Genomic DNA, 112345 nt, shown 5'->3' on the forward strand with positions numbered 1-112345 from the left:
CGGGTTCATCACGTACTCGCTGGTGCGGGGCGGGGAGACGGCACGGAAGGCCGCGCTGGCGTGCTGTGCGGCCGAGCTGGTGGGTGTGCTGACGGTGGGGACGTGGACGTTGATCGAGCCGTCGGCGTTCCCGGACGCGACCGTCTGGTCGGACTTCGGGATGGGGTATCTCTTCATCCCCGTGCTCCTGCCGCTGACAGCCATCTACTGGCTGCGGACCTCACGAGCGCGTGAAGGGGATGCCGCCTGAGGTGACCAGGCGGCTGCGGGCCGTGCGTGGTTGCTCGCGCCCACGCGGCGGAGCCGCACATGGACGCAGCCCCGCGCCCCTGCAGGGCGTAGCTCAAGCCGTCGCCGCGTAGGTGCTCGCCGGCTTCTCCAGGACGATCATCGGTACGCCGTCCGCGCCCTGGGACGTGCCCACCGTCTCGTAGCCGACCTTGCGGTAGAGGCGGAGGTTGCCCTCGCTGCGGTGGCCCGTGTGCAGGCGGAAGCGGGTCGCGCCGTGCTGGTCGGCCAGGGCGGCCTCGGCCGCGCGCAGCAGGCGGGCGCCGATGCCGTGGCCCTGGAGGCGGGGGTGGACGCAGAGCTTGCCGATCGCGGCGGCGCCGTCCTCGGTGACCGAGCCGCGGACCGAGCCGACGACCTCCTCACCGAGCCGGGCGACGAAGACGCAGTCCCGGGCGACCTCCTCGCGGACCGAGTCGAGGGTTTGGACCAGCGGGTCGATGCGGTAGTTCCCGTACAGCGCGGCCTCCGTCTGGAAGCACAGGTACTGCAGCCTGAAGATCTGCTCCGCGTCCTGCTCGGTCGCCGCAGAGATGATCACGCTCATGCCCATGTGCGCACGCCTCCCGCTCATCTGATCACCGGTGGTCCCCCACTCCTATCCCCGTCCTCAGCGGGCCGCAACCTCCGGTGTGAGCAATCTGCGCAGACATCCCAGACATCTGGAACGTTCCGGACCAAGACTCCCCTGTGAGATACCCAACTCCCCTGCGATTTCCCGGTATGTCAGGTCCTTCGGTGAGAGCAGGGCCTCCATGAGCCGGGGGCAGCGGCCCGGCAGGCGACGTACGGCCGCGCGCAGGGCCCGGCCGCGGGCCGCGGCGAGGGCGAGCTGCTCGGGGTCGCGGTCTGCGTCGTCAACCGGTTCGTGGGCGTACGGCCGTTCGAGGCGGCTCCGGCGGCGGCTGCGGCGCGCCTCGGAGCGGACGGCCCGGCGGAGCCATTCCTCGGGGTCGACCGGCGGGCCGTCGGCGTCGAGGCGCTCCAGTAGGCGGAGCCAGACCGCCTGTTCCAGATCGCCGGGTTCGGTTCCGGCGGCATATGCCTCCGCGGAGGCCTCTGCGGTGAGCAGGGGGCCCAGGGCGGTGACCAGGTCGTGCGTCATATGCGGAGCGACGCGGCCGCCCGGGCGACGGGTTGCCCGGGCGGCCGAACCTCACCCGAACGGTGGGTGCCGGCGTGGGGATTGACGCTCAGCCGTTGCGGAACTCCTCGCGGGCCAGCAGGCCCGTGTCGGGCTGGTCGGTGAAGATGCCGTCGATGCCGGTCGCGAAGTACGTCCGGTACGCGCCGAAGACGTCGCCGTAGCCGTCCGCGTCCGTGCCCTTGCGGAAGCCGGCGGGCAGGAAGGGGTTCTCGTTGCGCAGGGTGTAGGGGTGCAGGATCAGCCCGACCTTGTGGGCGTCCGCGACGAGCGAGGTGGGCCGGGTGAGGTTGCCCTGGGCGTCGCGCGGGATGACCAGGTCCAGAGTCGGTCCGATGCCCTGCGCGTAGGAGGCGATCTCCCTGAGACCGGCCGGCTTGACCAGGTCGGCGACCGTGCGCGGGTCGCCGGTCTCGACGAAGTCCCAGGGGCGGGAGCCGGCCGAGGACAGCAGGACCACCAGCGGGTTGTCGACGAGCTTGTTCAGCCGCTCGACGCTGGTCGGCTCGAACGACTGCAGGATGACCGGGGAGGTGCGGCGGTCCTTGCGGTACTTGCGCAGCAGCTTGGCGACGCGCTCCTCCAGGGGCAGGCCCTGCTTGCGGAAGTAGGTGGGGTGCTTGAGCTCGGGGTAGATCCACACCTGCTTGCCGCGCTTGCGGGTCTGCTCGTCCTGCCAGCGCAGGACCTCCTCGAAGGTGGGGATCTCCCAGCGCCCGTCGTAGAGGGTGTTGTGCGGGCGGTTGGCCGGGATGCGCTCGACCGCGCGCAGCGTCTTCAGCTCGGCGAGGGTGAAGTCCTCGGTGAACCAGCCGGTGGTGGAGACACCGTCGAGCAGCTTGGTCTTCCTGCGGTCGGCGAACTCCGGGTGGGCGGCGACGTCGGTGGTGCCGCCGATCTCCGGCTCGTGACGGCAGACCAGGTGACCGTCCTTCGTGGGGACCAGGTCGCCCGCCTCGACGATGTCGGCGCCCATGTCGAGCGCCAGCTGGTAGGAGCCGAGGGTGTGCTCCGGACGGTAGCCGCTGGCGCCGCGGTGGCCGATGATCGTCGGCGTGGGCAGGCTGCGCACTCCCCCGCCGCCGTGCCGGGCGCCGTCGGCCCGGGCCGTGCCGCTCATGCCGAGGACCGCTCCGCCGGCGCCGAGGACCGCCGCGCCCAGCAGGGCCCGCCGTCCGGCCCCACCCGTAATTTCGTTCGACTCCTGCGTTCCCATGAGTGCCCTTCCTGCCGTCGGCTCGCCAGTGCGGGCCGATCGTAGGGGCGCGTACATGACCGGCGGGAGACCGCGGGCGGAACACGCGGGTGACTGGGGATGTCACTGGAGGCGGGTGGGGCCCGGGACTTGACGGCCCGTCGTGACCTGCTCGATTGACCGCGGCGGTTCGGGGAACGCGTCCGGCAGGCCCGGGGCGATGTGCGTCACACCATGTCGATCGCGTGACGGACCGTCGGCGGCGCGCCACCGCAGGTGAACACGCGTCAACAGTGCGTAAGGCCTCGGTGAAGTCGCCGTGCCCGATGTGCGCGATCCCGGGGCCCACGAGTATCGTCCTCACCTGCACAGACTCATAGAGAATCCCTTGACACCGGAGGGTCCGTTGTCCCGCTTCGCGCTCATCAAGGCAGTGCTCGGCCCGATCATGCGCCTGATGTTCCGCCCACAGGTGGAGGGCGCGGAGCACATTCCCGGCGACGGTCCCGTCATCCTGGCCGGCAATCACCTGACCTTCATCGACTCGATGATCCTGCCGCTGGTCTGCGACCGTCAGGTCTTCTTCATCGGCAAGGACGAGTACGTGACCGGGAAGGGACTCAAGGGCCGGCTGATGGCCTGGTTCTTCACCGGCGTCGGCATGATCCCGGTGGACCGTGACGGGGGCCGGGGCGGGGTCGCCGCGCTGATGACCGGGCGCCGGGTGCTGGAGGAGGGGCGGGTGTTCGGCATCTACCCCGAGGGCACCCGGTCGCCCGACGGCCGGCTGTACCGCGGCCGGACGGGCATCGCCCGCCTGACCCTGATGACGGGGGCGCCCGTGGTGCCGTTCGCGATGATCGGCACGGACAAGCTGCAGCCCGGCGGGGCGGGCCTGCCCCGGCCGGGCAAGGTCACCGTCCGCTTCGGCGAGGCGATGGAGTTCTCCCGCTACGAGGGCATGGACCGGGACCGGTACGTGCTGCGGGCCGTGACCGACTCGGTGATGACCGAGGTCATGCGGCTGTCCGGGCAGGAGTACGTGGACATGTACGCGAGCAAGGCGAAGGAAGCGGCGTAGGTCTTCTGGGGGCGCCTTCGAGTTCGGGTGACCGTGGAACGTCGGCGGCCGCGAGTCGTGGTGGGCTTGTCGCGCAGTTCCCCGCGCCCCTGAGGGTGGTCGCCCTCAGGGGCGTTTCGCCGTCCAGGCGGGTCAGGCGTGGCCCGTGCCGCTCTCCAGCTTCTGGCTCCGCAGCAGGAACCACGCCGCCACGGCCGCCGCCAGCAGCACGGCCGCGCCGACGCCCGCGGCGAGCGCCAGCCCGTCGACGAAGGCCGTCCGGGCGGCGTCCAGCATCATGGCGGCGCTGTGCGCGGGCATCCCGGCGGCCGCCTCGACGGCACCGCCCAGCGACTCGTGGGCGGCGGCCGGTGTGCCGGCGGGGCCGGTGAAGTCGCGGTAGACGCCGGTCACGATGGAGCCGAGCACCGCGATCCCGAGAGCCGCGCCGAGTTCGTACGCCGTCTCGGACACGGCGGACGCGGAGCCCGCCTGTTCCTTGGGCACGCTGGAGAGGATCACGTCGGCGGTCACCGTGAAGGACAGGCCGGCGCCGACACCGACCACCAGCAGCGCGGCCCCGAGCAACGGGTAGCCGGTCGACTGGCCGATCACCGTGAGCACGGCCAGCGCCAGACCGATCGCGGCGAGCCCGCCGGAGACCACGGCACGCACCGAGAAGCGGCGGGCCGCACGCCCCGCCATCAGACCGGCCGCCACCGCGCCGATCGCGGCGGGCAGTTCGGCCAGCCCCGCCTCGAACGGGCGCCTGCCCTGCACGAGTTGCAGGTACTGCGAGAGGAAGAACACCAGACCGGACAGGCCGAGGATGGTCAGCAGGTCGGCGAGGACCGCGCCGCTGAAACCGCGGTGGCGGAACAGCCGCATGTCCAGCAGCGGGGCCGGGAGCCGCAGCTGGCGGCGGACGAACCCGTACAGGGCCGCCGCGCCGAGCAGACCGGCGGCCAGGGCGCTCCAGGCGAAGCCGTGGGTGGCGGCTTCCTTGACCGCGTAGACGACGCCGATCATGCCGACCAGCGACAGCAGGACGCTGGCCAGGTCCCAGGGGCCCGGGTTCGCGGTGCGGGACTCGGGCAGCAGCCGGATGCCGACGAGGACCAGGACGGCCATCACGGGCAGGTTGATCAGGAAGACCGAACCCCACCAGAAGTGCTCCAGCAGGAACCCGCCGACGATCGGCCCGACGGCCGTGCCGGCGGAGGCGGTGGCGCCCCAGATGCCGACGGCGAGACTGCGCTCGCGCGGGTCGTGGAAGAGGTTGCGGATCAGGGCGAGGGTGGCCGGCATCAGGGTGGCGCCGGCGACGCCGAGCAGCGCCCGGGCGGCGATCAGCATCTCGGGCGAGGTGGCGTAGGCGTTGAGGACGGATATCGCGCCGAACGCCGCGGCGCCCACGAGCAGGATCCGCTTGCGGCCGATGCGGTCGCCGAGGCTGCCCATGGAGACGAGCAGGCCGGCGATGACGAACGAGTAGACGTCGCCGATCCACAGCAGTTGCGTGCCGGAAGGCTTGAGGTCCTCGCTGATGTAGGGGGTCGCGAGACCGAGGACGGTCGCGTCGACGGCCACCAGCAGCACGGCGAGCACGAGGACGCCGAGCGCGAGCCAGCGGCCCGGGCGCTTCACCGCCTCGGTCGGGTCCGCCGGCTGCAGGGTGCTGGTCATGGTTCCTCTCTTCTGAGTGCGCCGCCGAGCAACAGCTCGACGATCATGTGCGGGAAGTCCTTGGGGGCGCCCTTTCCGCTCTGCACCATCCAGGCGCCGGAGGCCAGCAGGCCGTACAGCGCCTCGGTGAGCCAGGCGGGCGTGAGGTCGATGCGGAACTCGCCGTCGAGCTGGCCGCGCCGGAACAGGGCGGAGATGCGGTCGTCGATGTGGGCCCAGCCCTCGTTCTGCTCCTCGCCCTCGAACAGCTGGTTCTCGGTGTAGAGGAAGGCGAGCAGCCCGGCGGCCGGCTCGATGGCGCCGACGAGCCGGCGTACGGCCTCGGCGGCCGTGCCCTCGTCCAGCCGGGCCGCCTCCAGCGCGGCCTCGCACTCGGCGATGCCGAGGGATTCCAGCGCGCGGACCAGGGCGTCCCGTCCGGCGAAGTGCCGGTGCAGCGTGGCCCGGCTGATCCCGGCGGCCCTGGCGACCTCGTCCATGGTCGCGGTGGATTTGCGGGTCAGCAGGGCAGCGGCGCTGCGCAGCACGTGGTCGGGATCGACAGCCATGAGACGAACATACCCCATATGAGACAGAGATGTCTCACGCTGGGCATGCGTGACTCACGACCGGCGCGTCAGGTGCGACGGAAGGGGCGGGAGCGGCGGAGCAGCCGGGGAGCGTCTGAGGCCGGGAGCGGGCTGAGCAGCCGGGAAGGAAGAGCCTGGAGGTCAGTGCCAGGGCAGCTGTCCGCGCCGCTGCCAGTAGGTGTGCGGCTCCTCGGCCAGGGCCGTGAGGCGGGACAGCTGGTCGTCGTCGAGGTCGACGACCGCCGCGTGCAGGTTCGAGGCGAGCTGCCGGGTGGTGGCGGCGCCGGAGAGGACGACGCCCGCCCAGGGCTGCCGCAGGGCGACGGCCAGGGCGACGGCGTCGCAGCCCAGGCCGGTCTGCGCGGCGATCTCCCGCAGGACGGCCGGGGCGTGCGGCCCGGCCAGGCGCCCGTTGGCCATGCCCTCCTTGACGATCACCGTGAGGCCGGCGTCGTGCGCCTCGGCGAGGGCGGGGGCCGCGGAGGTCTCCAGCGCGTTGTACGTCGACTGCACGGTACGGAAGAGGGGTTCGCCGTCGACCGTCACGGCGAGGGCCGCGCGGATCGCGTCCGCCTGCGCGGGGCCGCTGGTGGAGAAGCCGACGGTCACGCCCCGGGCGGCGGCGTCGGCGAGCCTGGCGTGCAGCTCCTTGTCGGTGAGGGCCGGGCTGTCCGGGGTCACCGAGTGGATCTGGTAGAGGTCGAGCCGGTCGCCGAGGAGGGCGTCGCTCTCGGCGCGCTGCCGCTCGTAGGTGGCGAGGCCGTGGTCCTTGACCTCGTGCGTCTCGGCGTCGGTGGACCAGTCGGCGGTGTACGTGTAGCCCCACTTGCTGCCGACGACGACGTCGTCCACACCGGGCCTGCTCTTCAGCCAGCCGGCCAGGAACTCCTCCGAGCGGCCGTAGGAGCGGGCCGCGTCGAAGTAGCGGACGCCCTGCGCGTAGGCGGCGTCGAGGAGTTCGTGGGTGCGGGTGCGGAGCGCTTCGACGCTGCGGTCCGCGCCGAGGTCCTCGTCCCGGCCGAGGTTGATGTAGCCGGGGCGGCCGACGGCGGCGAGGCCCAGGCCGATGTGGCAGGTGGGGGTCGTCGCTGTGGCCAGGCGGGCGAAGGGCATCGGGGGCTCCGTTCGATCGGCTGCGGCTTTCGACCAACGTAACCCCCGGGACGACCTTCGCCGCCGAGCCCGGGACCTGCCGTGTTCCCGCGAGCGGGTGCGGGAGGTCACCGGCTCGTCGCACGGTTCTCCCCCGCCCCCTGGGTCGTGTCCGCGGAGTCCCCTCGTATGCCCGGAGGGCGGGCCCTGCGGCGTCCGGTGCGTGCTCTCGGCGTGCCGGACGCGGTCCCTCGTACCGGGCGCACTCGGGACTGTGTCCGGTGCGGCGAGAGTGCGTGCCAGGCGTCGCGGGGCGGGAGGGACCGTGCGGACACGGCCCAGGGTGTCGCCCTCAGCCCTGCTTCTTGGCCAGGGCCCACTCGTGCTGGGCGGCCACATCCTGCTTGACCTCCGCCAGCTGGACCGCGACCGCGCTCGGGGCCGTGCCGCCCCGGCCGTCGCGGGAGGCCAGGGCGCCGGGGACGTTGAGCACCGAGCGGACCTCGGGGGTCAGGTGGGAGGAGATCTTCGCGAACTGCTCGTCCGTCAGCTCGTCCAGCTCCTTGCCCTCGGCCTCGGCGGCCTTCACGCACTCGCCGGCGACCTCGTGGGCCACGCGGAACGGGACGCCCTGCTTGACGAGCCACTCGGCGATGTCCGTGGCCAGGGAGAAGCCGGCCGGGGCCAGTTCCTCCATGCGCTCGCGGTGGACGGTGAGGGTGGCCATCATGCCCGTGAAGGCGGGCAGCAGGACCTCCAGCTGGTCGATGGAGTCGAAGACCGGCTCCTTGTCCTCCTGCAGGTCGCGGTTGTAGGCGAGCGGCAGGGCCTTGAGCGTGGCCAGCAGGCCGGTCAGGTTGCCGATCAGACGGCCCGACTTGCCGCGGGCCAGCTCGGCGATGTCCGGGTTCTTCTTCTGCGGCATGATCGACGAGCCGGTCGAGAACGCGTCGTGCAGGGTGACGAAGGAGAACTCCTTCGTGTTCCAGAGGATAACCTCCTCGGCGATCCGGGAAAGGTTGACCCCGATCATCGCCGTGATGAAGGCGAACTCGGCGACGAAGTCGCGGGAGGCCGTGCCGTCGATGGAGTTGGCCGCCGAGCCGTGCTCGAAGCCGAGGTCCGCCGCCACCGCCTCCGGGTCCAGGCCGAGGGAGGAGCCGGCCAGGGCGCCCGAGCCGTAGGGCGACACGGCCGTGCGGGTGTCCCACTGGCGCAGCCGCTCCGCGTCCCGGGAGAGGGACTGGACGTGGGCGAGGACGTGGTGGGCGAAGAGGACCGGCTGGGCGTGCTGGAGATGCGTGCGGCCGGGCATCGCCACGTCGCGGTGGGCCTCGGCGAGGCCGATCAGCGCGTCCTGGAGCTCGGCGATCAGGCCGCCGATGACCCGGGCGTGGTCCCGCAGGTACATGCGGAAGAGGGTGGCGACCTGGTCGTTGCGGGAGCGGCCCGCGCGCAGCTTGCCGCCGAGGTCGGGGCCGAGGCGCTCCAGCAGGCCCCGCTCCAGGGCGGTGTGCACGTCCTCGTCGGCGATCGTGCCGGTGAAGGAGCCGTCGGCGACGTCCGTCTCCAGCTGGTCCAGCCCGGCGATCATGCGGGTCAGCTCGTCGTCCGTGAGGAGGCCCGCCTTGTGCAGCACGCGCGCGTGGGCACGCGATCCGGCGATGTCGTACGGCGCGAGCCGCCAGTCGAAGTGGACGGACGCGGACAGCTTCGCCAGCGCCTCGGCGGGACCGTCGGCGAAACGGCCGCCCCAGAGCCGGACGTCACCGCTGTTGCTGCTCACCTGCTGCGCTCCTCAATCGGTGGGATGGGCCACCGCCACGGGCAGTGTTCTGCATGATTATGCAGACTGCTGCATGATTCGTCAATCGAGCCGGGTCGAGCCCGCGGCCGGCATCGGTTTCCGGCCACGCCGAGTGACTTCGCGAGGGAATTCGCTCGTCCCTTGAACGCCGGAAACCGCTTACCCGTACCTCTCGCCGAACGCAGGCGCCGCGTTGCACACCCACGATCCATCGACCCCGAGTGAGGCACCCCCATGTCCAGGGCTCTTCCGAAGTACAACAAGCGTCGCGTCGCGTTCATCGGCGGCGCGGCCGCGGTGGCGCTGTCCGGCACGGCGATCGCCGGCTTCGCGCTGGCCGGGGAGACGTCCGGCGGCGGCGCGGCGGACGCCCGGACGCTGGCGGGTCCCGGCACCATCACCTGCCCGGACGTCACCGCCCAGCTGCCCGCCGTCCCCGCCTCGGCGCAGGCGGAGGTCGACCGCAACCTCGCCCAGCTGGACACCCAGATCCAGGAGGCCAACAAGCGCCTCGTCGACACCGTCGGCCAGGGCGGACCGAACTTCGTGCAGAACGCCATCCTCGGCCCGCTGGAGGACAAGCGCGTCGCCGCCCTCAACCGCATCGAGACCGCCATCGGGCGGGCCGCCGCCAAGCCCGAGGGCCTGGAGGCCTTCGCGGCCTGTCAGCTGAACGCCGACGGCGGCGCCGGAGCGGGCGAGGCCGACGGCGGAGAGGCGGGCGCCGGCGCGGACGCCGGAGCCGGGGCGGGCGCGGGTGGAGAGGCCGGCGCGGGCGCCGGGGCCGGAGACGGTGCGCAGGAGGGCGGCGCCGGGGCCGAAGAGGGCGGCGCGGGCGAGGCCGGGAACGCCGGGGCCGGCACGATCAGCTGCCCGGACGTCGCTCCGCAGCTGCCCGCGGTCCCGGCCTCCGCCCAGGCCGAGGTCGACCGCAACCTCGCGCAGCTGGACACCCAGATCCAGGAGGCCAACAAGCGCCTCGTCGACACCGTCGGCCAGGGCGGGCCCAACTTCGTCCAGAACGCCATCCTCGGCCCGCTGGAGGACAAGCGCGTCGCCGCGATCAACCGCATCGCCACCGCCATCGGCCGTACGGCCGAGCGCCCGGCCGGTCTGGACTCCCTGGCCGCCTGCACGCTCACCAAGTGACGTGACAGGCGCCGTGGCCGCCCCGTGGGAGCGCCGGCCGGGGCGGCCACGGACGGGTGCGGGATCCGGCAGAGGTGACCGGATCCCGCTATTCCTTAGACAGTCGAAAGATCTGCTCCCATAATCGTCAGACATGGGAAAGACCTATGAGGGCATAGACGGCCGGCTCCGCTCCTTCATCGAGGCGCAGCCGGTCTTCTTCACCGCCACCGCGCCCCTGTCCGCCGACGGCACGATCAACCTCTCCCCCAAGGGCCTCAAGGGGTCCTTCGCGGTGCTCGACGAACACACCGTGGCGTACCTGGACTTCGCCGGCTCCAACGCGGAGACCATCGCCCACCTGCGCGAGAACGAGCGGATCACCCTGATGTGGTGCGCCTTCCAGGGGCCGCCCAACATCGTGCGCGTGCACGGCAGAGGCGAGCCCGTCTTCCGCGACGACCCCCGGTTCGGCGAACTGCTCGCCCGCTTCCCGGACATCGACCCGGCCCCGCACGGGCTGCGCGCGATCATCGTCGTCACGGCCGAACTCGTCCGCGACACCTGCGGGTACGCGGTGCCCTTCATGGCGTACGAGGAGGACCGGGACCTGCACCGCAAGCGGTTCGCCCGCGAGGACGACGCCTCACTCGCCGCGTACTTCGCCCAGAAGGAGCACATCGCCACCAGCCTGGACGGACTACCCGGGCTGCCGCTGCCGCTGCCTCCCTCTACCGTCTGAGGCATGCGCCCCGGTGCCGTCGCCCTCGCCGCCCTCGCCCCCCTCCTGCTCGGCGCCGGGCCTCCCGCCCCGCCGCTGCCGGACCGGATGGCGGACACCGGCGGCGGCACCCAACTGATCACCGCAGTGGCCCCGGAGCGGACGTCCACGACGGGCACCGTCACCTGGTGGGACCGGACCCGCGGCGGCCGGTGGGTGCGGGCGGGTTCCGCGCCCGCGCGCTTCGGGGCGCGAGGACTCGTCGAGGGCGGCGCCCGCAGGCAGGGCACCGACACGACGCCCACAGGCCTGTACGACCTGCCGTACGCGTTCGGCATCGCGGCGGCGCCGCGCGGGACGGCGTACCCCTACCGCCGGGTGCGCCAGGACTCCTGGTGGTGCCAGGACAACGACTCGCGCTCCTACAACCGCTGGAGTGAGCCCCGTGCGGCCGACTGCCGGGCCGCCGAGTCCGAGCACCTGGTCACCTACCGGACGCAGTACGCGCACGCGCTGGTCATCGGCTTCAACTACGAGCGTCCCGTGCGGGGACGCGGCGCGGGCATCTTCCTCCACGTCCACGGGCGGGGCCCGACGGCCGGCTGCGTCTCCGTCCCGGCGGCCGCGATGCGGCGGCTCCTCACCTGGGCGGACCCCGCGCGGCGGCCGCACATCGCCGTGGGAACGGAGCGCGGGAGCACGGCCGTCAGGCGGGGGTGACGGGTCGCGGGCCGGGCGGGTGGCCGGTCGCCGGGCGGGCCGGGTGACGAGGCGGCGGGCGGGCGGGGTGGCGAGGCGCCGGGCGGGCCGGTGTTACCAGCGGTCACGTGTGTCCGCACATGACTCGGCCGGTGGCTGAACACTCACGTGTCCCGGCACGTATCTGTGGGCCAAGGGTCAAGTCCCCACGGAGGAACCGTGACCACCACGCTCGCAGGCGGCCGTGCCGCCCGCCGCCAGACGATGCGCCGCATCCGCCCGCGCCGCTCCCCGGCCGTACCGCTGCTGATCGCCCTGTGGGCCGGTGCGGCGGCCGTGCTGTGGCTGTGGTGGGACAACACACCGTCCCTCGCGGACACCACGAGCAAGATCGTGGCGGCCGGCCGGATCACGGGCCTGCTCGCCGGCTATCTGATGGCGCTGGTGGTGCTGCAGATGGCGCGGGTGCCCGCGCTGGAGCGGCGCGTGGGCACCGACCGCGTCGCGCGCTGGCACGCCATGACCGGCCGCTACACCCTCTGCCTGGTCCTCGCCCACGTCTTCCTCATCATGTGGGGTTACGCCCTGCAGGCGGGCAAGGGGCTCGGCGACGTCGTCCAGCAGACCGTCGACTCCGTCAACCAGCTGCCCGACATGGGCAAGGCGGCCATCGGCACCGGCCTGCTGTTCCTCATCGGGATCCTGTCCATCGGCGGAGTGCGCCGGCTGATCGGGTACGACACCTGGTACCACGTGCACCTGCTCACCTACGCGGCGGTGTACCTGACGTTCTGGCACCAGATCACCACGGGCAACGAGTTCGCCGTGGAGCCCACCGCGAAGACCTTCTGGTACGGGCTGTACGGAGCGGTGACCGCCCTGGTGGTCTGGTACCGGATCCTCACCCCGATCCGGCTGAACCTGCGGCACCGCATGCGCGTCGAGGCGGTCATCGAGGAGACCCCGGGCATCGTGTCCGTGCTGATCGGCGGACGCCGGCTGCACCGGATGGGCGCGGAGGCCGGGCAGTTCTTCCGCTGGCGGTTCATGGCGCCGGGCATGCGCTTCAGCTCCCACCCGTACTCCCTGTCGGCGGCGCCGCGCCCGGACATGCTGCGGATCACCGTCAAGGCGATCGGCGACCACACCTCCCGGCTGCGCGAGCTGACGCCCGGCACCCGGGTGTGGGCGGAGGGCCCCTACGGCGCCATGACCGCGCAGCGCCGCAGCCGCGGCAAGGTGCTGCTGGTGGCGGGCGGTGTCGGGATCACACCGATGCGGGCGCTGTTCGAGACGCTGCCCGGTGCGTCCGGTGACATCACGCTCCTGTACCGCGCCAACAGCACCCAGGACCTGGCCCTGTGGGGCGAACTCGCCAAGATCGCCGACGAGCGCGGCGCACGGCTGATGTACGCGGTCAACAGCCCGGACGGGGAACGCCCCGACATCTCCGCCGAGTCCCTCCAGCGCAAGATCCCGGACATCGGCGACCACGACGTCTTCATGTGCGGGCCGCCCGGCTTCGCGCAGTCGGTCTACGAGGCACTGCGCGGCGCGGGAGTCCCCGCCCGCCGCATCCATCACGAGTCGTTCGAGATGTGAGCGACGGGACACCAACGGCCCTTCAGGAGTTTGGGAAACGATGAGGAAGTCTCACCCCGTCCGGCGTGCCGTGCTCGCCGGCGCAGCCACCGTCTCCGGGATCGTGCTGCTGCTGTCGCTGAAGCCGGCCTCCGACCCGGGCTCCGCCCAGGCGGCGGGTGGCCAGCTCCCGCCGGCGGCGGCCGGGCAGGCCCCGCAGGGCGGCGTGAACGGCGCGGTCACCGGTGACGCCGCGCAGACGCAGTACGGCCCGGTGCAGGTCCGCGTGACCATGACCAACGGCAAGATCACCAAAGCCGAGGCGGTCCAGACCCCCAAGGGCGGCCAGAGCGACCAGATCACCGCCAACGCCGTGCCCCGCCTCAACCAGGCGGCCCTCGCGGCGCAGAGCGCGGACATCGACGCGGTGTCGGGGGCGACGTACACCAGCGCCGGCTACAAGAAGTCGCTCCAGTCCGCCCTGGACAAGGCGAAGGCCGCGGCGGGTGCCGCGCAGGGCGGGGGTGCCGGCTCGGGTACCGGCTCGGGTACCGCCCGGACGGTGACCGGAGACGTCGCGCAGACGCAGTACGGGCCGGTCCAGGTCCGCATCACCGTCGCCGGCGGGAAGATCACCAAGGCCGAGGCCGTGCAGGCGCCCAAGGGCGGCCGCAGCGACCAGATCACCTCCGCCTCCGTCCCCCGCCTCAACCAGGCGGCCGTCGCCACCGGCACCGCGCAGATCGACTCCGTCTCCGGAGCCACCTACACCAGCGCCGGCTACAAGAAGTCCCTCCAGTCCGCCCTGGACAAGGCACCGACCGGGGGCGGCTCCTCGCAGGCTGCCGGCTCGGGCGGCGGCGGCCAGGCGCAGCCGCAGCCGCAGACCCGGACGCTCACCGGAAGCGTGGCGCAGACGCAGTACGGGCCGGTCCAGGTCCGCATCACCGTCACGGGCGGGAAGATCACCAAGGCCGAAGCGGTGCAGGCGCCCAAGGGCGGCCGCAGCGACCAGATCACCTCCGCCTCCGTCCCCCGCCTCAACCAGGCGGCCGTCACCACCGGCACCGCGCAGATCGACTCCGTCTCCGGAGCCACCTACACCAGCGCCGGCTACAAGAAGTCCCTCCAGTCGGCGCTGGACCAGGCCGGTGGCTGACACGGTGGCGGACTCCGCACAGGCTCCCGCCGCGGTGCGTCACGTGGAGGAGACGATGGGGACCGTCTTCTCCCTCGACGTCCGCGGCGGGGAACCGGCCGCCGTCCGCGCGGCCCTGGACGAGGTCGTGGCCGGGCTGCACCGGGTGGACGAGGTGTTCAGCACCTACCGCGAGGACAGCCAGGTCTCCCGCCTGCAGCGCGGTGAGGTGAGCGTCGGGCAGTGTGATCCCGAGGTCGCGGAGGTCCTGGAGCTGGCGGCCGAGGCGGAGCGGGTGAGCGACGGCTGGTTCAGCACGTCCTACCAGGGCCGCCTCGATCCGACCGGCATCGTCAAGGGCTGGGCGGTCGAACGGGCCGCGCGGCGGCTGGCTCAGGTGCCCGGGGTGTGCGGCGTGAGCGTCAACGGCGGCGGGGACGTGCAGTTGCTGGGCTCCCCGGAGCCGCGGCGGCCGTGGCGGGTGGGGGTGTCGGACCCGTTGCGGCCGGGTGGGCTGGCGGCGGTCGTCTCGGCGGCCGGTGTGCGGGAGTTGTCGGTGGCGACGTCCGGTACGGCGGAGCGGGGGGCGCACATCGTCGACCCGCGCACGGGGCGTTCGGCGGTGACGGACCTCGTCGCGGTGACGGTGGTGGGGCCCCGGCTGACGTGGACGGACTGCTGGGCGACGGCGGCGTTCGCGATGGGGTCCCGGGAGGGCCTGGCATGGCTGGAGTCGCTGCCGGACGTCGAGGCGCTGCTGATCACGGCGGGTGACGAGGTGCGCTGCACGGACGGCCTGGCGACCCGGCTGGGGTGAGCGGCCCCGCCCCTCAGAGCCCCGCCCCTCAGTGCCACGCCGCTCACGGCCACGCCCTCAGGGGCGCGGGGAACTGCGCGACCAGCCACAGCGCACCCGCACCCGCCCACACCACCGCCACCCCACACGGCGCCCAGCACACGCCCCCCTGACAGCGCCCACCCCAGGACGGCGACACCGCCCCGCACAGCGAACCACCCGCGCCGGCGGCAGCCCTCAGTGCCCGTTCTGCGCCAGCCTCAGCAGATGGTCCGCGAGCGCCTGCCCACCCGTCGGCTCCCGGCTGATCAGCAGCAGCGTGTCGTCCCCGGCGATGGTCCCCAGGATGTCGTGCAGCTCGGCCTGGTCGATGGCCGAGGCCAGGAACTGCGCGGCCCCCGGAGGGGTGCGCAGGACCACGAGGTTCGCCGAGGCCTCCGCGGAGATCAGCAGTTCCTGGGAGAGCCGCCGCATCCGCTCCTCCTTCGCCGACCCGCCCAGCGGGGCCCGCGGCGTGCGGAACCCGCCCTCGCTCGGCACCGCGTAGATCAGGTCCCCGTCGGTGTTGCGGATCTTCACCGCGTTCAGCTCGTCCAGGTCCCGGGAGAGCGTCGCCTGCGTGACGCTCAGCCCGTCGTCGGCGAGCAGCTTCGCCAGCTGGCTCTGCGAGCGGACCGGCTGCCGGTTGAGGATGTCCACGATCCGGCGGTGGCGTGCGGTGCGGGTCTGCGGCACGGCGGGCCCGTTCGCCCCCGGCTGCTCGTGGTCCTGCGCCTGGCTCATCGTCGTCTCATTCCCCGGATCGTCCGTCCCCGTCCACTGCCTGGAGGATGCCGGGCAGCGCCCCCAGGAACGCGTCCGCCTCGGCGTCGCGGAGATTCAGCGGCGGCATCAGCCGGACGACGTCGGGGGCGGGCGCGTTCACCAGGAAACCGGCCTCCTGAGCCGCCTGGCGCACCTGCGGCGCGAGCGGCTCGGTGAGCACGATACCCAGGAGGAGTCCCGCGCCCCGGACGGAATGGATCAACTGGTGGCCGAGGCCCTCGATCCCGTCCCGCAACTTCTCGCTCTGCCGCTTGACGTTCTCCAGCAACCCCTCGTTCTCGATGGTGTCGAGGACGGCGAGTCCGGCGGCGCAGGCGACGGGGTTGCCGCCGAAGGTCGTGCCGTGGTGCCCGGGCTGGAGCAGCTCCGCGGCCCGCCCGAAGGCGACGGTCGCGCCCAGCGGCAGCCCGCCGCCGAGCTGCTTGGCCAGGGTCACCACGTCGGGCAGGACACCTTCGTGGGCCTGGTACTCGAACCAGTGCCCGGTCCGGCCGATGCCGGTCTGCACCTCGTCGAGGACCAGCAGCGCCCCGGTCGCGGCGGTGATCGCGCGGGCGGCCTTGAGGTACCCGGCGGGCGGGACGACGACGCCGAGTTCGCCCTGGATCGGCTCCAGGACGACGAGCGCGGTCTCCTCGGTGACGGCGGCCGCCAGGGCCTGGGCGTCGCCGAACGGCACGTGGGTGACGTCGCCGGGCAGGGGCAGGAACGGTTCGCGCTTGCCCTGCTGGCCGGTCAGGGCCAGGGCGCCCATGGTGCGCCCGTGGAAGGCGCCCTCGGTGGCGACGACGTGGGTGCGCCCGGTCAGCCGGCCGATCTTGAAGGCGGCCTCGTTGGCCTCGGCGCCGGAGTTGCAGAAGAAGACCCTGCCGTCCCGGCCGAAGAGCGTCAGCAGCCGTTCGGCGAGCGTCACGGTCGGGTCGGCCATGAAGAAGTTGGAGACGTGGCCGAGGGAGCCGATCTGCCGGCTGACGGCCTCGACGACGGCCGGGTGGGCGTGGCCGAGGGCGTTGGTCGCGATGCCGCCGACGAAGTCGAGGTACCGCGTGCCGTCGGCGTCCCACACGGCGGTGCCCGCACCGCGGACGAGGGGCAGCAGCGGGGTGCCGTAGTTGTTCATGAGCGCGCCCCGCCACCGCTCGGTGAGTTCCTCGTTGGCGGTCATACGGCGTCCCCCTTCTCGTCGGGCACGACCATCGTGCCGATCCCCTCGTCGGTGAAGATCTCCAGCAGGATCGAGTGCTGGACCCGGCCGTCGATGACGCGGGCGTTGGTCACGCCGTTGCGCACCGCGTGCAGGCAGCCCTCCATCTTCGGCACCATGCCCGAGGACAGGTCCGGCAGCAGCCGCTCCAGCTCGGAGGCGGTGAGGCGGCTGATCACCTCGTCGCTGTGCGGCCAGTCCTCGTAGAGTCCCTCGACGTCCGTGAGGACCATGAGGGTTTCGGCGCCCAGTGCAGCAGCGAGTGCCGCAGCCGCCGTATCAGCATTGACGTTGTAGACATGCCCCGAATCACCGTCGTCCTGTGAGCGGGCGATCGAGGAGACGACCGGGATGCGGCCGTCGGCGAGCAGGGCCTCGATGGCGCCCGTGTCGATCGCGGTGATCTCGCCTACCCTGCCGATGTCGACCAGCTCGCCGTCGATCTCCGGCTGGTGCCTGGTGGCGGTGATGGTGTGCGCGTCCTCGCCCGTCAGGCCGACGGCGAGCGGCCCGTGCCGGTTGAGCAGCCCGACCAGCTCGCGCTGCACCTGGCCGGCCAGGACCATGCGGACGACGTCCATGGCGTCGTCGGTGGTCACCCGCAGGCCGGCCTTGAACTCGCTGACGATGCCGTGCCGGTCGAGCGCGGCGCTGATCTGCGGGCCGCCGCCGTGCACGACGACCGGCTTGAGGCCGGCGTGGTGCAGGAAGACCACGTCCTGGGCGAAGGCGGCCTTGAGGTCCTCGTCGACCATGGCGTTGCCGCCGAACTTGATGACGACCGTCTTGCCGTTGTGCCGGACCAGCCAGGGCAGGGCCTCGATGAGGATCTGCGCCTTGGGCAGCGCGGTGTGCTTGCGTGTCGCTCCACTGCTCATGACGAGTACGCGCTGTTCTCGTGGACGTAGTCGGCGGTGAGGTCGTTGGTCCAGATCGTGGCGGTCTCGGACCCGGCGGCGAGGTCGGCGACGATGTGCACCTCGCGGTAGCGCATGTCGACCTTCTCGCGGTCCTCGCCGACGCCGCCGTTCTTGCAGACCCAGACGCCGTTGATGGCGACGTTGAGCCGGTCCGGCTCGAAGGCCGCCTTCGTGGTGCCGATCGCGGAGAGCACCCGGCCCCAGTTGGGGTCCTCGCCGTGGATCGCGCACTTGAGGAGGTTGTTGCGGGCGATGGAGCGGCCCACCTCCACGGCGTCGTCCTCGCTCGCCGCGTTGATCACCTCGACCTTGATGTCCTTGCTGGCGCCTTCGGCGTCCCGGATGAGCTGCTGGCCGAGGTCGTCGCACACCTGCCGTACGGCCTCGGCGAACTCCGCGTACTCCGGGGTGACCCCGGCGGCGCCGGAGGCGAGGAGCAGCACGGTGTCGTTGGTGGACATGCAGCCGTCGGAGTCGACCCGGTCGAAGGTGACCTTCGTGGCGGCGCGCAGGGCCTTGTCCAGGGTCTCGCCGTCCACGTCGGCGTCGGTGGTGAGGACGACGAGCATGGTGGCGAGGCCGGGGGCGAGCATGCCCGCGCCCTTGGCCATGCCGCCGACGGTCCAGCCGTCCCTGGTCACGACGGACGTCTTGTGGACGGTGTCGGTGGTCTTGATGGCGATGGCGGCCTTCTCGCCGCCGTGCTCGCTCAGGGCCGCGGCGGCCTGCTCCACGCCCGGGAGCAGCTTGTCCATGGGCAGCAGGACGCCGATGAGACCGGTCGAGCAGACGGCGATCTCGATGGCGCCCTGCCCGAGGACCTCGGCGGTCTTCTCGGCCGTGGCGTGCGTGTCCTGGAAGCCCTTCGGTCCGGTGCAGGCGTTGGCTCCGCCGGAGTTGAGGACGACGGCGGACACCTGGCCGCTCTTGAGGACCTGCTCGGACCACAGGACCGGGGCGGCCTTCACCCGGTTGGAGGTGAAGACGCCGGCGGCGGCGCGGCGGGGCCCGGTGTTGACCACCAGGGCCAGGTCGGGATTGCCGTTCTCCTTGATTCCGGCGGCGATGCCCGCCGCCGTGAATCCCTTCGCTGCCGTCACGCTCACGGCGCAACTCCGATCGTCGTCAGTCCGGTGGTCTCGTCGAGACCCAGGGCGATGTTCATGCTCTGGACGGCACCGCCCGCGGTGCCCTTGGTGAGGTTGTCGATGGCGCTGATCACGATGATCCGTCCGGCGGTCTCGTCGTACGCGACCTGCAGCTGAACGGCGTTCGAACCGTGGACGGACGCCGTGGCGGGCCACTGCCCCTCGGGCAGCAGGTGCACGAACGGCTCGTCGGCGTAGGCCTTCTCGTAGGCGGCGCGCAGCGACTCGCCGGTGACGCCGGCGGCGGCCCGGGCGCTGCAGGTGGCGAGGATGCCGCGGGGCATCGGCGCGAGGGTCGGGGTGAAGGACACGGAGACCGGCCCGCCCGCGGCGGCGCTGAGGTTCTGGGTGATCTCGGGGGTGTGCCGGTGCCCGCCGCCGACGCCGTAGGGCGACATCGAGCCCATGACCTCGCTGCCCAGCAGGTGCGGCTTGGGCGTCTTGCCCGCGCCGGACGTGCCGGACGCGGCGACGATCACCGCCTCCGGCTCGGCCAGGCCGGCCGCGTACGCCGGCACGAGGGCCAGGGAGACGGCGGTCGGGTAGCAGCCGGGTACCGCGACGCGCCTGGACCCCTCCAGCGCGGCGCGGGCACCCGGCAGTTCGGGAAGGCCGTAGGGCCAGGTGCCGGCGTGGGGCGAGCCGTAGAACTTCTCCCAGGCGGTGGCGTCGGTGAGCCGGAAGTCGGCGCCCATGTCGACGACGAGCACGTCCGGGCCGAGCCGCTCGGCGACGGCGGCGGACTGCCCGTGCGGCAGCGCGAGGAAGACGACGTCGTGGCCGTCGAGGACCTCGGGGGTGGTCTCCTGCAGCACGCGCCCGGCCAGGGGCAGCAGGTGCGGCTGGAGCGTGCCGAGCCGCTGCCCGGCGTTGGAGTTGCCGGTCAGGGCGCCGATCTCGATCTCGGGGTGGGCCAGGAGCAGGCGCAGCAGTTCCCCGCCCGCGTACCCGCTCGCTCCTGCCACTGCCGCTCGTACCGCCATGCTTCCTCCTCCTTAGAGGGCATGACTATACGTTTCGCTGCACGTTTATGCAATCCCATGCATGGGACGCGCGCGCGTGGGCCGCCACCCGGAGGGACAGCGGCCCACGGCGGGCAGCGGGACCTACCTCCGCTGGATCCGCAGGAACGTCACGGAGTTCGCCGGGAAGGTGTGGGTGAACTCGCCGGCCACGCCCCGCAGGGTCGACGTCACCGGGGTCACCGGCGTGTCCGTCTCGGTGTTCACCGCGTCCTGGTCGGCGGCCAGCGTGGTCACGCGGGCCGTGGAGGCGACCCGGGCGCCGCCGAGGTCGACGGTCGTGCGGGCCTCGGCGGACTGCGCGTTGACGACCTTCACGATCAGGTCACCGGTCCGGGTGTCCTCGGTGACGACCTGGCGGAAGGGCTCGGCCGGCTTGTCGTCGGTGAAGCTGCCCCACTCCTGGCCGTCGAGGAACAGGGTCACCTGGCGGCCGCGCACCTTGATGTCGATGTCGTAGGCACGGCCCGTCTCGATCGACCCGGCCTTGGTCATCAGCGTGCCCTTGCCGCCGTCCACGGCCTGCTCGATCGCGGACTGGGTGTTGTTCCAGCCACCGAGGTTCCACCAGTAGTAGTTGCCCGTGTCCTTGACCCCGAAGGCGACGAGGAAGCCCTCCTTGCCGGATTTCTTGGTGGCCTTCACGTGCAGGTCGTAGTCCTTCCAGGCCGGGTCGCCCGCCGTGACCATGGTGTTCTCGGCGGCGGTGTCGGTCTGGACGTACTGGCCGTCCTGGACGCTCCAGCTGCCGGAACCGCCGTGCTTCCACTGCGAGGCGTCACCGGAGAAGTCGTCGGCCAGCAGGGTCGCGCCGTCCGCCGAGGTGACCTGCACGTCGTCGTAGGCGGCGCTGGTCGCCCACGTCGACAGGCCGACGGCGCCGGTGATGGGACCGCTGACGTCCGGCGTGGTGGTGGCCTTCGAGGGGACCACGCGGTCGCCGACGTTGGTCATGAACAGCTTCTGCACCTCGTAGTTGGCCGAGTTCCAGGAGGCCCGGTTGTTGAACCAGATCATGTCCGGCCGCCACTGCACGTAGTCCTCGTTGGCGAGCAGCGGGGCGTAGGAGGCCAGCTTCACGATGTCCGCGTTGCGTTCGAGGCCGGTCATGAAGGCGGCCTCGGCCAGGCCGTTCTTCCAGGCGTTGCCCTGCGAGGCGTACTCGCCGAGGAAGACCTGGGGGCCCGTGCGGTCGTAGGAGTCGTAGCGGTCGTTGTTCTGCAGGAACCAGTTCGGGCTGTTGTAGTAGTGCTCGTCGACCATGTCGACCTTGCCCTCGCGGTTGAGCCGCCAGGCGGTGTCGAAGGTCGGGCCGGCGTCGTCCGGGCCCGAGTTGGAGATGACGGTGATGTCCGGGTACTTCGCCTTGATGGCGGCCCGGAACTTCTCGAAGCGGGCGAAGAACTCCTCGGGGAGGTTCTCCTCGTTGCCGACGCCGAGGTGGGTCAGGCCGAAGGGCCTGGGGTGGCCCATCTCCGCGCGCACCTTGCCCCACTTCGAGGTCGCCGGGCCGTTGGCGAACTCGACGAGGTCGAGGGTGTCCTGGATGTGCCGCTGGAGCAGCGCCTCGTCGTCGGTGGCCTTGTTCTGCCCGCAGCCGGTCACCAGCGCGGGGACGACGGGCAGCGGCATGGCGCCGATGTCCTCGGCGAAGCGGAAGTACTCGTAGTACCCGAGGCCGTAGCTCTGGTTGTAGCCCCAGAAGTTGGCGTTGGTGGCGCGCTCCTCGACGGGTCCGACGGTGTCCTTCCACTGGTAGCTGCGCTTGCGCTGCCAGTTCGAGGCCTCGCTGTAGTCCTCCATGGAGCCGGTGTTGACCAGGCAGCCGCCGGGGAAGCGCACGAAGCCGGGCTTCAGGGCGGCGATCTTCTCGGCGAGGTCCTTGCGCAGGCCGTTGGGCTGGTTCTTGTACGTCTCGCGCGGGAACAGCGACACCATGTCGAGCGCGGTGGCGTCCGTGGCGGCGACGGCGAGCCGGCCGCGGTTGCTGGTGCGCGTCGCGGTGAAGGTGGCCCGGTACTTGGTCCAGCCGCCCTTGACGGCGACCTGGCGGGCGGCGGCGAGGCCGCCCGCGGCGTCCTTCAGGGAGACGGTGAGCGTGCTGCCGCCCTCGGCACGGGCCCACACGGAGAAGTCGTACCGTTTGCCCTCCTCGACCCGGACGCCGGTGTTGTATCCGGCGTTGGTGACGGACGAACCGGCCCCGAGGGCGAGGTAGTTGCGGTTGCGCTCGTTGAGCCGGCCGGAGTCGTCCCGCACCTGGCCCGTGCCGCCGACCGTCCAGGAGGTCAGGGGCGTGTACGCGCCGTTGTCGGCGGTGGAGTACTCGAAGGAGCGGTTCTGCACGAGCTCTGCGTACAGACCGCCGTCGGCGGCCCGGTTGATGTCCTCGAAGAAGACGCCGTACATCGTGTCGTCGATCTTCGCGCCCCGTGCGGACGGGTCGACGGTGATCGCGTAGTCGGTGACGTCCTCGGCCTGTGCGGGGGCCGGCAGGAGGGCTGTCGCCGTCAGGAGGGCGGTGGCCGTGAGCCCCACTCTCCCTCGGGTGCGGGCGGTGCGTGGCATGGATACTCCGCGGCTCTCTGGTAGAGGAGTGTTCGAAATATCAGACATTGATCAGCACTTCGAACGGCAAGATAGGGAGGGGGCAGGTGCGCGTCAATGGGTCGCGCAGCACCGGACGGGACGGAGAGCGGGGCAGGATGGGCGAGTTCTGGCCAGTGCCGGACGTACTGGCGTACGTGGCCGGGCGCTGGAGCGTGACGCGGTCGGTGCGCGATCTCGCCAGCGGCGCGGAGGGCGAGTTCACCGGCGGCACCCTGTTCGACGCCCGGGAGGGCGGCGGGCTGCTGCACCTGGAGTCGGGGACGTTCGTCTGGCAGGGCGTGGCCCGGCCCGCCGAGCGGACGCTGCGGTTCCTGCCGGGCCCGGACGGCACGGCGGACGTGCGCTTCGCGGACGGCCGGCCCTTCCACGACCTGGACCTGAGGACCGGGCGGCACGTCGCCGACCATCCCTGCGCGGCGGATCTCTACCGGGGCGAGTTCACGGTCCGCGACGCCGACCACTGGCGCACGGTGTGGCGCGTGCGCGGCCCCGCGAAGGACCTGGTCCTGCGCACCGACTACGCCCGCGAGGGCTGAGGGAGACCGGCCAGGCGCGACGCCCCGGGCCCGCGCACTCCCGCGCCGGCTCCGGCCGGCCGGACCTCGCCCGGCAGGGACGACGCCCGGGCCCTACGCCCGCGAGGACTGGGCCGGCGGGCCGTCGAAGCGGAGGTGCCAGCGGCCCGCGCGGCCCGTCACCGTGGTCGTCGACAGCGGGCGGACGTCGATGTTCCAGTACGACGAGGGCGGTGCCTTCAGGGCGTACACCAGGGCGGCGCGGATCACGGACGGCTCGGCCACCGCCACCACCCGGCAGCCGTCCTCCACGGGCCGGGTGTCGAGCCAGCCGCCCACCCGCGTGATGAAGTCCACCAGCGACTCGCCGCCGTGCGGTGTGGCCCGCGGGTCGGCGAGCCAGGCGTCCACAACCTCGGGCTCCCGGGCCATCGCCTCGCCGAGGGTCAGTCCGCGCCACCGGCCCATGTCGCAGTCGCGCAGGCCCAGTTGGACCAGCGGTGCGTAGCCGAGCCCCTCCCCCGTCGCCCGGCTGCGCGGGGCCGGCGAGCAGTAGCGCAGCTCGGCCGCCGCGAGCGGCAGCAGGTCGTGTGCGACGCGCTCCACCTCGCCCCAGCCGGCCTGGTCCAGCGGCCGGTCGTCCTCGAAACGTTCGGCGAGCAGCGGTGAGCTGCGCGCGGCGGCGACGAACGTGACCCGAAGTGGCATGCGGCGATCGTGAGCGCCGCAAGTGCCCAGGTCAAGAGGTGTTACCTGCAAGTTACCGAGGGTGCGGCGCCCTTCACTGATCGAAGAGCAGCACCATCCAGTGCTCGGGCCGGGCCAGGGGCGCGAAACCGATCTTCTCGTAGACGCCGTGCGCGTCGTGCGTGGCGAGCAGCACCCGCTTCACCCCGTACGACCGCACCTCCTCCCGCACGGCCGTCACGAGCGCCGTCCCGACGCCCTTGCCGCGCACCGAGGGATCGACGTACACGTCGCACAGCCACGCGAAGGTCGCCCGGTCCGTGACGACCCGGGCGTAGGCCACCTGCTCCCCCGAGACGGTGTCGTACACGCCGAAGTTGAGCGAGCCCTCGATCGCCCGGTCCTGCTTCTCGCGGGGGCGGCCCAGCGCCCAGTAGGCGTCGGTCGACAGCCAGCGGTGCACGCGCTCGGCGTCGACGCGGGACGGGTCGGTGGAGATCTCGTAGCCCTCGGGCAGGCTCGGCGTGTCGGTCATGGCGGCATGCTCGCAAACCTGGTGCCCGGGGTCGAGCGGTTATCGCAGCACCTCCTCGCACGCCGTACGCAGCCGCCGCACCCCCTCCGCGATCTCCCCGGTCCCGGCGACCGCCGCGAAGCTGAGCCGGAGGTGCGCGGCGGGCGGCTCGGCGCTGAAGTAGGGGCGGCCGGGCGTGACGGCGACACCGGCGCGCAGGGCGGCCGCCGTGAGGGCCGACTCGTCCGTGCCGTCGGGCAGACGCGGCCACAGGTGGTAGCCCCCGGACGGCACGTGCGCCAGGTCCAGCTGCGGCAGGTGCAGCCCGAGCGCGGCGGTCATCGCGTCCCGGCGTGCCGTCAGCGCGGCGGAGACGGCCCGCAGATGCCGGGGCCAGGCGGGTGAGCCGACGAGTTCGAGCGCGGCCTCCTGCAGGGGCCTGGGCACGAAGAAGGTGTCGACGACCTGGATGGCGCGCAGCCGTTCCAGGACCGGTCCGCGGGCGGCGAGCGCGCTGACCCGGAAGCTCGGCGAGGTCGCCTTGGTCAGCGAGGAGACGTGGACGACGACGCCGTCGGGGTCGTCGGCGGCCAGCGGGCGCGGCAGCGGCCCGGCGTCCTCGTGCACGAGCCGCCGCACGAAGTCGTCCTCGACGACGAACGCCCCCGCCGCCCGGGCGATGCGCAGCACCTCGGCGCGCCGCTCGGGCGCGAGCACGGCGCCGGTGGGGTTCTGGAAGAGCGGCTGGCAGACGAAGGCCGGGGCGCCGGTGGCGCGGAACGCGTCGGCGAGCAGCGCCGGCCTGACCCCGTCGGCGTCCACCGGGACGGGCACCGGGCGCAGGCCCGCCGCCCGGGCGATGGCGAGCATGCCGGGGTAGGTCGGCGACTCGACCAGGACGGGCGCGCCGGGCGGGGCGAGGGCGCGCAGGGCGGTGGTGAGCGCGGACTGGCCGCCCGCGGTCACCAGCACCTCGGCGGCCGTGACGGAGCCGCCGATGGTCCGCGCGAACCACTCGCGCAGCTCCGGCAGCCCTTCCATGGGCGGCCGTCCCCAGGCGCCGGGGCGGCGGCCGGCCCGCGACAGCGCGGCGGCCATCGCCCGCTCGGGCTGCAGCGAGGGGTGCAGATAGCCGCCGTTGAACTCGACCACCCCCGGCGGCGGCGCGGCCAGCGACGCCAGCACCCCGGAGGCGTCCACCGAACGCGGTACCAGGTCGGCGGCCCCCTCCGCGCTGAGCGCGACCTCCTGCCAGGAGGTGTCGCCGGCCGGAGCCGGTGCCGTCCGGGGCCGGGCGCGGAAGGCGCCCGCGCCGGGGCGGGTGACCACGAGCCCTTCCGCGGCGAGCTGGGCCAGCGCCCGCGACACCGTCACCGGACTGACCCTGAACCGCTCCACCAGCGCCCGACTCGACGGCAGCTTTCCACCCGGTGAGTAGCGGTCGAGCTCCCGCCGCAGCTGTTCCGCCAGTTCAGACACGCTGCTACGCTCTTGCATGAGAGTACAGAGTAGCGCTACTGCCGCACCCCGGATAGCAGTCGCCGCCCCGGAGCAGAACCGCCCCGGCTTCGGCACCCTCCAGGCGGCGCTCGGCGTCATCGCCTTCTCCCTCACCTTCCCCGCCACCGCGTGGGGCCTGGAGGGGTTCGGGCCCTGGTCGCTCGTCGCCGTGCGCAGCGTCCTGGCCGCGCTGATCGCCGGCGGTGCTCTGCTGGCCCTGCGCGTGCCGCTGCCCGCCCGCCGCCACTGGCCGGGCCTCGCGGTCGTCGCCGCCGGTGTCGTCCTCGGCTTCCCGCTGCTGACGACGCTGGCGCTGCAGACCTCGACCACCGCGCACGCGGCCGTCGTGGTCGGCCTGCTCCCGCTGACGACCGCGCTCTGCTCCGCCCTGCGCGTCGGCACCCGGCCCTCGCGCACCTTCTGGGCGGCGGCCCTCGCGGGCGCCGCGGCCGTGGCCGCCTTCACCGTGCAGCAGAGCGGCGGCGCCCTGACCACCGCCGACCTGTACCTCTTCGCCGCGCTGCTGGTGTGCGCCGCCGGCTACACCGAGGGCGGCCGGCTGGCCCGGGTCATGCCGGGCTGGCAGGTGATCGGCTGGGCGCTGGTGCTGTGCCTGCCGCTGACCGTGCCGGTGGCCGTCCTGGCGCTGGCACACGAGCCGTGGCGGCTCACCGCGCACAGCGTCACCGGACTGCTGTGGGTCGCGGCGGGCTCGCAGTTCGTCGGACTGGTCGTCTGGTACCGGGGCATGGCGGCCATCGGCATCCCCAAGGCCAGCCAGTTGCAGCTCGCCCAGCCCCTGCTCACACTGGTGTGGTCGGTGCTGCTGCTGGGCGAGCACCTGACGGTGGCCGCCCCGCTGACGGCGGCGGCGGTGCTCGTCTGCATCGCCGTCACACAACGGGCGCGCGGCTGAGCGGAGCGCCGCACGTCACACGACGGGCGCGCGGCCGAGCAGGGCGCCGCACGCCCCCTGCCCGCCCTCGTTCCCCGCCGTGGACCAAGGCCACGGACCGCTGCTCCGCACCGCGTGAGGAGGCCCCAGATGCGCGCAACCGTGGGTGACCAGCTTGTCCAGCACGGCAGGGTGGTCGGTCAGCACGACAAGGTCGGCGAGATCGTCGAAGTGCTCGGCCAGGAGGGCAACCCCCCGTACCGCGTCCGGTTCGAGGACGGGCACGAGGGCGTGTGCGCACCGGGGCCCGACACGGAGATCCGGCACCGCGAGACCACCACCGGGCCGTGACTCAGCGCGGGGGGTCCGCCGGCTGCCCGTAGTGGTCGGCGACCACCCTCGCCATCGCCCCGATCCGGTCGGCCGCCACGTCCCGGGCGGCGAAGAAGACATGCCCGCGCACCTGCGCGTGCTCCTTGGCGAGCGCCAGGTGCCGGGACAGTTCCGCCGGATCCTGCCAGGTCGCGGACTGCGCCGGGTCACCGGCCTTGTACAGCGCCTCCCCCACGTACAGCTGCGTCCTGCTGTCGCGGGCCACCTCCGCCCACCAGGGCAGCAGCTTGGCGTAGTCGGCGGCGGCGAAGCCGATGTTCCAGTACAGCTGCGGGACGATGTAGTCGATCCAGCCCTCGCGCACCCACTTGCGGGTGTCGGCGTACAGATCGTCGTACGTCTCCACGCCGGCCCGGCTGTCCGAGCCCGCCGGGTCGGTGGAGGCGTTGCGCCACACGCCGAACGGGCTGATGCCGAAGCGGGCGTCCGGCCGCGCCTCCTTCACGCGGTCCGCGGTCTCGCGCACCAGCCGGTCGATGTTGTCCCGCCGCCACGCGGCCCGGTCCGGGAAGCCGCCGCCGTGCGCCTCGTAGGCGGCGGCGTCGTCGAACGTCTCCCCGGCCACCGGATAGGGGTAGAAGTAGTCGTCGAAGTGCACCCCGTCGACGGGGTAGCGCGCAACGGCGTCCAGCATCGCGTCCTCGACGAAGGCCCTGACCTCCGGCAGCCCCGGGTTGTAGAAGAGCTTGCCGCCGTAGGCGACCACCCAGCCGGGGTTGCGGCGGGCCGGGTGCGAGGCGGCGAGCCGGGTCGGGTCGGTGTGGGCGGCGACCCGGTAGGGGTTGAACCAGGCGTGCAGCTTCAGGCCCCGGGCGTGGGCCTCCTCGACGGCCGTGCCCAGCGGGTCCCAGCCGGGGTCCTTGCCCTGGGTGCCGGTGAGGTACTGCGACCACGGCTCGTACGGCGAGGGCCACAGGGCGTCCGCCGTGGGCCGGACCTGGAAGACGACGGTGTTGAGGCGGTTGCGGACGGCCGTGTCGAGGTGGGTGAGGAGTTCGGAGCGCTGCTGCGACGCGGTCAGCCCGGGCTTCGACGGCCAGTCCCGGTTGGCCACGGTCGCGAGCCACACCCCCCGCATCTCGGTGACCGGCGCCCCGCCCTTGCGCCCGGGCGCGGCCGACGCCGCCGTCGTCATCGTGAAAGCCGACAGCGCCGCCACGGCGAACGCCCTGCGTGAGACTCGTCCCATGCGCATGCCCCAAATGCCGCGGATCCGCCCGGTCGCGGATCGCTCCGCGCCCAGCATGCCCGACCCCGGCCCGCCCCCTGCGATCGATCATCGATACTTGGCGGTAACGTGCACGAACGGAGCAGGCGCCGGGACCCGGCCGGCCTGCCCGGTCGTGGATCAGCAGCGAAAGGGACGATGTGACGGACACCCCAGCGGGAGACATTGCACGCGTCGGAGTCGTGGGCTGCGGTCAGATGGGCGCCGGGATCGCCGAGGTGTGCGCCCGGGCCGGCCTGGATGTCATGGTCGCCGAGACCACCGGCGAAGCCCTGGAGATCGGCCGCACCCGGCTGTTCACCTCCCTGGCCAAGGCAGCCGAGCGCGGCAAGATCACCGAGGAGGAGCAGGAGGCCACGCTGGCCCGCCTGAGCTTCACCACGGACCTCGGCGAGTTCGCCGACCGCGACCTGGTGATCGAGGCGGTCGTCGAGAACGAGCAGGTCAAGACCGAGATCTTCCAGGTGCTCGATCAGGTCGTGACCCGGCCGGACGCCATCCTGGCCTCCAACACCTCGTCCATCCCGCTGGTGAAGCTGGCGGTGGCGACCTCGCGGCCGGACCAGGTCATCGGCATCCACTTCTTCAACCCGGCCCCGGTGCAGAAGCTCGTCGAGCTGATCCCGGCGCTCACCACGTCCGAGGGCACGATCAGCCGCGCCCAGCTGTTCACCGAGAAGCTGCTCGGCAAGCACGCGATCCGTGCCCAGGACCGCTCCGGCTTCGTGGTCAACGCCCTGCTGATCCCGTACCTGCTCTCCGCGATCCGGATGTTCGAGACGGGCATCGCCAGCCGCGAGGACATCGACAACGGCATGGAGATGGGCTGCGCCCACCCGATGGGCCCGCTGAAGCTGTCCGACCTCATCGGCCTGGACACGGTCGCCTCGGTCGCGCAGTCGATGTACGAGGAGTACAAGGAGCCGCTGTACGCCGCTCCCCCGCTGCTGCAGCGGATGGTCGACGCGGGCCGCCTGGGCCGCAAGTCCGGATCGGGCTTCTACACGTACTGAGCCGGCCCCTCCCCGGGACGAGCGGAGAGGCCGGTTACAGACGGTCAGATTTCGGCCAATCAGTGGGCCCGGCACCTCAAAAGGTGCCGGGCCCGCGGCATTCACACACCGTGTGCGCGGCGGGCTCGCATATGCCCCTCGCACACTCTCCCCAGGCCGCCACCAGGGGAGTTGACTCCTGTGCGCACACCAGGGATGTGACATGACTACGGAAAGGAGCGGAATCGTGACCGCCGACCCCGAGCATCCCGTCGTCCACGGAGAACTCGCAGAGTTACGACGCCGCCTCGACGTGGCGTACGCCCGCGTCGAGGGCGGCCTGGCACTGCTCAACCACCGCACCGAGGAGACCGCCAAGGAGATCGAGGAGCTCAACACCCGTATCCACACACTGGAACACGCGCGCTGGCCGCTGCCCGCGGTCGCCGCCCTCACCGCCGTGGGTGCCCTCGTCATGGCGATCTGGCAGGCGTTCGGACGCTAGGCCACGTCGAGTCAGGGCAACGTGTCCTGTCCGAGCCTGAGATGGTGCAGCAGAAGTAACGCGGCCGCCATGTTGGCGGCCGGGACCTCGCCGCGGGCGACCAGGTCGGGGACGAGTTTGAGGGGCACCCATTCCCGGCGGTCCGACTCGAAGTCGTCCACGGGGTGCCCGACGTACTCGCCCTCGTCGGCCCAGTACACGTGGTGCCGGGCGTCGGTGAGCCCGTTGGACGGCTCCACGCTCATGAGGTGGCGCAGGGGTCCCGGCCGCCAGCCGGTCTCCTCCTCCAGTTCCCTGGCGGCCGCGCGGGCGATGTCCTCGCCGTCCTCGACGACGCCCGCCGCCAGTTCCCAGCCCCAGCTGTCCGTGATGAAGCGGTGCCGCCACAGCAGCAGCACCTCGTTGGCCTCGTTCACCACCGTGGCCACGGCGACCGGCCGCAGCCGTATGAGGAAGTGGTCGAGATGCCGGCCGTCCGGCAGTTCGACATCCGCCAGATTGACGCTGAACCAGCGGTTTGAGTACACAGTTTGTTCGTTGTGTTTCGTCCACTGCACGGTTCTGCCACCTTCCGTCGAGTAAGGGGCAATATCGCAGCAGGGACATAGGGACAGCAGGCGCACAGGAAGCGGCTCGGGATCAGACCGGGGACGCCGCCCGGGATCTACAACGGTACGCGCAGCGCCCCGTCGATGAGTTCGGCGGCCTCGGCCGTGCCCGCGCACCCGCTGCGCACCAGGTGCTCGCGCACCGCGCGCAACCGGTCGCGCAACCGCTGGGACTCCATGCCACGGGCCTGCTCGGCCATCTGCACGGCGATGGCGACCGCCTTGTCGGCGTTGCCCTGCCGCAGCTCGATGGTGCTGAGCATCGCGAGCCGGTGCACACGCCCCCGGTCGTGCGCCGGGTTGTCGACGGCGGCCGCCGCGTGTTCCCCGGCCGCCGCGATCTCGCCGAGGCTGAGCAGCGCCTCGGCCACCTGGACGTTGACCAGGCCCGGCTGGACATAGCCGGTCTCGTCGGGCTCGTAGCCGCGCCGGATGCGCTCGGCGGCCCGCTCGGCGCGCCGGATGCAGGACAGGGCGCTGCCGCCGTCGCCGAGGTGCGCGTACGCCTTGGCCTGCATCGCGTAGAGGTCGGAGGCGAGCGCCGGGGTGATCTCCTTGCCCGCGGTCCGCAGCGCGGCCTCCGCGAAGGCCACGGCCTGCCGGTACTCCCGCATGAACAGCGACTGGTTGACCAGCAGGGCGATGACGTACGCCCCGAGCCCCCGGTCCCCGCTGGCCTTGGCCAGGCGCAGCGCCTGGTGGAAGTAGCGCTGGGCGAGGCCGTGCGCGTCGGAGTCGTAGGCGCAGATACCGGCCACCGCCACCAGCCCGCCGGTGGCACGGTGCAGTTGGCGGCCGGTCTCGTCGGTGTAACTGCCGCGCAGCAGCGGGGCCGCCTCGGCGTTGAGGAACCCGACGATCCGCGCGCGCGTCGCGATGCCGCCGGCCTTGCGGTACATCTGCTCGTAGTGGGTGCGGGCCGCCCGCAGCATCTCCAGGTCGCCCGGGGTGACCCGGTGCCTGCCGCCCCGGGAGACGTCGACGTCCTCGGGCGGGTTCTCCCACTCCCACACGGGCATGACCGCGGGGGTGCCGGTTAGGGCGGGCGCGCCCAGGATGTGCGGGCGCTGCTGCTGGTCGGAGCGCCACAGGGCGGTGGCCCGCTCGACGAACCCGGAGAGCGAGCCGGTGTGCGGGGCGGACGGCTCGCCGGGCACCCCGAGGCCGATGTCGTCGAGGGTGACCTGCCGCTGCAGCCGGGCGGCCAGCACCTCGCAGATCAGGTCGGGCACCTGGCCCCGGGGGCGCTGCCCCTTCAGCCACCGGGCGACGGCGGTGTGTTCGTAGCGCAGGGACAGACCTCGGGCCCGTCCCGCCTGGTTGACGTGTGCGGCCAGCCCCGCGTGCGAGATCCCCGCCTCGTCGAGGATCGCGTCGAGCAGAGTGTTGGGCTGCATGTGGGCCCCCCGGGTGGCTCGGTGCGGTCAGATTAGTGGGTCCGGATTCACACGGGGTGTGAACGGAGTGCCCGAATCCGTAGGGTGTGCGCGCTGTCGCTCACCGTCGCCGGCCGGTTGACTGAATTGCCTCGCAAGAGGCCGGCCGGGCCGCCGGCTCCCCCTCGTACAGTGCGGCGGCCCGCTACCGCCGTCCGCCCGGCCGCCTGCCCGACACTCCGTGGCGGGGCGGACGGCATCGCCGGCCCTGCGGGCCCTCACCGGGGGGCCAGGGGTGTGTCGCCGGGTGCGGGACTCACGTGGCCGGAGGCGTGGCGCGCCGCGTCCCCGGCGGTCGCGCACCTGCCGTTGGTCAGCACCAGCAGGGCGATGTCGTCCTGCGGTTCGCCCCGGGTGTGGTGGCGCAGGGCGGCGCAGACCCTGCCGAGGACCGACTGCGACGAGTACGGCTCCTCCCGCACGGCGCTCTCCAGCACGGCCGGCAGCGGGAAGAACCGGCCACGCCCGTCCCGCGCGTCCAGGGCACCGTCCGTGTAGAGGAACAGGCCCTCCCCGGGCCGCAGGCATCCGAGGCCCGCGGAGGGCAGGTCGGTGTCCGGCAGGGGGAACAGCCCCAGGGGCGGATGCGGGTCGCCGGCGGACAGGTGCGCCACCTCGGCGCCGCCCAGCCGGTACGGCCAGGGATGACCGCAGTTCAGCGCGAGGATCTCGCCGTCGGCCCGGATCTCCACGAGCAGCAGGGTCACGAACTCCTCGATGTCGCCGTTGGGATGCTCCTGGCGCAGATGCCGGTGCAGGGCGCGCTCCAGCCGACGCAGCACGCCGCCGAGCTCCTTCTCGTCGTGCGCGGCCTCGCGGAAGCAGCCGAGCACGGCGGCCACGGTGCCGAGCGCGCCGATCCCGTGCCCGCGGACGTCGCCCATCACGGCCCGGACGCCGTGCTCGGTGGCGACGACCTCGTACAGGTCGCCACCGATCGCGGCACCCCGCTCCGCCGACAGCTGGGCGGCGGCGACGTCGAAGCCGGCGACGCGCGACGGCGGTGTGCGCAGCAGCGCGCTCTGCGCGGCGCCCGCGACCCGGCGCAGCTGCCGCAGCTCCCTGGTGAGCGAGCTGCGCACATGGAGGATCAGGCCCGTGCCGACCGCGAAGAACACGGCGCTGGTCAGAATGCGCGCCGGGAGATCGGTCTGCTGGGCGAGCGGGCAGGCCAGCTTGTACGTGACAGCCGCCGCACCCCACACCGTCGGCAGTCCGAGGCTACGCACCCGCCCCCTGACGCGGATCATGCCGTTGGCCCCCCATCAGGCCCCTGACACACAGAATCGGACCGGCCCGAGAAGGCCGGTCCGATTCTGTGGGACAGTCCACCCGAAAAGGCGGGATCACCCGCCTTTACCACTCAAACGAGTGAGGTGACCCGCCCCGCCAGGGGCGCGGGGAACTGCGCGACCAGCCACAGCGAACCTGCAGCCGGAGTCCCCGCGCAGCCCCCACGGCGCTAACTTCGCAGCTCCGCGCCCACGCGCTCGCCCGCGAGGGCCACCGCCGCGTCCCGGGCCGCGGACGCCTCGTCCACGGTCAGCGTCCGGTCCGCCGCCCGGAACCGCAGCGCGTAGGCGAGCGACTTGCGGCCCTCGCCCAGCTGCTCGGCGTTCTCGTAGACGTCGAACAGCCGGATCGACTCCAGCAGTTCACCGGCGCCCTCCCGCAGGGCCGCCTCGACCTCGGCCGCCGGCACGAACGCGTCGACGACCAGGGCCACGTCCTGCGTGGCGACGGGGAACGTGGAGATCCGCGGCGCCGTGGCCGTGGCGTCACCCGCCGACTCCACCGCGTCCAGGTCGATCTCCATCGCACAGGTGCGCGCGGGCAGCCCCAGGGCCTTCACGACCCGCGGGTGCAGCTCGCCGGCGTGGCCCACGACCCGCTCGGCGCCGTCCACGGTGACGGCCAGTTCGGCGCACCGCCCCGGGTGCCACGGTCCGTACTGCCCCTTGCGGATGACCAGCTCGGCACCGGCCTCACGGGCGACGGAGCGCGCCGCCTCGACCGCGTCGGCCCAGTCGGCCGGGCGTCCCTTGCCCCACCAGCCGGCCTGCTCGCGCGCACCGGCGAGCACGACGGCGACGTGCCGCGGCTGCTCGGGCAGCGCCGCGTTCAGCTCGGCGAGCTCCTCGTCGGTGGGGCGGCGGTCGACGGGCAGCACGGCGGAGATCCGCTGCTCCTCGCGCGGCCGGAAGACCAGGCCGGACTCGAACAGGGCGAGGTCGTGCGAGCCCCGGCCGTCGTTGCGGCGCAGCGCGGCGAGCAGACCCGGCAGCAGCGTCGTGCGCAGCGCGGGCTCCTCGTCGCTCAGCGGGTTGCTGAGCTTCACGACACGGCGGACCGGGTCGTCCTCGTCCAGGCCGAGCTGGTCGAAGACCGGCTCGCCGAGGAACGGGTAGTTCAGCGCCTCGACGTATCCGGCGCCGGCCAGGGCGCGGCCGACGCGGCGGTGCAGCCGCTGCCGCTCCGTCAGGCCGAGGCCCGCCGGCGGCTTGGGCAGCGTGGAGGGCAGGTTCTCGTAGCCCTCCAGTCGGATGACCTCTTCGGCCAGGTCGTTCGGGTCGGTCAGGTCCGGCCGCCAGGACGGGACGGTGACGAGGAGCTCGTCCTGCCCGTAGACGTCGCAGCCGATCTCCTGCAGCCGCCGCACGACGGTCTCGCGGCCGTAGGCGACGCCGGCGACCTTGTCCGGGTGGTCGGCCGGGATGGTGATGGTGCGCGGCGCGCTCGGGGCGAGGACCTCGGTGACGCCGGCCTCGGCCGTGCCGCCGGCGAGGAGGACCAGCAGGTCGACCGTGCGCTGCGCGGCAGCTGCGGCGGCCTGCGGGTCGACGCCGCGCTCGAAGCGCCGGGACGCCTCGGAGGACAGCTTGTGCCGGCGGGCCGTGCGCGCGATGGACACCGCGTCGAAGTGCGCCGCCTCGATGACCACGCCGGACGTGGCGTTCTCGACGTCGTCGTGGTCGGCGATCTCCGTGTCGGCGCCGCCCATGACACCGGCGAGGCCGATCGGGCCGCGGTCGTCGGTGATCACCAGGTCCTCGGCGTCCAGCGTGCGCTCGACGCCGTCGAGGGTGGTGAGCTTCTCGCCCGGTTCGGCCCGGCGCACGCCGATGGTGCCCTGGACCAGGGAGCGGTCGTAGGCGTGCAGCGGCTGGCCGAGCTCCATCATCACGTAGTTGGTGACGTCGACGGCGAGCGAGATCGGGCGCATGCCGACCTTCTGCAGCCGGCGCTGGAGCCAGATCGGCGAGCGGGCCTCGGCGCTCAGGCCGGTGACCGTGCGGGCCGTGAAGCGGTCGCAGCCGGTGGGGTCGGAGATCCGCACCGGGTAGCCGTACGCGTTCGGGCCGGGCACGTCGATCAGCGCCGGGTCGCGCAGCGGCAGGCCGTACGCGATGGCGGTCTCGCGGGCGACGCCGCGCAGGGACAGGCAGTAGCCGCGGTCGGGTGTGACGGCGATGTCGAGGACCTCGTCGACCAGCTCGAGCAGCTCGACGGCGTCCTTGCCGACCTCGGTCTCGGGCGGCAGCACGATGATGCCCTTGGTGCCGTCGTCGCCCATGTTCAGCTCGTCGCTGGAGCAGATCATGCCGCGCGACATCTTGCCGTAGGTCTTGCGCTCGGCGATCTGGAAGTCACCGGGCAGGACGGAGCCGGGCAGGGCCACGACGACCTTGTCGCCGACGGCGAAGTTGCGGGCGCCGCAGACGATCTCCTGGGGCTCGCCGGTGCCGTTGGCCTGGCCGACGTCGACGGTGCAGAAGCGGATGGGCTTCTTGAACTCCGTCAGCTCCTCGATCGTCAGCACCTGGCCGACGACCAGGGGGCCCTTGAGGTCGGCGCCGAGCTGCTCGACGGTCTCGACCTCCAGACCGGCCGAAATGAGCTTGGCCTGGACGTCCCGGCCGGTCTCCGTCGCCGGCAGGTCGACGTACTCCCGCAGCCAAGAAAGCGGGACCCGCATCAGATCTCCATCCCGAACGGCCGGGTGAACCGGACGTCACCCTCGACCATGTCTCGCATGTCCTCGACGTTGTGGCGGAACATCAGCATCCGCTCGATGCCGAACCCGAAGGCGAAGCCGCTGTACTTCTCCGGGTCGACACCGCAGGCCCGCAGCACGCGGGGGTTGACCATGCCGCAGCCGCCGAGCTCGATCCAGCCCTCGGAGGAGCAGGTGCGGCAGGGACGGTCGGGGTGGCCGACGGACTCGCCCTTGCAGACGTAGCAGAGCATGTCCATCTCGGCGCTGGGCTCGGTGAACGGGAAGTAGTTCGGCCGCAGCCGCGTCTTCATGTCCGCGCCGAACAGCGACTGGACCATGTGGTCCAGGGTGCCCTTGAGGTCGGCCATCGTCAGGCCCTCGTCCACCGCGAGCAGCTCGATCTGGTGGAAGACCGGCGTGTGCGTGGCGTCCAGCTCGTCGGTGCGGAACACCCGGCCGGGGCAGACGATGTAGACCGGCAGCTCACGGTCGAGCAGGGCGCGCGCCTGCACCGGGGAGGTGTGCGTGCGCAGCACGACGCCGGACCCGGACTCCTCGGTGCCCTTCGGGCCCTGCACGAAGAACGTGTCCTGCATCTGCCGGGCCGGGTGGTCGGGCAGGAAGTTGAGCGCGTCGAAGTTGAACCACTCCGCCTCGGCCTCCGGCCCCTCGGCGACCTCGTAGCCCATGGCCACGAAGACGTCCGCGACCCGCTCCATCATGGTGGTGAGCGGGTGCCGGGCGCCGGACGGTACGCGGTCGTAGGGCAGCGTGACGTCCACCGCCTCCTCGACCAGCACGCGCGCGTCCCGCTCGGCCTCCAGCTCGCTCTGGCGCGCGGCGAGGCCCTTGTTGACGGCGCCGCGGGCCTGGCCGACGCGCTTGCCGGCCTCGGCCTTGGCGTGCGGGGGCAGGGCGCCGATCTCGCGGTTGGCGAGGGCCAGCGGCGAGGCCGGGCCGGTGTGGGCGACCTTGGCCTCGTGGAGCGCGTCGAGGGAGTCCGCGGCTGCGAAGGCGGCGAGCGCCTCGTCCCGCATGCGCTCGATCTCTTCCGGTTTCAACGTCTCGACCTCGACCGGGTCGTACGACTTATTCGGTGCCGACATCTCTTCCCGTGCTTCCGATTGTCCCCCAGCTACCGCTGGGAGGTGCCCCCTGGCTGAAGGTCCCCGTCACCGACTCCGACGGTCGTCTGTCGGGACACAAAGGTGCCAATGGCCGAGTCTAACGGGGTGGAGGTGGACGAATGCGCCCGTGGTCCTCAGGCGAGATACGCCGGGGCCGCCACGGGCAACGTAAATCGGAACTCGGCGCCCGCGCCGGGGGCGCGGCCGACGGTGATGGTGCCCCCGTGGGCCTCGACGATGCCCTTGACGATGTAGAGCCCGAGGCCCGTGCCGCCGCGCTTGCTGCCCCGCCAGAAGCGGGTGAAGACGCGATTCATGGACTCCTCCGGGATGCCGGGCCCCTCGTCGCTCACCGTGACCGACGTGGCTGCGTACTCGGCGGACTCGCCCTCGCGGGGGGACGCCGTGGCCGTGATGTCGATCGTGACAGTTCCCTCACCGTGCCGCACGGCATTTTCCAGCAGGTTGCTGAGCACCTGGTCGATCTTGTCGGGGTCGGCCCACAGGTCGGGCAGCGGCTGCTGGACGCGCAGCAGGAAGCGGTCGGCCGGCTGCCCGGCGGCGACGTAGGCCTGGATGTGGCGTCCGACGGCGGCGCCGATGTCGACGGGCTGGCGGCGCACCTCCAGCCGGCCCGAGTCGATGCGGGAGATGTCGAGCAGCTCGGCGATGAGCCGGGTGACCCGGTCGGCGTCGGCGTCGACGGTCTCCAGCATCAGCCGCTTCTGGTCGTCGGTGAACCGTTCCCACTTGGCCAGCAGCGTGGCGGTGAAGCCCTTCACGGAGGTGAGCGGGGAGCGCAGTTCGTGGGCGACGGTGGCGATCAGCTCGGCGTGGCTGCGCTCGGTGCGGCGGCGGGCCTCGGTGTCGCGCAGGGTGACGATCAGGCGCCGCACGGGGCCGGTGGGGTGGGTGCGGACGTAGCGCGCGGAAACCAGCACCTCGCGCCCGCCGGGCAGCAGGAGGTTGCGCTCGGGCTGCCCGACCCGGATGGCGAGACCGCCGTAGGGGTCGGTCAGCTGCCACCAGCGGCGCCCTTCGAGGTCCTCTAACGGCAGCGCCTTCTCCAGGTTCTGCCCGAGCGCGTCCCGGGCGCGGACGGCGGTGATGCGCTCGGCGGCGGCGTTGAAGCAGATGACCCGGCCCTGTTCGTCGCCGACGACGAGCCCGTCGGGCAGGTGGTCGGGGTCGATGCCGAGCCCGGCGAGATCACCGGACGGCCCGGACGCGGCGGTCGGGCTCCCGGCGTCCCGGGCTCCCGGTGCGCTGCTCGTGCCGACGCTCATCCCCGTACCCCACCTCTCAGGCTCCGCGGAGGGTCCCTGAGCTGGTCACCCTACTAGCTCCCGGTGACGGAGCGGCACCCTCCGGGGGCGCGCTGTGCACGCGCCGACGCATACAGACATACGGCCGCGGCGGTGGCGAGGTTCAGGCTCTCGGCCTTCCCGTGGATCGGGACGCGCACCACGGCGTCGGTGAGGGCGCGGGTCTCCTCCGGCAGGCCCCAGGCCTCGTTGCCGAAGACCCAGGCGGTGGGCCCGCCCATGGTGCCCTTGTCGAGCTCGTCGTCGAGGTCGCGGTCACCGGCCCCGTCGGCGGCCAGGACGCGGACACCGGCGGCGTGCAGCGCCTCGACGGCCCGTTCGACGGGGACGCCGACGGCGACGGGCAGGTGGAACAGCGAGCCGACCGAGGCGCGTACGGCCTTGGGGTTGTACACGTCGACGGAGGCGTCGGTCAGCACGACGGCCTCGGCGCCGGCGGCGTCGGCGCACCGCAGCACCGTGCCCGCGTTGCCGGGGTCGCGGACGTTGGCCAGGAGCGCGACCAGGCGCGGCCGGGCGGCGAGGACCTCGTCGAAGGGCGTGTCCAGGAACCGGCAGATCCCGACGAGCCCCTGCGGGGTGACGGTGGTGGAGATGTCGGCGATGACCTGCTCGGAGGCGAGGTGCACCCGCGCGCCGGCGTCCCGGGCGGCGCCCACGATGTCGGGGTACCGGTCGGCGGCCTCCGGAGTGGTGAACAGTTCCACGAGCGTGGCCGCGTCCCGCGCCCGGTGCCCGGCCGCCTCCCGCACCGCCTGCGGCCCCTCCGCGAGGAACAGCCGCTCCTTCCCCCGGAAGTTCCGCTTGGCCAGCCGCCGGGCGGCGGAGACGCGGGGCGAGCGGGGGGAGATGAGCTCGGGGGTGGCAGGGGACATCCTGTTCGCTTTCTCGGTAGCTGCACAGCAGGACCCGCAGGCCGTCCGGCCTGCGGGTCCTGTCAGTCACATCGGCTGGAAGCCGGCGTCAGGCCGCCTTGGGGGCGTTGACGTCGCTCGGCAGCGCCTTCTGGGCGACCTCGACGAGGGCGGCGAACGCACCGGCGTCGTTGACGGCCAGCTCGGCGAGGATCTTGCGGTCGACCTCGACGTTGGCGGCCTTCAGACCCTGAATGAAGCGGTTGTAGGTCATGCCGTTGGCGCGGGCAGCGGCGTTGATGCGCTGGATCCACAGCTGGCGGAAGTCACCCTTGCGCTTCTTGCGGTCGTTGTAGTTGTAGACCAGCGAGTGGGTGACCTGCTCCTTGGCCTTGCGGTACAGGCGCGAACGCTGACCGCGGTAGCCGGAGGCCTGCTCGAGGATCGCCCGGCGCTTCTTGTGGGCGTTGACTGCCCGCTTGACGCGTGCCACTTCTTAACTCCTTGTAGCGGGGCCGTGGTTGTCCTCACACGACCCGAAATCGATTGGGTCCCGGTCCTGACGTGCGGCGCTCACGCGCCGGGCGTCACTTGCCGAGAAGCTTCTTGATCTTCGCGGCGTCGCCCGGGGCCATCTCGGCGTTGCCGGTGAGGCGACGCGTCACACGGGACGACTTGTGCTCGAGCAGGTGGCGCTTGCCGGCGCGCTCGCGGAGCACCTTGCCGGAGCCGGTGATCTTGAAGCGCTTGCTGGCACCGCTGTGCGACTTGTTCTTCGGCATAGCGCCGTTCTCTCCTCGTCGGTGGCGCTCCGGTGCCCGGTCGTTAAACCGGGCACGGTGGAGCGTCGTCTTGTTTCGGTTGCTTCCTGGGACTGGCGTCCCGGGGGTCACGCCTCGGCGGGCTCCTCGGCGGGCTCCTCAGCCGGCGCCTCGGCGTCCGCGGCGTCCGCGGCGTTCTGCGACTTGCCGGGGTTGGCCTTCGCTTCCGCCTTGCGGGCTTCCTGCGCCTGGCGAGCCTCGGCCATCGCCTCGGTCTTCTTCTTGTGCGGACCGAGAACCATGATCATGTTCCGGCCGTCCTGCTTCGGGTTCGACTCGACGAAACCGAGGTCCTGGACGTCCTCCGCGAGACGCTGCAGCAGCCGGTAGCCCAGCTCGGGCCGGGACTGCTCGCGACCACGGAACATGATCGTGATCTTGACCTTGTCGCCCTGCTTGAGGAACCGAACGACGTGACCCTTCTTGGTGTCATAGTCGTGCGGGTCGATCTTCGGCCGGAGCTTCATCTCCTTGATGACCGTGTGCGCCTGGTTCTTGCGCGCCTCACGGGCCTTCATGGCCGACTCGTACTTGAACTTCCCGTAGTCCATGAGCTTGCACACGGGCGGACGGGCGTTCGCCGCGACCTCGACCAGGTCCAGGTCGTACTCCTGCGCAAGCTCCAGTGCCTTGGCCAGGGGGACGATGCCCACCTGCTCGCCACTGGGACCGACAAGTCGCACCTCGGGAACGCGAATCCGGTCGTTGATGCGGGGCTCGGCGCTGATGGATCCTCCTCGGTAGCACCACGCGACGGTCTGGCGGACGGCCGCGTAACGTCTCTGTTCGTTAGACCTAACCGCGCCGAAGCACAAAAAATGCCCCGGACGATTCCCAGGCGGGGCTCCTCGAACTACCGGAGCACCGCCGCGGGATCCGCGGGGCGCACTTTCGGACGGATCACCGCCGCTGGGACGGGACCGTCTGACCGGTGACCCGCCGCCCTGGGGGTGGTCGGGTGGGAGTTCGAAAGCCTCCACTTGTGGGCCGGGCGCGTGGGCTGTGAGGCATACGTGTCCGACCGGTCGTTACACGAGGTTACCAGCATTGGCCAGGAAGGGCTAATTCAGACGCCGCGGGCCCTGGTGCGGCACGTCCCTTTCCTGCGCCTATCGTGTGGGGCATGAGTGAGACCCCTGCTGAATCCTCGGCGAATCCCGACTTCGACGCCATGGCCCGTGACATCGCCGAGGTCCCGGCGGTCGAGGTGATCGTGACGGTCGCCGTCAACCTGATGAGCGCGGCCGCCGTGAAGCTCGGTCTGACCGAGGAGGGCGACCGGCACAAGGACCTCGACGAGGCCCGCAAGCTGGTGCACGCGCTGGCCGGTCTGCTGGACGCCTCCACGACCGAGATCAGCTCCTTCCACGCGGCCCCCCTGCGCGACGGCCTGAAGTCGCTCCAGCTGGCGTTCCGCGAGGCCTCACTCGTCCCGGACGAGCCGGGCCAGGGCCCGGGCGAGAAGTACACGGGCCCGGTCTACGGCTAGCAGTTCAGCGGACGAAGAGGGGCTCGCCCGGGGGCGTCGCCTCGGCCGGCAGCAGTGCCAGGTCGAGGCCGCGCACCAGGCGGGCCCTCAGTGTTTCGTCGGCGGCCAGGCGCTCGGCGACGGCCCGGGCGGCTTCGGCGGGGGCCGCCGCGGGATCGAGGACCAGGGCGAGCGTGCCGTCGGCCTGTCCCGGCCCGAGGTGGGCGCGCAGCACGGCGGGCTCGGCGGCGACGGCCTCGCGCACGGCGGCGACGACGGCCGGGTCGGCGAGCGGGTCGGTGGTGGCGCGGCCCTCCGCCAGGGCCAGCAGGGCGGGTCCGGTCAGCTCGAAGGGCACGGGCCCGGCCAGGTCGAGCACGACCGTGTCCGCCTTCTCGTGCGCGGCGGCCTGCAGGGCCTGGTGCAGCGGTACGGCGACGGGGCGGGCCTGCGGGTCCCAGCGGGCGAGGGAGTCCGTGGAGGTGAAGGCGGGCAGGGCGGTGCGGTGACCGGCCTTGAGGGTCGGTACGGCCATGTCGCTGGTCTTCTCGCGGCGCAGCCCCTTCTCGTCCTCCTCGACCTCGCCGAGCACGGCCACGACGGGGACGAGCAGCCGGGCGCCCTTGAGCGCCTCCAGCACGGGTCCGACGGCGGTGCGGTCCTCGGACCAGGCTGCCAGGGCCGCGCTCAGCCGGGGGTCGGCGGAGCCGTCGTCGTCGGAGAAGCCGGGGTCGGGGATGTTCTTGTTCGCCACGGTCGTCGACCCTATCGGCCGGGTGCGGCGCTGCGGGCAGCGGCTCGGAAGGCAGCGGTCCGGGAGGCAGCGGTTCAGAAGTCCTGATGGCCGCTGCGCCGGCCGCGCCACAGGACGACCGCCGCGACCAGCAGCACGCCGCCGGCGCCGCCCGCGAGGGGGGCGGCCCAGTCGGCGGCGCCGTCGCCGGAGGAGGCGGTGGCCGGGCCGCTGCCGAAGTACTTCTCGCCGTAGGACGCCGACTGCAGGCCCTCGGGCTTCAGGCGGGCGGCGGCCCTGATGGCGGCGGCCGGGTCGATGAAGCCGAAGCCGCGGGAGTCGTCGCGGCCGCCGACCGGGGCGTTGCGGGCCGTGTCCTCGAGGAGCGTCTTGATCTGGGCGGGGCTCAGCCCGGGGTGGGCGGCCTTGACCAGGGCGGCGGCGCCGGAGACGAAGGCCGCGGCGGCGCTGGTGCCCCAGCCCTCGTAGTACTTGCGGTCCGGGTCGGCGATGACGACGTCCACGCCGGGGGCGCTGACGGTGGCGTACCAGCGGCGGGTGGAGAAGGAGGCGCGGGTGCCGGCGCGGTCGACGGCCGTGGCGGCGATGACGCCGGGGTACGCGGCCGGGTAGGAGATGTGATCGCCCTTCTCGCCGCCGTTGCCCGCGGAGGCGACCACGACCACGCCCTTCTTCAGGGCGTACTGGATCGCCTGGTCCTCGGTCGGTTCGGGGTGCGCGGAGGCGGAGTCGTCGCCGAGGGAGAGGTTGATGACGTCGGCGCCGTGGTCGGCGGCCCAGCGGATGCCCTCGGCGAGGGCGTTGCCGCGGGTGCTGCGGGCCTTGGCGCGGGAAGGGTCGCCGTCCTCCAGGATCACGCGGACGGGGAGGATCTTCGCCTCGGGGGCGATGCCGAGGACGCCGTCGGCGTTGCCCGGGCCGTGTCCGTGGCCCGCGATGATGCCGGCCATGGCGGTGCCGTGCCGGGCCCAGGCGCGGTCGCCGGGTTCGGCGCCGAAGCGGACCAGGTCCTTGCCGGGCAGGACGTTGCCGGCCAGGTCGGGGTGGTCGGCCTCGACACCGGTGTCCAGGACCGCGACGGTGACGCCCGCGCCCTTGGTGGTCTGCCAGGCCTCCTGGGTGTGCATCGCCTCCAGGGCCCACTGCTGGGCGCGGATGCCGTCGGCGTGGGCGGGGGCGGCCGGGACCAGGGTGAGGCCGGCGGCGAGGAGGACGCCCAGGAGCCCGCCCGCGCGGGAGGTGACGGCTTTCACGACGGCTGCTCCGTGGCCGAGCGGACGTTCCTGCGCAGGTCGCGTTCGACGCGGTCGGCGAGGCCCTGCGCCTCGTGGCCGAGGCCGGCCTGGGCGGGGGCGGTGGTGGCGCCGGACTCCATGGCGTCCTCGGCGGGCTGCGGGTCGTCGACGGTGCGGCCGTCGGCCCAGCCGGAGACGGCCCAGACGACGACCGGGGCCTCGGTGAGCACCGACACGGTCCAGGAGGCGCGCTGCCCGGGCCCGAAGTCGGCGGCGGGGGTGTCCTTCGCGGCGTACGGCAGGGGCATCAGGTCGCTGCGGCGGTCCAGGCGCTCCTTGCGGAAACGGTTCGCGAGGGCGGTCATGCCCGGGGCGTCGGCCGAGGTGAAGAGCAGGCCGACGGTCGTCACGTGGCTCTCGGTGGCGTCGGTGTAGGTGGCGCGCAGGAGGCGTGCGCAGCCGACCGGGGCGAGGGCCTTGCGGAGCAGGGGGTCGAAGGCGTCCTTGCAGCCGCTGTCCGGGGCGACGGCTATCCGGGTCCAGACGCGGTCGGCTCCGCCGGGACCGGCGCCGCGGCCCTGCACGGTGCGGGGGAACAGCTCGTCGACCGGGACGCTGTGCCAGAGGCTGCCGGCGGCGCTGAAGGTACTGCGCGCGCCCTCCTCGCCGGAGTCCCCCACGAACCAGCTTCCGGTGACCGCGCCCGAGATCAGTCCCAGCCCGAGCACCAGGCAGACGGCGGCAGCGGCGGCCTGCGACGCCCGGCGCCGCCCGAGCGGCCGGGGCCGGGCGGCACTGTCGTACCCCTCGGGCTCCCCGAACGACACGACCGGGCGCGTGGCGCCCGGGGCTCCGCCGGGCCTGAGGGGGGCGCTCGCACTCCAGGAGAGAGCGGGGTCGGGCGAGACGGAGGTGCTGTCCATGACGGGCGGCGCGGAGGGCGCGGGCGGGAAGGCACCCTGAGCCGCCCGTTGACCGGGCATGGCACCGCGCGGCGGGGAGGTGGGGGCCGGGGGTGTACGTCGCTCGGCGGGGGCGGTGCCGCGGGGCGGGGCCGTGGGGGCGGCGCTGCGCGGAGGGCCCGCGGGGGCGGCGCTGCGCGGCGGGGCGGTGGGGCCGGTGCCACGGGGCGAGGCCGTGGGAGCGGGGGGTGTACGTCGCTCGGTGGGGCCGGTGCCACGGGGCGGGGCCGTGGGAGCGGGGGGTGTGCGTCGCTCGGTGGGGCCGGTGCCGCGGGGCGAGACCGTGGGGGTGGCGGGTGCCGGTCGCTCGGAAGCACCGGACCCACCGACCTCGGCGGACCGCTGAGCCACGCCTTCCGCCCGCGGCGAAGTACCCGTGCGGCCGCTCTCGGCAGCGCCCTGCGCTCCGTGGCCCGCCTGCGGCGAACCCCCGGTGGGCGTCTCCGTACCGTCCCGTGCCGTGAGGCGGAAGGGGCGGGTGGGGGTCTCAGGGGTGGGTTCGGGCGGGGTGGAGCGTGGGCGTCCGGGGCGCGGGGCGGTGTGGCGGTCGCCCGCCGTGCGGGGCGGTGTGTCCGGGAAGCGGGACGAGGCATGCGGCGGGGGCGGAGCCCCCGGTTCGTCGCGGCGGGACGTCGGCGCGCCGAAGGCCGGGAACGGAGGCCGGCCGGAGCCGCCGTCCGCGAGGGTACCGGCGCCCTCCTGGGCGTCTCCCGCGGTGGAGGTGCCCTCGTCCTGGGGGGCCGGGGACCGCGGCGGGGCCGGGGGATGTGCGGGGCGGGGAGGGAAGGAGGCGCGTCGCGCTTCCGTGCTCATGCACCCCCCGTTTCCTCGGCCCGGGCCGCTACGCGCGCGGGCCGGTGCGTTCTGCCCGAGGCCCGGCACCGACTCGTCCGGGCACACATACCCGTACGGACGGAGTGTCATCCCGGCACGGCTCCGCGGCCGGCGTCGTCCGCCGTACGTGCGCGTCACTCTACGGCTTGTCCCCGGGCGAACGGGAACCAGTCCGCAAGGCCGGGGCATCTGCCCGGAACGTCCCCCTACCCTGCGGTAATCGGGTCTGGCAGGCTGCGTTCATGACTGCGCGCGCCGCCGACCGGGCCCGTTACGACCGGGCCACCGCCCATCTCGACGCCCCTCTCGCGATCGTGGACCTGGACGCCTTCGACGCCAACGCCGACGATCTGGTCCGCCGCGCCGGGGGCAAGCCCGTGCGGGTCGCCAGCAAGTCCGTGCGCTGCCGGGCGCTGCTGGAACGCGTCCTGGCCCGGGACGGCTTCGCGGGGATCATGTCGTTCACGCTCGCCGAGTCCCTGTGGCTGGCCCGCTCCGGGTTCGAGGACGTGCTGCTCGCCTATCCGTCCGCCGACCGCGCCGCGTACGCCGAGCTGGCCGGTGACCCCAAGCTCGCCGCGGCCGTGACGGTCATGGTCGACGACGTCGCGCAGCTGGATCTCATCGACGCCTCCCGCGGCGGCGGCCGTGAAGTGGTGCGGGTGTGCCTGGAGTTGGACACCTCGCTCAGGCTCCTGGGCGGGCGCGTGCGGATCGGGGCGCGGCGGTCGCCGCTGCACTCCCCCGCCGAAGTCGCCGACGTGGCCCGCGCGGTGGCCCGGCGGCCCGGTTTCGAACTCGTGGGGATCATGGCGTACGAGGGTCATGTCGCCGGGGTCGGGGACGCCGTCGCGGGGCGGCCGCTGCGCTCGCGTGCCGTCCGGCTGATGCAGGCCGCCGCCAGGCGCGAACTGGCCGAGCGGCGCGCGGAGGTGGTGCGTGCGGTGCGGGCCGTGGTGCCGGCGCTGGAGTTCGTCAACGGCGGGGGCACCGGCTCGGTGCAGCACACGGCCGCCGAGGACGCCGTCACCGAGATCGCCGCCGGGTCGGGGCTGTACGTGCCGCGGCTGTTCGACAACTACACCTCGTTCCGCGGCAGGCCGGCCGCCCTCTTCGCGCAGCCCGTGGTGCGACGGCCGGGGGTCGGGGTCGTGACGGTGCTCGGGGGCGGCTACCCCGCGTCGGGGGCCGCCGGGCCCGACCGTTCGCCCGTGCCGTATCTGCCCGAGGGGCTGCGCTACGACCCGCAGGAGGGGGCCGGTGAGGTGCAGACGCCGCTGCTCGGCTCGCCCGCCGACGACCTGCTGATCGGCGACAAGGTGTGGTTCCGGCACGCGAAGGCCGGTGAACTGTGCGAGCGGTTCGACACGCTGCATCTCGTCGAGGGCGACGCGGTGACGGCGTCCGTGCCCACCTACCGCGGCGAGGGCCACACGTTCCTGTAGGACCCCGGTCGCCGGCCCGCCGGGCGTCAGCCCGTCGGGCCGATGCTGCTGCCCACGCCGCCGCCGGTGTCCGCGTCGCCGACCGGGCGGATGCCCTTGGTGATGCGGTCCATGTCGGTGAGCGGCGGCCCGTCCGCGCCCGCGTCGAAGACGAACCGGACCAGGACCGGCGACTCGGTGCCGACGCTGGAGGGGAACACGAGCGACTGGACGTAGCCGCCGGGGCCCTCGGCCGTGTGCACCCGCCAGCGCACGAAGTACCCGGCGCGGCCCGCCACCGCGACCGGCCCGGACTTCACGAGCTCGTGGGACTCCATGCCCCCGTAGGGCTGCCGGCCGATCGCGTCACGGTCGAAGGCGTCTTCGGCCGCGTCGGGGATGTCCGCCTTGGCGAGGGCCTCGGGTGAGGTCTCGTCGTTCGCGGTCACGGTGCGGGAGATGACCAGGCCGTGGCGGCAGACGGCGCCGTCGCCGGGGCAGTCGTACGTGCCGTCCGTCGTCATGACGACGTCGTCCTGGGCGACGTGGCGGGGGCGGACCCAGCCGTCGAGGAGCGGGAAGGTGACCCCGTTGAGCTGGTCCTCGACGACCGAGGGGTCCTCCGGGGACGGCTCGGCGGTGGACTCCCCGGGCGCCGGATCCGGCGACTCGGGCGGGGTGGAGGTGGCGGACGTCGGGGCCGTCCTGGTCTCCGCCCCGCCGTCGTCGCCGTTGCCCAGGACCGCGGCTCCGGTGACGATCGCCGCGACCAGCACGGCCCCCGCCGCGACGAGGGCGACGGTCTTCGCCCGCCCGGTGCCGCCGCCCGGGGGCGAGGGCACCGGGACGGTGGGGGCCTCGGGCGTGCGGCGGTGCTCGGTCCAGGCCGTGCCGTCCCACCAGCGCTGCAGGTGCGGGGCGTGGGGGTCCGGATACCAGCCGGGTGGGGGCGTCATGCTCATCCCGGCACTGTAGGCCGGGACCCGGGCCGCGCGGACACGGCTTACAGGGGTGTGACGTACGCCCCCGAGATCCCGCCGTCGACGAGGAAGTCGGTGGCGTTCACGAAGGAGGAGTCGTCGCTGGCGAGGAAGGCCACGGCGGCGGCGATCTCCTCGGCCTCGGCGAACCGGCCCAGCGGGATGTGCACCAGGCGGCGCGCGGCCCGCTCCGGGTCCTTGGCGAACAGTTCCTGGAGGAGGGGCGTGTTGACCGGGCCGGGGCACAGGGCGTTGACCCGGATGCCCTCGCGGGCGAACTGCACGCCCAGTTCCCGGGACATGGCGAGGACGCCGCCCTTGGAGGCGGTGTAGGAGATCTGGGAGGTGGCCGCGCCCATCCTGGCCACGAAGGAGGCCGTGTTGATGATGGAGCCCCTGCCCTGGCGCCGCATGTAGGGGATGGCGGCCTTGCAGCACAGGTAGACGGAGGTGAGGTTGACCTCCTGGACGCGCTTCCAGGCCTCCAGGCCGGTCTCCAGGATGGAGTCGTCGTCGGGCGGGGAGATGCCGGCGTTGTTGAAGGCGATGTCGACGCTGCCGTAGGTGTCGTGGGCGGTCCTGAAGAGGGCCTCGACCTCGTCGGGGTCGGTGACGTCGACCTTCACGAAGGTGCCGCCGGTCTCCTCGGCGGCGGCCTTGCCGCGGGTCTCGTCGACGTCGGCGCAGACGACGTGCGCGCCCTCGGAGGCCAGGCGGCGGGCGGCGGCGAGTCCGATGCCGCTGCCGGCTCCGGTGACGACGGCGGTACGGCCGACCAGACGGCGGCAGATGCTTTCCTGGGCAGTCACTGTGCGGGGCCCTCCGTGCTGATGAAGACGTTCTTGGTTTCGGTGAAGGCGGCCAGGGCGTCGGGGCCGAGTTCGCGGCCGACGCCGGACTGCTTGTAGCCGCCGAACGGGGTCCAGTAGCGGACGCTGGAGTGGGAGTTGACGGACAGGTTGCCGGCGCGGACGGCCCGGGAGACGCGCAGGGCTCGGCCGATGTCCCGGGTCCAGATGGAGCCGGAGAGGCCGTAGGGGGTGTCGTTGGCGAGGCGGATCGCGTCCTCCTCGTCGGTGAAGGGCAGCAGGACGGCCACGGGGCCGAAGATCTCCTCCCGGGCGGCGGGCGAGTCGGGCCGCTCCCCGGTGAGGACGGTCGGCGGGAACCAGAAGCCGGGCCCTTCGGGGGCGCTGCCGCGCAGGGCCGGGGCGTCATCGGGCACGTAGCCGCGGACGCGGTCGAGCTGCTGCCGGGAGATCAGCGGGCCCATCTGCGTCTTCTCGTCGGCCGGGTCGCCCACCACCACGGCGGACAGGGCGTCGGCGAGCAGGTCGCGGACCTCGTCGTACACGGACTCCTGGACCAGGACGCGGGTCCGGGCGCAGCAGTCCTGGCCGGAGTTGTCGAGGAAGGAGAAGGGGTCGACGGCGGTCTTCAGGTCGGCGTCGGCGAAGACGACGTTGGGGCTCTTGCCGCCGAGTTCGAGGGTGACCGGCTTGACCTGCTCGGCGGCGGCAGCGGCGACGCGCGTGCCGGTACGGGTGGAGCCGGTGAAGACGATCTTGGCGACGCCGGGATGCCGCACCAGGGCGTCGCCGGTGATGTCGCCGCGTCCGGGCAGGACCTGGAAGAGGTGCTCGGGGAGACCGGCCTCCAGGGCGAGTTCGGCCAGGCGCAGGGCGGTGAGCGGGGTGGTCTCGGCGGGCTTGAGGAGGACGGCGTTGCCGGCCGCGAGGGCGGGGGCGGTGCCCCAGGCGGCGATCGGCATCGGGAAGTTCCAGGGGGCGATCACGCCGACCACGCCGAGCGGTTCGAGGATGGTGACGTCGAGACCGCCGGGCACGGGGATCTGGCGGCCGGTGAGCCGCTCCACTCCCCCGGCCGCGTAGTCCAGCAGGTCGCGGACGTTGCCGGCCTCCCAGCGGGCGTTGCCGATCAGGTGGCCGGCCTCGCGGACCTCCAGACGGGCCAGCTCCTCCAGGTGCTCGTCGACGGTGGTGGCGAAGCGGCGCAGCAGCCGGGCGCGGTCGCCGGGCGCGAGGGCGGCCCAGGTGCGCTGTGCCCGGGCGGCGCGGGCGACGGCCGTGTCGACGTCGGCCGGGCTCGCGCCGGCGACGGCGGCGACGACCTCCTCGGTGGCGGGGTTCAGTACGTCCAGCAGGTGCTCGGAAGACACCACCGAGGACTCTGAGGACTTTGCGGACTCTGAAGACAACGGGGCCTCACAGACGTTCGAAGGAGCGGCGCAGCTCCCAGTCGGTCACCACGGCGTCGAACGCGTCCAGTTCGACGCGCGCCATGTTGCGGTAGTGCGCGACGACCTCGTCCCCGAAGGCCGCCTGGGCGATGGCGCTGTGCTCCCAGAGCTCGGCGGCCTCGCGCAGGGTGGTGGGGACGTGGGCGAAGCCGGCGGTGTAGGCGTTGCCGGCGCACGGCTCGGGCAGTTCCAGTTTCTGCTCGATGCCGTGCAGCCCGGCCGCGATCAGTCCGGCGACGGCGAGGTAGGGGTTGACGTCGCCGCCGGGCAGGCGGTTCTCGAAGCGCATCGAGCGGCCGTGGCCGACCACGCGCAGCGCGCAGGTGCGGTTGTCGCGGCCCCAGGCGACGGCGGTCGGGGCGAAGGAGCCGGGCTGGAACCGCTTGTAGGAGTTGATGTTGGGGGCGTAGAGCAGACAGAACTCGCGCAGGGCGGCGAGCTGGCCGGCGAGGAAGTGCCGCATGACGTCCGACATGCCGCCCTCACCGTCCCCGGCCATGGCGTTGGTGCCGTCGGCGTCGGCGAGCGAGAGGTGGATGTGGCAGGAGTTGCCCTCGCGCTCGTTGTACTTGGCCATGAAGGTGATCGACATGCCGTCCTGGGCGGCGATCTCCTTGGCGCCGGTCTTGTACACGGCGTGCTGGTCGCAGGTGACCAGGGCGTCGTCGTAGCGGAAGGCGATCTCGTGCTGGCCGGGGTTGCACTCGCCCTTGGCGGACTCGACGGTGAGGCCGGCGCCGGCCATCTCGTTGCGGATGCGGCGCAGCAGGGGCTCGATGCGGCCGGTGCCGAGGACGGAGTAGTCGATGTTGTACTGGTTGGCCGGGGTCAGGCCGCGGTAGTTCGCGTCCCAGGCCTGTTCGTAGGTGTCCCTGAAGACGATGAACTCCAGCTCGGTGCCGACCTGGGCGGTGTAGCCGAGCTCGGCCAGGCGCTCCAGCTGGCGGCGCAGGATCTGGCGGGGGGCGGCGACGACCGGGGAGCCGTCCTCCCAGGCGAGGTCGGCCAGCACCATGGCCGTGCCCTCGTTCCAGGGCACCCGGCGCAGGGTGGCCAGGTCCGGACGCATGGCGAAGTCGCCGTAGCCGCGGTCCCAGGAGGACATCGCGTAGCCGTCGACGGTGTTCATCTCGGTGTCGACGGCGAGCAGGTAGTTGCAGCCCTCGGTGCCGTGGTGGAGGACTTCGTCGAGGAAGAAGCGTGCGGCGAACCGCTTGCCCTGGAGCCGCCCTTGCATGTCGGGGAAGGCCAGGACGACAGTGTCGATCTCACCGCCGGCGACGAGGGCGTGCAGTTCCTCGACGCTCAGCGGGGGTGTGCGGTCTGCCACGGGAGAGCCTCCTTCGGCTTCTTTCGGCGAGCCGGGAGCCATAAGGTATTGCGGAGAACCATTGCTTGGGAAGGGGGTACGGCCACATGCCGGAGGAATCGGCCGGCGGGGTGCGGGACCGGCTGACGCCGGTACTGCGGCCGGTGCGCGCGGGCAACGGCTTCGAGGAGGCCCTGGAGCAGATCCTCCAGGTCCTGCGGCTGGGCCTGGTGGCGGGGGGCGAGCGGCTGCCGGCAGAGCGGGAGCTGGCGGAGCGGCTCGGCGTCAGCCGGGTGACGCTGCGCGAGGTGCTGAAGGTGCTCCAGGACCAGGGGCTGGTGGAGTCCCGGCGCGGGCGCTACGGGGGCACGTTCGTGCTGCCGCGCGCCGACGCCGCCGGCGAGGACGAGCTGCGGCGCCGGATCGCCGAGGTCGACATAGAGGACGTGCTGCGGTTCCGGGAGGTGCTGGAGGTGGGCGCGGCCGGGCTGTGCGCGGCGCACGGCCTGACGGGGGACCAGGAGGCACGGCTGCGCGCGGCGCTGGCGGGCACGCACGACGCGCCGCTGAGCGACTACCGGCGCCGGGACACGCTGCTGCACCTCACCCTCGCCGAGCTGTCCGGCTCCCCCACGCTGACCGCCCAGTACGCGGCGGTGCGCGCGAGCGTGAACGACCTGCTCGACTGCATCCCGCTGCTGGTGCGCAACCTGGAGCACTCCCAGCGGCAGCACACGGCCCTGGTGGAGGCCGTGATCGAGGGCGACGCCGACCAGGCGCGGGAGATCATGCGCGAGCACTGCGGGGGCACGGCGGCTCTGCTGCGCGGGTTCCTGGGCTGAGCCGGGCCGCGGCCGGGCGCTGTGAGGATTTACGGGCGATTAACGCACGGGTCTTGCCTTCCCTCGGTCGGCACCGCAAAGGTATGGCCTCATTCCATTGAGTCGTAGCGCGCTCGGCCCCGTGACCGCCGCCCGTCGGGAGTCTGCCCATGTCCGAGGAACCCACCACCACCTCCGTCGCCCCCCAGGGCGACGACTATCTGGAGCGCAGAGCGCTCCGCCGCGGCAGCGCCGGCTGGGTGCTGCTGACCGGTCTCGGTGTCGCCTACGTCGTCTCCGGTGACTACTCGGGCTGGAACTTCGGCCTCGCCGAGGGCGGCTTCGGGGGCCTGGCCATCGCCATGGTGCTGATGGGTGCCATGTACGCCTGCATGGTCTTCGCCCTCGCCGAGCTGTCCTCGATCCTGCCCACGGCGGGCGGCGGCTACGGTTTCGCCCGCCGCGCGCTGGGCCCCTGGGGCGGCTTCCTGACCGGTACGGCGATCCTCATCGAGTACGTCCTCGCGCCCGCCGCGATCGTCATCTTCATCGGCGACTACGTCGAGTCGCTCGGCCTGTTCGGCCTGGAGTCGGGCTGGCCGCTGTACCTGGTGTGCTTCGCGATCTTCCTCGGCATCCACCTCTGGGGCGTGGGCGAGGCGCTGCGCTTCAGCTTCGTGGTCACCGGCATCGCGGTGGCCGCCCTGGTCGTGTTCGCGCTGGCGGCACTTCCGGACTTCTCCTTCGGCACGCTGGACGACATCCCGGTGGACGCCTCGGCCGCCGGGTCGAACTCCTGGCTGCCGTTCGGGCTGCTCGGCATCTGGGCGGCGTTCCCGTTCGGCATGTGGTTCTTCCTGGGCGTCGAGGGGGTGCCGCTGGCCGCCGAGGAGACCCGGGACCCGGCCCGCACGCTGCCGAAGGCGATCCGCTGGTCGATGGGCATCCTGGTGGTGCTCGCGGTGGTGACGTTCTTCGCGGCGGCCGGGGCGCGCGGGTCGGCGGCCGTCCAGGAGGCGGGCAACCCGCTGGTCGAGGCGCTCCAGCCGGACGGCGAGGCGACGACCCTGAGCCGGATCGTGAACTACGCGGGCCTGGCAGGCCTGGTGGCCTCCTTCTTCTCCCTCATCTACGCCGGCTCGCGCCAGCTGTTCGCCCTCTCCCGGGCCGGTTACCTGCCCCGCTTCCTGTCCCTGACCAGCCGCCGCAAGGCCCCCTACCTGGGCCTGCTGGTGCCCGGCACGATCGGCTTCCTGCTGGCGGCGGTGTCCGGCAACGGCGCCCGCATGCTGAACATCGCCGTGTTCGGCGCGACCATCTCCTACGCGCTGATGTCCCTGTCGCACATCGTGCTGCGCCGCCGGGAGCCGGAGCTCCCCCGGCCGTACCGCACGCCGGGCGGGGTGCTGACCTCCTCGGTCGCGCTGGTCCTGGCCTGCGCGGCGCTGGTGGCGACGTTCCTGGTGGATGTGACGGCCGCGTTCATCGCGCTGGTGGTGTACGCCGTGGCCGTCGCGTACTTCGGCCTGTACAGCCGCAAGCGGCTGGTGGCGAAGGCGCCGGAGGAGGAGTTCGCGGCCCTGGCCGCGGCCGAGGCAGAGTTGGCACGGGACTGAGGCGTCGAGCGAGGAGGAGTCCGCAGTGGCCAGGCCGTTGATCGGGGTCAGCACCTATCTGGAGTCCGGGGCGCGCTGGGGCGTGTGGGAGCTGGAGGCGGCGCTGCTGCCGGTCGGCTACCCCCGGCTGGTGCAGCGGGCGGGCGGCCTGGCCGCGATGCTGCCGCCGGACGACCCGGAGCGGGCCGCGGAGGCCGTGGCCCGGCTGGACGGGCTGGTCATCGCGGGCGGGCCGGACGTGGAGCCGGTGCGCTACGGCGCCGAGCGCGAACCGCGGACGGGTCCTCCGGCGCCGGAGCGTGACGCGTGGGAGCTGGCGCTGGTCGACGCGGCCCTGGCGGCGGACGTACCGCTGCTGGGGATCTGCCGGGGCATGCAGCTGCTGAACGTCGCGCTGGGCGGCACGCTCGTGCAGCACCTCGACGGGCACGCGGAGGTCGTGGGCGTGTTCGGCGGGCACCCCGTCAAGCCGGTGCCGGGCACGCTGTACGCCGGGATCGTGCCCGAGGAGACGTCGGTGCCGACCTACCACCACCAGGCCGTCGACCGGCTCGGCGGGGGCCTGGTCCCGTCGGCGTACGCGGCGGACGGCACCGTGGAGGCGGTGGAGCTTCCCGGTCCGGGCTGGGTCCTCGGGGTGCAGTGGCACCCGGAGATGGGCGACGACGTGCGGGTGATGCGGGCGCTGGTGGAGGCGGCGGCGCGGTGACCCGCGGCGGCGACGCCGGGCCGCCCTGCGGCGAGCGTACGATCGGCGGACGCCGGGCCTCGCGACGCCCGCCACCCGCACCGGAGCCCCGCCAGCCGCGGCTCGGCGACAGCACATCAGGGCCGAGCCCGCCGCACGCTGCCCCGAGGCCCGCACCCGCTAGCCCCGCGTCAGCGACAGCAGATCCCGGGCCGAGCCCGCCGGACGCTGCCCCGAGGCCCGCGCCCCGCCAGCCCCCGGGTCAGCGACAGCACATCCCGGGCCGGGCCCGTGAGGGAGCCGGTGCCCCGACGCCCGCACGCCACCAGGCCGCCAGCCCTGGCTCAGCGACGACACATCCCAGCCCGAGCCCGCCGCACGCTGCCCCGAGGCCCGCACCCCGCCAGCCCCCGGGTCAGCGACAGCACATCCCGGGCCGGGCCCGTGAGGGAGCCGGTGCCCCGACGCCCGCACGCCACCAGGCCGCCAGCCCTGGCTCAGCGACGACATATCCCAGCCCGAGCCCGCCGCACGCTGCCCCGAGGCCCGCACCCCGCCAGCCCCGGGTCAACGACAGCACACCCCGGGCCCGACCCGTGGAGGGCCGACGCCCCGGCGCCCGCACCCCACCAGGCCGCCAGCCCTGGCTCAGCGACGACACATCCCAGCCCGAGCCCGCCGCACGCCGCTAGCCCCGCGTCAGCGACAGCAGATCCCGGGCCGGGCCCGTGGGGCGGTGCCCCGTCGGCCACACCGCGCGCAGGTCCCGGGCCAGGGCCACCCCGTCCACCGGCACCCGCACCAGCCGCCGCATCGCCAGTTCCTCCCCCACCGCCAGTTCGCTCAGCACCGCCGGTCCCGCCCCGCCGACCGCCGCCGCCTTCACCGCGGTCGTCGAGGACAGCTCGATGAGCGGACGGGCCAGCCCGCCCAGCGCCGCGTCCAGCACCTGGCGCGTCCCGGATCCCTTCTCCCGCAGGATCAGCGGCGTGGAGGCCAGCTCGGCGGCCGCCACCGGCCGTCCGCGGCGGCCCCACGGGTGCCCCGGTGCCGTGACCACTATCAGCCGGTCGTGGGCGATGACCACCGAGTCCAGCCCGGTCGGCACCGTCAGCCCTTCCACGAAGCCCAGGTCCGCCTCGCCCGACAGCAGCCGCTCGGCGACCACCGTGGAGTTGCCCGCGTGCAGGGACACCGCCGTGTCGGGCCGCTGCGCCCGCAGCGCGAGCAGCCATCCCGGCAGCAGGTACTCCGCGATCGTCATGCTCGCCGCCACCCTCAGCCGCGAGTCACGCCGGTCGCGCAGCGCCTGCGCCCCCGCGTCGAACGCCTCCGCCGCCTCCACGATCCGCCGCGCCCAGTCCGTCACCAGCGCACCGGCGTCCGTGAGCCGCGACCCGCGGGGCGAGCGGTCGACCAGGGCCACGCCGAGCTGCCGTTCCATCGACCGGATCCGGCTGCTGGCCGCGGGCTGGGTGATGCCGAGCTCCCGTGCCGCCCCGCCGAGGCTGCCGATCCGCGCCACCGCCAGCAGCAGCTCCAGGGCCCCGAGGTCCGGCACCCGGTGCGCCAGGAACCCGGCGGCCGACGGGCCGGTCTGCTCCTCCGTGTTGCTCATAAAGCCAGCTTATGTCGCCATAGAGGCGGACTCCCTGGTGGTGCGCCCCGCCCGGCCCGACCGTGGAGTCATGGTCACCGCAGCCCCGCCCGTCGCGTACCCGCTGTCCGTCCGGCATCTCGGGCCCAACTGGTACGCCACCGTGATGGGCACGGCCGTCGTGGCCACCGCAGGGGCCGCTCTCCCCCCGTCCGTCCCCGCGCCGCGCGGCGTGCTCGCGGGCGTGTGGGCCCTGTCTCTCCTCCTGCTGCTGACCCTGCTCGCCGCCCGTTCGGCCCACTGGGCCCGCCACCGCGACCAGGCCCGCGCCCACCTGCTCGACCCGGCGACGGCCCCCTTCTACGGCTGTCTCGCCATGGCCCTGCTGGCCGTCGGCGGCGGTGCCCTGGCCGTCGGCCGGGACCTGATCGGCCTGCGGGCGGCGGTGCTGCTCGACGCCGTGCTGTTCACCGCCGGTACGGCGCTGGGACTGGCGGCCGCGGTGGCGGTGCCGTACCTGATGGCCGTCCGCCACCGGGTCGGGCCGGGGCAGGCCACGCCGGTGTGGCTGCTGCCGCTGGTCGCGCCCATGGTGTCGGCCGCCGTGGGACCCCAGCTGGTGCCCCACCTGCCGGCCGGCCAGGCCCGGGAGACGCTGCTGCTCGGCTGCCTCGCGCTGTTCGGGCTGAGCCTGCTCGCCACCCTGCTCATGCTGCCCCTGGTCTTCGCCCGGCTGCTCACCGGCGGGCCGCTGCCCCTGGCCCTCACCCCGACGCTGTTCCTGGTGCTGGGCCCGCTCGGCCAGTCCACGACCGCCGTCGGCGCCTTCGCCGACGTCGCCCCCGGGGTGGTACCGGAGCCCTGCGCCCAGGGTTTCGCCGCCCTCGCCGTGCTGTACGGCGTGCCCGTCATGGGGTTCGCGCTGCTGTGGTTCTGCCTGGCCGGTGTGCATGTGTGGCGGGCCCGGCGGCGGGGGATGCGGTTCGCGATGACCTGGTGGTCGTTCACCTTCCCGGTGGGCACCTGCGTCACGGGCGCCGAGGCGCTGGGGCGGCACACCGGGCTGGTGGCCTACGCGGGGCCCGCCGTCGTGCTGTACGGGCTGCTGGTCGCCGCCTGGGGCACGGCCGTCGCGGGCACCGTGCGCGGGCTGCTCAGGGGCGAGCTGCTCGCAGGGCCCGGCCCAGGACCCGGGGCGCCTCGGCCAGCGACGGCCCGTACCACGTCAGGTGCCGTCCGCTGACGAGCGCGCACGGCAGGCCGGGGAAGGCCTCGGGGCCGTCGTCGGCCGTGAAGCGGTAGGGCTCGTCGGGGAGGACCACCAGGTCCGGCGCCGCCGCGCGCAGCTCCGCCGGCGACAGGCGGGGGTAGCGCTCGGGGTGCGCCGCGTGCAGGTGGTCGACGCCGAGGCGGGCCAGGACGTCGCCGGCGAAGGTGTCGCGGCCCAGGACCATCCACGGGCGGCGCCAGACCGGCACGAGTGCCGTGCGGCGGATCTCCGGCGGCGGCAGGGCCGACCAGGTCTCCTCGGCCTCGTCCAGCCAGCGGGGCCGGGCCGTGACCCCGCAGGCCCGCAGGACCCGGTCCAGTTCGCGGAAGGCCTGCGGCACGTCGCGGACCTCCGTCACCAGGACCTCCACGCCCGCATCGCGCAGGGCCGCCAGGTCGGGCTCGCGGTTCTCCTCCTCGTTGGCGATCACCAGGTCGGGCGCGAGGGAGACGATCCGGCCGGTCGCGGGGTTCTTGGTGCCGCCGACCCGGACGACGTCGAGGTCCGGCGGATGGGTGCACCAGTCGGTGACGCCGGCCAGGACCCCGGGCGCGGACCGGGCGACGGCCTCGGTCAGTGAGGGGACCAGCGAGACGACCCTCACCGGCGTGGCCGGTCCCGGACCGCCTCGATGTGCTCCGCCACGGCGACGACGATCACGCGCGTGTCCGACTCGGCCGCCCGCCAGCGGTGCCGCACCCCACCGGTGAGGTACAGCGTGTCGCCGCGGCCGAGCCGGTAGGCGCGGCCCTCCGCCTCGACCTCGACGGCACCGTCCGCGACGTACATCAACTGGTCGTTGCGGTACTGGAATTCCCGGCCCGCGTCATGGTCGCCGGTGAACTCGGAGGCGTGCATCTGGTGGTGGCCGCGCACCAGCGACCGGGTCCGCGGCCGGTGGGACGGCGGCTCGGCGCCGTCGGCGCGGACGACGTCCACGCTGCAGGCCGGGTCGGCGGCGGCGAGCAGTTCGACGGCGGTGGTGCGCAGGGCGTCGGCGACCTTCTCCAGGGAACTGGTGCTGGGCCGCGCCCGGTCGTTCTCGACCTGGCTCAGGAACGGGACCGACAGGCCACTGCGCTCGGCCACGACGGCGAGCGTGAGCTCCAGCGCGCGGCGCCGCCGGCGCACGGCCGCGCCCACCCGCAGGGGCTGCTCTTTGTGGTCGCCCATCGCTCCGGCTCCCTCCTTCGCCCGTCGATCCGCGTCCCGTGCGCCGATGGCCCGGCGCGCGGCTCCTGTGGAGTTGTCTGCACCCTACGCATGTTCGGCAAACCGTTTCCCGTGCCCGTCACATCGACGTCGTCCGGGGTGGGACGCGACCTCACAGTTCGCGCCAGGGGATCCGCCGTCCCGGGGCCGGGGCGGGGATTCCTCCTACGGGAGGAACAGGGAGGGAGAGGGGGTTCGGGGGCTGGTGTAGCGCTCTGTGGTTGTCCGGATCCTGATCGTGGATCCGGGGGTGCGGGGCGGGACGCGGGCGTGTCGCGCGTCCCACCCCGGAACCCTACTGCGGTGTCATGCGGTTCACCATGTCCGGGTGCCGCTTCAGCCACGCGGCGACGGCCTCCTCCTCATGGCCCTGGCCGCGGTCCTTGATCTCGCTCTCCAGACTGCCGAGCTCCTCCTCGCTCATCCTGAAGTTCTTGATCCACTTCGTGAGCTGCGGGTACTGCTCGGGGAACTCCTCGTTGGAGATGGTGCGGATCGTGTTGCCCTCGCCGAAGGCCTTCTTCGGGTCCTTCAGCTTGGTGAGCTCGTAGTCGCTGTACGCCCAGTGCGGCGACCACAGGGTGACGGCGATCGGCTCCTTCTTGGCGTAGGCGCGCTTCAGCTCGGCCAGCATGGCCGGGGTGGAGCCGTCGACGACCTCGTACTCCTCGTCGAGGCCGTAGCCGGGCAGGACCTTGTTCTTCAGCAGGTCCATCTCGCCGGTCCCGGGCTCGATGCCGATGATTCTGCCCTTGAAGGTGCCGGACCTGCCCTTGAGGTCCTCCAGGGAGTCGACGCCCTTGACGTACGACGGCACGGCGATCTCCAGGGAGGTCGGTTCGTACCAGGTGCCGAGGTCCTCGAGCCGGTCCTTGTTCTTTTCCCAGTAGTTCTTCTGGGCGTGGGGCAGCCAGGCGTCGAAGTTGAGGTCGAGGTCGCCCGAGGCCAGACCCGTGTAGACCGGGCCGACGTCCATCTGCTTGAGGTTCAGCCGGTAGCCGCGCCGCTCCAGGACGTTCTTCCACAGGTAGGTGACGGCGATGTCCTCGTCCCAGGGGAACCAGGCCACGTCCAGGGGCTGCTCGGCCTCGGCGGGCGTGCCGCCCTGGGTGTTCACCGGGGCGAGCTCGTCGACGACGCCGGGGTTCTGCTTCAGCCAGGCGCGCACGGCGTCCTGCTGCCGGCCCTTGCCCGCCTTGTTGATCCCGGCTTCGAGGCTGGTGAGCTGCTTCTCGCTCATCCTGAAGTCCTTCAGCCACCGGGCGACCGTCGGGTCGTCCTCGGCGAAGCCCTTGCGGGACAGGGTGTGCACGCCGTCGCCCTCGCCCCAGGCGCCCTTCGGGTCCTTCAGCTTCTTCAGGTCGTAGTCGTTGTACGCCCAGTGCGGCGACCAGAGCGTGACGACGATCGGCTTCTTCTGGGCGTAGGCGCGCTTCAGCTCGGCCAGCATCGCGGGCGTGGAGCTGTCGACGACCTCGTACTCCTTGTCCAGGCCGTACTCCTTGAGGACCTTGCTCTTGAGCAGGGCCATCTCGCCGGCGCTGGACTCGATGCCGGTGATCCTGCCGCCGAACCGCGACGCCTTGCCCTTGAGGTCCTCCAGGGAGTCGACGCCCTTCATGTAGGAGGGCACGGACAGCTCCAGGGACGTCTCGCCGTACCAGGCGCCCAGGTCGTCGAGCTGCTTGCCGTACTTCTTCCAGTACTGGGCGTGGGTCGTGGGCAGCCAGGCGTCGGTCTGGAAGTCGACGTCGCCCTGGGCGAGGGAGGTGTAGAGCGGGCCCGTGTCGAACTGCTTGGCCTCGACCTCGTAGCCGCGCTGCTCCAGGATCTCCTTCCACAGGAAGGTGGAGGCGACGCCCTCGTCCCAGGGGATGTAGCCGATGCTGATCTTCTTGCCCTGGCCGACGTTCCCGCCGTTCGCCGCGGCCCCGGTGCCGGTGCCGCCACCGCCGAGGACGCCCATGCCGCCCGCGGCGAGCGCGAGGACGACGACGCCGATCACGGCGACGGCCGGGCGGGGCCGGTAGGACCAGATCCTCAGCCCCTGGGCGGCGCGCAGCTTGGCGGCGGCGCGGCGGCCCAGCGGGGAGACCTGGGTGCCCAGGGCGCTGGTCATGCGGTCGAGGTAGATCGCGAGGATCACGATGGCCACGCCGGCCTCGGCACCGAGCCCCACGTTGAGCTGGCCGATGGCCTCGTTGACGTCGCCGCCGAGGCCGCCGGTGCCGACCATGCCGGCGATCGCGGCCATGGACAGGCCCAGCATGATTACCTGGTTGACCCCGGCCATGACGGTGGGCAGGGCCAGCGGGAGCTGGACGCGCAGCAGTGTGTTGCGCGGCGTGGTGCCGAACGCCTCGGCCGCCTCGACCAGTTCCTTGTCGACCTGCCGGATGCCCAGCTCGGTCATGCGCACGCCCGGGGCGAGCGCGAAGATCAGGGTGGCGACGATGCCCGCCGGGGCGCCCGTGCCGAAGAACAGGATCGCCGGGATGAGGTAGATCATCGCGGGCAGCGTCTGCATGAAGTCCAGCACGGGCCGGACCAGGCCGCTGACGCGGTCGGAGCGGGCCGCCCAGATGCCCACGGGCAGGGCGATCACCAGGGCCATGACGGTCGCCACGAGGACGAGCGCCAGGGTGATCATCGCGTTCTCCCACAGTTCCAGGGAGTCGATGAACGCGAATCCGGCGAAGGCGAGGACACCGGCGAGGGTGCCGCGCAGCCAGAAGGCGATCACGGCGAAGATGCCCGCGAGCAGCAGCGGTTCCGGGGCCTGCAGGACGGCGTTGATGCCGTCGTACAGGCCGAGGAAGACGGTCTTGCAGAAGTCGAACAGCCACGCCATGTGGGTGGTGAGCCAGTCGACCGCGTCGTTGACCCAGGTGCCGAGCTGGATCCTAGGCACGGGCGGTCACCTTCTCTGCGTCCTTGTCGCGCGGGGAGTCGCAGGGCCGCGGGGCGGTGTCCTGCTCGTCGCCGAGGAAGCCCACCAGCCGCTGCCGGGGGACGACGCCGATCTGCCGGTTGTCCCGGTCCACGACGGAGACCGGGTGGGAGAGCCGGGCACTGATCGCGCACAGCTCCGTGAACGGGGTGTCGGGCGTGGCGGTCTCGCAGTGGCAGCCGGGGTCGGCGGCGGTGACCGAGGGGTCCATGAGCTCACCGGCGGTGAGCACCCGGGAGCGGTCGACGTCCTGGGTGAAGGAGGCGACATAGTCGTTGGCGGGCCGCAGCAGGATGTCCTGTGCGGTGCCGTTCTGGACGACGCGGCCGTCGCGCATGACGGCGATGCGGTCGCCCAGGCGCATGGCCTCGTTCAGGTCGTGCGTGATGAAGACGATCGTCTTCTTGAGCTTCTGCTGGAGCTCCAGCAGCTGGTCCTGCATGTCGCGGCGGATCAGCGGGTCCAGGGCGCTGAAGGACTCGTCCATCAGCAGCAGGTCGGCGTCCGTGGCCAGGGCCCGGGCGAGGCCGACGCGCTGCTGCATGCCGCCGGACAGCTCGTCGGGCCAGGACTTCTCCCAGCCGGCCAGGCCGCACAGGGCGAGCGCCTCGTCGGCGCGGCGTTCGCGCTCGGCGCGGGGCACGCCCTGCACTTCCAGACCGTAGGCGGCGTTCTCGCGGACGCTGCGGTGCGGGAAGAGCGCGAAGTGCTGGAACACCATGCTGATCTTCTTCGAGCGGACCTCGCGCAGCTCGCGGCCGCTCAGCGCGGTCAGGTCCTGGCCGTCGAAGCGCACGTGTCCCGCGGTCGGTTCGAGCAGGCCGTTCAGCATCCGCAGCAGGGTGGACTTGCCGGAGCCGGACAGGCCCATGACGACGAAGATCTCGCCGGGCTCCACGGTGAAGGACGCGTCGATCACCGCGGCGGTCGTGCCCTCGGCGCGCAGTTCCTCGCGGTCGGCTCCCTCGCGGAGCCGCTCGACCGCCCGGTCCGGTCTCCTGCCGAACACCTTGTACAGGCTCTCTGCCTCTAGGGTCGCTGACACGTGCACCTCTGTTTCCTCGGCAACAGGACGGAGCGAGGACCGGGCGCAACAGTTGAAATGCGCAACCAGCCTCGCTCCGGGGCCGCGCCTCCCCCCGATCTCCCCCGGCAAACGGAAAGGTGGGGCGGTTCACACAGGACGCGCAGGGCGCAACGCGTTGCGCAGCGGCGACCGGCTGTCGGTGGGGTACGGCATGATGCGTGGCGTGACCGGACGACTGATGCTCCTCGACACCGCCTCCCTGTACTTCCGCGCCTACTTCGGCGTGCCCGAGTCGGTCAAGGCCCCGGACGGCACGCCGGTGAACGCCGTGCGCGGGCTGCTCGACTTCATCGACCGCCTGATCAGGGACCACCGGCCGGACGCCCTGGTCGCCTGCATGGACGCCGACTGGCGGCCGCAGTGGCGGGTGGAGCTCGTCCCCTCCTACAAGGCCCACCGCGTCGCCGAGGAGCACGCGGCCGGCCCGGACGAGGAGGAGGTGCCCGACACGCTGTCGCCGCAGGTGCCGGTCATCGAGGCGGTGCTGGACGCGGTGGGGATCGCCCGGGTCGGCGTCGCCGGGTACGAGGCGGACGACGTGATCGGCACCTTCACCGCGCGGGCCAAGGGCCCGGTCGACATCGTCACGGGCGACCGCGACCTCTACCAGTTGGTGGACGACGCGCGCGGGGTGCGGGTGCTGTACCCGCTGAAGGGCGTGGGCACGCTGCAGCTCACCGACGAGGCGGTGCTGCGTGCGAAGTATGGGGTCGGCGGGAGCGGGTACGCGGATCTGGCCCTGCTGCGCGGCGACCCCAGCGACGGTCTGCCGGGGGTGCCCGGAGTCGGCGAGAAGACAGCCGCCAAGCTGCTCGCCGAGTACGGGGACCTGGCCGGGATCCTGGCGGCGGTCGACGACCGGCGGTCGAAGCTGACGCCGACGCAGCGCAGGCGACTGGACGAGGCCCGCCCGTACCTCGCGGTCGCGCCGAAGGTGGTCCGGGTCGCGGACGACGTGCCGCTGCCGGACGTGCCGACGGCGCTGCCGCGGACCCCCCGGGATCCGGCGGCGCTGCAGGACCTGGCGGCCCGCTGGGGGCTGGGCGGGTCGCTGGAGCGCCTGCTGACGACGCTCGGGGCGACCGGCGGATGAGAGTGGGGCGTGACTTCGTGTACGAGAGGTGTGAAGCGGGGACGGGGTGCTAACTTAGGTAACCCTAACCATGTGTCACACAGGGAGGTCCTCATGGCAGAGCGACCGGGACGCCAGCCGCGCAAGCCGCACTCCGCTCAGGTCGTCCGCACCGAGCGGCTGACCCCGCACATGCAGCGGGTCGTCCTCGGCGGTGAGGGCCTCGCCGACTTCGCGGCCGACACGTGCACCGACCACTATGTGAAGCTGCTGTTCCCGCCCGCGGGCGTGACCTACCCGGAGCCCTTCGACCCGCAGCGGATCCGCGAGGAGCTGCCGCGCGAACAGTGGCCGGTGACCCGGACGTACACGGTGCGCCAGTGGGACGCCGAGCACCGTGAGCTGACGCTGGACTTCGTCATCCACGGGGACCAGGGGCTGGCCGGCCCGTGGGCCGCGCGGGTCCAGCCCGGTGAGACGGTGTTCTTCATGGGACCCGGTGGCGCCTACGCGCCCGACCCGCGGGCCGACTGGCATCTGCTCGTCGGGGACGAGAGCGCGCTGCCCGCCATCGCCCGTGCCCTGGAGGCGCTGCCGCACGGGGCCAGGGCGCATGCCTTCGTGGAGATCTCCGGCCCCGACGAGGAGCAGAAGATCGACTCCGATGTGGAGGTCGTCTGGCTGCACCGCGGTGCCCGGCCGGTCGGTGAGGCGCTGCTGGAGGCCGTGCGGGGCCTGGACTTCCCCGCGGGCCGGATGCAGGCCTTCGTGCACGGCGAGGCGCACTTCGTGAAGGAGCTGCGGCGACTGCTGCGGGTCGAGCGCGGCATCCCGCGCGAGGACCTGTCGATCTCCGGCTACTGGCGCCTCGGCCACAACGAGGACGGCTGGCAGGCCTCGAAGCGGGAGTGGAACGCGCGCATCGAGGCGGAGCAGGAAAGCGCGCCGGCCGCCTGACCTCCCCCGGCCCCGCACACCCGATGCCGGCGAGCCGGTGCGCTTCCGTACGCTGGGCCGCGATGAGACGCAAGCCCCGCACCCCGCCCTCTCCCCTGCCGCAGCGCCACGGGGTGGACCCCGTGCGGGTGCGGCTGCCCGCCGCCGGCCCGTGGGCCACGGTGCGCGAGCACCTGGTGGAGCGGCTGACCGGCGCGGGAGACGGAACCGTCGACGGCATGTTCGAAGCGGGGCTGATCGTCGGGGCGGACGGACGGCCCGTCGCGGCGGACGCGCCCTACGAAGCCGGCATGTTCGTGTGGTTCCACCGCGAACTGCCCGCCGAGGCGCCGGTGCCCTTCCCCCTGGAGGTCGTGCACCGGGACGAGCACATCGTCGTCGCCGACAAGCCCCACTTCCTCGCCACCACCCCGCGCGGCGCTCACGTCGCCGAGACCGCGCTGGCGCGGCTGCGCCGGGAGCTGGACCTGCCGACGCTGAGCGCCGCGCACCGTCTGGACCGGCTCACCGCCGGACTGGTGCTGTTCACCGTCCGCCCCGGGGAACGGGGCGCCTACCAGACGCTCTTCCGCGACCGGCGGATCCGCAAGGAGTACGAGGCCGTCGCCCCCTACGACCCCGGCCTCGTCCTGCCCCGCACCGTCCGCAGCCGGATCGTGAAGGAGCGCGGGGTGCTGACCGCCCGGGAGGTGCCGGGCGAGCCCAACGCGGAGAGCCACGTCGAACTCGCCGGACACCGCCCGGCGGGAACGGACCCGGAGGGCACGCCCGCTCTGGCGCGCTACCGGCTGGTCCCCGGCACCGGCCAGACCCACCAGCTGCGCGTGCACATGACCGCGCTCGGCGTGCCGATCCTCGGCGACCCGCTCTACCCCGAGGTGACCGGGCCCGTACCGGCCGGTGACTTCCGGCGCCCGCTGCAACTGCTGGCCCGGGGGCTGGAGTTCACCGACCCGGTCACGGGCGAGGAGCGCCGGTTCCGCAGCGGCCGGACGCTCGCGGCCTGGGCCTCCTACGACCGGTGGGCCGCCGGGACGTACGACGGCCGGGTTGGTCAGTAGCCGCGCCACCAGAGCAGGAAGCGCGGCCAGACGCCCTTGCGGCGCACCGGCTCCGGTGCCGCGGGCGGCGGGGGCACCATGACGGGCTGCGGCTGCGCGGGAGCCGGTTCGGGCTGCGGCTGAGGCTGGGGCTGGGGCTGCGCCGCCACCGGCGCGGGCTGCGGCTCCGACGAGGAGATGCTGATCTGCCAGTCGGACCGCTGGGTGGGCACCGCCTTGTGGTGCGGCGTCTCCGACACGTCCTGCGGCGGCTTGGGCGAGAACTGCACCGGCAGTTCCACCAGGTGCCGGGAGGCGATGGACGCCGTCCAGCGCAGCTCGTCCTGGTCGCAGTCGAGTTCGACGTCCGGCAGCCGCAGCAGCAGCGCGTCGACGCCGACGTCGGCGATGGAACGGCCGATGTCCTGCCCCGGGCACTCGTGCGGGCCGCCGCCGAACGCCAGGTGGGAGCGGTTGCCCTGCATGCTGGCCTTGAGGTCGGGCCGCACCCTGGGGTCCACGTTGGCCGGGAGCGGGGCGAACAGCAGCCCGTCGCCCCGGCGGATGCGCTGCCCGCCGAGCTCCGTCTCCTGCTTGGCGAAGTAGGCGAAGACCGTGCTGAACGGCGGCTCGTTCCACAGCGACTGCTCCACCGCCTCCGGCACCGTCATCTGGCCGCCGTTGAGCTGGGCCCGGAAGCGGGGGTCGATCAGCACCGTCAGCAGCACGTTGGACAGCAGGTTCGTGGTGGCCTCGTAGGCGGCGAAGAGGACCAGGCGCAGGTGCTCCCTGACCTCGTCGTCGGTCAGCCGGGCGGGGTGGGTGATCAGGTAACTGGCGAGGTCCTCCTCGGGCTGGGCGCGGCGGTGCGCGGTGAGCCGGCTCAGCGCCTCCATCACGTAGGTGTGGCTGGCGATGGCGGTCTCGGTGCCCTTGAGCGCGTCGCGGGCGGCCTCGACGAGCCGGTCGTCGTACTCGTCGGGCATGCCGAGGATCTCGCACATCACGGCCATCGGCAGGTGCTCGGTGAACTGACCGACCAGGTCGGCCTCGCCCTGCTCGCAGAAGCGGTTGACGATGACCTGCGTGCTGCGGTTGATGTAGCGGCGCAGGCTGCGGAAGTCGATGGTCGAGATGGCGCCCATCACCGCGCCGCGCAGCCGCTTGTGCTCGTCGCCCTCGGCGTGCGAGGCGATGGGCTGCCAGGCGATGTGCGGCATCAGCGGGTGGTCGGGCTTGACCAGCCCCTCCCGCAGCGGGGTCCAGATGCGGCTGTCCCGGCAGAACTGCGAGGGCGAGCGCACCATGTGCAGGTTCTCGGTGTGGCCCAGGACGATCCAGATCGGCACGTCGTCGTGGAGCAGCACGGGCGCGACGGGGCCGTGTTCCTCGCGCAGTTGCTCGTACAGCGCTCCCAGGTCCTCCGACTCGTGCAGCCGGTGCAGCCCCCCGGGCCCGAGGCCGTGCGCGGGGCAGCCGGGGGGCGGTTCGAGCCGGGGTCCGTCCGTACCGGTCGGGGCGTGGGATTCAGGCGTCACAGTGGTCGCTCCGGAGCTTTCCAGGTGTCTGGGGCAGGTGTGAGGGTCGGAACGGGATCAGGTGCTCGCGCCCTGCATGGCGAGGGAGTGCAGGAAGCGCATGAGCGTCATCAGGACGTCCCGGCTGGAGGCCCGGCGGCGCGCGTCGCACTCCATGATCGGGATGTCCGGGGTGAGGTCGAGGGCCGTGCGCAGTTCCTCGACGTCGTAACGGGGCGCGTCGGGGAAGGTGTTGATGGCGACCACGAAGGGCACGCCGCGCTCCTCCAGGCGCCCCATGACGTCGAAGCTCACCTCCAGCCGGCGGGTGTCCACCAGGACCACCGCGCCGAGCGCGCCTTCGAACAGGCCGTTCCACAGGAACCAGAAGCGCTGCTGTCCGGGCGTGCCGAAGAGGTAGAGCACGAGCTGCTCGGTGATGCTGATGCGGCCGAAGTCCATGGCGACGGTGGTGGCCGTCTTGGACGCGGAACCGAAGTTGTCGTCGACACCGATGCCGGCCTGCGTCATGGTCTCCTCGGTGGTCAGCGGTGTGATCTCGCTGACCGAGCCGACCATGGTCGTCTTGCCGACGCCGAAGCCACCCACGATCACGATCTTGGCCGCGGCCTGCGCCGTGTGGGGCAGCTGGTCTTCGGCCCGGGGGCCCGGGATGGTGTCAGAGCCTTTGAAGTCCATTCATCACCGCTTCGAGAAGGGAACGGTCGGAACGCGCCTTGCGGACGATGGGGGCACGCGCCTGTACCAGTTCCGCCGTCAGCATCTCGGTGAGCAGGACGCCCATCGCGCTGAACGGCAGGTGGAGGTAGGCCGACAGTTCGGCCACGGACAGCGGGGCGGCGCAGAGCCGGAGCAGCGCCGCCTGCTCGGGGGAGGCGGAGGGCGGCGGGTCCGTGGCCCGCGCCACGATTAAGGTCACCAGGTCGAGCTCGGCCCGTTCCCCGTCCGGGCCCGCCACCACGTACATCCGCTCGGGATTCCTGACCTTCCCCTCGCCCTGCTGGGCGGGTTGCGGGGGCGGTTCGGGCGCGGGGCTGCGCCTCTGGCGTTGCGGAGGGGTCATACGATCTGCCCGTTCCGCCGGGGCGGACTGGTCAGGTGGCCGCCGATGCGGACGACGAGGTCACGCATCATGGCGCTCATCCGGCCGGGTTCGCACCGCACGTCGGAGAGCACCGCGAGGAAGGCGTTGGCCCCCGCGTTCATCAGGTAGAAGTAGCCGCGGTCGATCTCGATCATGACGAGCTTCATCTCGCCGTCGCCGACCGTGAGTTCCTGGCAGACGCTGCTCGCCAGGGACTGCAGGCCGGCGCAGGCCGCGGCGACCCGGTCGGCCGCGTCGGGCTCGCCGCCGTAGCGGGCGATGCGCAGGCCGTCGGCGGAGAGCACCACGATCATCTCGATGCCCGGCACGCCGTCGGCGAGTTGCTTGAGCATCCAGTCGAAGTTGCCTCGCTGCTGGATCACTTGAGATCCCCCTCGTCATCGGCCTCGGTGGGGGCCGGGTCGTTGAGCAGGTGCAGGTACTTGGTGGGGTTGCGGATGAAGTCGGTCGGGTGGGTGCCGGGCTCGATGCCCTGCTTGAGCCCCTCCCAGAAGGCCTCCAGGCCCTTGCCGGGGGCGTCGGGGGCGCTCATGTCGCGCAGCGGCGGCACCTCGGGCTCCTTGGCCGCCGCCCAGGGGTTGTACTCGCCCCGCTCCTCGGCCTCGCGGTCTTCCTTCTCGTAGGCGGCCTGCTGGGCGAGCCGTTCGGCGAGCGGCATCTTCACCCGGCTGCGGCGCTGCGGCAGGCCGTTCGCCGTCCACTCGGTGACCTCGGGGACGTCGTCGTCCTCCAGGGCGACCGCGGCGGGGAGCTTCGGCATGGTGGGACGGCGCTTCTTCGGGGTGCGCTTGGGCCCCTCGGGGATGCCGACGGTCATGGGGATGCCGGTGGCGCCGATGCCGTGGGCGAGGCCCACACCGGGCGCGTGGGTGATCATCTCGCTCGGCACGATGAGGATGGCCCGGACCCCGCCGTAGGCGGAGGCGCGCAGCGAGACCTCCATGTTGTACGCCGTGCACAGACGGCCCACGACGGCCAGGCCCAGGCGCGGGTGCTCGCCGATGTCCTGGAGGTCGACGCCGGCCTTGGCGGCCTCCAGCATGCCCTCGATCCGGGCCCGGGCCTCCTCGTTGAGGTTGACGCCGCCGTCCTCGATCTCGATGCAGACACCGGTCTGCACCTCGGTGGCGGTGACGTGGACCTTGGTCTGGGGCGGCGAGTAGCGCGTGGCGTTGTCGAGGAGCTCGGCGGCCGCGTGGATGACCGGCTCGACGTAGATGCCCTTGACGCTGACCTTCGCGATGGAGGCCAGCTGGATGCGCCGGTACTCCAGGATGCGGGACATGGCGCCGCGCAGCGTGCTGTAGAGGGACACCGGCTCGGGCCACTGACGGCCGGGGCGGCCGCCGCCGAGGACGGAGACGGAGTCGGCGAGGCGGCCGATCAGGGCGTTGCCGTGGTCGATGCGCAGCAGGTCGTCGAAGACCTCGGGGTTGCGGCCGTGGTCCTCCTCCATCTCCCGCAGTTCCTCGGCCTGCTGGTGGATGATCGCCTGCACGCGGCGGGCGACACTGACGAAGGAGCGCGCGGCGGCGTCCCGCATGACCACTTCGTGGTCGACGATCTTCAGGACCGTCAGCAGCGTCTCGTGCAGCGGCTTCGGGAGGTCGCGGTACTCGGGGTTGCGCAGACCGAGCTTGCGAATCACCTCCCTGGGGGATTCTCCGGTGTGCAGCAGGTTGAGCGCGGCGGGGAAGATCTCCCGGGCGAAACGGAAGAACTCCTTCTCGTGGGCGGCGATCCGCTGTTCCAGCGACGCGCTGTGACGGGCGTGCTCATCCTGCTGCCTGCGCAGCGCACGGCCGCGACGCACCGCTACGACCGCCATGGCGAGGACCAGCACCGTGGCGATGCCACCCAGCCAGCCGACGGCGAGCCGGGCCGGCGCCGACACCAGGGCGACGGCGGCTCCGGTCGCCGCGGCCATCGCTATGGCGGGCAGCAACAGCAGGCGCGCGTAGGGAAGTTCACCGCGAACAGGGGGGGATTGAACACTCACCATGTAGGCCTTCTGACAGGAGTCGGCTGGGGTTCAGGGGAACGTGCAGGGGGGTATGTCATGAAACTGTCGGACTTTCCACACATGGGGGAACAAGCGCACGAATTCACCTCAAGCCGGTGCGCTGCGGGCGAGCTTAGTCCGACCGGATCATCGCCGTGTCATATTCAGCAAGTGCCGGAAAGCGGACGCGAAGGGATAGTAGGCTCACTCGATTGCACGCTGCGACATCGTTCGAATGCGCACCGTAATCACGAACGCCCGTACGAAAGCCCACTCACCGTGACGGGTGAATGGGCTTCAGTACGAGGCGGGTGCGGTCACCCCACCGACGAGTAGGCGACGACGCCCCGCAGCAACAGGTCGACGGCCTTGCGCGCGTTCTTCACCACGGACGACCCCTGCGGAGCGGCCGCCGCGATCTGCCCCAGCACGTCGATGACCTGCTTGCACCAGCGTACGAAGTCGCCCGCCGGCATCTCCGCCTCGCGCAGCACCTCGTCGAGCCCCTTCCCGGAGGCCCACGTGTACGCCGCCCAGGCGAACCCGAGATCGGGCTCCCGCTGCCCGACCCCTTCGGTCTGCGTGATCCGGAACTCCTCCTCCAGCGCGTCCAGCCGGCCCCAGATCCGCACCATCTCGCCCAGCGCGGCCTTGGCCTTGCCGGTCGGCAGCTTCGGCGCCATCGCGTCGTCCGCGACGCGCGACTCGTACACCAACGCCGAGACGCACCCGGCCAGTTCGGCCGGGCCGAGCCCTTCCCAGACGCCCTCGCGCAGACACTCGCTCGCGAGCAGGTCCAGCTCGCCGTAGAGCCGCGCGAGCCGCTTGCCGTGCTCGGTGACCTCGTCGCCGCGCAGGTAGTCCAGCTCGGTCAGCAGCGCGACGATACGGTCGAACGTCCGGGCGATCGTGTTCGTCCGGCCCTCGATCCGCCGCTCCAGCTGCGAGGTGTCCCGCAGCAGCCGGTGGTACCGCTCGGCCCAGCGCGCGTGGTCCTCACGGTCGTTGCACCCGTGGCACGGGTGCGCGCGCAGCGCGGTCCGCAGCCGGGCGATCTCACGGTCGTCGGCCGCCTGGGAGCGCCGCTTGCGGTGCCGGTCGGCCGGGATGTGCCCGGCCTTGGTGCGCAGCGCCGAGGCGAGGTCCCGGCGGGACTGCGGCGAGCGGGGGTTGAAGGACTTCGGGATCCGCATCCGCTCCAGCGGCTCGACCGGCACCGGGAAGTCCATCGACGCCAGCCGCTTCACCTGCCGCTCGGCGGTCAGCACCAGCGGGCGCGGCCCGTCGTGGTGGTCGAAGCCGCGGTGGCCGTTCGAACGGCCCGCGGGCAGGCCCGGGTCCAGCACCAGCGCCAGGCCCGCGTACTTGCCGGTGGGCACGTGGATGACGTCACCGGGCTTCAGCTTCTCCAGTGCGACGGCGGCCTCCGCGCGCCGCTGCTGGGCACCCTGACGGGCCAGCTCGTTCTCCCGGTCCTTCAGTTCGCGGCGCAGCCGCGCGTACTCCTCGAAGTCGCCGAGGTGGCAGGTCATGGAGGCCTTGTAGCCCTCCAGGCCCTCCTCGTTGCGCTGTACCTGCCGCGAGATCCCGACGACCGACTTGTCGGCCTGGAACTGCGCGAAGGACGTCTCCAGCAGCTCCCGCGAGCGGTGCCGGCCGAACTGCTCGACCAGGTTGACCGCCATGTTGTACGACGGCTTGAAGCTGGAGCGCAGCGGGTACGTGCGCGTGCCCGCCAGACCGGCCAGGTGCTCGGGGTTCATGCCGCGCTGCCACAGCACCACCGCGTGGCCCTCGACATCGATGCCGCGCCGCCCGGCACGGCCCGTCAGCTGGGTGAACTCGCCCGGGGTGATGTCCGCGTGCTGCTCACCGTTCCACTTGACGAGCTTCTCCAGCACCACCGAGCGGGCGGGCATGTTGATGCCGAGGGCGAGGGTCTCGGTCGCGAACACGGCCTTGACCAGGCCGCGCACGAACAGCTCCTCGACGACCTCCTTGAACGTCGGCAGCATGCCCGCGTGGTGGGCGGCGATGCCGCGCTCCAGGCCCTCCAGCCACTCGTAGTAGCCCAGGACGTGCAGGTCCTCGCGGGGGATGGACGCCGTGCGCTCCTCGACGAGGGAGCGGACCCGCTCGCGCGCCTCCTCGTCGTTCAGCCGGAGGCCCGCGTACAGGCACTGCTGGACGGCGGCCTCGCAGGCGGCGCGGCTGAAGATGAAGGTGATGGCGGGCAGCAGCCCTTCGGCGTCGAGCCGCTCGATGACCTCGGGCCGGCTCGGCGTCCACACGCGGGAGCGCTGTCTGCGCTCGCGCTCGCGGTCCGCCTCGCGCAGCCGGCCGCGCCGGCGGTCCTGGTACGACGGCCGGCTCGCCTCCATGCGCGCCATGCGCGTGAGGTCGGGGTTGACGGCCTTCTTGTGGCACTCCGCCTCCTCGAACAGGTCGTACATCCGCCGTCCGGCCAGCACGTGCTGGAACAGCGGCACGGGCCGGTGCTCGGAGACGATCACCTCGGTGTCACCGCGGACCGTGTCGAGCCAGTCGCCGAACTCCTCGGCGTTCGACACGGTCGCCGAGAGGGAGACCAGCGTGACCGACTCGGGCAGGTGGATGATCACCTCTTCCCACACGGCGCCCCGGAACCGGTCGGAGAGGTAGTGCACCTCGTCCATGACCACGTAGCCGAGGCCCAGGAGGGTCTGGGAACCGGCGTACAGCATGTTCCGCAGCACCTCGGTGGTCATCACGACCACCGGGGCGTCGGAGTTGACGCTGTTGTCGCCGGTGAGCAGGCCCACCTTGTCCGTGCCGTAGCGGCGGCACAGGTCGGCGTACTTCTGGTTCGACAGCGCCTTGATGGGTGTCGTGTAGAAGCACTTCTTGCCCTGTCCGAGGGCGAGGTGCACGGCGAACTCGCCGACGATCGTCTTGCCGGATCCGGTGGGCGCGGCCACCAGCACGCCCTTCCCCGCCTCGAGCGCCTGGCAGGCCTCGATCTGGAAGGGGTCGAGGCCGAAGTCGTACATCTCGCGGAAGGAGGCGAGCGCGGTGGCCTGCTCGGCAGCGCGCTTGCGGGCTGCCGCGTACCGCTCGGCCGGTGAGAGGTCCTCTGTCATCGTGCTTTCGAGCGTACCGGGCCGCACTGACAACAGGACGATCATTATCCGGATCCGTTCCTGTGAAACCGCGGATCGCAGCAGCTCAGGGGTGCCGGCCCCTAGGGGCCGACGACCCGCACGCCCCCGCGTACGCAGCGCGCGGTCAGCGGCAGGGGACCCAGCGGCTCCCCGTCGGCGTAGCCGGTGACGTCCTGGGCGGCGAGCTCGACGCGCGCCGCCCGCAGCACCGCCACCTTCGGGTGGTCGACGTGCGTTCCCCGGTACACCCCCGGGAACACGCGCAGCAGCGTCCTGCGGCTGCAGTCCCCGACCACCGTGATGTCGAACAGCCCGTCGGTCAGGTCGGCTCCTGGGCAGATCCGCATGCCGCCGCCGTAGGAGGAGCCGTTGCCGACGGCCACGAGGGTGGCCTGGTTCTCGCGCACCTCGCCGTCGTCGAGCCGGATGCGGTACGGCAGGGGCCGGAAGGCGGCCAGTTCGGCGACCATCGCCAGGTCGTACTTGAGGCGGCCGGCGGGCCGGCGCATGCGGTTGCCCCGGTCGTTGACGCGGGAATCGAAGCCGGAGGCCAGGACCGTGCCGAACCAGCGGTCGCCCACCCGGCCGAGGTCGATGTCCCGGATCCGGTCGCACTTGAGGGCGTCGGCGATCATGCGGCCCGCGGCGTCCGGCCGGCGCACGGGCAGTCCGAGGGACCGGGCGAAGTCGTTGCCGGTGCCGACGGCGACCAGGCCGAGCGGGGTGCGCGTGCCCGCGACGGCCCGCAGGGCGAGGTGGGCCATGCCGTCGCCGCCGACGGCGATCAGCGCCCCGGTACCGCCCTCGACGGCGGCTCGCGCGCGGGCGAGGGCGTCGTCGGCGTCCACGCCGAGCACGGTGCGCACCGAGAAGCCGGCCGCCCTCAACGCGGAAGCGGCCGGCTGCGCCGCGCGGGCGCCCCGGCCGCGGCCCGCGGTGGGGTTGACGAAGAGGGTGATCTCGCTGGTCACGGAAGTGACCTTATGAGCTGCCCGCCCTTCCTCAGGTCACGTCGTCATAACCGTTGACCCGTTCCGACCGGTCCGCGCTCGCCTGCTCGGGCAGGGCGGCGCGGCTGGTGGTCACGGGCTCGATCTCGCCGATGTCCTCGGGGGTGAGGTCCAGCTCGGAGGCCTCGTCGTCGGCGGGGCCGAGGGCCTCGCGGCGGCTGCGGCGGCGGTCGTTCAGCAGGGAGAAGGCGACGGCCGCGAAGTACAGGATCCAGATCGGCGCCGCCAGCGCCAGCATGGTCAGCGGGTCGGTGCTGGGCGTGGCGATGGCCGCGAAGACCGTGATGCCCATGATCATGCCGCGCCACCAGCCGAACATGCGCTTGCCGGTGAGCACCCCGGTGAGATTGAGCATGACCAGCAGCAGCGGCAGTTCGAAGGAGAGGCCGAAGACGAGCACCATCCGCAGGACGAGGTCGAGCAGGTCGTCCAGCGGCAGCAGGTTGGACGTGCCGCCCGGTGTGAACTCCAGCAGCACCTTCGCGGTGGTGGGCAGGACCGTGTACGCGAAGTAGGCACCGACGAGGAACAGCGGGGCACCCGTGCCGACGAAGGCGTAGGCGTACTTCTTCTCGTGCCGGTGCAGTCCGGGCGCGACGAAGGCCCACAGCTGGTACAGCCAGATCGGCGAGGCCAGGACGACGCCGGCCATCAGCGACACCTTCAGGGCCAGCGTGAAGGGGGTGAGCAGACCGTTGATGGTGATCTGCGCACAGGGCTTGGTGCCCGTCTCCGACCTGGCCAGTTCCGCGAAGGTCTTGTCACAGCCGACCGAGTCGAGGATCGGCTTGGTGATCAGGTTGATGATGTCGTTGTAGAAGAAGGCGGCGAAGACCGTGACGACGACGATCGCCAGGATCGCCTTGGCGAGCCGGTTGCGGAGCTCGCGGAGGTGCTCCGCGAGGGGCATCCGCCCCTCGGGATCCCTCTCCTGCTTGCGGGCAGACTTCAGCAACCCACGTTCCCATCTCGTGCGGCGGGCCGGAGGTCACCGGCCCTGCGTCAGCGCTTGGTCGTGTCCGTGGGCTCGTTGACCGGGCGCGAGCTGGTCACGTCGCCGGGAGCGGCCTGGATGGTGCGCTGCGCGGGCTCGTCGGTGTTCGGCGGGCCGGCCGGGGTGGTGGACGACTTGTTCTCGTCCTTCATCGCCTTGGCCTCGCTCTTGAGGATGCGGGCGGACTTGCCGAGCGACCGAGCCATGTCCGGAAGCTTCTTCGCGCCGAACAGCAGGATGATGACGACGAGGATGAGAATGATCTCGGGGGCTCCGAGCCTTCCGAACATAAGTCTTTACCTTCTCACCGAGGCGGCTGTGTGGGGTGCTGTCCGACCGGTCGGACACATGTCCGAACGATCGTGTCGACAGCGATCGTAACGCCCGGGGGTGAACGTGAGGCAATCCCTCTGCAACCCCTGTGCGTACTCCCGTCCGCGACCAGTGCCTCGTTAACCGGGCCGCGACCAGCAGCGTACCTGCCCGAACCGCCGAGGTGACAGGGCGAACCGGCTCAAAGCGCAACTCGGGGGCCGTCCCGCCCGGCGGCTCAGAGGGCGTCCACGGCCCGGGCCGCGCTCTCCGTCGCCCGCTCCAGATCCTCGGCGGCCCGGCTGATACGCCGCGCCGAGTCTGTGACCTGCCTGCCCAGGCGCTGTGCCTCCACGAACACCCGCACGGCGAGCACCCCGAGCACGGCGAGACCCACGAAACCCACAGCGATCGCGAACATCGGCCAGAACATGACGCCGAGCCTAGACCGTCCCGCGGGGCCGGACGGACCGGCCCTCTAGACCGTGGAGTGCAGCCGCAGCGTCCGCACGCCGCCGCCGGTGAGCAGCTCCACGATCCGCTCCCCCGCCGGCTTGCGGACGGACGCGCCGCACGCCGGGCAGGTGAAGGAGTAGAACGTCGTGCGGCTCGTGGCGCCGATGGCCAGGCGCAGGGCGCTCGCGGTGAGCTCGAAGCGCTCCCGGCAGTCCGGGCAGCCGGCGCGGAACACCACCGGGGACACGCTTCTCATCCCGGCGAACGCGGACTCCACCGTCATGCCCCGCACACCGGACGTCGCCGACTCGGTCACAGCCCTCGCTCCTCTTCCTGGGGTCGTTCGCCTCCGGGACCGCGCGCGGGCGGCCGGCCCGGCCGCCCGCGCCATCGGCGCCCCGGGTCACTCGCGCGCGCTGCCCGGCCCGTCCGGAACCGCCTGCACCGCCGGGACGGCCTGCGCCACGGGCGGCTCGGTCGGCTCCGGGGGCTCGGGCACAGCGGCGGTCGCCACCGTGCCGGCGGTGCCGGCCGCGTGGGCCGCCTCGATGCCGTCGTACGCCGCCAGCGCCTCGCGGGCCGCCTGCCGGGCGCTGTCGGCCAGCTCCGGCGGGGAGACGATCCGGCCGTCCCGTCCGAGCCGCAGCGCCAGACGGCGCAGCGACGCCGGGTCGGGCGTCCGCAGAGTGATACGCAACCCGCCGTCCGCCAGCTCATCCGCACTGTCGTGCGGGTAGTACTCGGCGACCCAACGGCCGCCGGGCCCGACCTCGACGACGACCTCCGGATCCTCGGCCGCCGGCTGCACCAGGGCCTCGGACAGGTCGCGCAGCTCTATCTCGGGCGGCGCCGACGGCTCGTCCAGGATCTTGATCTCGGCGACCCGGTCCAGGCGGAACGTCCGGCGCGCCTCGGAGCGGCGGCACCAGGCCTCGACGTAGGTGTGCCCGACGCTGACCAGGCGGATGGGGTCGATCTCCCGCTCGGTGACCTCGTCGCGCGCGGGCGAGTAGTAGCGGATCCACAGCCGGCGGCGCTCGGCGATCGCCCGGTCGACGTCCGCGAAGACGCCGCCCTCGGACTCGAAGGTCACCGACAGCCGCGAGCTGGCGCCCGCCGCTTCGCCGGCCGCGGTCTCCACCTTGGCCGTCGCCCGCAACAGCGCCTGCCGGTCGCTCTCGCGCAGCCCGGGCAGTGTGGCCACGGCCCGGGCGGCGACGAGCAGGGCGGTGGCCTCGTCGGCGGCGAGTCTGAGCGGCTCGGCGGCCTCCGCCGCGAGGGCGGCGGGGTTGTGCCACCAGATGCGCTCGCCGTCGGTGTCGATGTCGAGGAGGTCGCCGCCGCGGAAGCTCGTGCCGCACATGGGCAGCACGTCGAGGTCGGAGACCAGCTCGTCCTCGGTGATGCCGAAGGCGCGTGCGACGTCCTCGACCCGCGCCCCGGGGCGCTCCCTGAGATACGTCACCAGGGAGAGCATCCGCCGGGTCTGGTCGATGGCGTTCACGGACCTGACCGGTTTGCCTGCCACTGTTGCTCCGCTCCCCCTCAGCCCTTGGCCACGGCCCGCAGCCGGTCCACCACGTCGGCCCGCAGCTCGGCGGGTTCCAGGACGACCACGTCCGGCCCGAACTCCACCAGCCAGGCGTCCAGCCCGTGGCCGTACGGAATCTCCAACTCGTCCCAGCCGTCCCCGAGTTCCCGGACGGAGGTGGCCTTCGCCCGAAGGGGGTACCCCGCGTCCGAGCGCAGCCGGATCCGGGCCGAGCGGTCGGCGATCTCCCCGGCCCAGCCCGCGACGGTCTCCCGGACCGTGACGACGTCCGGCACCTCGGCGGTGTAGCGGCCGCCACGGGAGCGGACCTTGCCCGTGATCCGGGACAGCCGGAAGACCCGCTCGGCACCCCGGTCGCGGTCCCAGCCCGCCAGGTACCAGTGGCCCCGCCAGCACTCCAGCGCCCACGGCTCCACGTGCCGCTGCTCGGGGCGGGCGGCCGTGGCCTTGCGGTAGTCGAAGACGACGGGCCGGCGGTCCCGGCAGGCCAGCATCAGCGGTTCGAACGCGGCCTCGTGCACCGGGATCCGCGGCTCCAGCGCGCCGTGCGACCCGTACGGGTCGACGTCCTCCGGGAGCCCGGCCGCGCGGAGTTTCTGCAGCGCCCCGCTGGCCGCGCCGGCGAGCCGGGCCTGCTGCCACACCTTGGCGGCCAAACCCAGCGCGGCGGCCTCCTCGGCGTCCAGGGTGATGGGCGGGAGGCGGTTGCTGTCACGGCGGGCCAGGTAGCCGACCTCGCCGTCGAGGTTCTCGACGGTCTCGATGACCAGTCCGAGTTCGCGCAGGTCGTCCTTGTCGCGCTCGAACATGCGGTTGAAGGAGTCGTCGCTGCCGCTCGCGCCGTTGCCCGGCCCGAAGGCCTCGACGTAGGCCTCGATGGAGTCACGCAGCTCGCGCTTGCTGAGCGGCCGCCGTGTCCCGAGCAGACACAGTGCCAGGTTCATCAGCCGCTCGGCCTTGGCAATGGCCATCGACGCGCTTCGCCTCCCTATGGTGCTTACGAGCGATGACCGTACCGCCACAGGGTGGTACGGCAAAAGCCGAGGGCCCATGCCCGAGCAGGCATGGGCCCCGCGTGATCGAGTCTGTCGGACCTTGCTCAGACCCCGAGCAGGTCGACCACGAAGATCAGCGTCTCGCCGGGCTTGATCGCCGGGGTGGGGCTCTGGTTGCCGTAGGCGAGGTGGGCGGGGATGGTCAGCTGGCGGCGGCCGCCGACCTTCATGCCCTGCACGCCCTGGTCCCAGCCCTTGATGACCCGGCCGCCGCCCAGCGGGAAGCGGAACGGGGTGCCGCGGTTCCAGCTGGCGTCGAACTCCTCGCCCGTGCTGAAGGCGACACCGACGTAGTGCACGGTGACGGTCTGGCCGGCCTGCGCGACCGGGCCGTCGCCCTCCCAGATGTCCTTGATCTCGAGGTCCGCCGGGGGCTCGCCGCCCGGGAAGTCGATCTCGGGCTTGTCGATGCTCACGTCTGTTGCTCCTGCTTGTCTGCGGAAAGGCGAACACGCACAGTCTTACATCCCTTACGCCTCACAGCTTCGCGAGGATGTCCACCGAGAAGACCAGCGTGGAGTCCTTCTTGATGCCGCTGCCCTGCGGCGGGTTGTCGCCGTAGCCCAGCTCCGGCGGGATGACGATGAGGACCCGGCTGCCGACCTTCTTGCCGGTCAGGCCCTGCGCCCAGCCCTTGACGACCTGCTGCAGCGAGAAGGACACCAGCTGCTTGTTGGCGTACGAGGAGTCGAACTCCTTGCCGCCGTCCCACAGCACGCCCTTGTACTGCACGAGGACGCTGTTCTCGGCGGCGACCTCCTCGCCGTCGCCCTCCAGGACGTACTCGGCGACGAGCTTCTTCGGCGCGGCCTTCTCGGGCACCTCGATGGAGGGGGCCTTGCCGTCGGTGTTGGTGCCGACCTTGGGCAGGTCCGCGTTCTGCTGCGGGACCTCCTTGCCCTTGGCGGAGCTGGTGGCGTTGAAGGTGTCCTGGATGTCGACGACGAAGACCAGGGTGTCGGTGCCCTTGATGCCCGCCTGCGGGTTGCCCTGCGTGCCGTAGCCCCAGGTCGGCGGGACGGCCATCTCGACGCGGCTGCCGGCCTTCTTGCCGGCCAGCGCGTACCGCCAGCCGTCGATGATCTGGCCCTGGGTGAGCTGGATGGCCAGGCGGGCCTTGCGGTCGTAGGAGTTGTCGAAGACCTTGGCGGTGTTCCAGATCTGGCCCAGGTAGTTCGCGACGACGAAGTCGTTCTCCGCGACGGTCTTGCCGCCGCCGGCGATGAGGGTCTTGACCGCGAGGTCCTTCGACGGCTCGCCGGTGCCCTTGGCGACCGTGGGCTTCTCGTCGAACTTGGCGCCGGCCGTGACCGCGGGCAGCGGGCCGTCGACGATCTTCGGCGCCGGAGCGGCGGAGGGGCCGGACGCCGAGGGCGACGGGCTGTCGCTGGCCTTGCTCGAGTCGGACTTGTCGTCACCGCACGCGGCGAGCGTGGCCAGTCCTGCGGGCACGGAGATGAGAAGTGAGCGTCGGCGCACTGTGGGGGCCTCGTAATCGGTTGATCTCGTGGATGGAAGTGCGCGCAACTCTACGGCGTGAGCAGGGCGCCGCACTGGTAACGTACGGCGCCCGTGTGGCGTTCCGGCGATTTTTCCGCGCCGGTGCGGCCGCTCACATTCCGGCGATCAGCTTCTCCACGCGGTCGTCCACGGACCGGAACGGGTCCTTGCACAACACGGTGCGCTGCGCCTGGTCGTTGAGCTTGAGGTGCACCCAGTCGACCGTGAAGTCCCGGCGCTGCTCCTGGGCCCGCCGGATGAAGTCGCCGCGCAGCCGGGCCCGAGTGGTCTGCGGCGGAACGGACTTGCCCTCGAAGATCTTCAAGTCGTTGCAGACGCGGGCCGCCTGCCCCTTCTTCTCCAGCAGGTAGTACAGGCCACGACGGCGGTGGATGTCGTGGTAGGCGAGGTCTATCTGCGCGACCCGGGGGTGCGACATGGTCATGTTGTTCTTGGCCCGGTACCGCTCGATGAGCTTGTACTTCATGACCCAGTCGATCTCGGTGCCGATGCGGTCGAGGTCCTCGCTCTCGATCGCGTCGAGGGTACGGCCCCACAGCTCCAGGACCTGCTCCACGGTGCCGGTACGGATGCCGCGGCGCTCGCAGAAGTCCACGGCCTTCTCGTAGTACTCGCGCTGCACCTCCAGGGCGGAGGCCTCGCGTCCGCTGGCCAGGCGGACCTTGCGGCGGCCGGTGATGTCGTGGCTGACCTCCCGGATGGCCCGGATGGGGTTCTCCAGGGTCAGGTCCCGCATCACCGTGCCCGCCTCGATCATGCGCAGCACCAGGTCGGTGGCGCCGACCTTGAGCAGCATGGTCGTCTCGGACATGTTGGAGTCGCCCACGATGACGTGCAGGCGGCGGTAGCGCTCGGCGTCGGCGTGCGGCTCGTCGCGGGTGTTGATGATCGGCCGGGAGCGGGTCGTCGCCGAGGAGACGCCCTCCCAGATGTGCTCGGCCCGCTGGCTGACGCAGTACACGGCTCCGCGCGGCGTCTGCAGCACCTTGCCGGCACCGCACAGCAGCTGCCGTGTGACCAGGAACGGGATCAGGATGTCCGCGAGACGCGAGAACTCCCCGTGCCGCGCCACGAGATAGTTCTCGTGGCATCCGTAGGAGTTGCCCGCCGAGTCGGTGTTGTTCTTGAAGAGGTAGACGTCGCCCGCGATTCCCTCCTCGTGCAGGCGTCGTTCGGCGTCCACCAGGAGTCCTTCGAGAATGCGCTCGCCGGCTTTGTCGTGGGTGACCAGTTCGATCACGTTGTCACATTCGGGTGTGGCGTATTCCGGATGCGATCCCACGTCGAGATAGAGGCGGGCGCCGTTTCGCAGAAAGACATTGCTGCTGCGGCCCCATGACACGACACGGCGGAAGAGGTACCGCGCCACCTCGTCAGGAGACAGGCGGCGCTGTCCCCTGAACGTGCACGTGACGCCGTACTCGTTCTCCAGCCCGAAAATGCGGCGGTCCATGAGGGAACATTACGCCCGATCCCCTGAACTGAAACGGGGTTCGACGGCACGGTTTGGATCATTTTCCGAACCGGCCGCTACGACGGCTCCCCGTCCGGGAGCTGCGACTACCCTTCCGGTGGCCGCCAAAACCAGCAGCGACACGCCACCCGCGACAGCCGGCACGGTGAAGCCCCACTGCGCTCCGCCCGCCTCGACGACGGGCCCCGCGACGCCCGTTCCGACCGAGTGGCCCACGGTGAAGGTGGTCACGAGCCAGGAGAACGCCTCGGTGACCGTGCCGCGCGGGGCGTGCCGGTCGACCAGGACGAACGCGCAGGCGATGGCGGGCGCGAGGAAGACCCCGGCGAGCGCCGTCAGCGCCACCATCGGCACCGCGTCCGGCATCAGCATCAGCGGCAGGTAACACACCACCAGAAGCGCCACCAGCACACGCAGTCGCCGCGCGGGCTCACCGGCCCACTGCCGCGCCCCGTACACGGCGCCGCCGACCAGCGCCCCGAACCCCAGGGCCGCCATCAGCCAGCCGTAGACGGCGTCGCCGCCGTGCGCGTCGGCGTACGGCACGGAGGCGACCGTGATGGAGCCCAGGGCCATCCCGATGAACAGGAAGGCCGCCAGCAGGGCCAGCAGCCCCGCCGAGCGCAGCGCGCCGAGCCAGTGGGCCTCGCGCGGCTCCGACCGCCAGGCCCGCGAGGGCGGCGACACGACGACGGACAGCGCCCCCAGGATTCCCACGACGTTCAGCACCAGCAGGGCGGCCTGGGCCGACCACAGGGACACGCACAGCGTCACCAGCAGCGGCCCGACGGTGAACATCACCTCCTGGGCGACGGCGTCCATCGCGTACGCCGTGTGCACCTGGTCCTCCCGGCGCAGCACGGAGGGCCACAGCGCCCGCAGCCCGCCCTCCAGCGGCGGCGTGAAGAGCCCGGCGGCCGCGACGGCGGCGTAGGCGAGGGGCAGCGTGCCGATACCCCAGAAGGCGAAGGCGGCCATGGCCAGGGCCGACAGGACGGCCGCGGGCAGCTGTACACGGGGCTGCCCCCGCAGGTCCACGATCCGGCCGAGCACGGGCTGCCCGACGGCGTTGGCGACGCCGTACACGGCGGCCAGCGCACCGGCCAGGCTGTACGTGCCGCCCTCCGCCCGGACGAAGAGCACGATCGCGATGGCGGCCGTGGCGTTGGGCAGCCGGCCGACCAGCGTGCCGACGAGCAGTCGGGCGGCGTGTCGCGCCCGAAGGATCTCCAGGTATCCCGTGGCCATGTCCCCGCCCTAGGTTTTACGTATAACGTCGGTTTCCATACGTACCATGTCCGCTGTTCACGAGTCCAGACGAAGGAGCGGCCCGACGGTGGCACGAGGCAGCACACGCCCCACGAGCCGGGACGTCGCCCAGGCCGCCGGCGTCTCCCAGGCGGCCGTCTCCCTGGTGCTCGGCGACAAGTGGCGCGGCCGGGTCTCGCAGGCGACCGCCGAACGCGTCCGCGAGGCCGCCCGCGACCTGGGCTACCGCCCGAACCTGGCCGCCCGCAACCTGCGTCTGGGCCGCACGCGCACGGTCCTGCTGGTGGTCCCCGCCCTCACCACGGAGTTCTTCGCCGGCGTGTACACGGGCGCGGCCCGGGTCGCCGCGGAGCACGGCTTCGGCGTGGTCCTCTACCCCTCCCCCGAGGGCATCGGCCCCGCCCGCGACCCGTTCGCCTCCGCGCAGGCGGCCCTGGACGGCGTCCTCGCCTCCTCCATGGCGGCCGACGCCCTGACCGCGATCCGCGGCGAGGCGCTCCCCCTGGTCATGCTGGACAGCGACCCCGCGGGCAGTCTCGGCGCGGCGACGGTGAACCTGGACATCGCCGACGGTGTCCGCCAGGTCGCCGAGCACCTGCTGTCCCTGGGCCACCGCCGCGTCCTGCACCTCGCGGCGGAGGTGCCGTCCTGGACGTTCGAGGTACGGGCCCGGGAACTGGCCGCCCGCCTGTCCGGGGTGCCGGGCACGTCGGTCACCACGGCCCGCTCCCCGATCTCCATCGAGGGCGCGGTACCGGCGGCCGAGGCAGCGCTGTCGGCCCCCGGTCCCCGGCCCACGGCGGTGGTCTGCGACGACGACCTCCTGGCCGCGGGCGTGTACAAGGCCGCCCGCCGCCTGGGCCTGCGCATCCCGGACGACCTGTCGGTCACCGGCCTCGACGACCTGGCCCTGGCCACGGCGATCGACCCGGAGCTGACGACGGTCCGCCTGGACGCGGAACTGTTCGGGGAACGCGGCATGCGGGCCCTCTTGGCGGTCCTGGAGGACCGCGAGCCCGAGAGCGGGGACATCCCGGTACGGCTGGTGGAACGGGGCTCCACGGCACCGCCGCGGTAGCCGTGCCCGGCGTTGCGGCGGAGGCCGGCCGGGCCCGCGACCCGCTGGGCGAGCCACCACGCTCCCGCACTCGCCGACGCACGGAAGGGGTCGTGCCGGGGGGTGTCCGCCCGCAGCGGTTGGCGCGTCAACGAACAGCGAGCCGGTTCGCAACCCCATCGCGCCGTTCCGAGGACGGACACCCCCCGGCACGGCCCCGACCCACACCCGGCGCCACGCGCAGGCACGCACGCCCCCACACGACCGCGCCCCGGCCACAACGTGACCGGGGCGTCGATGCCGTGCGCAGCTGCCAGGTACGACTACTCGGCGTCCTTCGACGCCGTGTCCGAACCACCCGCCCCGGCCGCCTCCTCCAGCAACCGCGACAGCTGGCGCCCGCTGATCCGCTTGAACTTGCGCTTCTGCGGCCGCGTCCGGTCCAGCACCGCCACCTCCAGCCGCTCGGCGGGAATCTCCCGCTCGCTGCCGTTGGTGTCGCGGGACAGCGACTGCACCGCCAGCTTCAGCGCCTCCGCCAGCGTCATGCCGTCCCGGTGACGCTGGTCCAGGTAGCTGCTGATCTGCTCCGCGTTGCCGCCCACCGCGACCGAGCCGTGCTCGTCCACGATGGACCCGTCGTGCGGCAGCCGGTAGATCTGGTCGCCGTCGGGCGTCTCCCCGACCTCGGCGACCACCAGCTCCACCTCGTACGGCTTCTCCGCCGCGCTGGAGAAGATCGTGCCCAGCGTCTGCGCGTACACGTTCGCCAGGCCCCGGGCCGTCACGTCGCCCCGGTCGTAGGTGTAGCCCCGCAGGTCGGCGTAGCGCACGCCGCCGATCCGCAGGTTCTCGTACTCGTTGTACTTGCCGGCGGCCGCGAAGCCGATCCGGTCGTAGATCTCGCTGAACTTGTGCAGCGCGCGGGACGGGTTCTCACCGACGAACACGATGCCGTCGGCGTACTGCAGCACGACCAGGCTGCGACCACGGGCGATGCCCTTCCGGGCGTACTCCGCCCGGTCGGCCATGGCCTGCTGGGGTGAGACATAGAACGGCGTCGACACCGGTTATCCGTCCCTCTCTTCAGGATTCCGTCGATTCACTGGACCACCTCGTCAGGACAGCCGGCCGCTACAGCAGCGCGGCCCGCGGACCGTCCGGCTGCTCCAGCCGCCGCTCCAGGATCGAGCGCGCGATCTGCGACGCCTCGTCCTCGGTGAGCCGGCGGAAGCCGTCCTCGGTGATCACGGTGACGATGGGATAGATCCGGCGGGCGACGTCGGGACCACCGGTCGCCGAGTCGTCGTCTGCCGCGTCGTAGAGCGCCTGGACCACGAGCGTCGTGGCCTCGTCCTCGCTCAGGTCGTCCCGGTAGAGCTTCTTCATCGCGCCGCGCGCGAAGATCGAGCCGGAACCGGTGGCCGCGTAGCCGTGCTCCTCGGAGCGCCCGCCGGTGACGTCGTAGGAGAAGATCCGGCCCTTCTCCCGGTCCACGTCGTACCCGGCGAACAGCGGGACGACGGCCAGTCCCTGCATGGCCATGCCCAGGTTGGAGCGGATCATCGTCGAGAGCCGGTTGGCCTTGCCCTCCAGGGACAGCTGCGCCCCCTCGACCTTCTCGAAGTGCTCCAGCTCCAGCTGGAAGAGCTTCACCATCTCCACGGCCAGACCCGCCGTGCCGGCGATGCCCACCGCCGAGTACTCGTCGGCGGGGAAGACCTTCTCGATGTCCCGCTGCGCGATGACATTGCCCATGGTGGCCCGCCGGTCACCGGCGAGGACGACGCCGCCGGGGAACGTCACCGCGACGATCGTGGTCCCGTGCGGTGCCTCGATGACTCCCTGGGTGGGGGGCAGTTGCCGGTTGCCCGGCAGCATCTCCGGCTGGTGCTCGGACAGGAAGTCCATGAAGGAGGAGGAGCCTGGCGTCAGGAAGGCAGCTGGTAGACGCCCGGTGCTACGAGTGTTGGCTTCCACGCGATTCCTTCCACGTATGCGACAGCCCGCCCTGTGACGTCGGGCCGATCCTTGGAACAACCCCGGTCCGGTTGCGGCCGGGGGCACGGTATGCCACGGACCCTACCCGTCCTGCGGCGGTGATCCACATGCCCGGCGAACCCAACTCCGCCGGAGCGATGCCGCACTTGCCCGCCGCGTCCGGCCGGCGGGCCACCGGGCTCGGGACGCCACCGACGCCCGGAGCGCCGCACACGGGAACAGCGCGTCACGCACTGCCCCGCGCGCAGCGCTCCGCGCTCCGCCCGTCCGTCACCCGCACACCCCATTCATGAAGGCACAGGCGCCTTACTGGCCACCCTTTTGCACGAAGGACCGCACGAAGTCCTCGGCGTTCTCCTCGAGGACGTCGTCGATCTCGTCCAGGACCGAGTCCACGTCGTCGCTCAGCTTCTCCTGACGCTCCTTGAGGTCCTCGGAAGCCTGCGTCTCCGCCGCCTGCTCCTCGACCTCCTCGGTGGACCGGGTGGCCTTCTGCTGTCCGCCGCCGGTGTCCTTGGTCGCCATATCCCTCACCCCGCTCGGTTCGCCCGACACAGTTGCTCGGTCAAGATCAGACCCTACTCGCCGGGTCTGACAATGGCCCCGCAGTTGCTCCAACGTACGGGGACCACCTCGATGATTCCCGGACCAGGGATTTTCCACCCTGTCCGGCGGGCCCCACCCGAGTACCCGCTGATCGGCCTCATCCTCCCGAAAGCACCCTGACCAGGTCTTCCGCGGTGCGGCAGCGGTCCAGGAGCTCCTTGACGTGATTACGCGTTCCGCGAAGCGGTTCCAGGGTTGGGACACGCTGCAGCGAGTCCCGGCCCGGCAGATCGAAGATCACCGAGTCCCAGGAGGCGGCCGCGACGTCGTCCGCGTACTGCTCCAGGCAGCGCCCGCGGAAGTACGCGCGCGTGTCCTCCGGCGGCGCCGTACGGGCCCGCTCGACGTCCTCCTCGGTCAGCAGCCGCTTCATGCGCCCGCGGGCCACCAGACGGTTGTACAGGCCCTTGTCGGACCGTACGTCGGCGTACTGGAGGTCGACCAGGTGCAGCCGGGCCGCGTCCCAGTCGAGGCTGTCGCGGCGGCGGTAGCCCTCCATGAGCTCCCGCTTGGCGACCCAGTCCAGCTCGCCGGCCAGACTCATCGGGTCGTGCTCCAGACGGGTGAGGGTGTCCTCCCAGCGGGACAGGACGTCCTTGGTCTGCTCGTCGGCGTCCGCCCCGAACCGCTCCTCCACGTACTTGCGCGCCAGCTCGTAGTACTCCATCTGCAACTGCACCGCCGTCAGGGTGCGGCCGCTGCGCAGGGTGACCAGTCGCTTCAGGGAGGGGTCGTGCGAGACCTGGTGGAGCGTGCGGACGGGCTGGTCGACGGCGAGGTCGACGGCGATGAAACCGTCCTCGATCATCGACAGCACCAGCGAGGTCGTGCCCAGCTTGAGATAGGTCGAGATCTCCGACAGGTTCGCGTCGCCGATGATCACGTGCAGGCGCCGGTACTTCTCGGCGTCCGCGTGCGGCTCGTCGCGGGTGTTGATGATCGGGCGCTTGAGCGTCGTCTCCAGGCCGACCTCGACCTCGAAGTAGTCCGCCCGCTGGCTGAGCTGGAAACCGTGCTCGTGCCCGTCCTGGCCGATGCCGACGCGGCCCGCTCCGGCGAAGACCTGACGGGAGACGAAGAACGGCGTCAGATGGCGCACGATGTCCGAGAAGGGGGTCTCCCGCTTCATCAGGTAGTTCTCGTGCGTGCCGTAGGACGCGCCCTTGTTGTCGGTGTTGTTCTTGTACAGGTGGATCGGCTGGGCACCGGGGAGCTGCGCGGCCCGTTCCGCGGCCTCGGCCATGATCCGCTCGCCGGCCTTGTCCCAGAGGACGGCGTCCCGGGGATTGGTCACCTCGGGGGCGCTGTACTCGGGGTGCGCGTGGTCGACGTAGAGCCGCGCACCGTTGGTGAGGATCACATTGGCCAGGCCGATGTCCTCGTCCGTGAGCTGGCTGGAGTCGGCGGCCTCGCGGGCGAGGTCGAAGCCTCGCGCGTCCCGCAGCGGGTTCTCCTCCTCGAAGTCCCAGCGGGCCCGGCGGGCCCGGTGCATCGCCGCCGCGTAGGCGTTCACGATCTGGGACGAGGTGAGCATGGCATTGGCGTTGGGGTGGCCGGGGACGGAGATCCCGTACTCCGTCTCGATGCCCATTACTCGCCGTACGGTCATGCGGCCCTCCTTGCCCGGCGGCACCCTCGGTCGTGGGCGCCACTCAGATACCGCTGGCGCTCGGTTGCGTGTGCGGTGCCCGTCCCCGCACTGCGCGACTCGGCGGTACGCAAGAGCCTAGAACGCCTTTGCGCTGGTGGGGAGATCATTTGCGTCATTGCGTTGCTCCAGCCGTGGCCTGAAAAACAGTCGGCTGCGGGCACCCGCGACGGGCACCCGCAGCCGCCCTGCCTTTTACAGGTACTGACCGGTGTTCGCCACCGTGTCGATGGAGCGCCCGGTGTCCGCGCCCTGCTTTCCGGTGATGAGCGTACGGATGTACACGATCCGCTCGCCCTTCTTTCCGGAGATGCGGGCCCAGTCGTCGGGGTTGGTGGTGTTCGGCAGGTCCTCGTTCTCCTTGAACTCGTCCACACATGCCTGGAGGAGGTGGGAGACGCGCAGACCCTTCTGGTTCTTCTCGAGGAAGTCCTTGATCGCCATCTTCTTGGCACGGCCCACGATGTTCTCGATCATGGCGCCGGAATTGAAGTCCTTGAAGTACAGGACTTCCTTGTCACCATTGGCGTAGGTGACCTCCAGGAAGCGGTTCTCCTCGGATTCGGCGTACATGTGCTCGACGGCCGTCTGGATCATGTTCTGGACCGTGGCACCCTTGTCGCCGCCGTGCTCCCCGAGGTCGTCGGAGTGCAGCGGGAGGCGCTCGGTGAGGTACTTGCCGAAGATGTCCTTGGCCGCCTCGGCGTCCGGACGCTCGATCTTGATCTTCACGTCCAGCCGGCCGGGACGCAGGATGGCCGGGTCGATCATGTCCTCGCGGTTGGAGGCGCCGATCACGACCACGTTCTGCAGGCCCTCCACACCGTCGATCTCGGCGAGGAGCTGCGGCACGATGGTGTTCTCCACGTCCGAGCTGACACCGGAGCCGCGGGTGCGGAAGAGGGACTCCATCTCGTCGAAGAAGACGATGACGGGGGTGCCCTCGCTGGCCTTCTCACGGGCCCGCTGGAAGACGAGGCGGATCTGCCGCTCCGTCTCACCGACGTACTTGTTGAGCAGCTCGGGGCCCTTGATGTTCAAAAAGAAGCTCTTGCCGGCGGCCTGGCCGGTCACCTCGGCGACCTTCTTGGCCAGCGAGTTGGCCACCGCCTTGGCGATCAGTGTCTTGCCGCAGCCGGGGGGCCCGTACAGCAGGACGCCCTTCGGCGGCCGCAGTTCGTGCTCCTTGAACAGGTCGGGGTAGAGGTAGGGGAGCTCGACGGCGTCCCGGATGGCCTCGATCTGGCCGCCGAGACCACCGATCTGCTCGTAGCCGATGTCGGGGACCTCTTCGAGGACGAGTTCCTCGACCTCGCTCTTGGGAACGACCTCGTAGACGTAGCCGGAGCGGGGCTCCAGGAGCAGGGCGTCGCCGGGGCGGATGGTGACGTCCAGCAGCGGCTCGGCGAGCCGCACCACCCGCTCCTCGTCGGTGTGCCCGAGCACGAGGGCCCGCTCGCCGTCCTCGAGGATCTCCTTGAGGGTGACGATGTCACCCACGCGCTCGAACTCCATGGCCTCGACCACGTTGAGCGCTTCGTTGAGCATGACTTCCTGGCCGCGCCGGAGCTCTTCGAGCTCGACGCTGGGGCTGACGTTCACCCTGAGCTTGCGGCCGCCGGTGAAGATGTCGGCGGTGCCGTCCTCGTTGGCCGTCAGGAAGACTCCGAAGCCGGCCGGCGGCTGCGCGAGCCGGTCGACTTCCTCCTTGAGGGCCACGATCTGGTCCCGTGCCTCACGGAGCGTGTTCGCGAGTCGCTCGTTCTGCGCGGACACGCCGGCCAGATTGGTCTGCAGCTCGACGATCCGCTCTTCGAGAATCCTCGTGTGTCGCGGAGAGTCGGCGAGCTTGCGTCGCAGGACGGCGATCTCCTGCTCAAGGTAGGCGATCTGCCCGGCCGGGTCGTCGGACCCGCGTCCCGGGCGGATGCCGCGGTTCATGTCGTCGTCGTGGGCTGCCACGGTCCTCACCTCCTCCAAGGGGAGCTGGACGCTTCCAGACCCTACCTGGGCGGGTGTCGATTGAAACCCCTAGATCACAAAGACGGTCGGGGTGTGTCCGATCTTCACCCTTGCGCTCTCCCTCACGCCAGGGGAATACCCAGCGAACATGATTGGAACCCAGCCTCAGGTACGGTCGAAGCGTTCAACACCCGTCAGAGCTGGCCGGATTCCCGGTACGGCTCGACGCATGAAACGGCAGGAGACATGAGCGTGCAGCAGGAGGCCGGGGTCGAGGGCGAGGCACTGGAGGTCTGGATCGACCAGGACCTGTGTACCGGCGACGGCATCTGCGCCCAGTACGCGCCCGAGGTGTTCGAGCTGGACATCGACGGTCTGGCCTATGTGAAGAGCCCCGACGACGAGTTGCTCCAGGACAAGGGCGCGACAACGCCCGTCCCGCTGCCGCTTCTCACGGACGTGATCGACTCGGCGAAGGAGTGTCCGGGCGAGTGCATCCACGTACGGCGAGTTTCGGACAGGGCCGAGGTCTACGGACCGGACGCGCAGTGACCAGTTCTCTACGCTACGTGACTACTGTCTGATATCTCACACACCGGTGCCACACGGGCTTCACACACTGCGGGCACCGGCCGGCGTGGAGCTGACGAACGTGCCGTCCTGCCAACGCCATTTCACGTCGCTCTTCTCGTCGGGGCAGCAACGCGGCACGTCCGGGGACGAGTAGCCGAGGAGCGTGGCCGTCACGGCGCCGGCGCGCACGGCGAAGTCGCCGACGGTGGTGCCGTCCTTGGGATCGAGGAGCGTGGCGACCACGCGCGGCTTGCCGCCGGTGCCGCCCCGGGTGAGCACGTACACGCCGTCCGGCGGGGTGCCCATCGGGGAGTCGCAGTGGACCACGGCCACCGTCTCGGGATTGCCGTCGCCGTCGAGGTCCCCGGTCGCCTTCTTCTGCACCACGGCCTCGACCGGGCCGCACTCGAGGGGGAACTCCACGGCGGCCGGGTCGGGCGCGGCCAGGGGCGCCGGCGCGCTCTTGGTCTCGGGGGCGGCCGGCTGTGCGGCCGTGGCCGCGCCGGGCTGGAGGACCGAGGAGAGGGCCACCACACCGGCGACCGCCGTGGCGGTGGCGAGCCAGTGGATGGGGCGGGTGTGGGTGTGGGCGAGCTCCGGGACGGCGGAAGGCTGCACTAGGAGTGTCTCCTGAGGGCTGTGCCGGTGGGGTGGCCAAGATGGTGCCACACGTCACACCGCCAGGGAACGGCGGGGTGTGCGCCGGCTCCACCGGGGAAGTCAGAAAGGTTGCGTTCCTGCCGTCGTGTCAGCCGGCCGGAGCCGTCGCGGGCCGCTGCCGGCGCGGGCGGCGGCCGACGGGTGCCGCGGGGCAGGTCAACGGCGTCGTGTCCGGGTTCACCCCGGGCGGCAACGCGGAGACGCCGTGGCGCAGTTCCCGGGATTCCTCGGGGAACTGCGCCACGGCGCCTGTGCGTTGGGTGAGGTGCCGGACCGTCTCAGCGGGCGGTGCCGCCGTCGGCGTTGGGTCCCGCGTAGTCCTCGCCGTAGGCGCCCTTCGCGGGGCGGCGGCGGCGCATGGGCGGCTCGACGCCGTCGGCGAGGCGGCGGGCGGTGAGCAGGAAGCCGGTGTGGCCGATCATCCGGTGGTCCGGGCGGACGGCCAGGCCCTCGATGTGCCAGTTGCGGATCATCGTCTCCCAGGAGGTGGGCTCGTTGAAGCAGCCGATCTCCCGGATGGACTCGACGGTCCGCGCGAGCTGGGTGGTGGTCGCGACGTAGCAGCAGAGGATGCCGCCGGGGACCAGTGCCTTGGAGACGGCCTCCAGGCACTCCCAGGGGGCGAGCATGTCGAGGATGACGCGGTCGACGTCGGTGTCGGAGAGGTTGTCCTGGAGGTCGCCGACGGTGAGCTGCCAGGCGGGGTGCGGGCCGCCGAAGTAGCGCTCGACGTTCGCCTGGGCGATCTCGGCGAAGTCGGCGCGGCGCTCGTAGCTGTGCAGCATGCCCTGGTCGCCGATGGCGCGCAGCAGGAAGCTGCTGAGCGAGCCCGAGCCGACGCCGGCCTCGACGACGCGCGCGCCGGGGAAGATGTCGGCGAAGGCGAGGATCTGCCCCGCGTCCTTCGGGTACACGACGGCTGCCCCGCGGGGCATGGACAGGACGTAGTCGGGGAGCAGGGGGCGCAGCGCGAGGTAGGCGACGTTTCCGGTGGTGCGGACAACGCTGCCCTCGGGAGCACCGATCAGTTCGTCGTGCGGGAAGGAACCCTTGTGGGTGTGGAAGTTCTTCCCGGCCTCGAGCGTGAACGTGTAGTGGCGGCCCTTGGGGTCGGTCAGCTGAACCTGGTCCCCGACCTTGAAGGGCCCGCGCCTGCGGGCGGCACCGGTCGGTTCGGACATGTGACCAGCCTACCGGCCCCGGAGAGGGCCTCCGACCACCCGGACGGCCACCCCGGCGGCCGCTAGGACGGCCTGGCCATCGCCTTGACGAAGGCGCGCTCCACGTCGGCCGCCGACAGCACCCCGTAGATCTCGCCGGTCTCCTCCACCACCAGGTACTCCGTCGCGGGGGTCGCGCGCAGGGCGTCGAGGAGTTCCTCGCCGGACAGCTCCGCCGAGACGCGCATGCCGTCGGTGAGGTCCTGGGCGAGACCGCTGACGGCGACCCAGGGGCGGCGGTGCTCCGGTACGCCGACGATGGCGGCCTCGCGGACGAGGGAGAGCGGCTGGCCGTCGGCGTCGACGACGACCAGGGCGCGGGCTCCGGCGGCGTTGGCGCGGCGCAGGGCCTCGGAGAGCGGGGTGTCGGCCTCGACGGGGACCGCGCGGCGGGTGAGCGTGCGGGCGCGCAGCTCGGGCAGGTGCTCGCGCAGGCGGGCCATGCGCAGGCTGTTGCCCGCGCCGGTCCAGATGATCGCGGCGAGGATGGCGGCCAGCAGGGCGTCCAGGACGGTGTCCATGCCGACGTTGTCCACGGCGTCGGAGCCGAGCGCCCCGGACTGGGTGAGCAGCGGCAGGCCGATGAGGACGCACACGGCGAGGGCCCGGCCGACCCAGGCGGCGGCGATGGTGCCGCTCATCGGTTTGCCGGTGAGCTTCCAGACGACCGCGCGGAGCATGCGGCCGCCGTCCAGGGGCAGGCCGGGCAGCAGGTTGAACGCGGCCACGATCAGGTTGGAGATCATCAGGCCGGCCAGCAGCACGCCCGGGACGGTGCCCGGGTCCACGGCCTGCAGGCCCGCGTAGAAGACACCGGCCAGGACGAGGGAGAGCAGCGGGCCGACGAAGGCCAGCACGAACTCCCGGCCCGGGGTCTCGGCCTCCTTCTCGATCTCGGAGACACCGCCGAAGAACTGGAGCTGGATACGGCGGACCGGGAGCTTGAAGCGGAGGGCGGCGACCGTGTGCGCCAGTTCGTGGACCAGCACGGACGCGTAGAAGGCCACCGCGAAGAAGAGGGAGACCAGGTAGCGGGCGGCACCGAGTTCCGGCAGCACGCGCTCCAGCTGGCCGCCGAACACCCAGGTGATCAGGGCGGCGACCAGGAACCAGCTGGGAGCCACGTAGACGGGCACCCCGAAGGGCCGCCCCATGAGCAGCCCGCCCCGGGGCTCGGGCCGCTGGGGGGCGGGGCCCTTGCCGTCGGCGGAGTGCGCCAGGGGGCGGCGCTCCGGCGGGGCCCCAGCCGGGTGCCGGGGGTCCGCGCCGGGCCGGTGGGCGGCGGGGGCGGTGTGCCGGGAGTCCGTCGCGGGCGCGTCGGCGGTGGAGCGCCGGGGGTCCGTCGCGGGTCCGTCGGCGGGGCCCGGGTGGGAGGCGTAGGCGCGGTCGGGGTGGGCGTCGCCGCCGGGGTGCCCATCGGGCCCGGGCGCACGGCCACCGTCGTCGGAGCGGCTCTCGGGGTGACTCGGGGCGGGCCCGCCGTGGGCGGGGACCGAGGAGGAACCGGGGGCTGCCGGGCCACTGGGCTCGGCACGGCCGTCGGGCGGGAGCTCGCCGGCGGAGCCGAGGGCTGCCGGGTCGGGCATCGAGCCGCCCCCTGTCGAGGGCGCCGCCGGGTCGGGCCCAGGCGTAGGGCGGGCAGCCTCAGGGGCGCCCGCCGGTGCGGGCTCGGACGCGGGGTCGGCCCCCGTCGGGGCATCCGCCGCTGCGGGCCCGGTCGCCGGACCGTCCCCTGTCGCGGAGTCCGCCGCAGCAGGCCCGGGCGGCTGCCCGTCCCAGGTCGGGGAGGCCGCCGCAGCGGGTCCGGGCGCCGGGTCATTCCCCGTCGGGGAGGCCGCCGCAGCGGGTCCGGGCGCCGGGTCATTCCCCGTCGGGGAGGCCGCCCTAGCAGGCCCAGGCGTCCGGCCGTTCCCCGTCGGGGAGGCCGCCGCAGCAGATCCGGGCGTCGGGGCGTTCCCCGTCGGGGGGGCCGTCGGTGGAGGGGCAGAGTCCGGAGTGCTCCGGTCCCAACTGTCGTCCTGGGGGTCGGGGGACAAGCGCCGTTGCGTGGCGGGGTGTTCGTCAGGCCGGGCCGGGGGGCCGGCCCGGTGCTCGGCCGACTCGTCGTTGCCGGACCGCGGCTGCCCGCGCCCGCCGCTCTCCTCCACCGGTGTCCCCTCGTTCGAAGCGTCTCCCGCGCCTGCCGGACGGGAGGGTCTCGTGTCGATGGTATGCGTCCGCCGAGGTGCGTTCCGCCCCGGCACCCCTGTGTTTCCCGTACGTCGACGTCGCCTCCGGGCTTCCCTCACGGAACGCGCTCGGCTCACTGTCAGTGGCGGGCCGTATGGTCTGGGGCATGGAGACGAGCAGCGAGGGCGCGGAGCGGCCCGGCAGCGGCCCCGCCCCGGCGGTGGAGCCGCCGGTCACGGCGGGGTCCGCGGCGGCGGAGGAGGACACGGCCGTCCAGGCGGTGGCGGAGGCGGCGGCGGAGACGGCCGCCGTGAGCGACCTCGTGGCGGGACCCCGTGCCATACCGCCCGCCTCGCTGTCCCCCTCACGCGCGAGTGACTTCATGCAGTGCCCGCTGCTCTACCGCTTCCGGGTCATCGACCGGCTCCCGGAGAAGCCCAGCGAGGCGGCCACCCGGGGCACGCTGGTGCACGCGGTCCTGGAGCGCCTCTTCGACGCCCCGGCGGGGGAGCGTACGGCGCCGCGGGCGAAGTCGCTGATCCCCGGCCAGTGGGACCGGCTGCGCGAGACGCGGCCGGAGGTCGGGGAGCTGTTCGCCGACGACCCGGAGGGCGAGCGGCTGGCGCGCTGGCTGGGCGAGGCGGAGCGGCTCGTCGAGCGCTGGTTCACCCTGGAGGACCCCAGCCGGCTGGAGCCGGCCGAGCGGGAGCTGTTCGTCGAGGCGGAGCTGGACTCCGGGCTGCGGCTGCGCGGCATCATCGACCGGGTCGACGTGGCGCCCACGGGCGAGGTCCGGATCGTCGACTACAAGACGGGCAAGGCCCCCAGGCCGGAGTACTCCGAGGGTGCCCTGTTCCAGATGAAGTTCTACGCCCTCGTGGTCTGGCGGCTGAAGAACGTGGTGCCGCGGCGGCTGCAGCTGGTCTATCTGGGCAGCGGCGAGGTGCTGACGTACGACCCGGTGCCCGCGGACCTGGAGCGGGTCGAGCGCAAGCTGCTGGCGCTGTGGGAGGCGATCCGGCAGGCGACCGTGACGGGGGACTGGCGGCCGCGCCCGACGAAGCTGTGCGGCTGGTGCGACCACCAGGCCCACTGCCCGGAGTTCGGGGGCACTCCCCCGCCGTATCCGCTGCCGGTGCGGGAGTCCGGCAGCGGCGGTCCCGGGCTCGTCCCCCGGGCGGACCCGGTCGCCGCCGGTGAGGGCGGCTGAGTCCGGCGGGCCCGCGCAGGGCAGAATGGGGCCGGACTAGCGAAGGAGACTTACGTGGCCATCCGCGTCCTACTGGTCGACGACCAGCCCCTGCTCCGCACGGGCTTCCGGATGATCCTGGAGGCCGAGCAGGACCTCGCGGTCGTCGGCGAGGCCGGAGACGGCCTCCAGGCGCTCGACCAGGTGCGGGCCCTGCAGCCCGACGTGGTCCTGATGGACATCCGCATGCCGCGGATGGACGGTGTGGAGGCGACCCGGCAGATCACCGGGCCCGGGCGCGACGGCCCGGCGAAGGTCCTGGTGCTGACCACCTTCGACCTCGACGAGTACGTGGTGGAGGCCCTGCGCGCCGGGGCCAGCGGCTTCCTGCTGAAGGACGCCCCGGCCAATGAACTGGTGCAGGCGATCCGGGTCGTGGCCGCGGGCGAGGCGATGCTCGCGCCGAGCATCACGCGCCGGCTCCTCGACAAGTACGCCACGCACCTGCCGTCGGGCGACGAGCCGGTGCCGGACACCCTGCACACGCTGACCGACCGCGAGGTCGAGGTGCTGAAGCTGGTGGCGCGCGGGCTGTCCAACGCGGAGATCGCCGCCGATCTGTTCGTCAGCGAGACCACCGTCAAGACGCACGTCGGGCACGTGCTCACCAAGCTGGGGTTGCGCGACCGCGTGCAGGCGGCCGTCTACGCGTACGAGAGCGGGCTGGTGCGCCCCGGCGCGCAGTAGCCACCGGTACGACGGCGGAGGCCGCCCCCTGCGCGGCAGGGGGCGGCCTCCGTGGTCACGGGTCCGCGTCAGGCGTCCTTGCTCAGCTCCCAGAAGCGGAACACGGTCGACGCGTCCAGGCAGTACTCCAGGCCGTAGACGCCGTCGCGGACGACCGCGTACTGCTTGGCCTGCCACACCGGCAGGACGGGGAGTTCGTCCGCGACGATGTCCTGCAGCTCCCCGAACTCCTTGTCCGTGGCCGCCCGGTTGGTGAGGGAGGCGGTGCGCGGGATGAGCGAGCCGGTGATGGTGCCGTTGTCGTAGTTGTTGTTCAGCACGTTGCCCTTGCCGAAGAAGGGGGCCGTGAAGTTGTCGGCGTCCGGGTAGTCGGGGACCCAGCCCTTGACGTACACGCCGTACTTGCCGGCCGCGATGTCCTTCTCGTACTGCCCGAAGGGCACGGACTTGACGTCGGCGTCGAACAGGCCGCTGGCGTTGAGCTGGCCGGCGATGGCGGTCAGCTCCTGGTCGGTGGCGGGGCCGTAGCGGGAGGGGGTCGACCAGAGAGTCAGCTTCACCTTGCCGGTGATGCCGTCCTCGCGCAGCGCGTCCGCCGCCTTGGCCTTGGAGGGCCGGGCGCCGTAGGTGTCGAAGAAGGCGGTGTTGTGGCCCGCGATACCGGCCGGGATGATCGAGTACAGCGGGGTCGCGGTGCCCTGGTAGACGTCCCGGATGAGGGCCTCGCGGTCGAGCAGGTGAGCGATGGCCTTGCGGACGCCGAGCTTTCCGGTGACCGGATGGTCCATGTTGAACACCAGGTGCTGGACCTCGGCGCTGCTGCCCTCGACGACCTCGGCGCCGGTGCCGTCGTCGGCCTTCTCCATGTCGGCGATGTCGCCCGCGGTCAGGCCGCGGTAGGCGATGTCGACGTCCTCGTTCTGGATGGCCTGCTTCAGGGCGGTCTGGTCGCCGTCGAAGAACTTGAGCGTCACGCCGGTGTTCTTCACCTCGGCCGTGCCCTTGTAGTTCTCGTTGACGGAGAAGACGGCGTGGCCCTTGTCGATCGAGTCGAGCTTGTAGGGGCCGGAGCCGACGGCCTGGCCGTCCTCGCGCAACCCGTCGGCGTCGTACTCGCGGTGGTCCACGATGGACCCGGCGCCGGAGGCGATCTTGCTGGGGAAGGTGGCATCGGCCGTGTTGAGCCGGAAGACGACCGTCCGCTCGTCCGGCGTCTCGACCTTCTCCAGCATCGGGAACATGATCGCGGGCCCGTCCGGGTCGTTGATCTTCAGCATGCGGTCGAAGGAGAACTTGACGTCCTTCGAGGTGAGTTCGTCACCGTTGCTGAACTTCAGCCCGTCCTTCAGGGTGCACTTGTAGACCGTGGTCGCCGCGTCGCTGAAGGCGCAGCTCTCGGCGGCCTCGGGCTGGGGTTCCGTGGCGCCCTTGGGGAAGCTGAGCAGCGACTGGAAGACGTTGTTGAACAACAGCCAGGAGCCCGGGTCGTAGCCGGAGGCCGGATCGGTGGCCAGGACGTCGTCGGACATCCCCACCACCACGTTGGAGCCGTCCCCCGCGGAGTCTCCGCTCTCCGTGCCACAGCCGGTCAGCAGTCCGGAGGCGAGCCCGGCCACGATGGGCAGGACCGGCCACTGGTTGCGTATGTTCACGTGTGTGCCTTGTCGTCGGTTCTCGAGAACGCCCGGGGCCTGTCCCCGGCCCCGGGGCACGGTTCCCCGGGGGCCGCGGTCACAGGCCCCGGGGTTCCATCGGGTGCGTCAGCCGCTCACGCCTCGCCCGAGCTCCCACAACTGGAGCGTCGAGGAGGAGTTGAGGGCGTAGGCGGTGCCCGTGATGTCGTCGCGTGCGGCGACGTACTGCTTGCCCTGCCACAGCGGCAGCACCGGCACGTCACCGGCGACGATGTCCTGAATGTCCGTCAGGCTGGCGGAGGCAGACAGCCGGTCCGCCTCGCGGCGGGACTCGGGGATCAGGTTGTTGCGGATGCGGCTGTTGGCGTAGGGCGAGCCGAGGGTGTTGTCCTTGTCGAGGAAAGGCGCGAGGAAGTTGTCGGCGTCCGGGAAGTCGGGGAACCAGCCCATGCCGTAGACGTCGTACTCGCCCTTCCTCTCGGCCGGGCGGAACGTGTTCCACGGGGTGCCCTTGATGCCGACCTCGAACAGGCCGCTGGAGTTCAGCTGGTCGCGCAGGACCTCGAACTCCTTCTTGGTGCCGGGGCCGTAGTGGTCGGTCGTGTAGTGCAGCGTCAGCTTCACCGGGGTGGTGATGTTCGCCTGGTCGAGCAGCGCACGCGCCTTGGTGACGCTCGGGTCGCCGTACTTGTTGAAGAACGAGTTGGAGTGACCCGTGACGCTGGCCGGGACGAGCGAGTACAGCGGCTCGGCCTGGGAGCCGTAGACCTTGGAGATCAGGGCGCTGCGGTTGACGACCTGGGCCATCGCCTGGCGCACGGCCTTGGACTTCACGCTCGGGGCGTCGGTGTTGAAGCCCAGGTAGCGGATCTCCAGGCCCGGCATCTCGACGAGGTCGACGGCGGTGTCCGCGTCGCCGGAGAGCTTGCGGATCTGCTCCGGCGACATGGCGCGGGTCATCAGGTCGATGTCACCCTTCTCCAGCGCCTCGCCCATGGCGTCGGCGTCCTTGAAGGAGACCATGTCGACCTTGTCGTTGTTCACCTTGAGCGTCCCCTTGTACTCGGGGTTCTTGGTGAACTCGGCCCTGACCAGCTCGCCGTCCTCGACGTCGGCCTTGAGGGTGTACGGGCCGGAGCCCTCCAGCTCGAAGCCGTCGCGCAGCTTGTTCTTCGGGTAGACGTCGGGGTCGACGATGCCGGCGACCGGGGTCGACAGCTTGTACGGGAAGGTCGCGTCGGCCGTCTTGAGGTGGAAGATGACCTCGCGGTCGCCCTGCGTCTCGACGGTGTCGACGGTGGACAGCAGGGCGAAGACACCGCTGTCGGCCTTGAGGGAACGGGCGCGGTCGATGGAGTACTTCACGTCGGCCGCGGTGATGGGGTCGCCGTTGGCGAACGACAGACCGTCGCGCAGGGTGCAGGCGTAGCGTTCGTTGCCCGTGTCGGTGAAGCCGCAGCGCTCGGCGGCCTCCGGTACGGGCTCGCCCTCACCGCGCGGCTGGATCATCAGGGTCTGCACGGTCTGGCGCAGGATGTTCCAGGTGCCGACGTCGTAGGCGTACGCCGGGTCGAGGGGCGCGGGCGCCTCCTTCGAGGCGGTGAACCGGTCCGTGGTGCCGACGACGATCGCGTCGCTGTCGCCGCTCCCGCTGCCGGAACCGCCGCAGGCGGCGAGCACGGGCACGAGCAGGCCGACCACGGCCGGCAGCACCAAAGTCTTGCGGTTCATGCTCGAGTTTCTCCAGAGCTCTCGACTCCGTGTACCCGGCATGCAGGGGTGGCGCAGCGGATCACGGGGGTGGGGCGATGTTCTCGCGACGAGATTAGTCCGGCCCGGCAGGAAGCTTCGCAGCCACCGGAGTTGAGCACCCATCACGCTGCGGAACCGGGCGTGGACACACCGAAAACCCGACAGCGGAAGCTTTGGTGCACCGTTCCACCAATCGGGACACAAGGGCACGCCGACGACCCCCCGGAGGGGGTGCGCAGCACACACCGGATCCACTGTCGACCCCGGGCCGCGTGGGGAACGTCACACGCGTAAACAGGTTCGAGGGTACGGGAATTCGGTCATCCGCAGGGGTTGGAATTCACCTGCGGAATTACCGCCCTATCCTCGCTGCACGCTGGGTGAACGGCTAGCGCATTTCCGTCATCAGACCGTGCAGAAATGTCAGGTCGACCTCTTCGAGGGAGCTGACGACCGTGCGCCTGTGGGCCGGCTGGATCGGGGCGACGGAGGGCACGGCCACGACCCGGCAGCCGGCGGCCTCCGCCGCGGCGACGCCGGTGGCGGTGTCCTCGATGACGGCGCAGCGGACCGGGTCCGCGCCGAGTCCGGCGGCGGCGGCCAGGTAGGGGTCGGGGTGGGGCTTGGTGCGCGGCACCTCGTCGCCCGCGACGGTCAGACGGAAGTGGTGCGCGCCGAGCGAGGCGAGCACCCGGTCGATGATGCGCCGGTGCGAGGCGGAGACGAGGGCCGTGGGCACTTCGTACTCGTACAGCTCGGCCAGCAGCCGGCCGGCGCCCGGCATCAGCGGCAGGGCGCGGTCGATGCGGTCCTCGAAGCCGTCGTTGAGCAGGACCGTGAGTTCGTCGAGGGTGATGTCGGCGCCGGTGGCCTCGATCAGGAAGCCCGCGCTGCGGGTCATGGGCCCGCCGACCACGACATGGCGCCAGGACTCGTCGAGCCTGTGGCCGAGGGAGGCGAAGACCTCGACCTCGACGTCCCACCAGAAGCCCTCCGTGTCCACCAGGGTGCCGTCCATGTCGAGGAGCACGGCCTGCAGGGCCGACCCTTCGGCCGTCCGGGTACCGAGCGCGGGGACCGTACTGGTCATCCACCTACCTCCTTGAGGGACGATCAGGCCGGCTCCCACGAAGGGAACCGGCCTGCAGTGGACCGACCAGTCTACGTCGTGTCCGGCGGAAGTGCCTCGTTTGACCGCCGTGCCCCCGGGCACACGGTGCGCACGCCGGGGGGTGTGGCGGCGTGTGCCCGGCGGGCCGGGTCAGCGGGCGTTGAAGTACTTCGCCTCGGGGTGGTGGATGACGATGGCGTCCGTGGACTGCTCCGGGTGCAGCTGGAACTCCTCGGACAGGTGGACGCCGATGCGCTCCGGCTGGAGCAGGTCGGCGATCTTGGCGCGGTCCTCCAGGTTGGGACAGGCGCCGTAGCCGAGTGAGAAGCGGGCGCCGCGGTACTTGAGCTCGAACATGCCCTGCATCTCGTCCGGGTCCTCCCCCGCGAAGCCGAGTTCGGAGCGCACGCGGGCGTGCCAGTACTCGGCGAGCGCCTCGGCCAGCTGCACGGACAGGCCGTGCAGTTCGAGGTAGTCGCGGTACGCGTTGGCCTCGAACAGCCGCGCGGTCTCCTCCCCGATGCGCGAGCCGACGGTGACGACCTGCAGCCCGACGACGTCGGTCTCGCCGGACTCCTCCGGGCGGAAGAAGTCGGCCAGGCACAGGCGCCGGCCGCGGCGCTGGCGCGGGAAGGTGAAGCGGGTGCGCTCGTTGCCCGCGTCGTCCAGGATGATCAGGTCGTCGTCCTTGGAGACGCAGGGGAAGTAGCCGTAGACCACGGCCGCCTCCAGCAGGTTCTCCGTCTGGAGCCGGTCGAGCAGGCCGCGCAGCCGGGGCCGGCCCTCGCTCTCGACGAGTTCCTCGTAGGACGGCCCCTCGCCGGTGCGGGCCTGCTTCAGGCCCCACTGGCCCTTGAACAGGGCGCCCTCGTCGAGCCAGCTCGCGTACTCCTTGAGCTGGATGCCCTTGATGACCCGGGTGCCGCGGAAGGGCGGGGTGGGCACGGGGTTGTCGGTGGCGACGTCGGAGCGGACATGCCCCTCCTCGGGGCGCTCCTCCACGGCGACCGGGGCCGCTGCCCTGACCCGGCGCTGCTTCAGCTCGGGCAGCTTGGCCCCGGGCACGCCCCGCTTGACGCCGATGAGGGCGTCCATCAGGCGCAGGCCCTCGAAGGCGTCGCGGGCGTAGCGGACCTCGCCCTCGTAGAGCTCGTGCAGGTCCTGCTCGACGTAGGCGCGGGTGAGGGCGGCGCCGCCGAGGATGACCGGGTACTTCGCCGCCAGGTCGCGCTGGTTCAGCTCCTCCAGGTTCTCCTTCATGATCACGGTGGACTTGACCAGGAGACCGGACATGCCGATGACGTCGGCCTTGTGCTCCTCGGCGGCGTCCAGGATCGCGGAGACCGGCTGCTTGATGCCGAGGTTGACGACGTTGTAGCCGTTGTTGGTCAGGATGATGTCGACGAGGTTCTTGCCGATGTCGTGCACGTCGCCGCGGACGGTGGCCAGCACGATGGTGCCCTTGCCGGCCTCGTCGGTCTTCTCCATGTGCGGTTCGAGGTGGGCGACGGCCGCCTTCATCACCTCGGCGGACTGCAGGACGAACGGCAGCTGCATCTGGCCGGAGCCGAACAGCTCGCCGACGACCTTCATGCCCTCCAGCAGGGTCTGGTTGACGATGTCGAGCGCGGGCCGCTCCTGGAGCGCCTCGTCGAGGTCGGCCTCGAGGCCGTTGCGCTCGCCGTCGATGATGCGGCGCTGCAGGCGCTCGTCCAGCGGCAGGGCGGCCAGTTCCTCGGCCCTGCCGGCCTTGAGGGACTTGGCGGTGGCGCCCTCGAACAGCTGCATGAGCTTCTGCAGCGGGTCGTAGCCCTCGGCGCGGCGGTCGTGGATGAGGTCCAGAGCGGTCCGGACCTCCTCCTCGCTGAAGCGGGCGATCGGCAGGATCTTCGACGCGTGCACGATCGCCGAGTCCAGGCCCGCCTTGACGCACTCGTCGAGGAAGACGGAGTTCAGCAGGATGCGGGCGGCCGGGTTGAGGCCGAAGGAGATGTTGGACAGGCCGAGGGTGGTCTGCACCTTCGGGTGGCGCCGCTTGAGTTCGCGGATGCCCTCGATGGTGGCGATGCCGTCCTTGCGGGACTCCTCCTGGCCGGTGCAGATGGTGAAGGTGAGGCAGTCGACGAGGATGTCCTCCTCGTGGATGCCCCAGTTGCCGGTGAGGTCGTCGATGAGCCGCTCGGCGATCTCGACCTTCTTCTCGGCGGTGCGGGCCTGGCCCTCCTCGTCGATGGTCAGCGCGATGAGGGCGGCGCCGTGCTCCTTGGCGAGCTGGGTGACCTTGGCGAAGCGGGACTCGGGACCGTCGCCGTCCTCGTAGTTCACCGAGTTGATCACCGCGCGGCCGCCGAGCTTCTCCAGGCCGGCCCGGATCACGTCGACCTCGGTGGAGTCCAGCACGATCGGCAGCGTGGAGGCGGTGGCGAAGCGGCCGGCCAGTTCCTCCATGTCGGCGACGCCGTCGCGGCCGACGTAGTCCACGCACAGGTCGAGCATGTGCGCGCCCTCGCGGATCTGCTCGCGGGCCATCTCCACGCAGTCGTCCCAGCGGCCGTCCAGCATGGCCTCGCGGAACTTCTTCGAGCCGTTGGCGTTGGTGCGCTCGCCGATGGCCAGGTAGGAGGTGTCCTGGCGGAACGGCACCGACTGGTAGAGGGACGCGGCGCCCGGCTCGGGCTGCGGGTCGCGCGCGGGCGGGGTGACGTCCCGGACCCGCTCGACCAGCCGGCGCAGGTGCTCGGGCGTGGTGCCGCAGCAGCCGCCGACCAGGGACAGGCCGTAGTCGCGGACGAAGTTCTGCTGGGCGTCGGCCAGTCCCTCGGCGTCGAGCGGGAAGTGCGCGCCGTCCTTGGTGAGGATCGGCAGGCCGGCGTTGGGCATGCACAGCAGCGGGATGCGCGAGTGCCGCGTCAGGTAGCGCAGGTGCTCGCTCATCTCGGCCGGGCCCGTGGAGCAGTTCAGGCCGATCATGTCGATGCCGAGGGGCTCCAGCGCGGTCAGGGCCGCGCCGATCTCGGAGCCGAGCAGCATGGTGCCGGTGGTCTCGAAGGCCATCGAGCACAGCAGCGGCACGTCGGCGCCGGTGGCCTCCATGGCCCGGCGGGCGCCCAGGACGGAGGCCTTGGTCTGCAGGAGGTCCTGCGTCGTCTCCACGATCAGCGCGTCCGCGCCGCCGGCGAGCAGGCCCTCGGCGTTGGCCTGGTAGCCGTCGCGGATCGTGCCGTAGGTGATGTGGCCGAGCGTGGGCAGCTTGGTGCCGGGGCCGATGGAGCCGAGGACCCAGCGGGGGCGCCCGTCCCGGGCGGCGTACTCGTCGGCCACCTCGCGGGCGATGCGGGCGCCGGCCTCGGACAGCTCGTGGATCCGGTCGGGGATCTCGTACTCGGCCATGGCCGAGTGGTTGGCGCCGAAGGTGTTGGTCTCGACGCAGTCCACGCCGACGGCGAAGTACGCGTCGTGCACCGAGCGGACGATGTCCGGGCGGGTCACGTTGAGGATCTCGTTGCAGCCCTCGAGATTCTCGAAGTCCTCCAGCGTGGGGTCCTGCGCCTGGAGCATGGTGCCCATGGCACCGTCGGCCACGACCACGCGGCTGGCCAGGGCCTGTCGGAGGTCGGACACGCGGGTCAGGCTGTCTGCGGAAGGGGTCGGCGGCAACGAGGCCATGAATAGGGCTCCCTCGGATGCGACGGCTGTCGGCTATGCGGCTTCCCGGACATCCGGCAGGGCATCCGGGGACGGGCGCACGGCGCCAGCGTAGCCGGGAGTCGGCTTGGATGGGCAGCGCGTCCACGGGGCGGACGCGGCGGCTTCGCCGCGGCCGTCCGGGGGACGGTGCGGTGACGGCCGGGGCCGGGACGGCGCAACTAATGGTGACCCGCCATTAGCGAGAGGTCGGCATCGACCGGTAGTGTTCGACATTGCCGAACGAGGGCTGCTGGCCCCGCTTGTCGGCGGACCGAAGGGGACGGAGGCAGTACGGCGATGGCACGGAACATCCAGTCGCTCGAGCGAGCGGCCGCGATGCTGCGGCTGCTGGCGGGCGGCGAGCGGCGGCTCGGCCTGTCGGACATCGCCTCGTCGCTGGGCCTGGCCAAGGGCACCGCCCACGGCATCCTGCGCACCCTCCAGCAGGAGGGCTTCGTCGAGCAGGACGACGCCTCCGGGCGCTATCAGCTGGGTGCGGAGCTGCTGCGCCTGGGCACCACCTACCTGGACGTGCACGAGCTGCGCGCCCGCGCCCTGGTGTGGACCGACGACCTGGCCCGCTCCAGCGGCGAGAGCGTCTACCTGGGCGTCCTGCACCAGCAGGGCGTGCTGATCGTGCACCACGTCTTCCGGCCCGACGACAGCCGCCAGGTCCTGGAGATCGGGGCCATGCAGCCCCTGCACTCCACGGCCCTGGGCAAGGTGCTGTCCGCCTACGACCCGGTGGCGCACAGCGAGGCCCTGGAGGCCGACCGTAAGGCCTTCACGGACCGGACGGTGTGCGAGCCGGAGGAGTTCGAGCACATCCTCGACGTCACGCGCGCGCGGGGCTACGCCGCCGACGTGGAGGAGACCTGGGAGGGCGTCGCCTCGCTCGCCGCCCCCATCCACGACCGGCGGCGGATGCCGGTCGGCGCGGTCGGCATCACCGGCGCCGTGGAGCGGCTGTGCCGGCCCGGCGAGGAGACGGTGCTGCGCCCCGAGCTCATCGCCGCGGTGCGCGACTGCGCCCGCGCGGTCTCGCGGGACCTGGGCGCCGGGCGGTTCTGACGCCACACGACGAGACCGGGGCGCCCAACGGCGTCCCGGTCCTCGGCATGCCCCGGCCCGCCCCCGTGCTCACCTGCACGAAGATCCACGGACACGGGGCGATCAGTAACGATCGTGTTTTCGACTACACAACTCTTGACGTGCTCGTAACGCCGAAGCAAGACTCCCGTCCATCGGTCGACATTGTCGAACAGCTACCGGCAATACGCGCTAGAGTGTGACAACGCCAGGCCGGTATCGAACTTCCCTGGACGTAGGACAAAGGAGTCGCGGGTGTCCAGCTCCGACATCTTCATCGGCGAGACCATCGGTACCGCCATACTCATCCTCCTCGGCGGCGGCGTCTGCGCCGCCGTCACGCTGAAGGCTTCCAAGGCACGCAACGCCGGCTGGCTCGCCATCACCTTCGGGTGGGGCTTCGCGGTGCTCACGGCGGTCTACACCACGGCGCCGCTCTCCGGCGCCCATCTGAACCCGGCCGTCACGCTCGCCCTCGCCATCAAGGACGGCGACTGGAGCAACGTCCCGGTCTACTGGGCCGGACAGATCCTCGGCGCCATGATCGGCGCGGCCCTGGTCTGGATCGCCTACTACGGCCAGTTCCACGCCCACCTCACCGACCGCGAGATCGTCGGCGGTCCGGGTGCGCAGGACACGGCGGCCAAGGCCGTCGAGGCGCAGGAGGCGGCCGCCGGCCCGGTGCTGGGCGTCTTCTCCACCGGCCCCGAGGTCCGGGTCGCCTGGCAGAACGTCGCCACGGAGATCATCGGCACGATCGTGCTGGTGCTCGCCGTGCTCACCCAGGGCCTGAACGACAAGGGCAACGGCCTGGGCACCCTGGGCGCCCTGATCACCGCGCTCGTGGTGGTCTCCATCGGCCTCTCCCTCGGCGGCCCGACGGGGTACGCGATCAACCCGGCCCGCGACCTCGGACCGCGCATCGTGCACGCCCTGCTGCCACTGCCCAACAAGGGTGGCTCCGACTGGGGCTACGCCTGGGTCCCCGTGGTGGGTCCGCTGATCGGCGGCGCCATCGCGGCAGGCATCTACAACGTCGCATTCGCTTAGGAGACCTCCTCGCGCCCGTCGCGAAACTTCCAGCACGCGCCGTACGTAAAGCCCCTTAAACCCGGAATTACCAGGAGCACACAGTGACCGACGCGCACACCGCCGGCCCCTTCATCGCCGCCATCGACCAGGGCACCACCTCCAGCCGCTGCATCGTCTTCGACCGGGACGGCCGGATCGTCTCCGTCGACCAGAAGGAGCACGAGCAGATCTTCCCGAAGCCGGGCTGGGTCGAGCACAACGCCACCGAGATCTGGACCAACGTCCAGGAGGTCGTCGCCGGGGCCGTCGAGAAGGCCGGCATCACCCGCGACGACATCAAGGCCATCGGCATCACCAACCAGCGCGAGACGACCGTGCTGTGGGACAAGAACACCGGTGAGCCCGTCCACAACGCCATCGTCTGGCAGGACACCCGCACCGACGCCCTCTGCCGCGAGCTCGGCCGCAACGTCGGCCAGGACCGCTTCCGCCGCGAGACGGGCCTGCCCCTCGCCTCCTACTTCGCCGGCCCGAAGGCCCGCTGGCTGCTCGACAACGTCGACGGTCTGAAGGAGCGCGCCGAGGCGGGCGACATCCTCTTCGGCACCATGGACAGCTGGGTCATCTGGAACCTGACCGGTGGTGTCGACGGCGGCAAGCACGTCACGGACGTCACCAACGCCTCGCGCACGATGCTGATGAACCTGCACACCATGCAGTGGGACGACAAGATCTGCGAGTCGATCGGCGTCCCGAAGCAGATCCTGCCCGAGATCCGCTCCTCCGCCGAGGTCTACGGCGAGATCACCGGCGGCAAGCTGGGCGACCTGCTCGGCGGCATCCCGGTCGCCTCCGCGCTCGGCGACCAGCAGGCCGCCCTGTTCGGCCAGACCTGTTTCGCCGAGGGCGAGACCAAGTCCACCTACGGCACCGGCACCTTCATGGTGATGAACACCGGCGACAAGATCATCAACTCCTACAGCGGCCTGCTGACCACCGTCGGCTACAAGATCGGCGACCAGGACACGGTCTACGCCCTGGAGGGCTCGATCGCCGTCACCGGTTCGCTGGTGCAGTGGATGCGCGACCAGATGGGCCTGATCTCCACCGCCGCGGAGATCGAGACCCTCGCCCTGTCCGTCGAGGACAACGGCGGCGCCTACTTCGTGCCGGCCTTCTCCGGCCTGTTCGCCCCGTACTGGCGCTCCGACGCCCGCGGCGTGATCGCCGGCCTGACCCGGTACGTCACCAAGGCGCACCTGGCGCGCGCCGTCCTGGAGGCCACCGCCTGGCAGACGCGCGAGATCGCCGACGCCATGACGAAGGACTCCGGCGTCGAGCTGGCCGCCCTGAAGGTCGACGGCGGCATGACCTCCAACAACCTGCTGATGCAGACCCTCGCCGATTTCGTGGACGCCCCCGTGGTGCGCCCGATGGTCGCCGAGACCACCTGCCTCGGCGCCGCCTACGCCGCCGGTCTCGCCGTCGGCTTCTGGAACAGCACCGACGACCTGCGCGCCAACTGGCGACGGGCCGCCGAGTGGACCCCCCGCATGGACGCGGAGACCCGCGCCCGTGAGTACAAGAACTGGCTCAAGGCCGTCGAGCGGACCATGGGCTGGCTCGAGGACGAGGAGTAAGAACAGCATGACCACCAAGTCCACCCTGCAGTCCGTGCCTGCCCTGGGGACGCACCCGGCCTCCGGCTCGAACCCGAGCCGGGCCGAGACCAGGGAGCAGCTTTCCAAGGCGTCGTACGACCTTCTCGTGATCGGCGGTGGCATCCTGGGCATCTCCACCGCCTGGCACGCCGCGCAGTCCGGCCTCAGGGTGGCTCTGGTGGACGCCGGCGACTTCGCCGGAGCCACGTCCTCCGCCTCCTCCAAGCTGCTCCACGGTGGTCTGCGCTACCTGCAGACCGGCGCGGTGAAGCTGGTCGCGGAGAACCACTTCGAGCGCCGTGCGGTCTCCCGCCAGGTGGCCCCCCACCTGGCGAACCCGCTCACGTTCTACCTCCCCGTGTACAAGGGCGGGCCGCACGGCGCGGCGAAGCTGGGCGCGGGCGTCTTCGCCTACTCCGCGCTCTCCGCCTTCGGCGACGGCGTCGGGCACCTGCTCTCGCCGGCCAAGGCCGCGCAGGACGTGCCCGAGCTGCGCACCGAGAACCTCAAGGCCGTGGCCGTCTACGGCGACGACCAGATGAACGACGCCCGCATGGCCCTGATGACGGTCCGCGCGGCCGTGGAAGCCGGGGCGGTCGTCCTCAACCACGCCGAGGTGACCGGCCTGCGCTTCACCCAGGGCCGGGTCACGGGCGCCGAGCTGAAGGACCGCCTGTCCGGCGACGAGTTCGGCGTCAACGCCCGGCTCGTGCTGAACGCGACCGGTCCGTGGGTCGACCACCTGCGCAAGATGGAGAACCCGAACGCGGCGCCGTCCATCCGGCTGTCGAAGGGCGCGCACCTGGTCCTGAAGCGCACCTCCCCGTGGAAGGCCGCGCTCGCCACCCCGATCGACAAGTACCGCATCACCTTCGCCCTCCCCTGGGAGGACATGCTGCTGCTCGGCACCACCGACGAGGTCTTCGAGGGCGACCCGGCGGACGTCTCGGTCACCGAGCAGGACATAACCCAGATCCTCGACGAGGCCGCCTTCTCGGTCCGCGACCAGCAGCTCAGCCGCGACCTCATCACGTACTCCTTCGCCGGCCTGCGCGTGCTGCCGGGCGGCCCCGGCGACACCGCCAAGGCCAAGCGCGAGACGGTCGTCACCGAGGGCCGGGGCGGCATGCTGTCCGTCGCGGGCGGCAAGTGGACCACCTTCCGCCACATCGGCCGGACGATCATGAAGAAGCTGGAGTCGCTGCCGGGACACCCGCTCGGTGACGACTTCGAGCCGATCAGCGCGCTGCCGAAGAAGCTCCCGCTGCCCGGCATCGCCAACCCGCGCGCGGTCGCCCACCGGCTGCTGACCGACCGCCCGGCGCCCGGCCCGCGCATGGCGGCCGACACCGCCCGGCACCTGGCCACGCACTACGGCTCGCTGGCCTTCGACATCGCCCGGCTGGCCAACGAGAGCCCGGAGCTCGCCGAGCGCGTCCACCCCGACGCCCCGGAGATCTGGGCGCAGGTCGTCTGGGCCCGGGACCACGAGTGGGCCGAGACGCAGGACGACGTGCTGCGCCGCCGGACCACGCTCACCATCCGCGGTCTGGCCACGGACGACGTCCGCGCCAAGGTGCAGGACCTGCTCGACAAGAAGTAGGCACACCCCGGGGAAGACGCGTTCCCGCCAAGGGCGGCTCCACGCCGACGGAGCCGCCCTTCCGGCGATCCCGGGCCCCCTGATGACCTGATACGTCGAGGGCCCCGGTCCCGGCCTGTCCCGCAACCGCCTGCGCGTGGCCCCGGATCGGCGAGCACCCAGGACCTCACGGACCGCTCGGATGAATCCTGTGTGTTCCGGGGTGGATCACGGGGCAGGCATGGGGGCACTCCCCCTGCGAGGGGGCTGCGGGCGCCCCCTTGGCACGCCGTAAAGTTGGGGGGTCAAGCGAGGGCACGTCGGAAGGAGGCACTGGGTGATCGAGCTCGAGGGGGTTCCCGAGCTGATCGACCCGGTCATGGTGGCCGCGTTCGAGGGCTGGAACGATGCCGGCGACGCCGCCTCCACCGCGGTCGCGCATCTGGACAGGGAGTGGAAGGGCGAGGTCTTCGCGGCGCTGGACGCCGAGGACTACTACGACTTCCAGGTCAACCGCCCGACGGTCTTCATGGAAGCGGGCGTCCGCAAGATCACCTGGCCGACGACGAGACTGTCGGTGGTCCGGGTCGGCGGTGACAAGCCGCGCGACCTGGTGCTGGTCCGGGGAATCGAGCCGTCCATGCGCTGGCGTTCGTTCTGCAACGAACTGCTCGGCTTCGCACACGAACTCGGCGTGGAACTGGTGGTCGTGCTGGGCGCCCTGCTCGGCGACACCCCGCACACCCGGCCGGTTCCGATCAGCGGGACGACGTCCGACCCGGACCTGGCCCGGCGCATGGACCTGGAGGAGACCAAGTACGAGGGCCCCACGGGCATCGTCGGCGTCCTCCAGGAGGCGTGCACGCACGCGGGGGTGCCGGCGGTGTCGCTGTGGGCGGCCGTGCCGCACTACGTGTCGCAGCCGCCCAACCCCAAGGCCACGCTGGCCCTGCTGAACCGGCTCGAGGACCTGATCGACGTGCGCATCCCGCTGGGCGAGCTGCCCGAGGACGCGCGCGCCTGGCAGGTCGGCGTGGACCAGCTGGCCGCCGAGGACAGCGAGGTGGCCGAGTACGTCCAGTCGCTGGAGGAGGCCCGGGACACCGCCGAGCTGCCGGAGGCGTCGGGCGAGGCGATCGCCCGCGAGTTCGAGCGCTACCTGCGGCGCCGGGACGGTGGCGGGCACGCCACCGCGGACGGCAGCGACAGCACGTCGTCGTACCTGCGGGACAACCCCAGCGGCCGTACGCGCCCGCCCAAGCCGCCGAAGCCGGGCCCGGACGACGAGGAGTCCTCGGAGGACTGAGAGCGGCACGCGGGCACGAAGACACGAAAGGGGCGCCTCCCGGCCGGGAGGCGCCCCTCGGTGTGCCGTTCGGTTACAACGCCACACCCAGCAGCGCGTCCACCGCGCGGGAGACCACGCCGGGTGCGCCGATGTCGGTGCCGCCGTCGCGCTCCTGGCCGGCGACCCAGCGGTCGACCGCGGCGAGCGCGGCCGGGGCGTCCAGGTCCTGGGCCAGGGCCTCGCGGATCTCGTCGACGAGCGCCTCCGCCGGCGGGCCGTCCGGCCGGGACACGGCGGCCCGCCAGCGGCCGAGCCGCGCCACGGCGTCCGCCAGGACCTGGTCGGTCCACTCCCAGTCGGCACGGTAGTGGTGGGCGAGCAGCGCCAGCCGGATGGCGGCCGGGTCGACGCCGTCGCGCCGGAGCCCGGAGACGAAGACCAGGTTGCCCTTGGACTTGGACATCTTCTCGCCGTCGAGGGCCACCATGCCGGCGTGGACGTACGCCTTGGCCATGGGGAACTCGCCGGTGAGGACCTGGGCGTGCGAGGCGCCCATCTCGTGGTGCGGGAAGGCGAGGTCGGAGCCGCCGCCCTGGATGTCGAAGCCCATGCCCAGGTGGTCGAGGGCGATCGCCACGCACTCGATGTGCCAGCCGGGCCGTCCGCGGCCCAGCGATCCGCCG

Annotated in this window: 100 protein-coding genes (2 of these 100 only partly in view); 31 read left to right on the forward strand and 69 right to left on the reverse strand. The window is 72.1% G+C overall.

Annotated elements, in window-relative coordinates; genetic code table 11:
* Positions 1-250, forward strand: partial view of a hypothetical protein gene (locus ACPXCS_RS15380; protein WP_425949743.1) — the 3' portion only. Its footprint begins 182 nt before the window's first position; 250 of the gene's 432 nt are visible here — the last part of the coding sequence; its start codon lies off the left edge, out of view; the stop codon is at positions 248-250.
* 93 nt (positions 251-343) lie between these two features.
* Here the strand turns inward: ACPXCS_RS15380 and ACPXCS_RS15385 are convergent, their stop codons facing one another.
* The 3 genes from ACPXCS_RS15385 to ACPXCS_RS15395 form a co-directional block, all read right to left on the reverse strand.
* Complete coding sequence (locus tag ACPXCS_RS15385; protein WP_425949938.1) at positions 344-841, reverse strand: GNAT family N-acetyltransferase; 498 nt, start codon at positions 839-841, stop codon at positions 344-346.
* A gap of 57 nt (positions 842-898) precedes the next feature.
* Complete coding sequence (locus ACPXCS_RS15390; protein WP_425949745.1) at positions 899-1393, reverse strand: sigma-70 family RNA polymerase sigma factor; 495 nt, start codon at positions 1391-1393, stop codon at positions 899-901.
* Positions 1394-1481: 88 nt separating this feature from the next.
* A complete protein-coding gene (locus tag ACPXCS_RS15395) occupies positions 1482-2648 on the reverse strand; it encodes a glycerophosphodiester phosphodiesterase (RefSeq protein WP_425949746.1) in 1167 nt (388 codons plus the stop codon).
* A 385-nt stretch (positions 2649-3033) separates the two neighbouring features.
* On the opposite strand from ACPXCS_RS15395, the gene ACPXCS_RS15400 reads away from it, so the two are divergent.
* Complete coding sequence (locus ACPXCS_RS15400) at positions 3034-3708, forward strand: lysophospholipid acyltransferase family protein (protein WP_384157567.1); 675 nt, start codon at positions 3034-3036, stop codon at positions 3706-3708.
* Between the two features lie 132 nt (positions 3709-3840).
* Here ACPXCS_RS15400 and ACPXCS_RS15405 read toward each other — a convergent pair whose 3' ends face one another.
* From ACPXCS_RS15405 to argH, 4 genes are all read right to left on the reverse strand, one after another.
* Positions 3841-5373: an MFS transporter gene (locus ACPXCS_RS15405; RefSeq protein WP_425949748.1), complete on the reverse strand. Its 1533-nt coding sequence runs from the start codon at positions 5371-5373 to the stop codon at positions 3841-3843.
* The gene (locus tag ACPXCS_RS15410; RefSeq protein ID WP_425949750.1) at positions 5370-5921 is read right to left on the reverse strand and encodes a TetR/AcrR family transcriptional regulator; all 552 of its coding nucleotides are present in this window, start codon (positions 5919-5921) and stop codon (positions 5370-5372) included. Before ACPXCS_RS15410 ends, ACPXCS_RS15405 begins: the two co-directional genes overlap by 4 nt.
* Before the next feature lie 162 nt (positions 5922-6083).
* Positions 6084-7055: an aldo/keto reductase gene (locus ACPXCS_RS15415; protein ID WP_425949752.1), complete on the reverse strand. Its 972-nt coding sequence runs from the start codon at positions 7053-7055 to the stop codon at positions 6084-6086.
* A 331-nt stretch (positions 7056-7386) separates the two neighbouring features.
* Positions 7387-8820 (reverse strand): argininosuccinate lyase, encoded by a 1434-nt coding sequence (gene argH, locus ACPXCS_RS15420; protein ID WP_425949754.1) that lies wholly within the window; start codon positions 8818-8820, stop codon positions 7387-7389.
* 255 nt (positions 8821-9075) lie between these two features.
* Here argH and ACPXCS_RS15425 point away from each other — a divergent pair, with 255 nt between their 5' ends.
* The 6 genes from ACPXCS_RS15425 to ACPXCS_RS15450 all read left to right on the forward strand — a co-directional run bounded on the left by ACPXCS_RS15425 (position 9076) and on the right by ACPXCS_RS15450 (position 14925).
* Positions 9076-9990, forward strand: a complete 915-nt coding sequence (locus ACPXCS_RS15425) for a hypothetical protein (protein ID WP_425949755.1) — start codon at positions 9076-9078, stop codon at positions 9988-9990.
* Between the two features lie 133 nt (positions 9991-10123).
* Positions 10124-10711, forward strand: coding sequence for a pyridoxamine 5'-phosphate oxidase family protein (locus ACPXCS_RS15430; RefSeq protein ID WP_425949756.1), 588 nt, complete (start codon positions 10124-10126; stop codon positions 10709-10711).
* A 3-nt stretch (positions 10712-10714) separates the two neighbouring features.
* Positions 10715-11410 carry a L,D-transpeptidase family protein gene (locus tag ACPXCS_RS15435; RefSeq protein ID WP_425949758.1) on the forward strand — a complete coding sequence of 232 codons (696 nt, stop codon included), beginning with the start codon at positions 10715-10717 and terminating at the stop codon, positions 11408-11410.
* 198 nt (positions 11411-11608) lie between these two features.
* Positions 11609-12991 (forward strand): ferredoxin reductase family protein, encoded by a 1383-nt coding sequence (locus tag ACPXCS_RS15440; protein ID WP_425949760.1) that lies wholly within the window; start codon positions 11609-11611, stop codon positions 12989-12991.
* Between the two features lie 40 nt (positions 12992-13031).
* Positions 13032-14129, forward strand: coding sequence for an FMN-binding protein (locus ACPXCS_RS15445; RefSeq protein WP_425949762.1), 1098 nt, complete (start codon positions 13032-13034; stop codon positions 14127-14129).
* A complete protein-coding gene (locus ACPXCS_RS15450) occupies positions 14122-14925 on the forward strand; it encodes an FAD:protein FMN transferase (protein ID WP_425949764.1) in 804 nt (267 codons plus the stop codon). The genes ACPXCS_RS15445 and ACPXCS_RS15450 overlap by 8 nt, the downstream gene beginning before the upstream one ends.
* A 216-nt stretch (positions 14926-15141) precedes the next feature.
* Here the strand turns inward: ACPXCS_RS15450 and ACPXCS_RS15455 are convergent, their stop codons facing one another.
* From ACPXCS_RS15455 to ACPXCS_RS15480, 6 genes are all read right to left on the reverse strand, one after another.
* A complete protein-coding gene (locus ACPXCS_RS15455) occupies positions 15142-15687 on the reverse strand; it encodes an arginine repressor (RefSeq protein WP_031114708.1) in 546 nt (181 codons plus the stop codon).
* A gap of 7 nt (positions 15688-15694) precedes the next feature.
* Positions 15695-16894 (reverse strand): acetylornithine transaminase, encoded by a 1200-nt coding sequence (locus tag ACPXCS_RS15460; protein WP_425949766.1) that lies wholly within the window; start codon positions 16892-16894, stop codon positions 15695-15697.
* Positions 16891-17811, reverse strand: a complete 921-nt coding sequence (gene argB, locus ACPXCS_RS15465; RefSeq protein ID WP_425949768.1) for an acetylglutamate kinase — start codon at positions 17809-17811, stop codon at positions 16891-16893. Before argB ends, ACPXCS_RS15460 begins: the two co-directional genes overlap by 4 nt.
* Entirely contained in the window at positions 17808-18959 is a 1152-nt protein-coding gene (argJ, locus tag ACPXCS_RS15470) for a bifunctional glutamate N-acetyltransferase/amino-acid acetyltransferase ArgJ (protein WP_425949770.1), read from the reverse strand. Before argJ ends, argB begins: the two co-directional genes overlap by 4 nt.
* Positions 18956-19984: an N-acetyl-gamma-glutamyl-phosphate reductase gene (gene argC / locus ACPXCS_RS15475; protein ID WP_425949772.1), complete on the reverse strand. Its 1029-nt coding sequence runs from the start codon at positions 19982-19984 to the stop codon at positions 18956-18958. Before argC ends, argJ begins: the two co-directional genes overlap by 4 nt.
* Positions 19985-20107: 123 nt before the next feature.
* Complete coding sequence (locus tag ACPXCS_RS15480; protein WP_425949774.1) at positions 20108-22591, reverse strand: alpha-L-arabinofuranosidase C-terminal domain-containing protein; 2484 nt, start codon at positions 22589-22591, stop codon at positions 20108-20110.
* Between the two features lie 137 nt (positions 22592-22728).
* On the opposite strand from ACPXCS_RS15480, the gene ACPXCS_RS15485 reads away from it, so the two are divergent.
* Positions 22729-23169: a DUF6314 family protein gene (locus ACPXCS_RS15485; RefSeq protein ID WP_425949775.1), complete on the forward strand. Its 441-nt coding sequence runs from the start codon at positions 22729-22731 to the stop codon at positions 23167-23169.
* A 93-nt stretch (positions 23170-23262) separates the two neighbouring features.
* Here the strand turns inward: ACPXCS_RS15485 and ACPXCS_RS15490 are convergent, their stop codons facing one another.
* From ACPXCS_RS15490 to ACPXCS_RS15500, 3 genes are all read right to left on the reverse strand, one after another.
* Positions 23263-23856, reverse strand: coding sequence for a histidine phosphatase family protein (locus tag ACPXCS_RS15490; protein WP_425949777.1), 594 nt, complete (start codon positions 23854-23856; stop codon positions 23263-23265).
* 73 nt (positions 23857-23929) lie between these two features.
* Positions 23930-24370 (reverse strand): GNAT family N-acetyltransferase, encoded by a 441-nt coding sequence (locus ACPXCS_RS15495; RefSeq protein ID WP_425949779.1) that lies wholly within the window; start codon positions 24368-24370, stop codon positions 23930-23932.
* Positions 24371-24409: 39 nt separating this feature from the next.
* Positions 24410-25846, reverse strand: a complete 1437-nt coding sequence (locus ACPXCS_RS15500) for a PLP-dependent aminotransferase family protein (protein ID WP_425949781.1) — start codon at positions 25844-25846, stop codon at positions 24410-24412.
* Between ACPXCS_RS15500 and ACPXCS_RS15505 the strand changes: the two genes are divergently transcribed.
* Both ACPXCS_RS15505 and ACPXCS_RS15510 read left to right on the forward strand, forming a co-directional pair.
* Positions 25845-26765: a DMT family transporter gene (locus ACPXCS_RS15505; RefSeq protein ID WP_425949782.1), complete on the forward strand. Its 921-nt coding sequence runs from the start codon at positions 25845-25847 to the stop codon at positions 26763-26765. The two genes, ACPXCS_RS15500 and ACPXCS_RS15505, sit on opposite strands and share 2 nt — an antisense overlap.
* Before the next feature lie 129 nt (positions 26766-26894).
* Positions 26895-27095, forward strand: coding sequence for a DUF1918 domain-containing protein (locus ACPXCS_RS15510; RefSeq protein ID WP_425949784.1), 201 nt, complete (start codon positions 26895-26897; stop codon positions 27093-27095).
* Position 27096: 1 nt separating this feature from the next.
* Here ACPXCS_RS15510 and ACPXCS_RS15515 read toward each other — a convergent pair whose 3' ends face one another.
* The gene (locus tag ACPXCS_RS15515) at positions 27097-28326 is read right to left on the reverse strand and encodes a glycoside hydrolase family 10 protein (RefSeq protein WP_425949786.1); all 1230 of its coding nucleotides are present in this window, start codon (positions 28324-28326) and stop codon (positions 27097-27099) included.
* 179 nt (positions 28327-28505) lie between these two features.
* Here ACPXCS_RS15515 and ACPXCS_RS15520 point away from each other — a divergent pair, with 179 nt between their 5' ends.
* Positions 28506-29378: a 3-hydroxybutyryl-CoA dehydrogenase gene (locus tag ACPXCS_RS15520; protein WP_425949787.1), complete on the forward strand. Its 873-nt coding sequence runs from the start codon at positions 28506-28508 to the stop codon at positions 29376-29378.
* 226 nt (positions 29379-29604) lie between these two features.
* Complete coding sequence (locus ACPXCS_RS15525; RefSeq protein WP_425949789.1) at positions 29605-29862, forward strand: hypothetical protein; 258 nt, start codon at positions 29605-29607, stop codon at positions 29860-29862.
* Between the two features lie 11 nt (positions 29863-29873).
* On the opposite strand, the gene ACPXCS_RS15530 is transcribed toward ACPXCS_RS15525, so the two are convergent.
* The 10 genes from ACPXCS_RS15530 to infC all read right to left on the reverse strand — a co-directional run bounded on the left by ACPXCS_RS15530 (position 29874) and on the right by infC (position 40758).
* Positions 29874-30419 carry an NUDIX hydrolase gene (locus ACPXCS_RS15530; protein ID WP_425949790.1) on the reverse strand — a complete coding sequence of 182 codons (546 nt, stop codon included), beginning with the start codon at positions 30417-30419 and terminating at the stop codon, positions 29874-29876.
* A gap of 107 nt (positions 30420-30526) precedes the next feature.
* Positions 30527-31867, reverse strand: a complete 1341-nt coding sequence (locus ACPXCS_RS15535; RefSeq protein WP_425949792.1) for a transcriptional regulator — start codon at positions 31865-31867, stop codon at positions 30527-30529.
* A 257-nt stretch (positions 31868-32124) separates the two neighbouring features.
* Positions 32125-33156: a PP2C family protein-serine/threonine phosphatase gene (locus ACPXCS_RS15540; protein WP_425949794.1), complete on the reverse strand. Its 1032-nt coding sequence runs from the start codon at positions 33154-33156 to the stop codon at positions 32125-32127.
* Between the two features lie 212 nt (positions 33157-33368).
* Positions 33369-35882, reverse strand: a complete 2514-nt coding sequence (pheT, locus tag ACPXCS_RS15545) for a phenylalanine--tRNA ligase subunit beta (RefSeq protein ID WP_425949795.1) — start codon at positions 35880-35882, stop codon at positions 33369-33371.
* Positions 35882-37009: a phenylalanine--tRNA ligase subunit alpha gene (gene pheS, locus ACPXCS_RS15550; RefSeq protein ID WP_425949797.1), complete on the reverse strand. Its 1128-nt coding sequence runs from the start codon at positions 37007-37009 to the stop codon at positions 35882-35884. The genes pheT and pheS overlap by 1 nt, the downstream gene beginning before the upstream one ends.
* Positions 37010-37164: 155 nt before the next feature.
* The gene (locus tag ACPXCS_RS15555) at positions 37165-38316 is read right to left on the reverse strand and encodes an ATP-binding protein (RefSeq protein WP_425949799.1); all 1152 of its coding nucleotides are present in this window, start codon (positions 38314-38316) and stop codon (positions 37165-37167) included.
* Between the two features lie 53 nt (positions 38317-38369).
* Positions 38370-39230: a TrmH family RNA methyltransferase gene (locus tag ACPXCS_RS15560; protein ID WP_425949800.1), complete on the reverse strand. Its 861-nt coding sequence runs from the start codon at positions 39228-39230 to the stop codon at positions 38370-38372.
* A gap of 88 nt (positions 39231-39318) precedes the next feature.
* Positions 39319-39702 carry a 50S ribosomal protein L20 gene (gene rplT, locus ACPXCS_RS15565; RefSeq protein WP_003989074.1) on the reverse strand — a complete coding sequence of 128 codons (384 nt, stop codon included), beginning with the start codon at positions 39700-39702 and terminating at the stop codon, positions 39319-39321.
* Positions 39703-39796: 94 nt separating this feature from the next.
* Positions 39797-39991: a 50S ribosomal protein L35 gene (gene rpmI / locus ACPXCS_RS15570; RefSeq protein ID WP_003977225.1), complete on the reverse strand. Its 195-nt coding sequence runs from the start codon at positions 39989-39991 to the stop codon at positions 39797-39799.
* Between the two features lie 107 nt (positions 39992-40098).
* Entirely contained in the window at positions 40099-40758 is a 660-nt protein-coding gene (gene infC / locus ACPXCS_RS15575; protein ID WP_425949940.1) for a translation initiation factor IF-3, read from the reverse strand.
* Positions 40759-41153: 395 nt separating this feature from the next.
* Here infC and ACPXCS_RS15580 point away from each other — a divergent pair, with 395 nt between their 5' ends.
* Positions 41154-41519 carry a DUF1844 domain-containing protein gene (locus ACPXCS_RS15580; protein ID WP_425949801.1) on the forward strand — a complete coding sequence of 122 codons (366 nt, stop codon included), beginning with the start codon at positions 41154-41156 and terminating at the stop codon, positions 41517-41519.
* Positions 41520-41523: 4 nt separating this feature from the next.
* Here the strand turns inward: ACPXCS_RS15580 and ACPXCS_RS15585 are convergent, their stop codons facing one another.
* The 3 genes from ACPXCS_RS15585 to ACPXCS_RS15595 all read right to left on the reverse strand — a co-directional run bounded on the left by ACPXCS_RS15585 (position 41524) and on the right by ACPXCS_RS15595 (position 44410).
* Positions 41524-42252, reverse strand: coding sequence for an SseB family protein (locus ACPXCS_RS15585; protein WP_425949803.1), 729 nt, complete (start codon positions 42250-42252; stop codon positions 41524-41526).
* 74 nt (positions 42253-42326) lie between these two features.
* Positions 42327-43505, reverse strand: coding sequence for a type VII secretion-associated serine protease mycosin (gene mycP, locus ACPXCS_RS15590; RefSeq protein WP_425949805.1), 1179 nt, complete (start codon positions 43503-43505; stop codon positions 42327-42329).
* Positions 43502-44410, reverse strand: coding sequence for a hypothetical protein (locus ACPXCS_RS15595; RefSeq protein ID WP_425949807.1), 909 nt, complete (start codon positions 44408-44410; stop codon positions 43502-43504). The genes mycP and ACPXCS_RS15595 overlap by 4 nt, the downstream gene beginning before the upstream one ends.
* A gap of 1115 nt (positions 44411-45525) precedes the next feature.
* On the opposite strand from ACPXCS_RS15595, the gene ACPXCS_RS15600 reads away from it, so the two are divergent.
* Positions 45526-46728, forward strand: coding sequence for an amino acid deaminase/aldolase (locus tag ACPXCS_RS15600; RefSeq protein WP_425949809.1), 1203 nt, complete (start codon positions 45526-45528; stop codon positions 46726-46728).
* Between the two features lie 26 nt (positions 46729-46754).
* On the opposite strand, the gene ACPXCS_RS15605 is transcribed toward ACPXCS_RS15600, so the two are convergent.
* The 4 genes from ACPXCS_RS15605 to ACPXCS_RS15620 are packed head-to-tail and all read right to left on the reverse strand — an operon-like array spanning position 46755 to position 51277.
* A complete protein-coding gene (locus ACPXCS_RS15605; RefSeq protein WP_425949942.1) occupies positions 46755-47663 on the reverse strand; it encodes a DUF2510 domain-containing protein in 909 nt (302 codons plus the stop codon).
* A gap of 47 nt (positions 47664-47710) precedes the next feature.
* Entirely contained in the window at positions 47711-48496 is a 786-nt protein-coding gene (locus ACPXCS_RS15610) for a 3-oxoacyl-ACP reductase (RefSeq protein WP_425949810.1), read from the reverse strand.
* Positions 48493-49866 carry an aldehyde dehydrogenase family protein gene (locus tag ACPXCS_RS15615; protein WP_425949812.1) on the reverse strand — a complete coding sequence of 458 codons (1374 nt, stop codon included), beginning with the start codon at positions 49864-49866 and terminating at the stop codon, positions 48493-48495. Before ACPXCS_RS15615 ends, ACPXCS_RS15610 begins: the two co-directional genes overlap by 4 nt.
* 46 nt (positions 49867-49912) lie before the next feature.
* The gene (locus ACPXCS_RS15620) at positions 49913-51277 is read right to left on the reverse strand and encodes a glutamine synthetase family protein (protein ID WP_425949814.1); all 1365 of its coding nucleotides are present in this window, start codon (positions 51275-51277) and stop codon (positions 49913-49915) included.
* Between the two features lie 86 nt (positions 51278-51363).
* Here ACPXCS_RS15620 and ACPXCS_RS15625 point away from each other — a divergent pair, with 86 nt between their 5' ends.
* The 3 genes from ACPXCS_RS15625 to ACPXCS_RS15635 all read left to right on the forward strand — a co-directional run bounded on the left by ACPXCS_RS15625 (position 51364) and on the right by ACPXCS_RS15635 (position 54402).
* Entirely contained in the window at positions 51364-52098 is a 735-nt protein-coding gene (locus ACPXCS_RS15625) for a FadR/GntR family transcriptional regulator (protein ID WP_425949816.1), read from the forward strand.
* Positions 52099-52247: 149 nt separating this feature from the next.
* Entirely contained in the window at positions 52248-53693 is a 1446-nt protein-coding gene (gene eat / locus ACPXCS_RS15630) for an ethanolamine permease (RefSeq protein ID WP_425949818.1), read from the forward strand.
* Positions 53694-53718: 25 nt separating this feature from the next.
* Positions 53719-54402, forward strand: a complete 684-nt coding sequence (locus ACPXCS_RS15635) for a gamma-glutamyl-gamma-aminobutyrate hydrolase family protein (protein ID WP_425949819.1) — start codon at positions 53719-53721, stop codon at positions 54400-54402.
* A 667-nt stretch (positions 54403-55069) separates the two neighbouring features.
* Here ACPXCS_RS15635 and ACPXCS_RS15640 read toward each other — a convergent pair.
* Positions 55070-55999, reverse strand: a complete 930-nt coding sequence (locus ACPXCS_RS15640; RefSeq protein WP_425949821.1) for a LysR family transcriptional regulator — start codon at positions 55997-55999, stop codon at positions 55070-55072.
* 70 nt (positions 56000-56069) lie between these two features.
* Between ACPXCS_RS15640 and ACPXCS_RS15645 the strand changes: the two genes are divergently transcribed.
* Positions 56070-57221, forward strand: coding sequence for a TDT family transporter (locus ACPXCS_RS15645; protein WP_425949823.1), 1152 nt, complete (start codon positions 56070-56072; stop codon positions 57219-57221).
* Here ACPXCS_RS15645 and ACPXCS_RS15650 read toward each other — a convergent pair.
* The 4 genes from ACPXCS_RS15650 to ACPXCS_RS15665 form a co-directional block, all read right to left on the reverse strand.
* Positions 57133-57852: a helical backbone metal receptor gene (locus ACPXCS_RS15650; protein WP_425949825.1), complete on the reverse strand. Its 720-nt coding sequence runs from the start codon at positions 57850-57852 to the stop codon at positions 57133-57135. The two genes, ACPXCS_RS15645 and ACPXCS_RS15650, sit on opposite strands and share 89 nt — an antisense overlap.
* Complete coding sequence (locus ACPXCS_RS15655) at positions 57849-58421, reverse strand: helix-turn-helix domain-containing protein (RefSeq protein ID WP_425949826.1); 573 nt, start codon at positions 58419-58421, stop codon at positions 57849-57851. Before ACPXCS_RS15655 ends, ACPXCS_RS15650 begins: the two co-directional genes overlap by 4 nt.
* A gap of 334 nt (positions 58422-58755) precedes the next feature.
* Positions 58756-61371, reverse strand: coding sequence for an ABC transporter permease/substrate binding protein (locus ACPXCS_RS15660; RefSeq protein WP_425949827.1), 2616 nt, complete (start codon positions 61369-61371; stop codon positions 58756-58758).
* Positions 61364-62455, reverse strand: coding sequence for a quaternary amine ABC transporter ATP-binding protein (locus ACPXCS_RS15665; protein WP_425949829.1), 1092 nt, complete (start codon positions 62453-62455; stop codon positions 61364-61366). Before ACPXCS_RS15665 ends, ACPXCS_RS15660 begins: the two co-directional genes overlap by 8 nt.
* Positions 62456-62651: 196 nt before the next feature.
* Between ACPXCS_RS15665 and ACPXCS_RS15670 the strand changes: the two genes are divergently transcribed.
* The 3 genes from ACPXCS_RS15670 to ACPXCS_RS15680 all read left to right on the forward strand — a co-directional run bounded on the left by ACPXCS_RS15670 (position 62652) and on the right by ACPXCS_RS15680 (position 65587).
* Entirely contained in the window at positions 62652-63590 is a 939-nt protein-coding gene (locus ACPXCS_RS15670) for a 5'-3' exonuclease (protein ID WP_425949944.1), read from the forward strand.
* A gap of 93 nt (positions 63591-63683) precedes the next feature.
* Complete coding sequence (locus ACPXCS_RS15675) at positions 63684-64526, forward strand: siderophore-interacting protein (RefSeq protein WP_425949830.1); 843 nt, start codon at positions 63684-63686, stop codon at positions 64524-64526.
* 62 nt (positions 64527-64588) lie between these two features.
* Positions 64589-65587: an RluA family pseudouridine synthase gene (locus ACPXCS_RS15680; protein ID WP_425949832.1), complete on the forward strand. Its 999-nt coding sequence runs from the start codon at positions 64589-64591 to the stop codon at positions 65585-65587.
* Here ACPXCS_RS15680 and ACPXCS_RS15685 read toward each other — a convergent pair.
* From ACPXCS_RS15685 to ACPXCS_RS15765, 17 genes are all read right to left on the reverse strand, one after another.
* Positions 65581-67104: a cytochrome P450 gene (locus ACPXCS_RS15685; protein ID WP_425949834.1), complete on the reverse strand. Its 1524-nt coding sequence runs from the start codon at positions 67102-67104 to the stop codon at positions 65581-65583. The two genes, ACPXCS_RS15680 and ACPXCS_RS15685, sit on opposite strands and share 7 nt — an antisense overlap.
* A gap of 57 nt (positions 67105-67161) precedes the next feature.
* On the reverse strand, positions 67162-67782 hold the full coding sequence (locus tag ACPXCS_RS15690; RefSeq protein ID WP_425949835.1) for a GTP-binding protein: 621 nt from the start codon (positions 67780-67782) through the stop codon (positions 67162-67164).
* Entirely contained in the window at positions 67763-68167 is a 405-nt protein-coding gene (locus tag ACPXCS_RS15695; protein WP_425949836.1) for a DUF742 domain-containing protein, read from the reverse strand. The genes ACPXCS_RS15690 and ACPXCS_RS15695 overlap by 20 nt, the downstream gene beginning before the upstream one ends.
* Positions 68164-68571: a roadblock/LC7 domain-containing protein gene (locus ACPXCS_RS15700; RefSeq protein WP_010045319.1), complete on the reverse strand. Its 408-nt coding sequence runs from the start codon at positions 68569-68571 to the stop codon at positions 68164-68166. The genes ACPXCS_RS15695 and ACPXCS_RS15700 overlap by 4 nt, the downstream gene beginning before the upstream one ends.
* Positions 68568-70211: a sensor histidine kinase gene (locus ACPXCS_RS15705; RefSeq protein WP_425949837.1), complete on the reverse strand. Its 1644-nt coding sequence runs from the start codon at positions 70209-70211 to the stop codon at positions 68568-68570. Before ACPXCS_RS15705 ends, ACPXCS_RS15700 begins: the two co-directional genes overlap by 4 nt.
* A gap of 317 nt (positions 70212-70528) precedes the next feature.
* Positions 70529-73375, reverse strand: a complete 2847-nt coding sequence (locus ACPXCS_RS15710; RefSeq protein ID WP_425949839.1) for a DEAD/DEAH box helicase — start codon at positions 73373-73375, stop codon at positions 70529-70531.
* A 56-nt stretch (positions 73376-73431) separates the two neighbouring features.
* On the reverse strand, positions 73432-74322 hold the full coding sequence (locus tag ACPXCS_RS15715) for a diacylglycerol kinase (RefSeq protein WP_425949841.1): 891 nt from the start codon (positions 74320-74322) through the stop codon (positions 73432-73434).
* 31 nt (positions 74323-74353) lie between these two features.
* A complete protein-coding gene (gene tatC, locus ACPXCS_RS15720) occupies positions 74354-75316 on the reverse strand; it encodes a twin-arginine translocase subunit TatC (RefSeq protein ID WP_425949842.1) in 963 nt (320 codons plus the stop codon).
* A gap of 47 nt (positions 75317-75363) precedes the next feature.
* Complete coding sequence (gene tatA / locus ACPXCS_RS15725) at positions 75364-75645, reverse strand: Sec-independent protein translocase subunit TatA (RefSeq protein WP_351365575.1); 282 nt, start codon at positions 75643-75645, stop codon at positions 75364-75366.
* A 260-nt stretch (positions 75646-75905) separates the two neighbouring features.
* Positions 75906-76100: a hypothetical protein gene (locus tag ACPXCS_RS15730; protein ID WP_311684139.1), complete on the reverse strand. Its 195-nt coding sequence runs from the start codon at positions 76098-76100 to the stop codon at positions 75906-75908.
* A gap of 45 nt (positions 76101-76145) precedes the next feature.
* On the reverse strand, positions 76146-76439 hold the full coding sequence (locus ACPXCS_RS15735; RefSeq protein ID WP_425949844.1) for a hypothetical protein: 294 nt from the start codon (positions 76437-76439) through the stop codon (positions 76146-76148).
* A gap of 87 nt (positions 76440-76526) precedes the next feature.
* Positions 76527-77651 carry a helix-turn-helix transcriptional regulator gene (locus ACPXCS_RS15740; protein ID WP_425949845.1) on the reverse strand — a complete coding sequence of 375 codons (1125 nt, stop codon included), beginning with the start codon at positions 77649-77651 and terminating at the stop codon, positions 76527-76529.
* A 17-nt stretch (positions 77652-77668) separates the two neighbouring features.
* Complete coding sequence (locus ACPXCS_RS15745) at positions 77669-78646, reverse strand: helix-turn-helix transcriptional regulator (RefSeq protein ID WP_425949847.1); 978 nt, start codon at positions 78644-78646, stop codon at positions 77669-77671.
* A 128-nt stretch (positions 78647-78774) separates the two neighbouring features.
* Positions 78775-79146 carry an FKBP-type peptidyl-prolyl cis-trans isomerase gene (locus ACPXCS_RS15750; RefSeq protein ID WP_019754140.1) on the reverse strand — a complete coding sequence of 124 codons (372 nt, stop codon included), beginning with the start codon at positions 79144-79146 and terminating at the stop codon, positions 78775-78777.
* 61 nt (positions 79147-79207) lie between these two features.
* Positions 79208-80209, reverse strand: a complete 1002-nt coding sequence (locus ACPXCS_RS15755) for an FKBP-type peptidyl-prolyl cis-trans isomerase (RefSeq protein WP_425949849.1) — start codon at positions 80207-80209, stop codon at positions 79208-79210.
* 133 nt (positions 80210-80342) lie between these two features.
* Positions 80343-81704, reverse strand: coding sequence for a Pup--protein ligase (gene pafA, locus ACPXCS_RS15760; RefSeq protein WP_425949851.1), 1362 nt, complete (start codon positions 81702-81704; stop codon positions 80343-80345).
* 9 nt (positions 81705-81713) lie between these two features.
* Complete coding sequence (locus ACPXCS_RS15765; RefSeq protein ID WP_425949852.1) at positions 81714-82973, reverse strand: MFS transporter; 1260 nt, start codon at positions 82971-82973, stop codon at positions 81714-81716.
* A 46-nt stretch (positions 82974-83019) separates the two neighbouring features.
* Here ACPXCS_RS15765 and ACPXCS_RS15770 point away from each other — a divergent pair, with 46 nt between their 5' ends.
* Positions 83020-84072, forward strand: a complete 1053-nt coding sequence (locus ACPXCS_RS15770) for a LacI family DNA-binding transcriptional regulator (protein WP_425949854.1) — start codon at positions 83020-83022, stop codon at positions 84070-84072.
* A gap of 302 nt (positions 84073-84374) precedes the next feature.
* Here the strand turns inward: ACPXCS_RS15770 and prcA are convergent, their stop codons facing one another.
* The 5 genes from prcA to arc form a co-directional block, all read right to left on the reverse strand.
* Entirely contained in the window at positions 84375-85118 is a 744-nt protein-coding gene (prcA, locus tag ACPXCS_RS15775; RefSeq protein ID WP_392119852.1) for a proteasome subunit alpha, read from the reverse strand.
* 67 nt (positions 85119-85185) lie between these two features.
* Positions 85186-86031, reverse strand: a complete 846-nt coding sequence (gene prcB / locus ACPXCS_RS15780) for a proteasome subunit beta (RefSeq protein WP_311684121.1) — start codon at positions 86029-86031, stop codon at positions 85186-85188.
* A gap of 327 nt (positions 86032-86358) precedes the next feature.
* Positions 86359-86577, reverse strand: a complete 219-nt coding sequence (locus ACPXCS_RS15785; protein ID WP_019757212.1) for a ubiquitin-like protein Pup — start codon at positions 86575-86577, stop codon at positions 86359-86361.
* Between the two features lie 178 nt (positions 86578-86755).
* Complete coding sequence (dop, locus tag ACPXCS_RS15790; RefSeq protein ID WP_425949857.1) at positions 86756-88267, reverse strand: depupylase/deamidase Dop; 1512 nt, start codon at positions 88265-88267, stop codon at positions 86756-86758.
* Positions 88268-88501: 234 nt separating this feature from the next.
* Positions 88502-90268, reverse strand: coding sequence for a proteasome ATPase (arc, locus tag ACPXCS_RS15795; protein ID WP_094055291.1), 1767 nt, complete (start codon positions 90266-90268; stop codon positions 88502-88504).
* A gap of 246 nt (positions 90269-90514) precedes the next feature.
* On the opposite strand from arc, the gene ACPXCS_RS15800 reads away from it, so the two are divergent.
* The gene (locus ACPXCS_RS15800) at positions 90515-90820 is read left to right on the forward strand and encodes a ferredoxin (protein WP_425949859.1); all 306 of its coding nucleotides are present in this window, start codon (positions 90515-90517) and stop codon (positions 90818-90820) included.
* A gap of 60 nt (positions 90821-90880) precedes the next feature.
* Here ACPXCS_RS15800 and ACPXCS_RS15805 read toward each other — a convergent pair whose 3' ends face one another.
* The 3 genes from ACPXCS_RS15805 to ACPXCS_RS15815 all read right to left on the reverse strand — a co-directional run bounded on the left by ACPXCS_RS15805 (position 90881) and on the right by ACPXCS_RS15815 (position 94307).
* Positions 90881-91459, reverse strand: a complete 579-nt coding sequence (locus ACPXCS_RS15805; RefSeq protein WP_425949861.1) for a hypothetical protein — start codon at positions 91457-91459, stop codon at positions 90881-90883.
* 320 nt (positions 91460-91779) lie between these two features.
* Positions 91780-92682: a tRNA (adenine-N1)-methyltransferase gene (locus tag ACPXCS_RS15810; RefSeq protein ID WP_031114607.1), complete on the reverse strand. Its 903-nt coding sequence runs from the start codon at positions 92680-92682 to the stop codon at positions 91780-91782.
* Positions 92683-92744: 62 nt separating this feature from the next.
* Positions 92745-94307 (reverse strand): site-2 protease family protein, encoded by a 1563-nt coding sequence (locus ACPXCS_RS15815; RefSeq protein ID WP_425949863.1) that lies wholly within the window; start codon positions 94305-94307, stop codon positions 92745-92747.
* A gap of 749 nt (positions 94308-95056) precedes the next feature.
* On the opposite strand from ACPXCS_RS15815, the gene ACPXCS_RS15820 reads away from it, so the two are divergent.
* Both ACPXCS_RS15820 and ACPXCS_RS15825 read left to right on the forward strand, forming a co-directional pair.
* Entirely contained in the window at positions 95057-96100 is a 1044-nt protein-coding gene (locus ACPXCS_RS15820; protein ID WP_425949865.1) for a RecB family exonuclease, read from the forward strand.
* 54 nt (positions 96101-96154) lie between these two features.
* Entirely contained in the window at positions 96155-96826 is a 672-nt protein-coding gene (locus ACPXCS_RS15825; RefSeq protein ID WP_030606450.1) for a response regulator, read from the forward strand.
* Positions 96827-96894: 68 nt separating this feature from the next.
* Here the strand turns inward: ACPXCS_RS15825 and ACPXCS_RS15830 are convergent, their stop codons facing one another.
* The 4 genes from ACPXCS_RS15830 to metH all read right to left on the reverse strand — a co-directional run bounded on the left by ACPXCS_RS15830 (position 96895) and on the right by metH (position 104989).
* Complete coding sequence (locus ACPXCS_RS15830) at positions 96895-98478, reverse strand: ABC transporter substrate-binding protein (RefSeq protein ID WP_425949867.1); 1584 nt, start codon at positions 98476-98478, stop codon at positions 96895-96897.
* A 108-nt stretch (positions 98479-98586) separates the two neighbouring features.
* On the reverse strand, positions 98587-100191 hold the full coding sequence (locus ACPXCS_RS15835; RefSeq protein ID WP_425949868.1) for an ABC transporter substrate-binding protein: 1605 nt from the start codon (positions 100189-100191) through the stop codon (positions 98587-98589).
* Between the two features lie 409 nt (positions 100192-100600).
* The gene (locus ACPXCS_RS15840) at positions 100601-101302 is read right to left on the reverse strand and encodes an HAD family hydrolase (RefSeq protein WP_425949869.1); all 702 of its coding nucleotides are present in this window, start codon (positions 101300-101302) and stop codon (positions 100601-100603) included.
* A gap of 171 nt (positions 101303-101473) precedes the next feature.
* Positions 101474-104989: a methionine synthase gene (gene metH, locus ACPXCS_RS15845; RefSeq protein WP_425949870.1), complete on the reverse strand. Its 3516-nt coding sequence runs from the start codon at positions 104987-104989 to the stop codon at positions 101474-101476.
* A gap of 318 nt (positions 104990-105307) precedes the next feature.
* On the opposite strand from metH, the gene ACPXCS_RS15850 reads away from it, so the two are divergent.
* From ACPXCS_RS15850 to ACPXCS_RS15870, 5 genes are all read left to right on the forward strand, one after another.
* Positions 105308-106081 (forward strand): IclR family transcriptional regulator, encoded by a 774-nt coding sequence (locus ACPXCS_RS15850; protein WP_425949872.1) that lies wholly within the window; start codon positions 105308-105310, stop codon positions 106079-106081.
* Between the two features lie 273 nt (positions 106082-106354).
* Positions 106355-107149, forward strand: a complete 795-nt coding sequence (locus ACPXCS_RS15855; protein WP_425949874.1) for an MIP/aquaporin family protein — start codon at positions 106355-106357, stop codon at positions 107147-107149.
* 83 nt (positions 107150-107232) lie between these two features.
* The gene (gene glpK / locus ACPXCS_RS15860; RefSeq protein WP_425949876.1) at positions 107233-108771 is read left to right on the forward strand and encodes a glycerol kinase GlpK; all 1539 of its coding nucleotides are present in this window, start codon (positions 107233-107235) and stop codon (positions 108769-108771) included.
* A gap of 7 nt (positions 108772-108778) precedes the next feature.
* Entirely contained in the window at positions 108779-110395 is a 1617-nt protein-coding gene (locus ACPXCS_RS15865; protein ID WP_425949878.1) for an FAD-dependent oxidoreductase, read from the forward strand.
* A 316-nt stretch (positions 110396-110711) separates the two neighbouring features.
* Positions 110712-111680 (forward strand): PAC2 family protein, encoded by a 969-nt coding sequence (locus ACPXCS_RS15870; RefSeq protein WP_425949879.1) that lies wholly within the window; start codon positions 110712-110714, stop codon positions 111678-111680.
* A gap of 73 nt (positions 111681-111753) precedes the next feature.
* On the opposite strand, the gene mshC is transcribed toward ACPXCS_RS15870, so the two are convergent.
* A protein-coding gene (gene mshC, locus ACPXCS_RS15875) for a cysteine--1-D-myo-inosityl 2-amino-2-deoxy-alpha-D-glucopyranoside ligase (protein ID WP_425949881.1) crosses the window boundary here: on the reverse strand, positions 111754-112345 show its final stretch. The gene runs 638 nt beyond the window's last position; 592 of the gene's 1230 nt are visible here — the last part of the coding sequence; its start codon lies beyond the right edge, outside the window; it ends in the stop codon at positions 111754-111756.

It is taken from the genome of Streptomyces sp. DT190 (assembly GCF_049846985.1).
In the GTDB taxonomy this organism is placed as follows: domain Bacteria; phylum Actinomycetota; class Actinomycetes; order Streptomycetales; family Streptomycetaceae; genus Streptomyces.

What these genes read in the sequence shown, in the direction of transcription:
- ACPXCS_RS15385 (WP_425949938.1), bottom strand. Translation starts at nt 841, where the DNA reads ATGGGCATGAGCGTGATCATCTCTGCGGCGACCGAGCAGGACGCGGAG.
- ACPXCS_RS15390 (WP_425949745.1), bottom strand. Translation starts at nt 1,393, where the DNA reads ATGACGCACGACCTGGTCACCGCCCTGGGCCCCCTGCTCACCGCAGAG.
- ACPXCS_RS15395 (WP_425949746.1), bottom strand. Translation starts at nt 2,648, where the DNA reads ATGGGAACGCAGGAGTCGAACGAAATTACGGGTGGGGCCGGACGGCGG.
- ACPXCS_RS15405 (WP_425949748.1), bottom strand. Translation starts at nt 5,373, where the DNA reads ATGACCAGCACCCTGCAGCCGGCGGACCCGACCGAGGCGGTGAAGCGC.
- ACPXCS_RS15410 (WP_425949750.1), bottom strand. Translation starts at nt 5,921, where the DNA reads ATGGCTGTCGATCCCGACCACGTGCTGCGCAGCGCCGCTGCCCTGCTG.
- ACPXCS_RS15415 (WP_425949752.1), bottom strand. Translation starts at nt 7,055, where the DNA reads ATGCCCTTCGCCCGCCTGGCCACAGCGACGACCCCCACCTGCCACATC.
- ACPXCS_RS15425 (WP_425949755.1), top strand. Translation starts at nt 9,076, where the DNA reads ATGTCCAGGGCTCTTCCGAAGTACAACAAGCGTCGCGTCGCGTTCATC.
- ACPXCS_RS15430 (WP_425949756.1), top strand. Translation starts at nt 10,124, where the DNA reads ATGGGAAAGACCTATGAGGGCATAGACGGCCGGCTCCGCTCCTTCATC.
- ACPXCS_RS15435 (WP_425949758.1), top strand. Translation starts at nt 10,715, where the DNA reads ATGCGCCCCGGTGCCGTCGCCCTCGCCGCCCTCGCCCCCCTCCTGCTC.
- ACPXCS_RS15445 (WP_425949762.1), top strand. Translation starts at nt 13,032, where the DNA reads ATGAGGAAGTCTCACCCCGTCCGGCGTGCCGTGCTCGCCGGCGCAGCC.
- ACPXCS_RS15455 (WP_031114708.1), bottom strand. Translation starts at nt 15,687, where the DNA reads ATGAGCCAGGCGCAGGACCACGAGCAGCCGGGGGCGAACGGGCCCGCC.
- ACPXCS_RS15460 (WP_425949766.1), bottom strand. Translation starts at nt 16,894, where the DNA reads ATGACCGCCAACGAGGAACTCACCGAGCGGTGGCGGGGCGCGCTCATG.
- argB (WP_425949768.1), bottom strand. Translation starts at nt 17,811, where the DNA reads ATGAGCAGTGGAGCGACACGCAAGCACACCGCGCTGCCCAAGGCGCAG.
- argC (WP_425949772.1), bottom strand. Translation starts at nt 19,984, where the DNA reads ATGGCGGTACGAGCGGCAGTGGCAGGAGCGAGCGGGTACGCGGGCGGG.
- ACPXCS_RS15480 (WP_425949774.1), bottom strand. Translation starts at nt 22,591, where the DNA reads ATGCCACGCACCGCCCGCACCCGAGGGAGAGTGGGGCTCACGGCCACC.
- ACPXCS_RS15485 (WP_425949775.1), top strand. Translation starts at nt 22,729, where the DNA reads ATGGGCGAGTTCTGGCCAGTGCCGGACGTACTGGCGTACGTGGCCGGG.
- ACPXCS_RS15490 (WP_425949777.1), bottom strand. Translation starts at nt 23,856, where the DNA reads ATGCCACTTCGGGTCACGTTCGTCGCCGCCGCGCGCAGCTCACCGCTG.
- ACPXCS_RS15495 (WP_425949779.1), bottom strand. Translation starts at nt 24,370, where the DNA reads ATGACCGACACGCCGAGCCTGCCCGAGGGCTACGAGATCTCCACCGAC.
- ACPXCS_RS15505 (WP_425949782.1), top strand. Translation starts at nt 25,845, where the DNA reads ATGAGAGTACAGAGTAGCGCTACTGCCGCACCCCGGATAGCAGTCGCC.
- ACPXCS_RS15500 (WP_425949781.1), bottom strand. Translation starts at nt 25,846, where the DNA reads ATGCAAGAGCGTAGCAGCGTGTCTGAACTGGCGGAACAGCTGCGGCGG.
- ACPXCS_RS15510 (WP_425949784.1), top strand. Translation starts at nt 26,895, where the DNA reads ATGCGCGCAACCGTGGGTGACCAGCTTGTCCAGCACGGCAGGGTGGTC.
- ACPXCS_RS15515 (WP_425949786.1), bottom strand. Translation starts at nt 28,326, where the DNA reads ATGGGACGAGTCTCACGCAGGGCGTTCGCCGTGGCGGCGCTGTCGGCT.
- ACPXCS_RS15535 (WP_425949792.1), bottom strand. Translation starts at nt 31,867, where the DNA reads ATGCAGCCCAACACTCTGCTCGACGCGATCCTCGACGAGGCGGGGATC.
- ACPXCS_RS15540 (WP_425949794.1), bottom strand. Translation starts at nt 33,156, where the DNA reads ATGATCCGCGTCAGGGGGCGGGTGCGTAGCCTCGGACTGCCGACGGTG.
- pheT (WP_425949795.1), bottom strand. Translation starts at nt 35,882, where the DNA reads ATGCGGGTCCCGCTTTCTTGGCTGCGGGAGTACGTCGACCTGCCGGCG.
- pheS (WP_425949797.1), bottom strand. Translation starts at nt 37,009, where the DNA reads ATGTCGGCACCGAATAAGTCGTACGACCCGGTCGAGGTCGAGACGTTG.
- ACPXCS_RS15555 (WP_425949799.1), bottom strand. Translation starts at nt 38,316, where the DNA reads ATGAGCGTCGGCACGAGCAGCGCACCGGGAGCCCGGGACGCCGGGAGC.
- ACPXCS_RS15560 (WP_425949800.1), bottom strand. Translation starts at nt 39,230, where the DNA reads ATGTCCCCTGCCACCCCCGAGCTCATCTCCCCCCGCTCGCCCCGCGTC.
- rpmI (WP_003977225.1), bottom strand. Translation starts at nt 39,991, where the DNA reads ATGCCGAAGAACAAGTCGCACAGCGGTGCCAGCAAGCGCTTCAAGATC.
- ACPXCS_RS15580 (WP_425949801.1), top strand. Translation starts at nt 41,154, where the DNA reads ATGAGTGAGACCCCTGCTGAATCCTCGGCGAATCCCGACTTCGACGCC.
- ACPXCS_RS15595 (WP_425949807.1), bottom strand. Translation starts at nt 44,410, where the DNA reads ATGGACAGCACCTCCGTCTCGCCCGACCCCGCTCTCTCCTGGAGTGCG.
- ACPXCS_RS15600 (WP_425949809.1), top strand. Translation starts at nt 45,526, where the DNA reads ATGACTGCGCGCGCCGCCGACCGGGCCCGTTACGACCGGGCCACCGCC.
- ACPXCS_RS15605 (WP_425949942.1), bottom strand. Translation starts at nt 47,663, where the DNA reads ATGACGCCCCCACCCGGCTGGTATCCGGACCCCCACGCCCCGCACCTG.
- ACPXCS_RS15625 (WP_425949816.1), top strand. Translation starts at nt 51,364, where the DNA reads ATGCCGGAGGAATCGGCCGGCGGGGTGCGGGACCGGCTGACGCCGGTA.
- eat (WP_425949818.1), top strand. Translation starts at nt 52,248, where the DNA reads ATGTCCGAGGAACCCACCACCACCTCCGTCGCCCCCCAGGGCGACGAC.
- ACPXCS_RS15640 (WP_425949821.1), bottom strand. Translation starts at nt 55,999, where the DNA reads ATGAGCAACACGGAGGAGCAGACCGGCCCGTCGGCCGCCGGGTTCCTG.
- ACPXCS_RS15645 (WP_425949823.1), top strand. Translation starts at nt 56,070, where the DNA reads ATGGTCACCGCAGCCCCGCCCGTCGCGTACCCGCTGTCCGTCCGGCAT.
- ACPXCS_RS15655 (WP_425949826.1), bottom strand. Translation starts at nt 58,421, where the DNA reads ATGGGCGACCACAAAGAGCAGCCCCTGCGGGTGGGCGCGGCCGTGCGC.
- ACPXCS_RS15670 (WP_425949944.1), top strand. Translation starts at nt 62,652, where the DNA reads ATGCGTGGCGTGACCGGACGACTGATGCTCCTCGACACCGCCTCCCTG.
- ACPXCS_RS15675 (WP_425949830.1), top strand. Translation starts at nt 63,684, where the DNA reads ATGGCAGAGCGACCGGGACGCCAGCCGCGCAAGCCGCACTCCGCTCAG.
- ACPXCS_RS15680 (WP_425949832.1), top strand. Translation starts at nt 64,589, where the DNA reads ATGAGACGCAAGCCCCGCACCCCGCCCTCTCCCCTGCCGCAGCGCCAC.
- ACPXCS_RS15690 (WP_425949835.1), bottom strand. Translation starts at nt 67,782, where the DNA reads ATGGACTTCAAAGGCTCTGACACCATCCCGGGCCCCCGGGCCGAAGAC.
- ACPXCS_RS15695 (WP_425949836.1), bottom strand. Translation starts at nt 68,167, where the DNA reads ATGACCCCTCCGCAACGCCAGAGGCGCAGCCCCGCGCCCGAACCGCCC.
- ACPXCS_RS15705 (WP_425949837.1), bottom strand. Translation starts at nt 70,211, where the DNA reads ATGGTGAGTGTTCAATCCCCCCCTGTTCGCGGTGAACTTCCCTACGCG.
- ACPXCS_RS15710 (WP_425949839.1), bottom strand. Translation starts at nt 73,375, where the DNA reads ATGATCGTCCTGTTGTCAGTGCGGCCCGGTACGCTCGAAAGCACGATG.
- tatA (WP_351365575.1), bottom strand. Translation starts at nt 75,645, where the DNA reads ATGTTCGGAAGGCTCGGAGCCCCCGAGATCATTCTCATCCTCGTCGTC.
- ACPXCS_RS15730 (WP_311684139.1), bottom strand. Translation starts at nt 76,100, where the DNA reads ATGTTCTGGCCGATGTTCGCGATCGCTGTGGGTTTCGTGGGTCTCGCC.
- ACPXCS_RS15745 (WP_425949847.1), bottom strand. Translation starts at nt 78,646, where the DNA reads ATGGCCATTGCCAAGGCCGAGCGGCTGATGAACCTGGCACTGTGTCTG.
- pafA (WP_425949851.1), bottom strand. Translation starts at nt 81,704, where the DNA reads ATGGACCGCCGCATTTTCGGGCTGGAGAACGAGTACGGCGTCACGTGC.
- ACPXCS_RS15765 (WP_425949852.1), bottom strand. Translation starts at nt 82,973, where the DNA reads ATGGCCACGGGATACCTGGAGATCCTTCGGGCGCGACACGCCGCCCGA.
- ACPXCS_RS15770 (WP_425949854.1), top strand. Translation starts at nt 83,020, where the DNA reads ATGTCCGCTGTTCACGAGTCCAGACGAAGGAGCGGCCCGACGGTGGCA.
- ACPXCS_RS15785 (WP_019757212.1), bottom strand. Translation starts at nt 86,577, where the DNA reads ATGGCGACCAAGGACACCGGCGGCGGACAGCAGAAGGCCACCCGGTCC.
- dop (WP_425949857.1), bottom strand. Translation starts at nt 88,267, where the DNA reads ATGACCGTACGGCGAGTAATGGGCATCGAGACGGAGTACGGGATCTCC.
- ACPXCS_RS15800 (WP_425949859.1), top strand. Translation starts at nt 90,515, where the DNA reads ATGAGCGTGCAGCAGGAGGCCGGGGTCGAGGGCGAGGCACTGGAGGTC.
- ACPXCS_RS15810 (WP_031114607.1), bottom strand. Translation starts at nt 92,682, where the DNA reads ATGTCCGAACCGACCGGTGCCGCCCGCAGGCGCGGGCCCTTCAAGGTC.
- ACPXCS_RS15815 (WP_425949863.1), bottom strand. Translation starts at nt 94,307, where the DNA reads ATGCCCGACCCGGCAGCCCTCGGCTCCGCCGGCGAGCTCCCGCCCGAC.
- ACPXCS_RS15820 (WP_425949865.1), top strand. Translation starts at nt 95,057, where the DNA reads ATGGAGACGAGCAGCGAGGGCGCGGAGCGGCCCGGCAGCGGCCCCGCC.
- ACPXCS_RS15835 (WP_425949868.1), bottom strand. Translation starts at nt 100,191, where the DNA reads ATGAACCGCAAGACTTTGGTGCTGCCGGCCGTGGTCGGCCTGCTCGTG.
- ACPXCS_RS15840 (WP_425949869.1), bottom strand. Translation starts at nt 101,302, where the DNA reads ATGACCAGTACGGTCCCCGCGCTCGGTACCCGGACGGCCGAAGGGTCG.
- metH (WP_425949870.1), bottom strand. Translation starts at nt 104,989, where the DNA reads ATGGCCTCGTTGCCGCCGACCCCTTCCGCAGACAGCCTGACCCGCGTG.
- ACPXCS_RS15850 (WP_425949872.1), top strand. Translation starts at nt 105,308, where the DNA reads ATGGCACGGAACATCCAGTCGCTCGAGCGAGCGGCCGCGATGCTGCGG.
- ACPXCS_RS15865 (WP_425949878.1), top strand. Translation starts at nt 108,779, where the DNA reads ATGACCACCAAGTCCACCCTGCAGTCCGTGCCTGCCCTGGGGACGCAC.